The organism is Streptomyces antimicrobicus, assembly GCF_020532625.1.
In the GTDB taxonomy this organism is placed as follows: domain Bacteria; phylum Actinomycetota; class Actinomycetes; order Streptomycetales; family Streptomycetaceae; genus Streptomyces; species Streptomyces antimicrobicus.
Genome location: NZ_JAJAUY010000005.1, coordinates 1 through 101244 on the forward strand (window position 1 = coordinate 1; position 101244 = coordinate 101244).

Annotated in this window: 79 protein-coding genes and 3 pseudogenes; 38 read left to right on the top strand and 44 right to left on the bottom strand. The window is 71.9% G+C overall.

The features are described 5' to 3' along the window. Window positions 1-96: 96 nt before the first annotated feature. Window positions 97-696 (bottom strand): hypothetical protein, encoded by a 600-nt coding sequence (locus tag LG632_RS02225; protein WP_226724602.1) that lies wholly within the window; start codon window positions 694-696, stop codon window positions 97-99. A 363-nt stretch (window positions 697-1059) separates the two neighbouring features. Here LG632_RS02225 and LG632_RS02230 point away from each other — a divergent pair, with 363 nt between their 5' ends. The 6 genes from LG632_RS02230 (at window position 1060) to LG632_RS02255 (ending at window position 13422) form a co-directional block, all read left to right on the top strand. Next, window positions 1060-2625, top strand: coding sequence for a sigma-70 family RNA polymerase sigma factor (locus LG632_RS02230; protein WP_226724603.1), 1566 nt, complete (start codon window positions 1060-1062; stop codon window positions 2623-2625). Between the two features lie 309 nt (window positions 2626-2934). Beyond that, window positions 2935-5349 (top strand): non-reducing end alpha-L-arabinofuranosidase family hydrolase, encoded by a 2415-nt coding sequence (locus tag LG632_RS02235; protein ID WP_226724604.1) that lies wholly within the window; start codon window positions 2935-2937, stop codon window positions 5347-5349. Between the two features lie 37 nt (window positions 5350-5386). After that, window positions 5387-8014 (top strand): RICIN domain-containing protein, encoded by a 2628-nt coding sequence (locus tag LG632_RS02240; protein WP_226724605.1) that lies wholly within the window; start codon window positions 5387-5389, stop codon window positions 8012-8014. A gap of 186 nt (window positions 8015-8200) precedes the next feature. Continuing rightward, window positions 8201-9022 (top strand): ABC transporter ATP-binding protein, encoded by an 822-nt coding sequence (locus tag LG632_RS02245; protein WP_226724606.1) that lies wholly within the window; start codon window positions 8201-8203, stop codon window positions 9020-9022. Further along, window positions 9022-11484, top strand: coding sequence for an ABC transporter permease (locus tag LG632_RS02250; protein ID WP_226724607.1), 2463 nt, complete (start codon window positions 9022-9024; stop codon window positions 11482-11484). Before LG632_RS02245 ends, LG632_RS02250 begins: the two co-directional genes overlap by 1 nt. Window positions 11485-12171: 687 nt before the next feature. Next, complete coding sequence (locus LG632_RS02255; protein ID WP_226724608.1) at window positions 12172-13422, top strand: outer membrane protein assembly factor BamB family protein; 1251 nt, start codon at window positions 12172-12174, stop codon at window positions 13420-13422. A gap of 136 nt (window positions 13423-13558) precedes the next feature. Here the strand turns inward: LG632_RS02255 and LG632_RS02260 are convergent, their stop codons facing one another. The 4 genes from LG632_RS02260 to LG632_RS02275 all read right to left on the bottom strand — a co-directional run bounded on the left by LG632_RS02260 (window position 13559) and on the right by LG632_RS02275 (window position 16152). After that, a complete protein-coding gene (locus LG632_RS02260) occupies window positions 13559-13810 on the bottom strand; it encodes a hypothetical protein (protein WP_226724609.1) in 252 nt (83 codons plus the stop codon). Between the two features lie 373 nt (window positions 13811-14183). Then, window positions 14184-14876 (bottom strand): DUF3618 domain-containing protein, encoded by a 693-nt coding sequence (locus LG632_RS02265; RefSeq protein WP_226724610.1) that lies wholly within the window; start codon window positions 14874-14876, stop codon window positions 14184-14186. After that, window positions 14852-15322, bottom strand: a complete 471-nt coding sequence (locus LG632_RS02270) for a phage holin family protein (protein WP_226724611.1) — start codon at window positions 15320-15322, stop codon at window positions 14852-14854. The genes LG632_RS02265 and LG632_RS02270 overlap by 25 nt, the downstream gene beginning before the upstream one ends. Before the next feature lie 2 nt (window positions 15323-15324). Then, the gene (locus LG632_RS02275) at window positions 15325-16152 is read right to left on the bottom strand and encodes a hypothetical protein (protein ID WP_226724612.1); all 828 of its coding nucleotides are present in this window, start codon (window positions 16150-16152) and stop codon (window positions 15325-15327) included. Between the two features lie 228 nt (window positions 16153-16380). Between LG632_RS02275 and LG632_RS02280 the strand changes: the two genes are divergently transcribed. Continuing rightward, on the top strand, window positions 16381-17565 hold the full coding sequence (locus LG632_RS02280; RefSeq protein ID WP_226724613.1) for an alcohol dehydrogenase catalytic domain-containing protein: 1185 nt from the start codon (window positions 16381-16383) through the stop codon (window positions 17563-17565). A gap of 16 nt (window positions 17566-17581) precedes the next feature. Here LG632_RS02280 and LG632_RS02285 read toward each other — a convergent pair whose 3' ends face one another. Both LG632_RS02285 and LG632_RS02290 read right to left on the bottom strand, forming a co-directional pair. Further along, window positions 17582-18703 carry a sensor histidine kinase gene (locus LG632_RS02285; RefSeq protein ID WP_226724614.1) on the bottom strand — a complete coding sequence of 374 codons (1122 nt, stop codon included), beginning with the start codon at window positions 18701-18703 and terminating at the stop codon, window positions 17582-17584. Continuing rightward, window positions 18700-19326 carry a response regulator gene (locus LG632_RS02290; RefSeq protein ID WP_264201313.1) on the bottom strand — a complete coding sequence of 209 codons (627 nt, stop codon included), beginning with the start codon at window positions 19324-19326 and terminating at the stop codon, window positions 18700-18702. The genes LG632_RS02285 and LG632_RS02290 overlap by 4 nt, the downstream gene beginning before the upstream one ends. A 358-nt stretch (window positions 19327-19684) precedes the next feature. On the opposite strand from LG632_RS02290, the gene LG632_RS02295 reads away from it, so the two are divergent. Continuing rightward, window positions 19685-20938: a DUF418 domain-containing protein gene (locus LG632_RS02295; protein WP_226724615.1), complete on the top strand. Its 1254-nt coding sequence runs from the start codon at window positions 19685-19687 to the stop codon at window positions 20936-20938. A 274-nt stretch (window positions 20939-21212) separates the two neighbouring features. Here the strand turns inward: LG632_RS02295 and LG632_RS02300 are convergent, their stop codons facing one another. Beyond that, the gene (locus tag LG632_RS02300; RefSeq protein WP_226724616.1) at window positions 21213-22514 is read right to left on the bottom strand and encodes a cation:proton antiporter; all 1302 of its coding nucleotides are present in this window, start codon (window positions 22512-22514) and stop codon (window positions 21213-21215) included. A 246-nt stretch (window positions 22515-22760) separates the two neighbouring features. After that, window positions 22761-24563: an ABC transporter ATP-binding protein gene (locus LG632_RS02305; RefSeq protein ID WP_226724617.1), complete on the bottom strand. Its 1803-nt coding sequence runs from the start codon at window positions 24561-24563 to the stop codon at window positions 22761-22763. A 466-nt stretch (window positions 24564-25029) separates the two neighbouring features. Between LG632_RS02305 and LG632_RS02310 the strand changes: the two genes are divergently transcribed. Further along, window positions 25030-25836, top strand: a complete 807-nt coding sequence (locus LG632_RS02310; RefSeq protein WP_226724618.1) for a class I SAM-dependent methyltransferase — start codon at window positions 25030-25032, stop codon at window positions 25834-25836. 70 nt (window positions 25837-25906) lie between these two features. Here the strand turns inward: LG632_RS02310 and LG632_RS02315 are convergent, their stop codons facing one another. Further along, window positions 25907-27049 (bottom strand): ROK family transcriptional regulator, encoded by a 1143-nt coding sequence (locus tag LG632_RS02315; protein WP_226724619.1) that lies wholly within the window; start codon window positions 27047-27049, stop codon window positions 25907-25909. Between the two features lie 121 nt (window positions 27050-27170). Next, window positions 27171-27926 carry a class I SAM-dependent DNA methyltransferase gene (locus LG632_RS02320; protein ID WP_226724620.1) on the bottom strand — a complete coding sequence of 252 codons (756 nt, stop codon included), beginning with the start codon at window positions 27924-27926 and terminating at the stop codon, window positions 27171-27173. A gap of 249 nt (window positions 27927-28175) precedes the next feature. Here LG632_RS02320 and LG632_RS02325 point away from each other — a divergent pair, with 249 nt between their 5' ends. After that, complete coding sequence (locus tag LG632_RS02325; protein ID WP_226724621.1) at window positions 28176-29240, top strand: GNAT family N-acetyltransferase; 1065 nt, start codon at window positions 28176-28178, stop codon at window positions 29238-29240. Between the two features lie 181 nt (window positions 29241-29421). On the opposite strand, the gene LG632_RS02330 is transcribed toward LG632_RS02325, so the two are convergent. The 5 genes from LG632_RS02330 to LG632_RS02350 all read right to left on the bottom strand — a co-directional run bounded on the left by LG632_RS02330 (window position 29422) and on the right by LG632_RS02350 (window position 36918). Next, window positions 29422-30177 carry a phytanoyl-CoA dioxygenase family protein gene (locus LG632_RS02330; RefSeq protein ID WP_226724622.1) on the bottom strand — a complete coding sequence of 252 codons (756 nt, stop codon included), beginning with the start codon at window positions 30175-30177 and terminating at the stop codon, window positions 29422-29424. A gap of 34 nt (window positions 30178-30211) precedes the next feature. Beyond that, window positions 30212-31108 (bottom strand): aminoglycoside phosphotransferase family protein, encoded by an 897-nt coding sequence (locus tag LG632_RS02335; RefSeq protein ID WP_226724623.1) that lies wholly within the window; start codon window positions 31106-31108, stop codon window positions 30212-30214. A gap of 80 nt (window positions 31109-31188) precedes the next feature. After that, window positions 31189-32442, bottom strand: coding sequence for a 6-phospho-beta-glucosidase (locus LG632_RS02340; RefSeq protein ID WP_226724624.1), 1254 nt, complete (start codon window positions 32440-32442; stop codon window positions 31189-31191). Between the two features lie 126 nt (window positions 32443-32568). Beyond that, window positions 32569-33753, bottom strand: coding sequence for a cytochrome P450 (locus LG632_RS02345; RefSeq protein WP_226724625.1), 1185 nt, complete (start codon window positions 33751-33753; stop codon window positions 32569-32571). Between the two features lie 6 nt (window positions 33754-33759). Continuing rightward, entirely contained in the window at window positions 33760-36918 is a 3159-nt protein-coding gene (locus LG632_RS02350) for a non-ribosomal peptide synthetase (protein WP_308107802.1), read from the bottom strand. Window positions 36919-37017: 99 nt separating this feature from the next. On the opposite strand from LG632_RS02350, the gene LG632_RS02355 reads away from it, so the two are divergent. The 4 genes from LG632_RS02355 (at window position 37018) to LG632_RS02370 (ending at window position 43079) form a co-directional block, all read left to right on the top strand. Further along, window positions 37018-39951: a type I polyketide synthase gene (locus LG632_RS02355; RefSeq protein ID WP_226724708.1), complete on the top strand. Its 2934-nt coding sequence runs from the start codon at window positions 37018-37020 to the stop codon at window positions 39949-39951. Window positions 39952-40152: 201 nt separating this feature from the next. Beyond that, entirely contained in the window at window positions 40153-41439 is a 1287-nt protein-coding gene (locus tag LG632_RS02360; RefSeq protein ID WP_226724626.1) for an MFS transporter, read from the top strand. A 12-nt stretch (window positions 41440-41451) separates the two neighbouring features. After that, the gene (locus LG632_RS02365) at window positions 41452-42114 is read left to right on the top strand and encodes an HAD family hydrolase (protein WP_226724627.1); all 663 of its coding nucleotides are present in this window, start codon (window positions 41452-41454) and stop codon (window positions 42112-42114) included. Between the two features lie 92 nt (window positions 42115-42206). Next, window positions 42207-43079, top strand: a complete 873-nt coding sequence (locus LG632_RS02370; protein WP_226724628.1) for a TauD/TfdA dioxygenase family protein — start codon at window positions 42207-42209, stop codon at window positions 43077-43079. Between the two features lie 13 nt (window positions 43080-43092). On the opposite strand, the gene LG632_RS02375 is transcribed toward LG632_RS02370, so the two are convergent. After that, window positions 43093-43845, bottom strand: a complete 753-nt coding sequence (locus LG632_RS02375; RefSeq protein ID WP_226724629.1) for a PIG-L deacetylase family protein — start codon at window positions 43843-43845, stop codon at window positions 43093-43095. A 102-nt stretch (window positions 43846-43947) separates the two neighbouring features. Between LG632_RS02375 and LG632_RS02380 the strand changes: the two genes are divergently transcribed. Further along, window positions 43948-45078 (top strand): glycosyltransferase family 2 protein, encoded by a 1131-nt coding sequence (locus LG632_RS02380; RefSeq protein ID WP_226724630.1) that lies wholly within the window; start codon window positions 43948-43950, stop codon window positions 45076-45078. A gap of 28 nt (window positions 45079-45106) precedes the next feature. Here the strand turns inward: LG632_RS02380 and LG632_RS02385 are convergent, their stop codons facing one another. Continuing rightward, on the bottom strand, window positions 45107-46192 hold the full coding sequence (locus LG632_RS02385) for an N-acetylglucosamine kinase (protein ID WP_374203380.1): 1086 nt from the start codon (window positions 46190-46192) through the stop codon (window positions 45107-45109). Between the two features lie 87 nt (window positions 46193-46279). On the opposite strand from LG632_RS02385, the pseudogene LG632_RS30780 reads away from it, so the two are divergent. Together LG632_RS30780 and LG632_RS30785 are read left to right on the top strand one after the other, a co-directional pair. Then, window positions 46280-46948: pseudogene (locus LG632_RS30780) on the top strand (GTP-binding protein); the annotation flags it as partial. Window positions 46949-47674: 726 nt separating this feature from the next. Further along, entirely contained in the window at window positions 47675-48334 is a 660-nt protein-coding gene (locus LG632_RS30785; protein WP_445271381.1) for a hypothetical protein, read from the top strand. 69 nt (window positions 48335-48403) lie between these two features. On the opposite strand, the gene LG632_RS02395 is transcribed toward LG632_RS30785, so the two are convergent. From LG632_RS02395 to LG632_RS02430, 8 genes are read right to left on the bottom strand one after another with little or no spacing between them, the layout of a single operon-like run. Continuing rightward, complete coding sequence (locus LG632_RS02395) at window positions 48404-49723, bottom strand: condensation domain-containing protein (protein WP_226724632.1); 1320 nt, start codon at window positions 49721-49723, stop codon at window positions 48404-48406. A 17-nt stretch (window positions 49724-49740) separates the two neighbouring features. Then, complete coding sequence (locus LG632_RS02400; protein WP_226724633.1) at window positions 49741-50517, bottom strand: LamG-like jellyroll fold domain-containing protein; 777 nt, start codon at window positions 50515-50517, stop codon at window positions 49741-49743. A gap of 38 nt (window positions 50518-50555) precedes the next feature. Further along, window positions 50556-51584, bottom strand: coding sequence for an alpha/beta hydrolase (locus tag LG632_RS02405; RefSeq protein ID WP_226724634.1), 1029 nt, complete (start codon window positions 51582-51584; stop codon window positions 50556-50558). Beyond that, window positions 51581-52570 carry a TauD/TfdA family dioxygenase gene (locus LG632_RS02410; RefSeq protein ID WP_226724635.1) on the bottom strand — a complete coding sequence of 330 codons (990 nt, stop codon included), beginning with the start codon at window positions 52568-52570 and terminating at the stop codon, window positions 51581-51583. The genes LG632_RS02405 and LG632_RS02410 overlap by 4 nt, the downstream gene beginning before the upstream one ends. 23 nt (window positions 52571-52593) lie before the next feature. Beyond that, entirely contained in the window at window positions 52594-53949 is a 1356-nt protein-coding gene (locus tag LG632_RS02415) for a thymidine phosphorylase (protein WP_226724636.1), read from the bottom strand. Continuing rightward, window positions 53946-55277, bottom strand: coding sequence for an aminotransferase family protein (locus LG632_RS02420; protein WP_226724637.1), 1332 nt, complete (start codon window positions 55275-55277; stop codon window positions 53946-53948). The genes LG632_RS02415 and LG632_RS02420 overlap by 4 nt, the downstream gene beginning before the upstream one ends. Beyond that, window positions 55274-56014 carry a thioesterase II family protein gene (locus LG632_RS02425; RefSeq protein WP_226724638.1) on the bottom strand — a complete coding sequence of 247 codons (741 nt, stop codon included), beginning with the start codon at window positions 56012-56014 and terminating at the stop codon, window positions 55274-55276. The genes LG632_RS02420 and LG632_RS02425 overlap by 4 nt, the downstream gene beginning before the upstream one ends. Continuing rightward, window positions 56011-57867, bottom strand: a complete 1857-nt coding sequence (locus tag LG632_RS02430) for a non-ribosomal peptide synthetase (protein ID WP_226724712.1) — start codon at window positions 57865-57867, stop codon at window positions 56011-56013. The genes LG632_RS02425 and LG632_RS02430 overlap by 4 nt, the downstream gene beginning before the upstream one ends. Window positions 57868-58315: 448 nt before the next feature. Between LG632_RS02430 and LG632_RS02435 the strand changes: the two genes are divergently transcribed. The 4 genes from LG632_RS02435 (at window position 58316) to LG632_RS02450 (ending at window position 63519) form a co-directional block, all read left to right on the top strand. After that, a complete protein-coding gene (locus LG632_RS02435) occupies window positions 58316-60283 on the top strand; it encodes a S9 family peptidase (protein ID WP_226724639.1) in 1968 nt (655 codons plus the stop codon). 110 nt (window positions 60284-60393) lie between these two features. Then, a complete protein-coding gene (locus tag LG632_RS02440) occupies window positions 60394-60687 on the top strand; it encodes a phosphopantetheine-binding protein (protein ID WP_226724640.1) in 294 nt (97 codons plus the stop codon). A gap of 4 nt (window positions 60688-60691) precedes the next feature. Beyond that, the gene (locus tag LG632_RS02445) at window positions 60692-62203 is read left to right on the top strand and encodes an amino acid adenylation domain-containing protein (protein ID WP_226724641.1); all 1512 of its coding nucleotides are present in this window, start codon (window positions 60692-60694) and stop codon (window positions 62201-62203) included. After that, the gene (locus LG632_RS02450) at window positions 62200-63519 is read left to right on the top strand and encodes a condensation domain-containing protein (protein ID WP_226724642.1); all 1320 of its coding nucleotides are present in this window, start codon (window positions 62200-62202) and stop codon (window positions 63517-63519) included. Before LG632_RS02445 ends, LG632_RS02450 begins: the two co-directional genes overlap by 4 nt. Here LG632_RS02450 and LG632_RS02455 read toward each other — a convergent pair. Genes LG632_RS02455 through LG632_RS02465 form a run of 3 tightly spaced genes read right to left on the bottom strand, consistent with a single transcriptional unit; the run spans window position 63506 to window position 65967 of the window. Further along, the gene (locus tag LG632_RS02455; protein WP_226724643.1) at window positions 63506-64720 is read right to left on the bottom strand and encodes an aminotransferase class I/II-fold pyridoxal phosphate-dependent enzyme; all 1215 of its coding nucleotides are present in this window, start codon (window positions 64718-64720) and stop codon (window positions 63506-63508) included. The two genes, LG632_RS02450 and LG632_RS02455, sit on opposite strands and share 14 nt — an antisense overlap. Window positions 64721-64749: 29 nt before the next feature. Beyond that, window positions 64750-65505 carry a thioesterase II family protein gene (locus LG632_RS02460; RefSeq protein ID WP_226724645.1) on the bottom strand — a complete coding sequence of 252 codons (756 nt, stop codon included), beginning with the start codon at window positions 65503-65505 and terminating at the stop codon, window positions 64750-64752. Window positions 65506-65514: 9 nt separating this feature from the next. Further along, window positions 65515-65967: a VOC family protein gene (locus LG632_RS02465; protein ID WP_226724647.1), complete on the bottom strand. Its 453-nt coding sequence runs from the start codon at window positions 65965-65967 to the stop codon at window positions 65515-65517. A 734-nt stretch (window positions 65968-66701) separates the two neighbouring features. Here LG632_RS02465 and LG632_RS02470 point away from each other — a divergent pair. Then, on the top strand, window positions 66702-67499 hold the full coding sequence (locus LG632_RS02470) for an inositol monophosphatase family protein (protein WP_226724649.1): 798 nt from the start codon (window positions 66702-66704) through the stop codon (window positions 67497-67499). A 3-nt stretch (window positions 67500-67502) separates the two neighbouring features. Next, a complete protein-coding gene (locus LG632_RS02475) occupies window positions 67503-68462 on the top strand; it encodes a Gfo/Idh/MocA family protein (protein WP_226724650.1) in 960 nt (319 codons plus the stop codon). Window positions 68463-68546: 84 nt separating this feature from the next. Here the strand turns inward: LG632_RS02475 and LG632_RS02480 are convergent, their stop codons facing one another. Further along, window positions 68547-69014 (bottom strand): hypothetical protein, encoded by a 468-nt coding sequence (locus LG632_RS02480; RefSeq protein WP_226724652.1) that lies wholly within the window; start codon window positions 69012-69014, stop codon window positions 68547-68549. Window positions 69015-69036: 22 nt separating this feature from the next. Between LG632_RS02480 and LG632_RS02485 the strand changes: the two are divergent. Next, window positions 69037-69182: pseudogene (locus LG632_RS02485) on the top strand (IS5/IS1182 family transposase); the annotation flags it as partial. Window positions 69183-69408: 226 nt separating this feature from the next. Continuing rightward, window positions 69409-70551: a serine/arginine repetitive matrix protein 1 gene (locus LG632_RS02490; protein ID WP_226724654.1), complete on the top strand. Its 1143-nt coding sequence runs from the start codon at window positions 69409-69411 to the stop codon at window positions 70549-70551. 91 nt (window positions 70552-70642) lie between these two features. On the opposite strand, the gene LG632_RS02495 is transcribed toward LG632_RS02490, so the two are convergent. The 4 genes from LG632_RS02495 to LG632_RS02510 form a co-directional block, all read right to left on the bottom strand. After that, window positions 70643-71896 carry a PP2C family protein-serine/threonine phosphatase gene (locus LG632_RS02495; RefSeq protein WP_374203382.1) on the bottom strand — a complete coding sequence of 418 codons (1254 nt, stop codon included), beginning with the start codon at window positions 71894-71896 and terminating at the stop codon, window positions 70643-70645. Window positions 71897-72174: 278 nt separating this feature from the next. Continuing rightward, a complete protein-coding gene (gene pflA / locus LG632_RS02500; RefSeq protein ID WP_226724658.1) occupies window positions 72175-72903 on the bottom strand; it encodes a pyruvate formate-lyase-activating protein in 729 nt (242 codons plus the stop codon). After that, the gene (pflB, locus tag LG632_RS02505) at window positions 72900-75167 is read right to left on the bottom strand and encodes a formate C-acetyltransferase (protein WP_226724661.1); all 2268 of its coding nucleotides are present in this window, start codon (window positions 75165-75167) and stop codon (window positions 72900-72902) included. Before pflB ends, pflA begins: the two co-directional genes overlap by 4 nt. A 329-nt stretch (window positions 75168-75496) precedes the next feature. Further along, window positions 75497-76366: a universal stress protein gene (locus tag LG632_RS02510; RefSeq protein ID WP_226724663.1), complete on the bottom strand. Its 870-nt coding sequence runs from the start codon at window positions 76364-76366 to the stop codon at window positions 75497-75499. A gap of 345 nt (window positions 76367-76711) precedes the next feature. Here LG632_RS02510 and LG632_RS02515 point away from each other — a divergent pair, with 345 nt between their 5' ends. Further along, a complete protein-coding gene (locus LG632_RS02515) occupies window positions 76712-77584 on the top strand; it encodes a universal stress protein (RefSeq protein WP_226724665.1) in 873 nt (290 codons plus the stop codon). Window positions 77585-77853: 269 nt separating this feature from the next. On the opposite strand, the gene LG632_RS02520 is transcribed toward LG632_RS02515, so the two are convergent. From LG632_RS02520 to LG632_RS02535, 4 genes and pseudogenes are all read right to left on the bottom strand, one after another. Next, window positions 77854-78579, bottom strand: a complete 726-nt coding sequence (locus LG632_RS02520; RefSeq protein ID WP_226724667.1) for a response regulator — start codon at window positions 78577-78579, stop codon at window positions 77854-77856. Window positions 78580-78898: 319 nt separating this feature from the next. Continuing rightward, window positions 78899-80620: a sensor histidine kinase gene (locus LG632_RS02525; RefSeq protein WP_445271380.1), complete on the bottom strand. Its 1722-nt coding sequence runs from the start codon at window positions 80618-80620 to the stop codon at window positions 78899-78901. 69 nt (window positions 80621-80689) lie between these two features. After that, complete coding sequence (gene adhE, locus LG632_RS02530) at window positions 80690-83344, bottom strand: bifunctional acetaldehyde-CoA/alcohol dehydrogenase (RefSeq protein WP_226724669.1); 2655 nt, start codon at window positions 83342-83344, stop codon at window positions 80690-80692. A gap of 291 nt (window positions 83345-83635) precedes the next feature. Then, window positions 83636-83907, bottom strand: a pseudogene (locus LG632_RS02535) (type I glyceraldehyde-3-phosphate dehydrogenase); the annotation flags it as partial. Window positions 83908-84166: 259 nt separating this feature from the next. On the opposite strand from LG632_RS02535, the gene LG632_RS02540 reads away from it, so the two are divergent. The 3 genes from LG632_RS02540 (at window position 84167) to LG632_RS02550 (ending at window position 86922) form a co-directional block, all read left to right on the top strand. After that, entirely contained in the window at window positions 84167-84883 is a 717-nt protein-coding gene (locus LG632_RS02540; RefSeq protein WP_226724670.1) for a CBS domain-containing protein, read from the top strand. A gap of 168 nt (window positions 84884-85051) precedes the next feature. After that, the gene (locus tag LG632_RS02545) at window positions 85052-85843 is read left to right on the top strand and encodes a sigma 54 modulation/S30EA ribosomal C-terminal domain-containing protein (protein WP_226724672.1); all 792 of its coding nucleotides are present in this window, start codon (window positions 85052-85054) and stop codon (window positions 85841-85843) included. 152 nt (window positions 85844-85995) lie between these two features. After that, window positions 85996-86922 carry a universal stress protein gene (locus tag LG632_RS02550; protein WP_226724674.1) on the top strand — a complete coding sequence of 309 codons (927 nt, stop codon included), beginning with the start codon at window positions 85996-85998 and terminating at the stop codon, window positions 86920-86922. A 471-nt stretch (window positions 86923-87393) separates the two neighbouring features. Here the strand turns inward: LG632_RS02550 and LG632_RS02555 are convergent, their stop codons facing one another. From LG632_RS02555 to LG632_RS02570, 4 genes are all read right to left on the bottom strand, one after another. Beyond that, a complete protein-coding gene (locus LG632_RS02555) occupies window positions 87394-88917 on the bottom strand; it encodes a YfcC family protein (protein WP_226724677.1) in 1524 nt (507 codons plus the stop codon). Beyond that, window positions 88914-89867, bottom strand: coding sequence for a carbamate kinase (locus LG632_RS02560; protein ID WP_226724678.1), 954 nt, complete (start codon window positions 89865-89867; stop codon window positions 88914-88916). The genes LG632_RS02555 and LG632_RS02560 overlap by 4 nt, the downstream gene beginning before the upstream one ends. Before the next feature lie 32 nt (window positions 89868-89899). After that, complete coding sequence (argF, locus tag LG632_RS02565) at window positions 89900-90901, bottom strand: ornithine carbamoyltransferase (protein ID WP_226724681.1); 1002 nt, start codon at window positions 90899-90901, stop codon at window positions 89900-89902. A gap of 68 nt (window positions 90902-90969) precedes the next feature. Continuing rightward, the gene (locus LG632_RS02570) at window positions 90970-92193 is read right to left on the bottom strand and encodes an arginine deiminase (RefSeq protein ID WP_226724683.1); all 1224 of its coding nucleotides are present in this window, start codon (window positions 92191-92193) and stop codon (window positions 90970-90972) included. 318 nt (window positions 92194-92511) lie between these two features. Here LG632_RS02570 and rpmF point away from each other — a divergent pair, with 318 nt between their 5' ends. Together rpmF and LG632_RS02580 are read left to right on the top strand one after the other, a co-directional pair. After that, on the top strand, window positions 92512-92682 hold the full coding sequence (gene rpmF / locus LG632_RS02575) for a 50S ribosomal protein L32 (RefSeq protein ID WP_226724685.1): 171 nt from the start codon (window positions 92512-92514) through the stop codon (window positions 92680-92682). Between the two features lie 4 nt (window positions 92683-92686). Next, a complete protein-coding gene (locus LG632_RS02580) occupies window positions 92687-93859 on the top strand; it encodes a GTP-binding protein (protein ID WP_226724687.1) in 1173 nt (390 codons plus the stop codon). 170 nt (window positions 93860-94029) lie between these two features. On the opposite strand, the gene LG632_RS02585 is transcribed toward LG632_RS02580, so the two are convergent. Next, window positions 94030-94995 (bottom strand): pirin family protein, encoded by a 966-nt coding sequence (locus LG632_RS02585; RefSeq protein ID WP_226724689.1) that lies wholly within the window; start codon window positions 94993-94995, stop codon window positions 94030-94032. A gap of 73 nt (window positions 94996-95068) precedes the next feature. Between LG632_RS02585 and LG632_RS02590 the strand changes: the two genes are divergently transcribed. The 6 genes from LG632_RS02590 to LG632_RS02615 all read left to right on the top strand — a co-directional run bounded on the left by LG632_RS02590 (window position 95069) and on the right by LG632_RS02615 (window position 99446). After that, on the top strand, window positions 95069-95422 hold the full coding sequence (locus LG632_RS02590; RefSeq protein ID WP_226724691.1) for a tetratricopeptide repeat protein: 354 nt from the start codon (window positions 95069-95071) through the stop codon (window positions 95420-95422). An 84-nt stretch (window positions 95423-95506) separates the two neighbouring features. Then, window positions 95507-96763, top strand: coding sequence for a methyltransferase (locus LG632_RS02595; protein WP_226724716.1), 1257 nt, complete (start codon window positions 95507-95509; stop codon window positions 96761-96763). Between the two features lie 10 nt (window positions 96764-96773). Beyond that, window positions 96774-97604 carry a MerR family transcriptional regulator gene (locus LG632_RS02600; protein ID WP_308107813.1) on the top strand — a complete coding sequence of 277 codons (831 nt, stop codon included), beginning with the start codon at window positions 96774-96776 and terminating at the stop codon, window positions 97602-97604. Window positions 97605-97795: 191 nt separating this feature from the next. Beyond that, window positions 97796-98377, top strand: coding sequence for a DUF6230 family protein (locus tag LG632_RS02605; protein WP_226724693.1), 582 nt, complete (start codon window positions 97796-97798; stop codon window positions 98375-98377). Continuing rightward, window positions 98368-98796 (top strand): DUF6114 domain-containing protein, encoded by a 429-nt coding sequence (locus tag LG632_RS02610; RefSeq protein ID WP_226724695.1) that lies wholly within the window; start codon window positions 98368-98370, stop codon window positions 98794-98796. Before LG632_RS02605 ends, LG632_RS02610 begins: the two co-directional genes overlap by 10 nt. Further along, a complete protein-coding gene (locus LG632_RS02615) occupies window positions 98793-99446 on the top strand; it encodes a hypothetical protein (RefSeq protein ID WP_226724697.1) in 654 nt (217 codons plus the stop codon). Before LG632_RS02610 ends, LG632_RS02615 begins: the two co-directional genes overlap by 4 nt. On the opposite strand, the gene LG632_RS02620 is transcribed toward LG632_RS02615, so the two are convergent. Further along, window positions 99436-100236: a metallophosphoesterase gene (locus LG632_RS02620; RefSeq protein ID WP_226724700.1), complete on the bottom strand. Its 801-nt coding sequence runs from the start codon at window positions 100234-100236 to the stop codon at window positions 99436-99438. The two genes, LG632_RS02615 and LG632_RS02620, sit on opposite strands and share 11 nt — an antisense overlap. A gap of 171 nt (window positions 100237-100407) precedes the next feature. On the opposite strand from LG632_RS02620, the gene LG632_RS02625 reads away from it, so the two are divergent. After that, window positions 100408-101244, top strand: an 837-nt coding sequence (locus LG632_RS02625) for a serine/threonine-protein kinase (RefSeq protein WP_226724702.1), incomplete at its 3' end; no start/stop codon positions are given.

The window sequence follows — 101244 nt, forward strand, 5'->3', positions numbered from 1 at the left end:
GCGGGGCGGGGGGGGGGGGGGGCGGGGCCGCGGGCCCCCGCCCCCCCCGGGGGGGAGGCCCGAAGGCCTCCACCCGTAGGACCGGTCGCGCGGGGGTCAGAAGATGCTGCCGCCTCCGGCCCCACCGGCGCCGCCCTGGCCGCCGAAGATGCCGCCGAAGCCGCCCTTGCCGCCCTTGCCGCCGTCGCCGCCCTCGAAGACGCCGAAGCCGCCGCCGCCGCCCTTGCCGCCGTTGCCGCCCTTGATCCAGCCGTCGCCGCCGCCACCGCCGCCGCCGCCGTTCCCACCGAAGAGGCCGCTGCCGCCCTTGCCGCCGTCGCCGCCGTTGCCGCCGACCTTGCCGTCGCCGCCGCCACCGCCGCCACCGCCGCCGCCACCGGAGAGGATGCCGTCGCCGCCGTTGCCGCCCTTGCCGCCGTCGCCGCCGGTGCCCAGGACGCTGCCGCCACCGGAGCCGCCGGAGCCACCGCCGCCGCCGACCAGGCCGCCGCCGCCGTCACCGCCGTCGCCGCCCTTGCCGCCTCCCTCGGGGAAGGCGAAGGCGACCGCCTGGGAGGGCATCGGGGCCGCCGAGGCGGCAGCGGCCGGGAGCAGGACCCCTCCGGTCACCACAGCAGCCGAAGCAACCAGCGACGCGATACGAAAGCTCCGGCGCTTGGGGCGGGTGACTTCGTTGGTGTGAATCTTGCGGATCATGACTTTCTCCTGCCATTGCAAAGGGATATAGGGGGTGTCCCGGAATTCCGGGTTGCGGTGGACTCCGGAGGGAGTGGAATTCCTCTTGCGAGGTCTTCCTGGCCCTTCCGCGTCGCCTCGTTTCCTTTCCGGTGAGGCCCGCACCACAAGTAAGCCCCGGCCGCCGCACCCGGGTCATGTTGCGGAAAGTCGGGACTTGACACCCCCCACGCAACCGCCTAAAAGGCCCCCGCCCCTACCTCGGCGGGAAGGACCATCCCTCTCGTCCGCACCAGGAGGGGCATGATCCACGGCCCACGCGCGGGCTTTGGTCGCACACGCGTGCGGACGCTAGGGTCTGACGCCGTGACGAGGAGGGTGGGAATGGGGCTCACGGACGCGGACCACGCGGAGCTGGTCGTCGCGGCGCAGGCCGGGGACGACCGGGCGCGCCAAGAGCTGATCGCCGCCTACCTGCCGTTGATCTACAACGTCGTCCGGCGAGCTGTGGGCAGACATGCCGACGCCGACGACGTCGTCCAGGAGACGCTGTTGCGCGTGGTGCGCGATCTGCCTGCCCTGCGCGCTCCCGACAGCTTCCGCTCCTGGCTGGTGTCGATCACGCTCCGCCAGATACAGACCCATTGGCAGCGGCAGCGCGTCGCCGCCGGCCGGACCGCGGTCATCGACGAGGCACTCCACATGCCGGACGCCGGCCCCGAACCCGAGGACGCGACGATCCTGCGCCTGCACGTGTCGGACGAGCGCCGCCAGATCGCCGAAGCCGGCCGGTGGCTCGACCCGGACCACCGGGTGCTCCTCTCACTGTGGTGGCAGGAGCGCGCCGGACTGCTGAGCCGTGAGGACATCGCCGCGGCGACGGGCCTCACCGCCGCCCACGCAGGCGTGCGCCTGCAGCGCATGCGCGAGCAGCTGGAACTGAGCCGGACCATCGTCGCCGCGCTGGCGGCCCACCCGCGATGCCCGCAGCTGGCGCAGACCGTCGCCGGATGGGACGGTCTGCACACATCCGTGTGGCGGAAGCGGATCGCGCGGCACACCCGCGACTGCCCGGTCTGCACGGCGACGACGGCGAACCGGGTCCCCGCTGAGCTGCTGCTCCTCAGCCTCGTGCCCCTGGCCGTCCCCGCCGGACTCATCGCCGCTCTGACCGCCAAGGGCCTGCTGTCGGGTTCGGCCGCAAGCGCCGCCGGGGCGGCCATGCTCCCCGTGGCCTCGGGCACGGCGGCGAAGGGAGGCGGTCTGCACGGCGCGGTGACCGGCAAACTCCAGGCGGTGACCGCTCATCCGCTGGCGGGCCTCGCAGTCGGCGCGGTCCTCGTCACGGGGGCCGCCACCTACGCGGCCTGGCCGGAACCGGCGCCCCGGGTGCCCGAGGTCACCGCCGCTCCCGCGGTCGGTCCCACCGCCGGCCGTTCCGCACCGGTCCCGTCGGACACGCCCACGTCGGCCGGGCCGCCCTCGGCGAGTCCGTCCGCCGTCGCGGGAGGCTCTGTTCCGCTGGGCGAGCAGTCGCTGGAGTCCGTGGACCAGCCCGACCTCTACCTGACGTATTCCGGTGACTTCGCGACGCTGGGCCGGATCTCCGCGTCCAGCAGCACGCAGGCACGGCAGCGCGTCACGTTCACGGTGGTCCAGGGGCTGGCCGACACACGGTGCGTCACCTTCCGTGCGGCCGACGGCCGTTACCTGCGGCACCACTACCTGCGGCTGCGGCTGAGCACCGACGACGGCAGCGAACTGTTCCGGAAGGACGCCACCTTCTGCCCGCGCCCCGGGGCGGTCGCCGGGTCGGTGACCCTGTCCTCCCACAACTACCCCGGCTCGGTCGTCCGCCACCGCGACGGCGGTATCTGGCTCGACGGCTCCGACGGTACCCAGGCCTTCGCCGGCCAGGCCTCCTTCGTCGTCCGCAAGGCCCGGTCCTGAGCACAACTCGCTGAGCACTGCTCGCTGAGCACTGCTCGCCGAGCGTCGCGGCCGGGGCCGCGCGCTGACGGCTGCCCGCGCACCGGTACGGGCCTCCCCTTCCCATGGGCGACCGGACGACGGGGCCCGGCGTAACACTTTTCGCCTGCGAGATGCATCACGGGACGATCTCCGGGGCGGCGCGACCTTTTCCGTTACGCGGCCCCGCGCTCGGGAGCCTCCACTTCGTGGGGTTCTTCCCGCCGCTCACCGTGCGAGCCGGCGCGGCAGGCCCCACGCCCACAGGCACCCCCCTAAAGAAAGCGCCCCATGACGCGAGATACCCGTGAAAGCCGCGCGCCACGTACGCAGAAGGGCCTGCACCGGCGCGGTCGGCGTCGCCGGACACTGACGATCGGACTGTCGGCCACGGCACTGGTGGCCGGTGTCCTGACGCTCCTGCCCAGCTCCGCCGGAGCCGCGACCCCGTTGGGCACGCAGGCGGCGCCCTCGGGCAGGTACTTCGGCACCGCTGTGGCCGCCGGCAGGCTCGGCGATGCGAGCTACACCGCCGTCCTGGACCGTGAGTTCACCATGGTCACTCCGGAGAACGAGATGAAGTGGGACACCGTCGAACCGTCCCGCGGCACCTTCACCTTCGGCCCGGCCGATCGGGTCGTCGACCGTGCCGCGGCGCACGGTCAGCGCCTGCGCGGCCACACCGCCGTCTGGCACTCGCAGCTCCCGTCCTGGGTGAGCTCCATCGGCGACGCGAACACGCTGCGCGGCGTGATGAACCACCACATCACCACGTTGATGACCCGCTACAAGGGCAGGATCCACTCCTGGGACGTGGTCAACGAGGCGTTCGCCGACGGCTCCACCCAGCACCGCAGCTCGGTGTTCCAGAACGTGTTGGGCAACGGCTTCATCGAGGAAGCGTTCCGCACCGCCCGGGCGGCCGACCCCTCCGCCAAGCTCTGCTACAACGACTACAACATCGAGAACTGGTCGGACGCCAAGACCCAGGGCGTCTACAGCATGGTCAAGGACTTCACCTCCCGCGGCGTGCCGATCGACTGCGTCGGGTTCCAGAGCCACTTCGGCACCGGTGGCCCCCCGGCGAACTTCCGGACCACCCTGGCCAACTTCGCCGCCCTGGGCGTCGACGTCCAGATCACCGAGCTGGACATCGCCCAGGCGTCGCCGGCCCACTACGCCGACACGGTGAAGGCCTGCCTGTCCGTCGCCCGGTGCACCGGCATCACCGTCTGGGGCATCCGCGACAGCGACTCGTGGCGCAAGGGTGAGAAGCCCCTGCTGTTCGACAGCGGCGGCAACCCCAAGGCCGCCTACACCGCCGTCGCCAACGCCTTCAAGGCAGCCCCCGGTACCACCAACGGGACCGGCACCGGCACGATCAAGGGCGTCGCCTCCGGCCGCTGCATCGACATCAAGGGCTCCACGACGGCCAACGGGACCCAGGCGCAGCTGTGGGACTGCCACGGACGGCCCAACCAGCGCTGGACCCACACCCCCGGCAAGCAGCTGACGGTCTACGGCAACAAGTGCTTGGCCGCCAAGGGCAAGGGCACCGGCAACGGCACCGCGGTGGTCATCGAGGACTGCGACAACAGCGCCGACCAGCAGTGGAACCTCAACGCCGACGGCACGATCTCCGGGGTCCGGTCCGGGCTGTGCCTCGACGCCGTCGGTGCGGGCACCGCCAACCGCACCGGGATCCAGCTGCACTCCTGCTGGTCCGGCGGCAACCAGAAGTGGACCGGCCCGTCCGGGACGCCGGCCCCGCCGACCCCCGCGCCGACGGGCACGTGCGCCCTGCCGTCGACGTACCGGTGGACGTCGACGGGTGCGCTGGCGCAGCCGGCGAACGGGTGGGCCTCGCTGAAGGACTTCACCCACGTGATGTACAACGGCAAGCACCTGGTCTACGGGTCGACCTTCTCGGGATCCTCGTACGGCTCGATGATGTCCGGTCCGTTCACCAACTGGTCGGACATGGCGTCGGCCCGCCAGACCGGGATGAGGCAGGCCGCGGTGGCTCCGACGCTGTTCTACTTCGCGCCCAAGAAGATCTGGGTGCTGGCGTACCAGTGGGGGGCGTGGCCCTTCGTCTACCGCACGTCGAGCGACCCGGCCAACCCCGACGGCTGGTCCGCGCCGCAGCCGCTGTTCACCGGGAGCATCCCCCGCACCGAATCCTCCACCGGCCCGATCGACCAGACCCTGATCGCCGACGACCAGAACATGTACCTGTTCTTCGCGGGAGACAACGGCAAGATCTACCGGGCGAGCATGCCGATCGGAAACTTCCCGGGCAACTTCGGCTCCTCGTACACGACGGTCATGAGCGACACACCCGAGAACCTGTTCGAGGCGCCGCAGGTCTACAAGGTCCAGGGCCAGAACCAGTACCTCATGATCGTCGAGGCAAGGGGCGCGCACCAGGCCCGCTACTTCCGCTCGTTCACCGCCTCCAGCCTGAACGGTCCGTGGAGCCCGCAGGCCGCCTCCGAGAGCAACCCCTTCGCGGGCAAGGCGAACAGCGGCGCCACCTGGACCCACGACATCAGCCACGGTGACCTGGTCCGCGACAACCCCGACCAGACCATGACCGTCGACCCCTGCAACCTGCGGTTCCTCCACCAGGGCAAGGCGCCCGCAGCAGGCGGCCCCTACGACCGGCTGCCGTACCGGCCCGGTCTGCTCACCCTGCAGCGCTGACCTGCCCGATCCACGGAAAGACGCAAGGAGAACACCCATGAAGAACCCCCCGAACGGCGGGCGCCGCGGACGCCACCGCCGTCGCTGGACCGGGACCGGACTGCTGCTCGGTGTGCCCGCCGTCCTCGTGCCGTACCTCCTCTACGTGCAGGACGACTCGCAGGCCGCGACGGTCGACGGCAACGCCTACTACCGGCTGGTCTCCGTACGCAGCGGCAAGGCGCTGGACGTCAACGCCTTCTCCACCGCCGACGGCACCCGCATCCAGCAGTGGACCGACCAGGACACTGCCAACCAGCAGTGGAAACTGCGCCCCACCGGAGACGGCTACTACGAGCTGGTGAACCGCAACAGCGGCAAAGTGCTGGGCATAGCCGGCGACTCGACCGCCCAGGCGGCCGCCGCCGAGCAGCAGACCGACAGTCCTTCGACCTCCCAGGAATGGCGGATGGACGAGGTGAGCGGTTCCGACGCCGTCGTCCTCACCTCCCGCAGGAGCGGCCAGGTCCTGGACGTCTCCGGTGGCTCCACGGCCGACGGCGCGGCGGTCGTCCAGTACCGCGGCCACGGCGGCACCAACCAGCAGTGGAAGCTGGTCCGGACGACCGCACCCGAGGCGGCCGGCTCCGGACCGTACACGTGGCGAAACGCCCAGGTGGTGGGCGGCGGCTACGTCACCGGACTGGTCTTCAACCCCCGGGAGGAGGGCCTGCTGTACGCGCGCACCGACATGGGCGGCGCCTACCGCTGGGACACCGGGGCCGAGCAGTGGATCCCGCTGACCGACTGGCTCGGCGAGAAGGACTGGAACCTGCTGGGCATCGACGCGCTGGCCACCGATCCGGTCGACCCCGACCGGCTCTACCTCGCCACCGGCACCTACACCAACAACTGGGCGGGCAACGGCGCCGTCCTCCGCTCCCAGGACCGCGGCCGCACCTTCCAGCGCACCGACCTGCCCTTCAAACTGGGCGGCAACGAGGACGGCCGCGGTGCGGGCGAACGGCTGGCGGTCGACCCCGCGGCCAACGGCACCCTGCTGCTGGGCACGCGCAAGAACGGCCTGTGGCGCAGTACGGACCACGGCGCGACATGGAGTCAGGTCTCCTCGTTCCCCGTCAAGGACGGGGCGGGCAGCGGTGCGGGCATCTCCTTCGTGACGTACGGCCCGGCCGGCAGCAGGACGGTCTACGTGGGTGTCGCCGACAGGTCCACCTCCCTCTACCGCTCCACCGACGGCGGCAGCACCTGGCAGGCCGTCCCCGGGCAGCCCACCGGACAGATGCCCCAGCACGGCGTGCTCTCCGGCGACGGCTCGCTGTACCTGACGTACACCGACGCGCTCGGCCCCAACGGCGTGACGGGGGGCTCGGTGTGGAAGCACACGCCGGCCGGCGGAGCGTGGAGGAACATCTCCCCGTCCCAGGGCACCTACGGGTTCTCCGGTCTGGCCGTCGACCCGCGCAAGCCCTCCACGGTGATGGTCACCACCCTCGGCCGGTGGTGGCCGGAGGACGAGATCTACCGGACCACCGACGGCGGCACGACATGGAAGGCCCTGGCCGCCACGTCGGTGCGCGACGCCTCCGCCGCTCCGTACATGGGCACCGGCACCGGGCACTGGATGACCGCCCTGGCCATCGATCCCTTCGACTCCGGGCACGTGCTGTACGGCACCGGCAGCGGCATACTGCGCAGCAAGGACGCCAACGCCTCCGACAGCGGCGGCACCAGCCACTGGAGCGTGGGCGCCCGCGGGCTGGAGGAGACCTCGCTGCTGGACGCGATCGCCCCGCCGGGCGGCGCCCACGTGATCACGGCCATGGGCGACCTGGGCGGATTCCGCCACGACTCGCTGACCGAGGTGCCCGCCGGGCGGCTGAAGAACCCGATGATGACCAACAGCACATCCATCGACTTCGCCCAGTCCAACCCCTCGATGATGGTCCGCGTCGGCCGGGGCGGCGCGCAGGACGGCGCCTACTCCACCGACGGCGGCCGCAGTTGGAACGGCTTCGCGTCCGAACCCGTGGCCGGCGCCGACAGCGGCCGGGTGGCGCTCTCGGCCGACGGCTCGGCCGTCGTGTGGACCCAGGCGGGCCAGGCTCCGTACCGCTCGACCGACAAGGGAGCGACCTGGTCGAAAGTCAAGGGCCTGGGCACCGACGCCGTCGTCGTCGCCGACCGCTCCTCGGCCGGGACGTTCTACTCCCTGGCCGGCGGCACGCTCTACGCCAGCACCGACGGCGGGGCGACCTTCACCGCCCGGGCCTCGGGCCTGCCCGCCGACGGCCGGCTCAAGGCCGTCCCCGCAGTCGCGGGCGACCTGTGGATCGCCGGCGGCGGCCAGGGGCTCCTGCACTCCACCGACGGCGGCCGCACCTTCACCCGGCTCGCCGCGGTGAAGTCCGCCTCCGCCGTCGGCTTCGGCAAGGCCGCACCGGGCTCCAACTACCAGGCCCTGTACCTGATCGGCACCGTCAAGGACGTCACGGGCGTCTTCCGCTCCACCGACCAGGGCGCCGGCTGGCTCCGCGTCAACGACGACGCCCACCAGTGGGGCAGCATCGGCGGCACCGGCGTCATCACCGGCGACCCCGACGTCTTCGGCCGCGTGTACGTCGGCACCAACGGACGCGGCCTCCAGTACGGCGACCCGTCCTGACCCCTGCGCCCGTCCGGGGCCGCGGGCCCGGCGGCCCGCAGCCCCGCCACCGCCAGGTGGGGTTTCCCCCACCCCGGAAGCGCGGGACCGCGTCATGGTCCCGCCCCGGGGGCGGTCCGTAGCGTCGGAGGCGTCGATCAAGGACGACACCCACCCACCGACGTGGACAGCGGAAAGGCGGCACACATGGGGCTCCGACGGAGCGGGCGCGGACAGGACGGCACCACGCCGCGCGGGACGGCGTACGGGGCCGCGGCCGCGGCGGGCGCCGTCGAGCTGCGGGGAGTGCACAGGCGGTACGGCCGCGGGTCGGCCGCCGTGCACGCCCTGCGGGGCGTCGACCTGACCCTGCCGCACGGCAGTTTCACCGCCGTGATGGGCCCCTCCGGCTCCGGCAAGTCCACCTTCCTGCAGTGCGCCGCCGGGCTGGACCGGCCCGACTCCGGGTCCGTCCGCCTCGGCGGCACCGAGATCACCGGGATGAACGAGAACCAGCTCACCGTGCTGCGGCGCAGCCGTCTGGGCTTCGTCTTCCAGGCCTTCAACCTGCTGCCCTCGCTCACCGTCGAGCAGAACGTCCTGCTGCCGATGCGCCTGGCCGGCGACCGCCAGGACCGCGCACGGGCCGGCGAACTGCTCGCCCGGGTCGGGCTGCAGGGCAAGGGCGGACGCCGCCCCGCCGAACTCTCCGGCGGCCAGCAGCAGCGCGTCGCCATCGCCCGCGCCCTGGTCACCCGCCCCGACGTGGTCTTCGCCGACGAGCCGACCGGAGCCCTCGACACCACCACCGCCGGGGAGGTGCTGGACCTCCTGCGGGACGCCGTCGACACGCTCGGCGCCACCGTCGTCATGGTCACCCACGACCCGGTCGCCGCCGCCCACGCCGACCAGGTGCTCTTCCTCGCCGACGGCCTCGTCGCCGACCGCCTCCCGCGCAGCTCCGCAGCCGCCGTCGCCGCCCGCATGGCGGGGCTGACCGCGCGCCCGCACCCCGCCGAGGCCGCCTGATGCACGCCCCCAACGGCCTCGCCCGCGCCGCCGTCCGCTTCCGCCCCGCCGCCTTCGGCGGCACCTTCGTCGCCCTCCTGCTGACCGTGGCCGTCGTCAGCGCCTGCGGCATCCTGCTCCAGACGGGGCTGCGGGCCGGTCCCGCCCCCCAGCGGTACGCGGCCGCACCCGTGGTCGTCGCCGCCGACCAGCACGTCACCCAACGCGTGGGACGCGGCGACGGCGCCTACGACCTCACGGCCGCGGTCCCCGACCGCGCCCGGATCCCCGCCGCGCTCGCCGCCACGCTGACCCGGCGGCTGGCCCCCCTCGCGCAGGCCGTACCCGACGTCACCTTCCCCGTCCGCACCCCCGCCGGGCCCGCGACCGCCTCCGGCTGGTCCGCCACCGCCCTGGTCCCCGCGCCGTTGACCACCGGTCGCGCCCCGCAGCGCGGCGAGGTGGTCCTCGGCCCGGCCACCGCGGGCGCGGCCACCGCGGCCGTGGGGGAACGGGTCCGGCTCGACACCCCCGCCGGCGTCCGGGAGTTGACGGTCGCCGGCCACACCGCCGCGGCCGGGGTCTGGCTCGCCGACGCCGACGCCGGCGCCCTCTCCGGGCACCCCGACGCCCTCGACGCCCTCGCCCTGCTGCCCTCGCCCGGGACCGACACCGCCGCGCTCGCCGCGGCGGCTCGTACCGCCGTCGCCGACGCGGGCGGCCACGCCCGGGTCCTCACCGGCGACGCGCGCGCCCTGGACCCGCGCCTCGACGCCGCCAAGCAGCTCCTGACGGCCCTCGGCGGCTCCTTCGGCGGGATCGCCGCCATGGTCGCCGTCTTCACCGCCGCCGCGACCGTCGCACTCGCCGTCGGCCAGCGGTCCCGCGAGTTCGCCCTGCTGCGGGCCGTCGGCGCCACGCCGCGGCAGATCCGGCGCACCGTCGCCACCGAGGCCCTGATCGTCGCACCGCCCGCCGGAGTCGTCGGCTGCCTGCCCGGCACCGCCCTCGCCGCCTGGTGGTTCGACCGGCTGAAGGACAAGGGCGCGATCCCGGCCGGCGTCGAGCTCTCCCTCGGCTGGATCCCCTACGCCTGCGCCCTCGGCCTCGGGCTCGTCACCGCGCTCCTCGCGGGCCTGGCCGCCGCCCGCCGCCCGGCACGGATCCGGCCCGGCCAGGCCCTCGCCGCGGCCGCCGTGGAACGGCTGCGCCCCGGCTGGATCCGCACGCCCCTCGGGTTCGCCGCCCTCGCCGGCGGAGCCTCCTTCGCGGGGCTGGCCGCCTCCGGCGGGGGCGAGGACGCCGCGAACGCCGCACTCGGCGTCGTCATGCTCTTCATGCTGGCCGTCGCGCTGCTCGGGCCGCTGATCGCCCGCGCGTGCACGGCCCTGCTCGGCCTGCCCCTGCGCGGCGCCGCGGCGCCCGGCGCGCTCGCCGCCGCCAACTCCCGTGCCAACGCCCGCCGTCTCGCCTCCGCCCTCACCCCGATCGTGCTCGCGACCGCCTTCTCCTCCACCCTGCTCTTCCTGCACACCAGCGAGGACCGCGCCACCGCCCGGCAGCAGGCCGCGGGCCTGACCGCCGACCACGTCGTCGTCGGCGCCGGCGGGAGCCCGCTGCCCACCGACGCCGCCGCCCGGGCGGCGGCCGTCCCCGGTGTGACCGCCGCCGTCGCCGTCACCCGTACCTCGGTCCTGGTCGCCCACGGCGCGGGCGAGGGCCGCACCCTGCGCAGCGCGTCCGCGCAGGCCGTGAGCGGCGACCCGAGCCGCGTCCAGGACCTCGGTGTGCGCCAGGGGGGCCTGGACCGGCTCGGTCCCGGTACCGTCGCCGTCGACCGGCTCCTGGCCGAGACCGCCGGCCTGGCGCCCGGCGACCGCCTGGAGCTGTGGCTGCCCGACGGCACCCCCGTCCGCCCCGAGGTCGTCGCCGTCTACACCCGCGGCCTCGGTTTCGGTGAGATCACCCTTCCCGCCCGGGACCTCGCCGGACACACCACCTCCGGCGCCCCGACCGAACTCCTCGTCCAGGGGGCCTCCCCCGCCCCCGCCGGCATCGGCACCGTCACCGACGCGGCCGGCCTGAACGCCGCCCGCGCCGTCGACCGGGAGGTCAACGCCTGGGCGAACACCACCATGGCCGCGGTCCTCGGCGGCTTCGCGGCCGTCGCCGCCGCCAACACCCTCGTCATGACGGTCGCCGACCGCCGCCAGGAACTGCGCATGCTCCGCCTGATCGGCACGACCCGCCGCCAGGTCCTGCGGATGGTGCGCTGGGAGGCGCTGCTCATCGCGTGCTCCGGCCTCGCCCTGGGCGCGGCGATCGCCCTGGCCACCCTGCTCCCGATGACCCGGGCCCTGACCGGGGAGGCCCCGCACCTGCCTCCGCTGCTGTGCGGCTCCCTCGTGGCCGGGGTCCTCGCCCTGGCCCTGACCGCCACGTCCCTCCCGGCGCGCCGGGCCCTGCGACCGGCCGGAAGCTGATCCCCCGGGGGGGGTGGCCGGAGCGCCCAGGGCTCCGGCCCGCCCCGGCGGGCGCCCAACGGCCCGGTGCCGCGCCGGGGAACCGGCCTCGTAGCATGGCGGGTACCGCTGTGGCCCACGTGACCAAAGGTGCCCCAGCGGCTTTTCGACCAGCAGACACGGGGGACATGGATGGTTCAGGACAACCGGCCTGAGAGCAGCGGTGCCGACGCCCGGGCGGGCGACCGCAGCGGCGCGGCAGGAGGCGGGGCCACGCCCGCCGCCGACGGCGACGGGCGACCGCCCGGCCCGCCGGTACCACCGCAGCCGACCCTGCCACCGCAGCCGCACCAGCCGTCGGCGGCGCAACCCCAGGCCCACCCGGTGCCGCAGCCGCCGCAGCAGCCGTCGCCCGCGACCGGGCAACCGGCCTTCCCCGGACCGGCGTTCGGCGCGCCCGCCGCCGGAGCGCCGGGGCATGCCCCGCACCCCGGCCACGGCGCCCCCGCCTACCCGACCCCTTCCGCCCACCCGGGCTACGGCGCCCCGGCCGGGCCGTACGCCGGCGGCGGGGCCTTCCCCGCACCGCCCGGCCCGCCGGGCCCGCACGCCTACGCCGGACCCGCAGGACCCGCGGCATGGGGGCACCCCGCCCCCGCGGCGGCCCGGCCGTCCGCAGGGATGTCGGGCGGAAGGATCGCCGCGATTGTGATCGGGTCGGTGCTCGCCCTGGCGCTCGTGGCCGGCGGCATCGTCTTCGCCCTCACCGCCGGCTCCAGCGGCTCCGGGTCGAGCGGCAGCGGCTCCGACAAGCCGTCGGACGCCCTCGGCGTCGCCTGGCAGAGCGCCGAACTCCCGCGCTCCACCGCCTCCTTCGGTTCGAGCGTCCAGTGGCCCGCCCGCTGGACCCGCGGCTCCGTCCTCGCGTACGGCGACGAACACGGCGTCCGCGGTTACGACCTCGCGACCGGCACCCAGAAGTGGCGGGTCGAGCCGCCCAAGGGAGCCGGCGAGCCCTGTGCCATGTCGCCCCGGGTCAGCCTCAAGGGCGTCGGCGCCGTCCTCTTCGACGCGGGCGGCGACGACTGCTCCTACCTCGCCGCGGTCGACATCGACACCGGTTCCGTCCTGTGGGCCAAGAAGGTCGCCACCCAGTACGGCGCCAACGCCCCGCAGGTCCACGTCGGGACCAAGAGCATCACGGTCGGCCTCAACACCACCGAGTCGGTGCAGACGTTCGACGTCCAGAGCGGCGCCGCGGCCGACCCGCTGGCCGGTGCGCCCGTCAACTGCCGCTATTCGTACGTCTTCAGCGCCGAGCACATCGTGGCCAAGCCGCAGTGCCGCAACGAACTGGTCGTCCTCGACACCCAGTACGGCGGATCCCCCCGCACGGTTTCCGACCAGGGCGGAGAGCCGATCGCGATCCTCAACGACCACCCGCTCACCGTCGCCGTCCGGACCGGCGAGGGCGATTCCGGCCCGCCCCGCGTGCTCAACTTCGACAAGGAGGGGCGGAACGCCACGTCCGTGAACCTGACCGGCAAGGCGGCCGAGCTCGTCTTCAAGGACAAGGAGGACGCCTTCACCGAGAAGGGCCTGTTCTTCGGCAAGGTGCGCGACGGCTCCACCGTCGTGGCCGACCTCACGTCCGGCAAGGTGGTGTGGGAAGGCAGGGCGGGCAGCGCCTCCTTCATCGGCTACGAGCCGCTCGGCAACCGCGTGGTGATCGCGGAGTCCGACCCGCAGAAGGCGTACTGGACCCGCGTCGGCGCCCTCGACCCCGCGACCGGCAAGCTCGCGTACGCGGGCACGATGGTGATGCCCGACGGCGGCTACCTCCACCGTTCGGGCACCCTCTACGCGTACGACAGCGGCAAGGTCGTGTCCGTCGGCGAGCGGGCCTCGGACGGCAAGCGCCTGATGGTCACCTTCACGGCTCCTCTGCCCCGGTCGTGACCGGCGAGCGGCGCCCGGCCCGCCCTGCCCCGTCCTGGTGGCGGGGCGGGCCGGGCGCTGCTCGGACCCGTGGAGCGCCGCGCGGGCGCCACCGTGCCGGGGAGCCGTGCCGCGGGGGCCTTCGGGCCCCGCGAGCTCACGCCCCGAGAGCGACGACGACGGACCGGAGCCGTGCGGCCAGCGCGTCGAGGTCGTGCTCGGACGGTGCCCCGGACGGCAGCGTGCCGGCGAGGTCCCGGCCGGAGGCGATCTCGATCGCCCCGGCGTAGCCCGGCGACGTCAGCAGGGCCGTCGCGACGACCTCGGTGCGCCCTTCCAGCACGACCAGGGAGCGGTCCTCGCCCGCCGGCTCCAGCAGCGCACGCACCTGGTCCCGGGTGACGTCCACGACCGCCTCCTCACCGAGGGCCCGACTCCGGCCCGCTGCGCCGACGCGTTCGACCGCTGCCTGCGGCGGCGTCCCCGGCGCCTTCGCGTGCCCCCTCCTGCGTCCCGGCCTCGACTCCCTCCAGCGCTTCGCCCTTCCCCGTACCCCCGTCGTGGTATCCCTCCCGCGCGGAGGCCGTGCCGGGAACGACACGCTCTCGCGCCTGGCTCTCGGAACCCGAGTGGGATCCGGGCTCCTCCTCGTCGCGCGCCCGCGCGAACCTGTCCTTGTCCTTGTGCCTCGGCGCGCTCATCGCGTCTCCTTCCCGGCACCGCTCACGCGGCTGCCCTCGCATGCCCGCCCCCGTGGCGTGCGGGCGGGACCCTGACGGAGATCACTCCGGGCGACCGCCGGTGTCGCGTACCTCCTGGGCGGCGTCCCGGCCGACCTGCCGCAGTCCTTCGGCGGTCTCCCGTCCGGCGGCCTGAGCGTCCTCCTTGGTGGTGGCCATGGCCTCCTGCGCGCTCGACCTGACCGACTCGACCGCTTCGGAAGCGGGGCCGCGCAGTTCCTCCTTCACCTCCTGGGCCGCTTCCACCGCCGTCTGCTTGAGCGGTTCGAGGAGTTCGTCCGCGTGCTGCCGCACCTGCTGCCCGGCGCGTTCCTCCATCTCGGTGGTCGGCAGCAGGGCGGCGGCGAGCATGCCGGCGCCGAACGCCATGATCCCGGCGGCGAGCGGGCTGCCCTGGGTCTGGCGGGTGACCTGCGCGGGCGCCTGCTGAAGGGTCTGGCTGACGGTGTCCACGGCTTCCTTGGCGGTGCCGGTGACGCTCTCCGCCGCCCGTCCGGCCGTGTCGGCGACGCTTTCGGCCGCCCGTCCGGCGGTGTCGGCGACGCCGTGCGCGCTCTCCTGTGCGGTGCCCATCACACGCTCCTTCACCCCTGTCAGTCCGTGCCGCACCGAGGCGGCCTTGCGTCGCGCCACCTTGCGTGGCGTCAGCCTCTCGGCCAGCAGGTCGACGTTGCGCGCGAGGTGTGCGCGCCGGTACTCCACGTCGCTCCTCAGCGCATCGGGTTCCGTGCCCATCGGGCGTCCTCCTTCAATGTCTCCACGGTCTGCTCGGGCTTGAGGTTGACGGTGCGCAGCCGCTTGCGCCCGGTGGCGTACAGGACCGCGCCGACCACCGCCCAGACCGCGGTGACGATCAGCGCCGCCCAGGCCACGTCCATCACGTGGGCGAGGGCGAAGACGACGGTCAGGCTGCCCAGGAGCAGGGCCAGGTGCCCGGCGTACCCGGCGCCGCCGAGCATGCCGACGGCCTTGCCGGCCTTGGAGGCCTCCTGCTTGATCTCCGCCTTCGCGAGTTCGATCTCGTCCCGGACCAGCTGGGACAGGTCCGAGCCGATGTCGCCGATCAGGTCGCCGATCGACGGTTCGCGGGCGTCGCCCTGCGCGGGCCGGGCCGTCGGGGGCGTCGGCGGCACCCCGTGCGCGGTCGGCGCGGCGGGCCGCTGCTGCGAGGAGATGGCCACGATCAGCTCCCTTCCCGCATCGGCGAGCCACCGGAGCCGGGGCGGGAGGGGTCTCCCGTCGCGGGCGGATAGGCCGGGGGCGCGGGTGTGACCGGTGGGGTGTGCGCCACGTGCGGGGGCTGTGACTGCCCGTACGTGTCGAGGGGGTCCGCCCGGCCCGTCTCCGCCAGGCGGTCACGGCCGGTCAGCGCGCCGTCCCCGGCCGACGAGGCCGACGACGCCGGCGACTGCGGGCCGGCCCCCGTCCCGGACGTACCGGCCCCGGGGGAGCCCGGCGACGAGGCCGCGCCGACCCCCTTGCCGACCCGGCCGACGGCGAACCCGGCCAGCGCGGCACCGGCGAGGAACACTCCCGGGCGGCGCCGGGCGAACTCCTGCAGGTCGCTGACCAGGCCGTCCGGGCCCCGCTGCTCAAGGCGCTCGGCCATCTGGTGCCCGCGGTCGGACACCTGGCGGACGAGGCCCGCGGCGGTCGAGTCGGGCCGGCCGTTCTCGCTCATGTCGCGGAGCTCGTCGGCCAGTTTGCGTACGTTGTCGGCCAGGCGCCGGGTCTGCGCGCCCGCCTGGTCCTGGACCTGGTCGCGCAGCTCGCCGACGAGGTCCTTGGCCTGCGCCGCCGCCTCCCCGCCGACGTTCGCGACCTGTTCCCTGGCGGTCTGCGCCACGTCGGTGGCCTTCTCCCCGACCAGGGCGGTCCCTTCGCCGGCCTTGTCCTGGGCGGTCCGTGCCATCTGCTGGGCCGTGTCCGACATGCCGCCCGACGCCGCCGGTCCGGCCGACGTGCCCTGCGGCCGGGCCTCGCGGCCCTGGAAGTCCTGGATCTCACTCAAGGCTCCTCCTGGTGGATGCGAAGCGATCAGTTGGCTTCTCGTACGGCGCGTACCCGGCCCGCCGTCCCGCATCCACCGCCGGGAGGAGTTTCCACGGCGCCGGGGAACATGACGCCGGCATCCCGGCCCGCGGTGCCCGGCACGCATCGTCCGGGCCGCGGAGGGCACACGCACAGCGAGCGGCCGTGGTCGCCCGCGTCCGCCCCCATCACCGGACGAGGAGGCGCCATGAGGGCACTGACCTGGCAAGCAAAGCGCGACGTGCGTGTCGAAACCGTCCCCGACCCGCAACTGACCAGGCCCGACGACGTGATCGTGAAGGTGACGACCACCGGGCTGTGCGGCTCCGACCTCCACCTGTACGAGGTCCTCGCACCCTTCCTCGACGCCGGCGACATCCTCGGCCACGAGCCGATGGGCGTCGTCGAGGAGGCCGGCCCCGAGGTCACCGCCGTGGCCCCCGGCGACCGGGTCGTCGTCCCCTTCAACGTCTCCTGCGGCACCTGCTTCATGTGCAGGCGGGGCCTGCACTCGCAGTGCGAGACCACCCAGGTCCGCGAGCACGGGACCGGAGCCTCCCTCTTCGGCTACACGAAGCTCTACGGCCAGGTGCCCGGCGGACAGGCCGAGTACCTGCGCGTCCCCTTCGGCAACACCCTTCCCGTTCCGGTGCCGGACGGCCCGCCGGACGAACGCTTCGTGTACCTCTCGGACGTCCTGCCCACCGCCTGGCAGGCAGTGCGGTACGCCGGGGTGGAGCCGGGCTCCAGCGTGGCCGTCATCGGGCTGGGACCCATCGGCGACATGAGCACCCGTATCGCCGCCCACCTCGGTGCCTCCCTGGTCATCGGCATCGACCTGGTGCCCGAACGGCTCGAACGGGCCCGCAGCCGCGGCACGGCGGTCCTCGACGCGGAGGAACTCGGAGACGACCTGGTGCGGGCCGTCCGCGACCTCACCGACGGACGCGGACCGGACGCCGTCATCGACGCGGTCGGCATGGAAGCCCACGGCAGCCCGGTCGCCGCGACCGCCCAGCGGGCGACGGGCCTGCTGCCCGACCGCCTCGCCGCGGCGATGCTGAAGCGCGCCGGGGTCGACCGCCTGTCGGCCCTCCACACCGCCGTCGAGCTCGTCCGCCGGGGCGGAACGGTCTCCGTCTCGGGCGTCTACGGGGGCGCCGCCGACCCGATGCCGCTCCTCACCATGTTCGACAAGCAGATCCAACTGCGCATGGGGCAGGCGAACGTACGGCGCTGGGTGGGCGACATCATGCCGCTCCTCACCGACGGCGACCCCCTCGGCGTCGAGGGCTTCGCCACCCACCGCGTCCCGCTGGAGGAGGCACCGGCCGCCTACGAGATGTTCCAGAAGAAGCGCGACGGCGCCGTCAAGGTCCTCTTCACCCCCTGACCCCCTCGCGTCGACGTCAGGCGGGCCGGGTGGGGGCCCGTAGTTCGACCGTGTAGCCGCCCTGGGGGGTGGGTCCGGCGGTGAGCGTGCCCTGCAGCAGTTCGGCGCGTTCCTTCAGGCCGATGAGTCCGTGGCGGGCGCTGGGCAGGGCGACGGTCGTGCGGGTGGGGGCCGTGTTGGTGACGGTGACGCCGAAGTCGTGCGCGTCGTGCCACAGGTGGACGTCGGCGCGGGCTCCCGGGGCGTGCTTGCGCACGTTGGTGAGGGCTTCTTGCACCGTGCGGTAGACGGTCCGCTGGGCGGTGGTGCTGATGCCGGGAGGGAGCTCTCCGGTCAGGGTGGTCTCGATGCCGCTGGTGGCGATGAGCTGCTGGAGGTCGGCGAGGGTGGGTTGGGGGGTGAGTTCGGTCGCCTTGCCGCCGGAGGCGCGCAGCAGGGTGACCATGTGGCGGAGTTCGTCGAGGGTGTTCGCGCTGAGGGTGCGGATGGTGCGGGCGGCCTCGCGGGCGTCGGGGTCCTTGGCGGCGACCTGCAGGGCTCCGGCCTGGACGGCGATGAGGCTGACCTGGTGGGAGACGACGTCGTGCATCTCGCGGGCCAGCTGGGCGCGTTCACGGGCGAGGACGGTCTGGGCGTACAGGACGCGTTCGTGTTCCCGGGCCTCCTCGACCTCGACGAGCTGGCGGGCCACGTCGCGTCTGGCCTGCACGAGTTGGCCGAACAGGACGGGGGCGACGGCTGTGGCCAGCGTGTAGACGAACTGGACGAGCGTCCAGGTCCGGTCGCCGGTCAGCGTGTCGGACAGGGGCCAGGCGAGGGTCTCCGCGGCCGCGTTCAGCAGGGCGCAGCCGGCCAGCAGGGGGCGGTTGCGGGTGGACGCGGCCAGTGTGTACAAGGCGGCGATCGGAGCGACCGCCACGTCCATGAACAGGGTCATGGGCAGGGTCAGCAGGAAGACGGCCAGTGGGAAGCGCCTGCGCAGGGACAGTCCGGCCGAGCCCACGGCGGCGCAGGTCCACATCAGCGGGGTCGCGTCGCCGAAGAGGTTGATCCATGCGTCGAGCGCGGCCAGTGCGACGAGGCCCGCGTCGACGGCCCAGGGCGGCAGGCGCCGCCACCGTGTCCGGCCCGTGCTCATCGTCCGTCGTTCCAGGTCGTGCCGTCGCCGCTGCGGGTGAGCAGTCCGGCGCGCTCGGCGAGGAGCGCGGCCTGGACGCGGCTGGCGACCCGCAGTTTGGTCAGGATCGAGCTGACGTGGTCCTTGACGGTGCCCTGGCTCAGATGGATGCGGGTACCGATGTCGGCGTTGGAGAGCCCTTCGGCGATCAGGACGAGGACGTCGCGTTCCCGGTCGCTGAGGAGGCCGACGCGTGCGACGTCCGCGTCCCGGGGTGCTCCCGCTCCCGGGTGGCCGCGCAGCAGCGCGCGTGAGGCCTTCGGGGACATCACCACCCCGCCCGCGGCCAGGGTGCGCACCAGCTGGGCGAGCTGTTCGGGCTCGGTGTCCTTGAGCAGGAAGCCGGCGGCTCCCGAGCGCAGCGCGGTGAGGATGTACTCGTCGGTGTCGAAGGTGGTGAGCATGGCCACCGCCGGCGGCTCGGGCAGTGTCCGGATCTCCCTCAGGACGGTCAGGCCGTCCACGTCCGGCATGCGGATGTCGAGGAGCACGACGTCCGGCAGCTCGCGCCGGATCACGTCGGCTGCCTGCGCCCCCTCGGCGGTCGCCACGACCTCGATGCCCTCGGACGCGTTCAGGATCATCTGGAAGCCGGACCGCACCAGGGCCTCGTCGTCCACCACCACTACCCGGATCACCGGCGTTCCGCCTCACACTCTCGTCGGTTCTGTCCCGCTTCTCGGCGACCCGTGGACCCGGGCGCTCCGCGCGCTCGTACGGGGGCTCGCCTGACGTCGACCGTACGCCCGGCAGGGTATGTGGTGGCCTGGTCACCCCTGCACTCCGGACACCTGGCGGGGCAGCTCCAGCCGTTCGGGGGGTGCGCTCCGGGATCGTCCGTCCCGGCCCGCCGGTCGGCGGGGTCGTCCCGGCCGGTCAGCGGGGGTGTCACCGAAGCCTGCCGGATGGTCCGCCTCCCTGCGGCACCCAGAGATTCTTCGTATGACACAGACACAGCCGTCGCAGGAGACACCGACTCCGCAGGACGACTCGCCTCCACGGCACGCGGACTCGCCCGGGTCCGCCGGGAAGGCCCCGGGCGGCCCGTCGTTCGGACGCCTGGTGGGGGTGGATCTGGCCCGTGCGCTGGCGGTGTTCGGCATGTACGTCGTCCACATCGGTCCGGCCCTGTCGGAGACGTCCGGTGTCGGCACCTGGGTCCGCTACCTGGCCGACGGTCACTCGTCGGTCCTGTTCGCCACCCTCGCCGGGTTCTCGTTGATGCTGATCGCCGGCCGCCGGGAGCCGAAGACCGGCCTGGCGGGCCGGCAGGCGAAGGCCCGGATCGCGATCCGCGCCGTGGTCCTGCTGGCCCTGGGGACGGTGCTGGCGATGGAGTACGGGGGCGTGATCATCCTCGGCTTCTACGGCGTCTACTTCCTCCTCGCCCTGCCCCTGCTGCGGCTGTCCGCCAGGACACTGGCGGTCGTCGCCGCAGGGCTCGCGCTCGTCACGCCGCAGTTGGCGTACGTCCTGAACTCGCTGCTCGGCGAGTCCGTCCAGCAGAGCATCAACGCCTACGACCCGCTCAAGAAGCTCAGCGAGGTGGGTGTGCTCGACCTGCTGCTCACGGGCTTCTACCCGGCGATCACGTGGATGTCGTTCGTGGTCGCCGGCATGGCGCTGGCCCGCCTCGACCTGTCGGCCGTCTCCGTCCAGCGGCGCCTGGCCGCGCTCGGTGCCGCCCTCACCGTCGGCGCGTACGGGCTGTCCCTGCTGCTGGCGGGCAAGGATGCGCTGCGGAGCATGGCGGAGGACGGGAAGTCCTCCGCCGGGTACGAGGAGGCGTCCTCCTTCGGCAGCGGGTCCTTCCCGACTCCGCGGTCGGCCTCGGAGCTGCTGTCCGCCGGGCCGCACAGCGGCACCACGTTCGACATCATCGGCAGTGTGGGCGTCGCCGTCCTCGTGGTCGTGGGCGCGACGGTCCTGATGGACCGCCTGCCGCGCCTTGGCCGCCTGGCGAAGCCGGTCGTCGCCGTGGGCACCATGTCCCTGACGGCCTACGTCGGCCACTTCCTCGTGCAGTCCGCGGTGGGCGTACCGGCCGGCGAAAGCAGCCAGGTGTCCTGGCTGCCCGTGCTCGCGCTCATCCTCGGAGCGATCGTGTTCGCCGCCGTCTGGTCCCGCTTCTTCCGCCGCGGCCCGCTGGAGGCGTTGCTCAACGCCGCCACCAGGCCGGCGAAGTACATCCGCTGATGCCGGGCCGGGGCGGGCGGCCTTGGTGACCCGCCCCGGCTCCAAGGACCCCCGCGGGACGCCACCCACTGCGCTGACGCAAGCGCCACCGGTTTCGGCGCGCGGCGCACGGGTCCCTCAGGCGGCGGTCTCGCGCCCGGTCAGTTCTCGGCGCATAACCAGGAGTTGGAGCGCCGCGTGTGGGGAGCTCGGCCCCGGGCGCGAGCTCGGGGTACGTCATGGTGCCCTCCCGGGTCGTGAACGTGGGTCGTGGGGCGGTCCGGCGGTCGGCCGGTCACGCCCGTTCCGGACCGGCATCGGCCCGTGCGTGCGCTGTGGTGGGCGGTGGGCCCGCGCAGTCAGTGGCGGGGGACGAAGAGCGAGGTGCCAGCAGCCGGGCCATGGCCATGGAACCGCCGCCGTGGAGCAGGACGCTGCCGAGCACGGCGAGCGTCATGGCATCCAGGGCGGTGTCGGCGTAGGAACCGAGGGGCAGAGCGTTGAACGCGAGCAGGCCGAACACGATCGAGGTGGTGCCCCGCGGTCCGAGCACGCCGACCATGAGCCGTTCGCGCCAGCTGAACCGGGAGCCGAGGAATGCCAGGGCGATCGGCAGGATCCGCAGGACGGTGAGCGCGGCCGCGGACAGCAGGAGAACGGGCCGGTCGATGCCCTCACCCAGTGCGAGCACCACCGCGTTGCCGAAGAAGAACCACATGACCATGGTCATCATCGAGTTGGTGTCCTCGATGAGCTGGAAGTCCGAGGCGGCGGGAGCCTGAGCGCCGTGCCGACGGACCGGTGCCTGCCGTACGTACCGGAAGGCGATCCCGCAGACGAACGCGGCCACGAAACCGTTCCCGTCCACGGCCACGGTCGCGGTGTAGGTGAGGAGCGGTGCGATCAGGACCAGGGTCCGCCTCGACCGGTCGGTGGTCCAGTGGGCACGGTCGGCCAGGTTCATCAGCCACGCGATCAACGCGCCCAGCAGGGCGCCGACGACGAGCGCTTTCACCGCGAACGGCACCACTGTGGCCAACGCCTCCATGGGCGTACGCGCCTGGGACTTCGACCCGGCGAGGATCACCGCGAAGAGGAAGAGGGGCGAGACGATCCCGTCGTTGTAGCCGCTCTCCACGTTGAGCACGCTGCGCACCTTCTCCGGGATGCGCCGATCGCGTACGAGGACTTCAGCGGGGGCGAAGTCGGTCGGCACGATGATGCACGCGATCAACAGCAGCACCGCCAGCGGCAGCCCCGGCAGCAGCCAGGCCCCCGACACGACCGTCAGGACCAGGCTCAGCGGCAGTGCCACGAGCAGTGCCCGGGCGGCCGAGCCGGGATCACGGCCGAACAGCCGCCCGCCCGGCAGCTCCGTGGCATCGACGAACAGCAGGACGGCGAGGATCACCTCCACCACACGCAGAGCGATCTCCGAGTTGAGCGCGGCAGCGATCTGGCTGTGCGTGAACACGCCCGTGACGACACCCGCGAACACCAGGACCAGGGGCGCCCGCACGTGCCAGCCCTCCAGCCGCCCGGCGACGAGCGACCACCCGGCCACCACCGCAGTGATCACGATCAGCACAAACGTCATCTGGAAACCCGCTTCAGGAACCTCAGAACTGGGAACGGCCGAACCCCTTTCCACCTGAGGCCGGTGGAAAGGGGCGGGGGTGCGCGATCACCGGGAACGTCGCTCGCGGCTACGCCGGCGCTGCCCTCAGCCTCATGCGTCGCGTGGTGCACCGGTATCCGGCGGATGTCCGGCGCCACCCCGTCACCCGGCCGGGCTGCCCCCGCCGGACGGCGGGGGCGGCCAGTGGGGCTCACCCGGCGGAGCTCACCCGGCGGGGCGCCCCGCCGGAAGCAGGAGCTGGGTCGCGGCGAGCTGTGCGTACAGCTCGTCCCGCTCGACCAGCTGCTCGTGGGTGCCGATCGCGCGGACCCTGCCGGCGTCCATGACGACGATGCGGTCCGCGTCCGTGACCGTGGACAGGCGGTGCGCCACCACCAGGACGGTGGTCTCCCGTGCCGCCTCGGCGAGGGCGTCCCTCAGTGCCAGCTCGTTGACGGCGTCGAGCTGCGAGGTCGCCTCGTCCAGGAGCAGCAGCCGAGGTGTGCGCAGCAGGGCGCGGGCGATCGCGACGCGCTGGCGTTCGCCGCCGGACAGCTTCGAGCCGCGGTGTCCGACCAGGGTGTCCAGGCCGTGCGGGAGACGCTCGACGAGGGTGTCGAGGCGGGTCCGGGCGAGGACGGCGCGGATGTCGTCGTCCGTCGCGCCGGGCGCGGTGAGGACCAGGTTCTCCCGCAGCGTGCCGGCCAGGACCGGAGCGTCCTGTTCGACGTAGCCGATGACGGACCGCAGCTCGGACAGCGGCCACTGCCGTATGTCCCGTCCGTCGAGCAGGATGCGCCCGCCGGTCGTCTCGTAGAACCGCTCGATGAGCGAGAAGACCGTCGACTTGCCCGCACCCGAGGGCCCGACGAAGGCCGTCGTCCCGGCACCCGGTACGTCGAAGTCGACCTGCTGGTGGATGTACGGCAGCCCGGGCGCGTAGCGGAACGACACGTCCTCGAAGCGGACCTGGGCCGGGCCCCGCACGGCTCCCGCAGTCCGGGGCCGCACCGGCTGCCGCGTGGCCGGCGGCTCCGCCGCCAGGCGGTCCACCTCCTCGATCCGGGAGACGGCCGCCGCGCCCTCCTGGTATGCGGTGGCGGCGTCGACCAGCTTGTACACCGGCTCCATCAGGTAGAAGAGGTACAGCAGGAAGGCGATGAGCGTGGAGACGGGGATGTCCCCGGACGCCACCCGTGCCCCGCCGGCCGCGAGCACCGCGAGGAACGCCAGCTGGACGGCGAGGTTGTCCGCCGTTCCCAGCAGGGCCTCCCACTTCGCGCCGCGCACGCCGTGGTGCCACGCCCGCTCGGCCGACGCCGTGACGCGGGCGGTCTCCCGTTCCTCCGCGCCGGCCGCCTTCACCGTGCGGAACGCGCCGAAGACACGCTCCAGGCCGGTGGACATCTCCCCGACAGCCTCCTGCGCGCGCTCGGCGGCCTGTCCGATCTTCGGCATGGCCAGGGCGGCACCCGCGGCGACGACCGCGACCACGAGGAGTGCGACGCCGAGCAGGACGACGTCCAGGAAGGCCATCACCACGACCGCCGCGATCAGCGTCAGCGTCCCGGTCGCGGCGTTGACCACCGCGCGGGTGCTGACGGCCCGCAGCAGCGTGGTGTCGGAGGTCACCCGTGACATCAGATCACCCGGCTGCATCCGGTCCACCGCCGCGAGCCGCAGCCTCAGCAGCCGGCCGACGAGGCTGCGGCGAGCGGCCAGGACCACCGACTCCGCCGTCCGCTCCAGCACGTAGGCGCCGAACGCCTCTGCCACCGTGCTCAGCAGCACCAGCACGGTCAGGGCAAGCAGGACGGTGGCGATCGTGCCGCCGGACGAGAGCCGGTCGACCAGCGCCTTCGTGGCCAGGGGCTGGAGCAGCCCGCCAGCGGCCCCCGCCAGCGCCGACAGCAGACCGAGGACGACGGCCCCCCGGTGCGGGCGGACGTACCCGTACAGCGCCTTGAGCGTGTCACGCACGCGCAGCGACTCGGCACCCGTCGTCTCCGGGGCGGATGCGGTGTTCACAAGATCCCTTTCCTCCGTGGTCGGCCGCGCGCGCGTCTCGGCGGCGGCGGGCACCGGCCCGCACGGGCCGTGGCGCTCGGCTCACCGGGCCCGCTCGACGGCCGTCGAGGCGACGGTGCGCATCCCGGCATCGCGGCATCGCGGCATCGCGGCATCGCGGCATCCCAACGTCCCGGCATCCCGACATCCCGGCATCGCGGCATCCCGACATCCCGGAGGAGCGGAGGAGCGTGCTCCGGGGCGCCCGCTGTGTCATGCCACCAGCGTGGGGAGCCAGGCCGTCCGTCGACCATCCGGCGATCGTCGGGTGCACCCCCGCCGAGTGGCTGGAACCCCTGCCCGCACTGTGCCCGCCGGCCTGAGAGGTCCGCCGTAGTGGAGCGCGGCCCGGTCCGGCCCGCACGCGGGCACCTGCGGAGCACGGCGGCGCGGCGGGGAAGAGGGTCCCTGACGCGACGCTACCGTGATGAGGGTGGCAGGAATCAGTGCTGACCGACGGTGGTCCGAGTCCATGCCGGCGGCCTACGAGCAGTACCTCGTGCCGGTGGTCTTCCGGCCCTTCGCCGAGGACCTGGCTGCCAGGGCGGCGGCGCTGCGCCCTCGGCGCATCCTCGAACTGGCCGCGGGGACGGGAGTCTTGACGTCTGCCCTGCTCACGGCGGCGCCGTCGGCCACGGTGACGGCCACCGACCTGAACGAGGCCATGGTCGCCTTCGGATCGGCCCGGTCCCCGGGCGCGCTCTGGCGGCAGGCCGACGCGCAGCGGCTGCCGTTCCCGGACGACGGCTTCGACCTGGTGGTCTGCCAGTTCGGCGTGATGTTCTTTCCCGACCGCGTCGGGGCCTTCACGGAGGTCCGCCGGGTGCTCGCTCCGGGCGGCCGGTTCCTGTTCAACACCTGGGGCCCGCTGGCGGCGCACGCCTTCGAAGTCGCGCTGCAGGCCGGGCTGGAGCGGGCCTTTCCGGTCGACCCGCCGCAGTTCTTCCGGATGGTTCCGCACGGCTACGCCGACCCCGCTGTCGTGGCCGCTGATCTGGCGGCCGCCGGGTTCACCGTGGAGGACGAGCAGGAGCTGACGCTCCAGGGCCGTGCCGCGTCGACCGCCGACCTTGCCGTCGGGTACCTCACCGGAACACCGGTGCGCGCGGCCGTCGAGGAGCGCGGCGACGGACCGGCCGTCCGCGCCGCCGTCACCGAGGAGATGCAGGCCCGGCTGGGCCCGGGGCCGGTCACCGCTCCGATGACGGCGTACGTCTTCCGCGCCGCGGCCTGAATCGCAGCCCGCGCCCTGGGGCAGGGGCGGCGCCGGCCCGGGGAGGGGCGTGGTGGTCCTCGGAGGTCCCTCACCTCCCGCCGAGCAGCGCCTCCCGGGCCGCGTCGCGGGCGGACAGGCGGGCGCCCTCCAGGACCGCGTCGCCGCCGAGGGTGGTGGCCCTGACCTCCGTGGGAACCGGGGTGAGGGCCGACAGGCGGGTGGCGACGCGGGCGGCCAGGGCGGGGCCGCCCGCGAGGCCGAGTTCGCCGCCCAGGACCACACAGCCCGGGTCGAGCACCGCCGCCACGGCTGCCGCGCCCAGGGTGAGCCGTTCGGCCAAGGCCTCCAGGAAGGCTTCGCCGGCAGCGCCGGCCACCGCCTCCTCCACCGGCCCCGCGAACCCGTGCTCCGCCGCCAGTGACGCCACCGCCTCGCGCCCGGCGAGGGCGTGGAAGCCGCCGCCGCAGTCGGTGGCGGAGGGCAGACCGGCGGTGCCGGGTACGGGCAGGAAGCCGATCTCGCCCGCGCCACCGGACGCGCCCCGGCGCAGTCGGCCGTCCAGGACCACGGTGGCGCTGACGCCCGCACCCAGCCAGAGCAGCACGAAGGAGTCGAGGTCGCGGGCGACGCCGCAGCGCTGCTCGGCGACGGCGGCGAGGTTGGTCTCGTTCTCGACCAGGATCCGGGCGGGCAACTCCCGCTGGAGCGCGGCCACCAGTTCCCGGTGCCAGGCCGGCAGGCCGCTGGTGTCGCGCAGTTCGCCGGTCGCCGGGGACACCAGGCCGGGCGCGCCGACCGCCACGGTGTGCAGCTCGGCCGCACCCACCTCGCGGGCCGCCCGGCGCAGTTCGACCACGGCCGCCTCGGGCGCGTCCACCGGAAGCGGGGTCCGGGTGAGGGGCTGGCCGACCAGGTCGGTGACGACCGCGGTCGCGCTGTCGGTGCGTACGTCGAGGGCGGCGAGGAAGGCGCGGCGGGCGACGATGCCGTACAGGCGGGCGTTGGGTCCGCGCCGCTGTACGCCGGTCTCGCCCACCACCTTGATCATCCCGGCCGCCGCGAGCCGGTCGACCAGGTCCGCGACCGACGGACGCGAGAGGCCGGTGAGCGCCTTGAGCTGGGCGGCTGTCAGCGGGCCCTGGTCCTGCAGGAGCCGCAGCGCCAGCCGGTCGTTGATCGCCCGGGCGGTGCTCGGCGAGGCCGGGGAAAAGGCGGGAACCGTTGGGGTCACGGGGTCATCCTAGGCGGCCGGACGGACGGACGATCGAACATCCTCTGCCTATCAGGAAAGCTGCCCGGGTCGCCCCGGGAGAAGGGGCGCTCGACGAGCACCCGGCCCCTTCTCCCGGGGGTCAGCTGATCGGCTTCTCCCAGACGGAGACGTGCTGGGCGCTGTCCTCGGTGAAGGGCAGGCGCGTCCAGCCGTCCCAGCGGTCGCGCAGCCGCAGGCCGGCGAGCTGGGCCATCAGGTCCAGCTCCGAGGGCCAGACGTAGCGGAAGGGGATCGTCCTGGCTTCGCCGTGGCCGTCTTCCGCGATCTCGATGTAGTGGCAGGTCGCGTCCTGGGTGACGGTGTCGTAGACGGTGTAGGCCCACTCGCGCGGACCGGTGCGGAACGGGACGATGTTCTGCCCGGCCGGGATCTTGCGGAGCTCCGGGACCAGCACCTCGACGACGAAACAGCCCCCGGGCGCCAGGTGCTCGGCGGCGTTGCGGAAGCAGGCGACCTGGGCCTCCTGGCTCGCCAGGTTCATGATGGTGTTGAAGACGAGGTAGACCAGGGAGAAGGGCCCCTCGGCCGTCGTGTCCACCCTGGTCGCGGCGAAATCGCCGATCGACACGCCGATCTGCTCACCGCCCGGCTTGGCGCGCATGCGGTCCACCATCGCCCGGGACATGTCGATGCCGTGAACCGGGACGCCCCGCCGGGCCAGCGGCAGCGCGATGCGCCCCGTCCCGATCCCCAGCTCCAGGGCCCTGCCGTCCCCCGCGAGTTCCGCGAGGAGATCCGCGGTCTGCTCGATGACCTCCTTCTGGAACTGGGGTCCCTGGGCATCGTCGTACCGCTCTGCCACCCGCTTCGAGAAGTGGCCGTCCGCATCGGTCATCAGGCGACCGTATCGCCTCCGCGGCGGAGGAACCAGACCCTCATGGCTGCCCGTTCGGTTGGTGTCGAGGGCGTTGGCCAGGGCCAGGGCGATGGCTGGTTTTCGACGATTGGCCGAACTCGGATGGGGATTGTCTCCGCATTCGAGAACCTTCCCCTTGATTGCTGACACCTCCTGTGTCAGCACCTAACATCCTTCACACCCCTGGCAGTTGGGGAGTATCAGCCGTCATCCGAGCAAGGGAGAGGCGTGACCGACCACAGCGACCCCCTCACCGTCGAGACCCGCGAGACCTTCCCCGCGGAGCTGCTCGACGTCACCTGTCGCCCCCGTTCCGTCAGCCTCTCGCCGCGCCGCCTCGCCTCCATGGACGGGGACGGCCGGTGGCGGACCCGCTGGGCCGTGGCCCTGACCGGCGGGCGGGTCATCGGCGCCCTCGGTGCCCACCGTCCGTCCTCCGCCCGCTTCTCCGGAGGGTTCTACGACCTGAACGAACTCGGCGAGCAGCTGGAGCGGCCCGTCCCGGAGGACTCGCGGCGCTGGGCCGTCGTCGGCGGCTGCCGCGACCTGGCCGCCGGTGCGGTGACCGACGCCCGCCTGGACGACAAGGAGACCGCGCGCGTGCAGGCGGCCCTCGCCGCCCAGGTCTTCGGCGAGGCCGACGAGGCGGGGGACCTGCCGGTCGCCCTGCACGTCCGCCGCGAGGAGGCCGAGGCGTTCGCCGCCGGTATCGGGCCGCGCGCCCTCGTCCGTACCCTCGGCGAGACCGCCGACCTGTACCTCACCGGCGACGACCCGGAGCAGCACATCGCCGCGCTGAGCCCCTCGCAGCGGGAGCGCTGCCGCAAGGACCGGCGCCGCTTCGAGGCCCTCGGCTACCCGGCGGCCCGGGTGCCTGCCGCCTCCGTGCTGGAAGAGGCCGCCCCGCTGGTCTTCGCCGTCAAGGCGAAGTACGGCGTCGTCGACCACCCCCGCCTCAGCCTCTTCCGGCTCCGGGAATGGGTCCGCGCCTTCGGCGAGGGCGCCTGCCACGCCAGTGTCGTCCGCGACGACACGGGCCGCCTCGTCGCGGTCTCCTTCTTCGCCGTCCAGGGCGAGGTCCTGGGGGGGTACGAGATCGGGCTCGCCGACGACGTGCCCGGCCGCGAGTTCGCCTACCTCCAGGCGATGATCCACGGCCCCGTCCGGTACGCCTTCGAGCTCGGCTGCCGCAGCATCGACCTCGGGCTCGCCTCCGCCACGGTCAAGCGGCGGCGAGGCGCGGTCATCAGCGAGACCTGCCTCGTGACGATCGCGGAGGCGGCCGGCCGGTAGACGCATGTGCGCGGACGCGGGCGCGGGCGCGGGCGCGACCTCGACTTTCGTCGTCGGACCGCGTGACCGAGGAGGGACGCGAAGGGCGTACGGAGGATGTCTCGTCACACTGTCCGGGATCGCCGAAGGCGCGGGCGGCCGGTGTGTCCCGGCTGCGCCGCGCCTTCCCTCTCCGCGTGGTTCAGACCCGGGCTACGAGGCCCTCCACGTCGAGCGCCGCCTCCCTCAGGCCCAGCAGGTCGAACGCCTGCTCCGACAGGTCCGCGACGATGGCCGGCGGCAGCGCCGTCCAGTCGTAGTGCGTCGGGATCGCGGGGTGCGTGTAGGCCGCGTGGATGCTCCGGCGGTCGGCGCCGCTGGCGTTCGGGCGACCGCTGTGGATGAGGTGCGAGTTGTGCATGATGACGGCACCGCGAGGCGCCTCGACTATGACCTCGTCCGGGTGGGCGTCCATCGGGTCGCCCATCCGGGCCAGTGCGGCGGTGTCGTCCAGGTGGGAACCCGGGATGACGCGCGTCGCGCCGTTCTCGGCGGTGAATTCGTCGAGGCACCAGATTGCGTTGCACTTGTCGAAGGGCCGCCCGCGACGGCGGTCCAGGACGTGCAGCGGCTGGCCCGCCGCACCCGCGGCGGGCGAGCGGCCGTTGATCAGGTTCAGCAGGAGCCGCGGTCCGACCATCTGGCTCGCGGCGTCGAGGAGCAGCGGGTGCAGGAGGCCGTCCTGCACCTTGGCCGAGTAGTACAGGGCGTTGTCGACGAAACGGACGCCCTCCTCGGAATCGCTGATCTCGTGGAGGCGGAACTTCTCCCACGCCGTGTCCATCTCGTCGCCCAGCTCGTCGCACTCCTGCGGAGTGAACACGTCGAGGAGGACCACATATCCCTCGGTGTCCAGCTGCTCACATTCCCCGGGCGTCAGGGCAGTACGGTTCAACACGTTCTTCCTCCCTCGCGATGACTGTGCTCGAAACTCAGACCTGGGTGTGGGAGACGATGCGTGCGAGGGTGGTACGACCCATGTTGTACATCGCCGGGTTGGTGTCGATGTAGTACCAGATCGCGCCCATGCACTGCTCGAACGCCCACGCCTTGCTGCGCTCCCATTCGAGGTCGTCACAGCCCAGCTCCTCGCGGAACACCGCGCGAGACGGGTCGTCGAGCAGGTGCCACGCGGCGATGACGTCGAGGGCGGGGTCGGCCGGGGCGAAGTCGCCGCTGTCGAGGACGCCGGCCAGCCGGCCGCCCTCGACCAGGACGTTGTTCGGGGTCAGGTCGCCGTGGGTCATCACGTCGCCCGGCTTGTCGGGGAGCGCGCGGAAGTGGCTCCAGAGCCGGCGGAGCAGGGGCACGTCGAGCAGGCCCTCGCTCTTCTCGAAGCAGAGCTCGACCCATTCGTCGTGGTCGGGCAGGTGGCCGCCCCGCTTGTCGCCCTGGAAGGTGCGGCCCTCGGTGTCGGCGGTCCGCAGCGCCTTGATCAGACCCGCGAGGTCGCGGGCGAAGTCCGGGGATCCGCCGAAGCCCGCGGTGGCGACTTCGCCGGGGACCCAGGTCTGGACCGACCACGGCAGGGGGTAGCCGCTGCCCGGCTCGCCGAGGGCGACCGGGCGCGGAGCCGCGACCGGACAGTGCTCGGCGAACCGCTGCGAGGCCCGGGCCTCGCGCTGGAGGGTCTCCCGGCAGTCCTCGGGGTCCACCGCCTGGAGCGGGAAGCGGGCCGCCAGCTCGTCGCCGATGCGGAAGATTCCGTTCACCGTGCCGCTCGACGTCAGGCGCCGGACCTCCAGCGCCTTCCATTGGGGGAACTGGGTGGCGATGAGCTCACGGACGGCCTCGTCCTCGATGATGATCTCGTCGTCGTGCATGGTCATGCTTCGTGTGTCCGATCCTTGGTCAGTGGTACCGGCCCGCGTGTGGCCCTTGCGTCCGCTGTCGATGAGGGGGGCGGGCTTCAGCGAGCCCATGCCAGGTGTTCGGCATTGGCCGCGATGAGCTTGTCCGTGAGCTCTTCCGCCGCCTGGTGCTGGCCGATCAGCGGGTGGGCGAGGAGTGCGGCGTAGACGCGCTCGCGGCCGCCGCGTATCGCCGCGTCCAGGGCGAGTTCCTCGTACGCGCCGACCGAGGCGATCAGGCCGGACATGCTCGGCTCGACCGGGGCGACCGGCCGGGGGCGGGCGCCGTTCGTGTCCACGTCGCAGGTCACCTCGATGACGGCGTCGTCGGAGAGGAACGGCAGGGTGCCGTTGTTGCGTACGTTGACGGCGTGCGGGCCCGCCGCGCTCGGGTTCAGCAGCGAGGACAGCAGCCCGACCGCCGCCTCCGAGTAGTAGGCGCCGCCCCGCTCCTCCAGAAGCTTGGGCTTCTTGCTGAGCGTCGGGTCGGCGTACATCCGGAGCAGTTCCGACTCGATCGCGGCGACCTGCTCGCCCCGGGTGGGGCGGCCGGTGTCCTCGCGGACGACCTCGTCGTGGCAGTAGAAGTAGCGCAGGTAGTACGAGGGCAGGGACCGGGTGGAGAGCAGTGTCCGGGGCGGCAGTCCGACCTCGGCGGCCAGCTCCTCGGGCCGGGTCCGCAGGAGCTCGGGCAGGCGGTCGACCCCGTCGACGTACACGGCCCGCTCCCACGTCAGGTGGTTGAGCCCGACGTGTCCGAGCAGGACCGACGACGGCTCGACGTCGAGCATCCCGGCGATCCAGCGCTCCAACCCGATCGCCACGTTGCACAGGCCCACCGCGCGGTGGCCGGCGTCCAGCAGGGCGCGGGTGACGATGCCGACGGGGTTGGTGAAGTCGACGATCCAGGCGCCGGGCGCGGCGAGGCGCGCCGCGCGCTCGGCGATGTCCAGGACGACGGGGACCGTGCGCATGGCCTTGGCGAGACCGCCGAAGCCGGTGGTCTCCTGACCGACGCAGCCGCAGCTCATCGGGAGGGTCTCGTCGCTGATCCGGGCCTGCTGTCCGCCGACGCGGAGCTGGAGGATGACCACGGCGGCGTCGCTGAGGCCGGCGTCGAGGTCGCTGGTCCAGGTGACGCGGCCCGAGGCTCCGTAGTCACCGAAGATCCTGCTGGAGAGCCCGCCGATCACTTCGAGGCGATCGGCGACCGGGTCGACCAGGCACAGATCCGCCTGCGGGAAAAGGCGGGCGAATCCGTCGACGAGTTCCGGTGTGTACGTGGAACCGCCGCCCACCACTGCGATCTTCATTGCCGACTCCTGCAATCGTCACCTCGCGGATCGTCGCCTCGTGGCACGAAACCGATTCAAACAAAATCAAGAAACGTCTTTGCCTGTCAAGGCAATTGGACGCCACCTGACCGCAATGCGGAATATTCACTTCAACTTCAGCCGCATAGGAAGCCGGGCCGGCCCGTTGACGGCTATCGACGCCAGTGGAGTGACGGGTCCGGTCTGCTCGAAAGAGGCCACGGATGTCACCAACTCGTCGAGGAAAATTCGGCTTTGGTGACGCGCCATCGTCTGGCCGATGCAGACGTGCGGGCCGAATCCGAGAGCGAGATGACGGTTGGGTCTACGGCGCAGGTCGAACTCCTCCGGCCGGTCGAACTCCTTCTCGTCGCGATTCGCGGAACGCACCCAGAGAACGACCCTTTCGCCCTTCCGGATCCGCTGGCCGTCCCTTTCCATGTCGCTCGTGGCCGTTCTCATGCTGTGCGTCGCGCTGCTGCCCCAGCGGAGGATCTCCTCCACGGCGCCCGCCTGGATCTCGGGGTGTTCGCGGAGGTCGTGCCACTGCTCGGGGTGGTCGAGGAGCGCCGCCATTCCCGCGGCGATGGACAGGCCCGCGTTCTCCGAGGCGCCGAGGAGGTTCTCGCAGTTGAGGAGGACTTCCGTCTCGGTGAGGAGCTCCTCGTCGACCTCGCCGTCCAGGAGCAGGCTGATCGCGTCGTCGGCCGGCTCCTCGTCCCGCTGCTCCATCAGGTCGATGACGTACCTGGTCAGCGGCACGTGGCTGGTCATCGGCTTGGCCGCGGCGAAGGCCTCCTCGATCCACCGCACGACCGTGTCGAGGTCCGCGTCCGGCACGCCGAGCAGGCGGGCGATCAGCAGGCTCGACAGCCGTCCGGCGACGTCGTGGGCGAAGTCGAACTCCCCGCTGTCCGCCGCTCGCGCCAGCACCTCGCGCACGTCCTGGCGCAGGCGGTCCGCAAGAGCGCGGGCGCTGCGCTCGTTGAAGTGCGGGGCCAGCATGGACCGCAGGCCGTTGTGGCGTGGCGGGTCGGTCAGCGCGAGGGTCAGTCCGGTGCCGGGGTCCTCGCCGTTCGCCGACGGGCGAAGCAGGACGCCCCCTTGGGAGCTGAAGCTCTCGGGGTCGGCGTAGACGGAGCGGACGTCGTCATAGCGCGTCACGGACCAGAAGGCCGGGTACCCGTCGGGTTCGTGACGGACCCACGGGTGGGAGGCCCGCATCTCCCGCCAGATCCCGTCCGCGCGTCCGTCGGCGTGGGCCCGGGGGTCGAGCAGCGCGTCGGCCGCCTCGTACGAAGCATGCGTCACGGCGTCTCAGCCTTCCGTCTTGCGAATGTGGTCGAGGAAGCCGCTCAGCAGGGCGCGGGCGACCGGGGCCGGCACCGCCGTGACATGGTAGGTGACTTCGACGAGCAGGCCTCCGTCCTCGGTCGGCCAGATCTCGCAGTGCAGTTCCATGGGCACGTCGAGGTACGGCAGGCGCAGGCGGGAGACCGTGAGTCCGTTGAGCCGCAGGTCGGCCGCCCGGTTGTCCTGGAGTGCGAACATCATCTGGAAGATCGGTGTACGCCCCCGGGAGACCGGTCCGACGAGTTCGGCCAGCCGGTCCGAGGGCGCTTCCTGGCAGGCGAGCGCGGACTCGATCCGCCGTGCGGTGAAGTCGACGGCCTCGGCGAACGAGACGTCGTGTCCGTCGCAGAGGGAGGGGCCGTTCAACCGGATGGGAACGACCGTGAGTTGGCAGCCCAGGGCCCGTTCGTCGGCCACCGAGGCGCGGTCCGCGACGGGGACGCCGACCGCGGTGTCGGTGACCGTGAGGGTCTCGGCGAGCGTCCATCCCCATGCCGTCAGGAGCACGGTGAAGGGCGTGGTGGCCCGCTCGCGGGCCACCCGGGACACGGTGGCGTACTCCTCGGGAGTCAGCCGTTCGCTGATGGCCTCGATGCCGGACCCGGTGGTGGCGGGCGGGACTTCGGACCAGGTGATCTCGGGGACGCCGCGCAGGGTGTCGGCCTGTGCCCGCAGTTGCCTCTCGACGTCGGTCCGGTCCGCCTTCGTGCGGCGCAGCTGGGCGAGCTGGGTGAGTCCGGGCGGCGGCGGGGCTTCCACCTCGCCGTTGTAGGCCCGGCTGAGGTCGTCCGCGAGGACGGCTTCGGACCAGCCGTCGAAGGCCACGTGGTGGAAGCTGCAGCCGAAGACGCTGACGTCGCCGGAGAGTACCGGCACGATGGCGGTGCGCCAGACGACGCCTTCCTCGGGGTCGAAGGGCAGGGCGAGTTCCTCCGTGAGGGCCTCGACGGCGGCTTCGAAGGAGTTCGCGGGGCGCAGGACGTGCAGGGGCGGCGCGTCGATGTCGGTGTCCGCCATGTGCGGTCGCGGTTCGAGCGTGTACTCGGCCCGCAGCGGCTCGTGGCGTTCGTGTACGGCGACGACCGCGCGGTCCAGGGCTTCGAGGTCGACCTGCCCGGTGAGGGTCCAGGCGACGAGGCAGTGGTTGGTGAGTCCGTCGGGCTGGACGACGTCGCGCAGGAGGAAGGCGCTCTGCACCTGGCTCAGTTCGAGGTCGGTGACCGGCTGCGGTTCGTGCTTCTCCTCGTCCCGCGCGGCTTCCCGCGCCTCGCGGAGCCAGGCCGTGAGGCCGGACACGCTCGGGTCGCGGTAGAACTGGGAGAGCGGGATCATCCGGCCGGTGCGCTGTCCCAGCCTGGCGCAGAGCCGGCCGGCGTCGAGCGAGGATCCGCCCAGGCCGAAGAAGGACAGGTCGTCGGGGACGTCGGTGCGGCCCAGCACCTGGGTGAACGCTTCGGCGACGACGTCCCTGAGCGCGTCGCCCGACGGCTCCACCGCCGTCGCGACGGTGTCCGCCGGCTCCGGCGTACCGGTGGGGTCCGGCTCGGGCTCGTCCGCGAGCCATTCGAGCAGGCGCGCCTCACTGACCTTGCCCCGATCGTTGAGGGGGAGCTCGTCGATCACCAGCAGGCGGGAGGGGCACTGGTACGAGGGCAGCTGCTCCTCGATCAGGCCGAGCAGCCCGGTGAGGCGGTCGCCTCTTTCCCGGGGCACGCAGAAGGCCACGAGTTCGTACGCGTCGTCGAGCGCCGTCCGGCGTGCCACGACGCGGCAGTCGACGACGGCGGGCGACATGTTGAGGACGGCCTGTTCGACATCGGCCGGCTCGACCCGGTTGCCGCGCACCTTCACCTGCCGGTCGGCGCGCCCCCGGAACTCCAGGAGTCCGTCCGGCGAGCGCCAGACACCGAGGTCGCCCGTGCGGTAGACGCGGGTGGGCCGGCCGTCGAGGACGTACGTGGCGAAGCGTTCCGCCGTGAGTTCCGGGTCGCCGAGATAGCCGATGGCCAGTCCGTCACCCGTGATGCAGATTTCGCCCTCTTCGTCGTCCCCGCATTCCCGGTCGCCGTCGAGTACGTAGATGCGTGTCGCGGGTACGCACAGGCCGAGGGGAATCCCTCCGGGGCGGAGATGGTCCATGGGCATGACCCGGTGGGCGCTCGCAAAAATGGTGCTCTCCACCGGTCCATACCCATTGGTGAGCTCAATTGCCGGATGCGCTTCGAGGAACCTGCGTACGTGGTCGACGGAGAGCCGCTCGCCGCCGACCATCACCTGCGACAGTCCGGCGAGGGCACTGAGGTCCTCGTCGACGATCATATTGAAAACACTACTGGTCAGCCAGACCGTGTTCACCCCGTCTTCGGAGATGACCCGGCGCAGCAAGTCGGGGGTGAGGAACGGCTCTTCGATGATGACGCTGGTTCCGCCCCGCAGAAGGCTGCCCCAGAGTTCCAGGGCGAAGGCGTCCCAGGGCGTCGCCGCCGCCAGGGTCATGACCGTCCGGTGGTCGAAGCGCGCGAACGTGTCGTCGACGAACAGCCGGGAAATGGCGCGGTGCGGGACGACAACACCCTTCGCCCGTCCGGTCGTTCCGGACGTGAAGAAGACACAGGACGCCTCGTCGGAGCCTACCGCGACCGGACGGAAGTCGGTGGACCTGCTTGTTCCACCGGGCGATTGACGACCGAGGTCCGTCAAGTCCTCCTCCGGTGGCGTCCACACGGGCAGCCCCAGGCCGTTCGCGGGATCGTCGTCGACGACCACCGTCGCTTCGAGGTCGCGGATGACCGAAAGAAGACGGGGCTGCGGCCATTGGGGGTCCAACAAGGCAAATGCCGCACCGGACTTGAGGACCGCCAGCAGAGCCGTCACGAGTCTCACGCTGCGCGGCAACAACACCGGAACGAGCGCTCCGGGTCCGATGCCGCGCGAAGCGAGTTCCGCTGCCCACCGAGTCGATGCCTCATCAAGCGCGGCATAAGTCACGTCGCGGCCATGTGCACGCAATGCGACACAGTGCGGCGATCTCGTCGCCACCCGCGCCACCATCTCGTGAAGTCCGCCACCCATGGCCAACTCTGCCGTATCGGTCGAGACTTGCGCCCCGTCATCCGGCGTCATTGATACGCCCCCCGCGGTATAGCAATGTCGGATTTGGTAGTAACTGCCTCTTAAATCAAGGCTGTTGATAGACCGATTTAAGTTACAGTAACACTCATGATGCGCGATACCTCCCTCGATGTTGCTGTGGTCGGCATGGCCGCTCGCTTGCCCGGCCCGAGCGACTTCCGGCAGTGGTGGGACGGGATTGTCAAGGGCCAGACGTTCCTGGCCTCGATACCCCGTGACGATCTACTGCGGCGCGGCGTTCCGGCTCACCACGTGGACGACCCCGATTACGTCCCGGTTCACGGCGTACTGGAGGGAGTGGACAGGTTCGACAACGACTTCTTCCGCATAAGCCCGCGCGAGGCGGAGCGGATGGATCCGCAGCACCGACTCGCGCTCGAAGTGGCGTGGCAGGCCCTGGAGGACGCCGGTGTGCGGCCGAACGGCGGCGCACTCCGGACAGGAGTGTTCGCCTCCAGCACCGGAAGCACGTACCTGCGGTGGATCCTAGCCCGACAGCAGCCCGATCCGGGTGCCATGGACGATCTGATCCACGGCACCGAACCGGACTTCCTCGCCAGCCGAATCTCCTACAAACTCGGTCTCACCGGACCGGCCATGGCCGTCCAGACGGCCTGTTCCTCGTCGCTCGTCGCGGTCCACCTCGCCGTCCAGTCGCTGATCAACGGCGACTGCGAGCAGGCCGTCGTGGTCGCCACGGGCATGAACTACCCGCAGGCCGGTTACATCCACCTGCCCGGCGGCGTCCAGTCCAGAACCGGCCGCTTGCGGCCGTTCGACAGCGAGGCCGACGGCGTCGTCGGCGGCTCCGGAGCCGCCTGTGTCGTCCTGCGCCTGCTCAGCGACGTCACCGAGGACGAGGTCGAGCCGCACGGTGTGATCCTCGGCACGGCGATCAACAACGACGGCTCTGGCAAGGCCGGTTACTACGCGCCCTCGCTCGAAGGCCAGGAGCGCGCGATCCGCGAGGCGATCCACACCGCGGACATCGACGCCTCCACCCTCGGCTACCTGCAGATGCACGGCACCGGCACCTCGGTCGGCGACCCCCTGGAGTGGAGCGCGGCCAGCTCGGCGCTGACGGCGGAAGGTGCCGTTCCCGGGCAGATCGCGGTCGGCGCGGTCAAGGCGAACATCGGGCACCTGGACGCATGCGCCGGTCTGGCCTCCCTGGTCACCACCCTGACAGTGCTCAAGACCGGTACGGTGCCTCCCATCGCCGGTTTCCGCGAGCTCAACCCCCTCATCGCCGACCCGACGTCGCCGCTCTTCGTCCCGGGCGAGGCGACGCCCTGGACCGCTGCGGAACCCCGCCGGGCCGGGATCAGCGCGTTCGGCATCGGCGGCACCAACGCGCACGTCATCGTGGAGGCCGCGCGCCGGTCGCCCGAGACCGCCGAGGCACCCCGGTCCGACGGCGCGGACGGTCCCCTCGTCCTGCCCGTGTCCGCCGCGAGTGCCGCCGCCCTGACCCGTTCCACCGAGGCACTCGCCGACTGGCTCGACGCCGAGAAGCCCGCGCTCGCCGAGGTGGCGCGGACCCTGGTGACGGGCCGCGCCGAGCTGAACCACCGGCGGGCCGTCGTCGCGTCCACCGTCCAGGAGGCCGCGAGCCTGCTGCGCCGACGGCCGGACCAGGCCCCGCAGCCGACGACGACCCCGCCGCTGATCTTCGCCTTCCCCGGCCAGGGGGCGCAGCACCCCGGCATGGCGAAGGCCTACCAGCAGGTGCTTCCCGGGTTCTCCGCCGCGCTCGACCGGGTGCTCCAGGCCCTGCCCGCCCCCCTGCGCGACCGCGTGGGCCGGGCCCTCGACGACAGCGAGTTCCCGGCGGACCAGCTCGACCGGACCGACCTCGCCCAGCCCGCCATCTTCTGCCTGCAGGTCGCGGCCGTGTCCGCGCTGCGCGAGCTCGGCGTGAAGCCGTCCGCCGTCCTCGGGCACAGCCTCGGCGAACTGGCCGCAGCCACGGCGGCCGGGGTGCTCGACGTCGGCGCGGCCGTCGCCTTCGTGGTCGAGCGCGGCAAGGCGATGCAGGCCTGCCCGCCGGGCAGGATGCTGGCGCTCGCCTGCTGCGAGAGCCAGGCTCGGGAGCTCATCGCGGGCACGGGGCTGGAGATCGCGGCCGTGAACGGCCCCGAGGCGTGTGTCGTCGCAGGAACGGAGGAGGAGATCCGGCTGCTCTCCGAGCGCGTCGACGCCGGGACGCTCCAGCGCGTCCTGCGGACGACCCGGGGCTTCCACAGCCGCCTCGTCGACCCGGCGCGGGAGGCGCTGCGGGACGCCGTGTCCGGGCTCAGGACCCTGCCCGCGACATGTGTCTTCGCCTCCGGGCTCCGCGCGGGCGTGTCCGAGGTCGGCGAGGTCCCGGACCCGGTCACGTGGGTCGACGCGGCCCGGTCCGAGGTGCGCTTCGGGGACGCCCTCGCTGCACTGGCGGTACGTTTCCCGGGTGCGGTCGCCGTCGAGATCGGCCCCGGGCGGCCGCTGGCCTCCCTCCTGGAGGCGGCGGACCTGCGGACGGCCGTGCTCGGCTCGCCCGAGCCGGAGACGTCCGAGCTCGCCCTGCGGACCGGGCTCGCGGACCTGTGGGCCGGCGGATACCCCGTCGCGCTCGCCGACCTCACTCCCCCGGCCCGCGCCGTCCACCTGCCCGCCTATCCGTTCGCCGGGCCCCGGCACGTGCCGCAGGTGGCCGCCGACGCCCCCGTCACCACGACGGCGGGTGCCTCCCCGGGCACCCCCGCGACCGGTGCGGCCGAGGCCGGGCAGCCGGCCGAGCCGGTGATGACGGATCCCGCCACCCTCGTCCGGACCAGTTGGCGTGAACTCTTCGGTCACGAGAACCTGACCGACTCGACCGACTTCTTCGACGCCGGAGGCGATTCCCTCCTGATCACCCGGTTGGTCAGAAAGCTCAACCAGGCCCTCGGCATCCGGATCCCCGTCCGTGATCTGCTGCGCGCGCGGACGCTCGGCGGACACGTCACCGTCGTCGCCGAAGCGCTGCAGAAGCAGAACTGATGCGCTAACCTCCCTACATTTCCGAGGAGTTCCGAACCGCCGTGGCCCGCGCCCCATCGCGCGGGCCACGGCGGCCCCGGGCATGCGCGCGCACTTTCATGAAAACGCGTCAAACGGTCTTCTTCGTTCCGCTTCAACTGGCCTTTCGCCAGGTCGAATTGAACCGTTACAGTTCGCTCACCCCTATGGTTGAATGCCCCCATGACCGATCAAGATCAAACTGAGCCACGAGTCCAGTTCGGTCGGGGAGAGCTTCTCCGTCAGCCGCAGTTCCGGATCCTGTTGCTCGCCCGAAGCATCTCGTTCTTCGGTGATTCACTCGCCCCGATCGCCATACCCTTCGCGGTGCTCGCCGCCGGAGGCAACGCGGTCGACGTCGGCATCGTCCTCGGCGCGGGCACCGTGACCAACCTGATCCTCCTCCTGACGGCCGGAGTCATCGCCGACCGCATGCCCCGGCGTCTCCTGCTCATCCTGAGCGACGCGCTCCAGGGCGTCGTCATGGCGGCGATGTGCGTCGTCCTGCTGACGGACAACTACTCGCTCTGGCTGCTGGTCGTCCTGCAAGTGCTCTTCGGCGCCGGAATGGCGCTCAACATGCCCGCGTTCACGGGTATCCTGCCGCAGGTCGTCGACCCGTCCCACGTCCAGGCGGCGAACGGACTGCTGTCCGTCACCCAGTCCGCGGCCCAGATCGGCGGCCCGGCCTTCGCCGGCATCCTCGTGGCCGCCGGGAGCCCCGGCATCGCGCTCGGGGTCGACGCCGCCACCTTCTTCGTCTCGGCGCTCCTGCTGCTCGGACTGCGCGTCTCCACCGAACGCGCGGCCGAGCCGATGCGCTTCCTGCGCGACCTGAAGGAGGGCTGGCAGGAGATGACCCGCCGCCGCTGGTACTGGGTCAGCCTGCTGGCCCACTCCGGCTGCAACTTCTCGATCGGTGTCTTCTCGGTCCTCGGCCCCGTCATCGTCAGCGGGAACGGCGGCGCGACGGGCTGGGGCCTGATCAGCACCGGGGGCGCGATCGGCAGCCTCATCGGCGGCGTGGTCGTCATGCGGCTGTGGCTGCGCCGCCCGATCGTCTACGGCAACCTGGCCGTGGTCCTCTACGCGCCGAGCCTGCTGCTGCTCGTCCAGCCCTCGCCGGTCTGGGCCATCATGATCGGCGCCGGAGTCGCGGCCTTCGCCATCTCGATCCTCAACGGCGCCTGGAACTCCGCGGTCCAACAGCTGATCCCGGAGGCGATCCTCTCCCGGCTCTCCTCCTACGACTGGCTCATCTCCTTCGCGACCCTCCCCCTCGGCTACACGCTCGCCGGTCCCCTGTCGGAGGCGTTCGGCCAGTCCAACGTCCTGGTCGGAAGTGCGCTCCTGCTGGCCCTGCCCTGCGCGCTCACCGTCCTCGACCCGACCATCCGCGGGGTCCGCGCCGACCGCAACGGGCAGATCATCAAGGGCGAGCCCGTCGCCGAGCCCGTCAAGGCAGTTTGAGGAAGGCCGCTCATGACACCCTTCGCGGTATTCGATCTCGACGACACACTGGTGGACTACGCGGGCTCCATCGACGCCGCCTTCGTCGCCCTCGCCGAGGAGCGCGGACTCGGGCCGGAGGGACTGGAGTTCCTTCGTGCCGAGCAGGAGAAGCCCGGCACCCCGGAGGAGTCCTGGAAGGCCATAGCCGACCGCTTCGGCTTCCCGGAGTCGCCCGAGGAGCTCACCCGCGCCTTCGCCGACCGCCTGCCGGCGCTCTGCCGCCCGTTCGAGGGGGCCGTCGAGGGCCTGCGCGCGCTGCGCGCGGCGGGCTGGCGCACCGCGCTGCTGACGAACGGCTCGGAGCCGGCGCAGCGCATCAAGATGAGCACCGGCTTCGAGGGCCTCTTCGACGCGCACTGCTTCACCGACGAGGAGACCGCCCGCAAGCCCGACCCCAGCGTGTTCCGCCTCGTCGCCGAGCGCGCCGGGGCCGAGCTGGAGGGGGCGTGGATGGTCGGCGACTCGCTGAGCGCCGACATCGCCGGAGGTACCGCCGTCGGCATGCGCACCCTGTGGGTCTCGGGGGGCCGCGCCCCGCGCCCCGGAGGTCCGACGCCGGACATCACCGTGCCGGTGATCGCGGAGGCCTTTCCCCTTCTCCTGCGCCTCGACGCGCATTCCCTGAGCAACTGACCTCTCAACCGACCGACGACCGATGGAGTTCGACAGCCGTGTCATTGCTGGACAGTGAGTTCACCGAAGCGGAAACCCGTGTAGGGCCGATCGTGGTCCGACGACTGGCCGGATTCATCGGTGCCGAGCTGGAGGGCGTGGACGCCTCCGCGCCGCTTTCCGAAGAGACCGTGGCGACCGTGCGCTCGGCACTGCTCGCCCACAAGGTGATCTTCATGCGGGGCCAGAGCCTCGATTACGAGAGCCTCAGCGCCTTCGCCGGTCGATTCGGCCCGCTCACCCCCGGCCACCCCATTTACCAGGCGCCTGCCGACCAGCCGCACGTGCGCGTGATGGACTCCCGGGGTGACGGCACCCGGGCCAACTACTGGCACACCGACCTCACCTTCATCGAGGCGCCGCCGGCGTTCGCGTTCCTGCACAACCTCGTCTGCCCGCCCGTCGGCGGCGACACGATCTGGGCCAACACGGCCGCCGCCTACGCGGCGCTGCCGCCGGAGCTCAAGGCGCTGGCGAACGACATGCGCGTGGTGCACTCCAACAACTCGGACTACACCGAGGCCACGTACGCGCACAACCCGAGGGCCCGCGCCGAGTACATCAGCCACATCATCGAGGCGAACCACCCGGCCGTGCGGGTCCACCCCGAGACGGGCGAGCCGAGCCTGCTGCTCGGCGGTTTCGCGCGGTCCGTCGCCGGTCACCGCCCGCGTGCGGGCCGCGACGTCATCGGCGTCCTGGAGGACTACGCCACCCAGCCGGAGTTCACCGTCCGCTGGAAGTGGCAGGCCGGCGACGTGGCCATCTGGGACAACCAGGCGACCATGCACTACGCCGTCCTGGACTACGGCACGCAGCACCGCAGCGGCATCCGGGTGACGGTGCAGGGCGAGGCTCCCCTCGGGCTCGACGGCCGGAAGGGGTTCGCGCTCTCCTCGCCCCTCGACCCGGACGCCGCTGCCTGATGCCGCCTGGAGGTCAGCCCGCCGAGGGACGCCAGACGACCTCCAGGGCGAGGAGGCCGTCGACCCCGAGCAGGGGCCGCGGAACGGCCACCTCGTCCATGCACGCCACCAGCGACAGCTGCGAGGCGTGACACAGCACGGCACGACGCTTGGCCTCCCACAGCTTCCCGGTGACCGGAACGCCGCGCGGGAGGTCGAGCCCGTGCCCGTACCGCTGCCCGAGCTCCGTCACCTCGGACGGCCACGCCTGCGGCGAGGTGAGGTACGCGCCTGCCTCGTCGGCGTAACCGGGCAGGGCAGCGGTGTACGGCAGGTCGGCGTAGAAGTACGGGCGGATGCCGCCGTCCGTCCCGAGCGCGGCTATCGCCTGGTCACGGACGCGGGCGTGGTCCGGCTGGTTGATCCCCGCGGGCAGGTAGAGGTCGGCCGTCGCGGCGACCTGGCGGACCAGCTCGTCCAGGCCGACGAGCGGCTCGGTCTTCTCCCTGTAGGGGCCGTCCGGGTTCGCCAGGAGGATCTGGTCGGCGCCGAGCGCCTCACAGGCGAGGGCGTCCTCCTGCACCCGTGTGTCGTAGGCGTCCTCGGCCGTCGGGAATCCGCAGTCGTAGTCCCACTCCGACACCTCCACCCCGGCCGGCGGCCGACCACCGTGCACCGTCACGACGGCGACCGGTCCGGGGGCGGCCTGAAGAACACCGCCCAGCGACAGGGCGGCATCGTCGAAATGCGGCGACACCACGACCGTTCGATAGCGGCTGAGATCCATGCTCGGGGCACTCATCATTTACTCCGGATTCGGTCATCGGCTTCGGACAGCTGATTCTGCTCACCGCTTCACACACAACAGCGCCTAGGCGAGAGAGAATTGATGAAACTCAGCGTATGCATACCCTATAAGGCCCGACTGGACAATCTCCGAATCGCGCTCGAGGCTCTGGCACACCAGACGATGGACTCCTCCGAGTTCGAGGTCGTCATCGGTGCAATGGAATACACCACCGATCTGACGGAACTGTGCGCCGAGTTCGACGGCCGTCTGGACATCGTCACGGTGAACTCGTCGCGGGAGTTCCATATTCCGCTTGCGCGCAACCTCGCCATGCGCAGCGCGACCGGAGAGGTCGTCGTCCAGATGGACGCCGACACCCTGCTCCCGCCGCCGGCGCTGCGCGAGCTGTACGACCGGCACTTCGCCTTCGGGCAGCAGATCTGCGTGATCGGGCAGGTCGTCGGCTACGCGAACAACGAGGACGGCCAGGTCGAGACCGTCGAACTGCGGTCGTACGGCGACCATCTCGCCGCCCTCGAAGAGCTCGCCTCGGCGCCCGGCTGGCCGGCCGACCCGCGCTTCCAGGTCCCCCACAACATCCCGTGGGCCTTCGCCTGGACCGGTCTCATCGCCGTCCCGAGGGCGGCCGTCGTCGCCCGGGACCTGTACTTCGACGAGACCTTCCGCGGCTGGGGCGTGGACGACCTGGAGTGGGGCTTCCGGGTCTGCGCCAGCGGTCTGCCCATCACCCTGTCCCCCCAGGTGTACGCGCTCCACCTGCCGCACACCCGGGACGCACTGGCCAACCAGCGGACGGAGGAGCGGAACTACGAACGCTTCCTCGCCAAGTGGCCCCGCCGCGACGTGGAGTTGTGCCGGTTCATCGGGGACACGCGCGCCAACTCGGCGTGGCCGCAGTACCTGGAAGCGCTGGCCGCCGCCGGTGGCGCCGCGACGCTCGGCGTGGCCGTGGGCACGGTCAAGGGCGAGCGGTCGGCCCGCTTCGGCGTCCCGCTCGACCGGGCCGGCAAGCCGCTGGACGACGGGTACACCACGGGCTTCGACGCCCCCGAGAACGTCACCGTCCTCCCCCTGACCGGCCTTTCGACGCCCTTCCGCACGGAGGAATTCGCGACCGTGTGGCTGGAGGAGTCCCTCCAGCGGCTGCCGGAGCCGTACCGGTCGGGTGTGGTCACGGAGGTGAAGCGGGTGACGCGCTCGGGGGCGTGAGGGCCAGGTCAGCGGCGTGCTGGCCCGATCAGCGGCGTGGCACCGCTCCCCGGGCGACGGCCCGCCGTACCGCCTGCTCCGGCTCGGGACCGGCACCCAGCCGGTCGAGTCCGAGCAGGACGGCGCCCGCCAGGGGGGCGGTGTCGGTCACGAGGACCGTCGAGGAGGGCGAGAACGCCGCGACGCCCTCCTCGATCGCCGACAGCAGGACGGGGTTGCGCGCGGCCAGCACGCTCCCGCCGAGGACCACCGTCGTCCCCCGCTCCGTGACGCCGAGTCGCTCCATGGCCACCCGGGTCATGGAGCAGATCTCCTCGGCCTGCCTGCGCACGATTTCCGTCGCCACCGGATCGCCCTTCGCGGCGACGTCGAGCAGCACGGGCGTGCAGTGGCGCACATCCAGGGAGGTGAGCCGGTCGTCGCGCAGCCGGAGGGCCACCTCCCGCATCGAGCCGAGGCCGAGATGGTCGAGCAGGGCCCGGACCAGCTCCGTCGGCTCGCCCCTTCCGTCCTCGGCGCGCATCGCGTGCCACAGGGCGGCCATGCCCAGGTCGTTGCCGCCGCCCCAGTCACCGGACCGGTCCCCGAACGCGAGGAACCGGGCCTGCCGTCCGTCCGCCCCGACACCGGCGCAGTTGATGCCGGTGCCGCAGACCACCGCGACCCCCTCGCCCGGCACGCCGGCTCGCAGCACCGCCAGGGTGTCGTTCCGCACCAGCACGTCGCCCGCCCAGGGCCTCGTCCGCAACAGGGCGGCGAACTCGTCCTCCTCCTCGGGGAGATCAAGATGCGCCATGCAGGCACTGACGACGGTACGCTCGTCGGTGCCGCCGACCCGGGCGACGAGGTCCTCCAGGCGATCGAGCCACACGGACCTCGGCTCGTCCTCCCGCATGCCGGCGCCACGGGCGGTCGCCAGAACGGTCCCCCGCGCGTCGACGAGAGCCACGTCCGTCTTCGTTCCCCCCGCGTCTATGCCGATTACCTTGCTGAATTCGGCGGGGTGCTGCAGCGGTTGGGGCACGGAACCGTCCTCGTGGGAGTCGCGGGAGATCGATGGCGGTTCCGGCGGACACGGGAAGAGGAAGAAGAGAGAATCCGGAACCACCCACACACTACTGAAGCCGGAAGCCCTTCGGCGAACAACTACCCTTGTGCTGAACACATGTGACTGCCAGTTCGCACCCATCGATGGAGCTTTATGCCCCCGATCAATCTTGGAATCCTGGCGCACGTCGACGCCGGGAAGACAAGTCTCACCGAACGTCTCCTGTTCGAGGCGGGAGTGGTCGACCACATCGGCAGCGTGGACGACGGCACCACCCGTACCGACTCCATGGATCTGGAACGCCGCCGGGGCATCACCATCCGGGCCGCGGTGACCTCGCTCCAGATCGGCGACGTGCCCGTCAACATCCTGGACACCCCGGGGCACCCGGACTTCATCGCCGAGGTGGAGCGGTCCCTGCACGTGCTGGACGCGGCGGTGCTCGTGCTGTCCTCCGTCGAGGGCGTGCAGCCGCAGACCGTCATCCTCTGGCGCGCGCTGCGCCGCATGAACGTGCCCACCGTGCTGTTCATCAACAAGATCGATCGTGGTGGCGCCGACGTGGACCGGGTCGTCGAGCAGATCCGCCGCCGCCTCTCCCCTGCCGCCCTGCCGCTGAGCCGGGCGATCGGCCAGGGCCGTGCGGACGCACGCGCCGAGGCGCTGCCCCTCGACGACGCGTCCTTGGTGGAGACGGTCGCCGACGTGGACGACACGGTGATGGAGGCGTGGCTGGAGGGCGAGGAGATCGCACCGGAGCAGATCCGCGCGGCGATGCGGCGCGCGGTCCCGGCCGGGGCCCTGTTCCCGGTGCTCTGCGGCTCGGCTTTCACCGGCGCAGGGATCGAGGACCTCCAGGATGCGATCACCTCGCTCCTGAAGCCCTCGGAGGAGCACGTGAGCGGGCTCGCGGAGGGGGCCGTGGCGGGGACGGCGGAAGGGGCCGAGGCGGATCCCGAGGAGGGGTACGCCGACGGGTCCACGGGCAGGCCCGGCACCGCCCGGTCGGCCACCGTCTTCTCCGTCGACCACGACGCGCGCGGCAGGCGGGTCTGGATGCGCCTGTGGGGCGGCGAACTCGCGATCCGCGACACGATCCCGGTGTCGGCGACCAAGGCCGAGCGCGTCACCGAGCTCTGCATCCCCGGGCCGGGCGGACTCGCCGTCGCCCGGCGGGCGTTCAGCGGCGACATCGTCGCGGTACGCGGCCTGTCGACCGCCCGCATCGGACACGTCATCGGCACCCCACCGCCGAGGCTCCCCCCGAAGTTCCCCCCGGCGACGATGGTCGCGGCGCTGGAGCCCGTGGACCCCACCCAGCGCGGCGCGCTGTTCACCGCCCTCAGCGTCCTGGGAGACGAGGACCCGCTCATCGAGCCGAGGCTCGACGAGCTCGACGGCAGCGCGCGCATCCGCATCCACGGGGAGGTGCAGAAGGAGGTCGTCGTCACCGTCCTGGAGGAGCGCTTCGGCGTCCGCACGGTCTTCCGCGACACCTCGGTGATCTGCATCGAGCGCGTCCTCGGCTCGGCGACCGCCCTCGAGGAGATGGACAAGGACGGCAACCCCTACCTCGCCACGCTCGGCCTGCGGCTGGAGGCCGGCGAGACCGGTAGCGGGATCACCTTCCACCCGGGCATCGAGCGGGGAAACCTGCCCGCGGCCTTCATCAGCGCCTGCGAGGAGGGCGTGCGGTGGGCCCTGGAACAGGGCCTGCACGGCTGGCCCGTCACGGACTGCAAGGTGACCATGACGGCCTCCGGCTACTGCCCGCGCCAGAGCCACGCGCACCAGAGCTTCAACAAGGCGATGTCCACGGTCGGCGCCGACTTCCGCAACCTGGCGCCCGTCGTCCTCATGGCCTGCCTGGAGAAGGCCAGGACGCAGGTCTGCCAGCCGATCGAGCGGTTCGAGCTGGAGACGCCCGAGCCGACGCTGCGGATGCTCATGAAGACGCTCGGGCGGCTCGGCGCGACCACGGAGTCCGTCACGGAGTCCCTCGGCTACACCCGCCTGGTCGGCTTCATCCCTTCGGCACGCATCGCGGAACTCGCCGCCGCCCTGCCCAACATCACCGGAGGCGAGGGCGTGCTGACCAGCCGCCCGGACCACTACTCCGCGTTCCAGGGGGACGAGGTGCCGACGCGGCAGCGCGCCGGGACCGACCCCCGCGAGCGAGCACTGTGGTTCCAGGCGATGCCGCGCTGATCCGGAGAAGGGAAGGAGAGGGGGCTCCCCGCCATGACGGCGGGGAGCCCCCTCGCGTCGCCCGGCCGCTCAGCCGGTCAGCTGCTCGCAGAGGTCCGCGAGCGTCGCGCACAGCCGGGTCAGGAACTCCTCGCTCGCGGCCACGTCGAACCGCGTGGGATCGAACTCGCACTCCAGACGGCACGTGTCGTCGTCGTACATCATGGCGACGACCTGGAACGTCCCCATGAACGACTCGTACTCGCCGGAGGTCTCCACGGGCGGCAGCCCGTGGGACGGCTGCTCCCACGGCATGTAGTTCACCAGCCACTGCGCCGGACGCCGGGTGAGCGTGTCGTCGCCCGGCCCGCCGAAGGCCTGAAGGAGGTAGTCCCACGGGGTCGTCTGGTGGGGCACCAGACTCATCCAGGTCTCCCGCGCGTGCCGCACGGCGGTCAGCGGTGCACTGAGGTCCGGCCCGCTCAGCCGCACCGGCATGTTGTCGGAGAAGCAGCCCAGCGTGTCCAGGTGCGCCATCGGGCGCCCGGTCATGTTGACCCGGAAGGTGACGTCCGGCTCGGCGCCCATCGCGACGGCCGTGGAGGCCACCGCGCCGAGGACGAGCACGAAGGGCGTCGTACGGAGCTTGGCTGCCGCCCGCTTCAGCCGGGACGCCGGGACCGGCGCCGGCCGCCGCAGGCTCCACACCCTGCCGCTCGGCTCCCCTTCCGGGGCGATGCAGAAGGGCACCTTGAGGGCCTGGTCGGGCGTGGTGTCCTTCAGCCGGGCGGCCCAGAACTCGTGGGACGGCCCGATCCCCTCGGCGGGGTCCGGGAAGGTCTCGCGCTGCCAGCGCACCCAGTCGTGGTGCGAGCCGGACGGCACCTCGGCGCCGGGCATCGGCGCGAGCAGGAGATCGGTGACCGCCTGCTGGCTCAGGCCGTCGGTGATCAGGTGGTCCATGCCGACCACCAGATACCTGGCCGGGCCGTCCGAGCCGTCCGGGAGGGTGACCAGCGTGGCGTTCCACAGCGGTGCGCCGGAGCCGTCGAAGGGCGTGCGCTCGTTCTGGCGGACGAAGGCGTTCAGCTCGTCGGGCGAGGCCAGGTCGGCCGACGCCAGCGGCAGTTCGATCTCGTCCGCGTAGAAGAGCCGTCCCTCGTCGAGCGACAGCTCGACGATCCGCATGGCGTCCTGCCGTGCCGTGATCAGCTCAAGGCGGCGGCGGATCTCCTCGTCGGTCAGGTCCTCGCCCAGCGGCAGGGCCGTGACGAGGTTCAGCGGCCGTTCGCCGCCGCGCAGGACGGCCCGGCGCAGCCGGCCCTCCTGCTGCCAGGACAGCGGCCCCTCACGGCCGGAGGCCGTCGCCCCGCGCGAAAGCGCCGGGCGACGGCCTGCGTCGTTGCTCACTTCGTTCGTCTCCGCGCCTACTCGCCCGCGAGCCGACCGCGCTCGTACAGGCTGGTCGCGTCGGCCTCGGTCAGGACGCCGGAGTAGATGCGGACCGGGCCGACCGAGCCGGGCCACTGGTCGACGTACTCGTCACGGAACCAGGCGTGTCCGAGCTGGACGCTCAGGTCGCCGTTCCACTTCGGCCAGCCCTCCGGGAGCTTCTCCTCGCCGCGGTCGGCATGGGTCGGCACGTAGATGCGCGCGGCGCCGGCCTCGAGGTCGTACACGCCGACGACGAAGACCCACTGGTCGACCTCTGCGGACGCGAGCTCCTTGGAGGAGTGCGCGTGGATCCAGTCGACGGGGCCGTCGTCCGAGCCGTCGATCGGGGAGACGGTGAAGTTCCAGTGCATGTGGAAGTCGCCGGTGCCCTCACCGCCGTACTCGATGTTCCGCACGCCGAGGTAGAAGGGGCTGTGGTACGAGCCGTTCTGCGCGACGGCGGTCCAGGCGTACCAGTCCTTCGGGAAGGCCGGCTCGGCGCCGGTGAGGGCGCTGTCCAGGCGGAGCCAGGCGGCCACGCTGAAGCTCTGGTCGGTGGCCACGGCGCCGCTCTCGCTGGCGAAGCTCAGCGAGTCGCTGAAGGAGAGGGCACCGGCGGTGCCCTCCGGGCCGCTCACCCAGTTCGCCTCGCCGGCCGTCGTGAGGGTCAGGCCGTTGCCGGAGGAGTCGGTGACGCTGCTGCCCGACCCGTCGGTCATCTCCCAGAAGCCCTTGAGGACGGGGCGGTTGTTGTTCTCGGCGTCAGTCATCGCACTCACATTTCTGTCGTTCAACTCGTTCAACTCGTTCAACTCGTCACGTGATTCGTGTCGTTCATGTGGTCCGTACGGTCCGCGGCCGCGAACAGCCGCCGCAGCCAGTCGGCCCGTGCACGCCGGGCCGTGTGGGAGACCGTCGCGTCGGGCACCCACTCGTCGAAGCTGTGGAACGCCCCTCCCCAGACGTGCAGTTCGGCGTCGACGCCCTCGGCGCTGAGGCGTGCGGCGTACGAGATGGTCTCGTCGCGCAGTGCCTCGAAGGCACCGACCTCCACGTACGCGGGCGGCAGCCCGGCCAGGGACGCGGCGCGGGCCGGGGCCGCGTAGGGCGAGACGTCGGGTCCGCCCCTGCGGTCGCCGAGGAGGGCGGTCCAGCCCGTGACGCTCGACGTCGAGTCCCAGATGCCGTGTCCGTCCATCTGGCGGGAGGAGCGGGAGTCGACGCGGTCGTCGGTCATGGGGCAGAGCAGGAGCTGTCCCATGACCGACACCTCACCGGTGTCCCGTGCCTTCAGCGCGACGCCGGCGGCCAGGGCGCCTCCGGCGCTGGCGCCGGTGACGAAGACGCGCTCCGGGTCGAGCCCGAACCGGTCCGCGTTCTCGATCGTCCAGACCAGACCCGCGTAGCAGTCGTCGACGGGGGTCGGGTCGGGGTGCTCGGGGGCGAGCCGGTAGTCGATGCTCACCACCGCGATGCCCAGTTCCTGAGCCTGGTCGAGATCGCGGCTGAGCTCGGCGCTCCGGTTGTGCCCGGCGAACATCCCGCCGCCGTGGATGGCGTACGCGACGGGCACCGGCCCGGTCGCGCCCGTCGGTCGCGCGATCAGCACCGAGACCGCCCCCGAGGGGTCGCGGTCGAGGAGCTTCTCCGTCGTGAGCGTGAAGGCGCCGTCCCGGGTGATCTCCGCGTCGGTCAGCCGCGCCTCGGCGACGCGCTTGCGGTCGGCCAGGATGCGGTCGGGCGTGATGGACGACGGGCGTCGGCTCAGGATGTCCCGCAACGGCCCGGCCAGTTCGTGGTCGACCGGCGGGACCCGGAGGGTCTCGGCGGCCGTCATGACGCCGACTCCGGCTGCGGATGGCGGACGTGCAGCGTGCGGAACAGGCAGCGGCGGTTGACGGAGGAGTCCTCGTAGGCCGTACGCCCGTGGGAGAGGCGGGTGTTGTCGAAGATGACGGCCTGGTTCTCCCGCAGCCTGACCGTGCGGTAGTACGGCGATCCCGGCCGGGCCGCCTCGGCGAGGGCCGCGAGGCCGCGCGCGAAGTCCTCGGGGGACACGTCGTCGACCGTCCGGAAGGAGTCGGTGTCGGTCAGGCAGTAGTGGCCGACGAGCCGGTCCTCGATCACCGCGTACACGGGGCCGGTCTTCGCCTCGTCGCTGCCGTTGATGTTGGCGCGTCGCACCAGCACCCGGGGGTGCGCCAGGGTGAGGGCCGCCGGGAGGTCGGTGCGCAGCAGCTCGGCGTAGGCGCCGACCGAGTCGAAGAAGGTGTTGACGCCGCCCTGCACCGCCGGCGTCTGGCAGGACATCAGCGTGGCCTTGATCAGGCCCATGGGCTGGAGCGTGCCGTCGACGTGCAGTTCCTGGCCGACGGAGCGGCCGAAGGACGGGTGGTTCGCCGCCTCGGTACCGGCGTTCACGCCGGCCGAGATGACGGAGACCGGCGGGGCGACGCGGTTGCCCAGGGTGTAGAGCTTCGGGACGAAGGGCTCGCCGAGGCCGAGCGCCTTGCAGGCCAGCAGGTGGGTCTCCTCGGTGACCCGCTCGTCGGTGAATTCGACGATCGCGAAGCCGTGGGCGTCGTACCGGCGGGCCAGTTCCTTGCCCGCGGCGCCGGAGAGTTCCGAGGCGCCCCGGGCGGTCAGCGGCCGGTCCGGGAGGTCGGCGAAGGCCGGGGTGACATGCGCGGCGGCACGCGTCAGCTCGGCGGTGAACGCCTCGGTGCCGTACGCGGCCCCGGAACCGTACGAGATCTCGGTGCCGTGTGGGGTGTCGGTGTCGTGCGTGGTCTGGGTGTCGTGCGTGGTCTCGGTGTCGTGCATGGTCAAGGCATCCCTCGGCTCGTTCACGGAGCGTCCGCCACGTCGTTCGACCGGATGCGGTCCCGCACCGCGAGGGGTGGTGTGCATTGCTGATCACGGATCACGAAGGCCTGGGTGACCTCATCGACGGCCGGGCGCACGTCGCCGCCGTTGTGGTGGATCTCCGCCAGGACGGTGCCTGCCGTCACGTGGTCGCCGATGCGGTGGTTCACGAGGATGCCCGCCCCGTGGTCGAGGGGGGCGTCGGCGGAGATCCGGCCCGCGCCGACGCGCAGCCCGGCCCCGCCGATGCGGCGCGCGGAGACCTCGTGGATCCAGCCGTCGCGGTCGGCACGGACCTCCGTGACGTCACGCGCGGCCGGGAGGAGTCCCGGGTCTTCCAGGCAGGCCCGGTCCGCGCCCTGGAGCTCCGCCCAGCGCAGGAACTGTTCGAGCGCGGCACCGGAGGAGATCGCCTCGGCGACCCGCTCGTCGGCGGCCTCGTCCGACAGCTCCGGAAGGGCGCTCTGGAGCATGACCCGGGAGAGCAGGGCGCAGGTCTCGGAGACTCCCCTGACGTGCTCGCCGCCGAGGACCGCGAGGGCTTCCTTGATCTCCAGGGCGTTGCCGACCGCCCGGCCCATGGGCTGGGTCATGTCGGTCAGCATGGCTTCGCACCGCAGGCCGAGGCGTCCGCCGAGACCGACCATGGTCCGGGCGAGTTCGGCCGCCGCGTCGTAGTCGGCGATGAGGGCGCCGTCGCCGTACTTCACGTCGAGGACGACGCGGTCGGCGCCGACCGCCAGCTTCTTGCTGATGATGCTGGCGGCGATCAGGGGGATGCTCTCCACCGTCGCGGTCACGTCGCGCAGGGAGTACGTGACGGCGTCGCCCGGGGCCAGGTCGTCGCTCTGTCCGGCGATCACCATGCCGGCCTGGGCGGCGACGCTTCGGAGCTCGTCGGCGTCCAGCGCGAGCCGGAGGCCGGGCACGGACTCCAGCTTGTCGACGGTCCCGCCGGCGTATCCGAGGCCGCGTCCGCTGAGCTTGACCACGGGCACGCCGCAGGCGGCGACGACGGGGACGACGATCAGGGTGGCCTTGTCGCCCACTCCGCCCGTGCTGTGCTTGTCGACCACCGGGCGGGCCGGGTTTCCGAGCTGGAGCCGCTTGCCGGTGTCGACGTACGCGAGGGCGAGGGCGGCCGTCTCGCTGAGGTCCATGCCCGTGCAGGCGACGGTCGCCAGCCAGGCCGACATCTGGTGGTCGGCGATCCGGCCGTCGACGAAGTCGTGCACCAGGCGCCGTACCGATTCCTCGGTCAGCGTCCGCCCCTCGCGCTTGGCGCTGATCGCCGCCTGGACGTGGAGCGAGGCTTCGGGATCGATGCCCGCGCTCATATGGACTGCTCCGTGGACTGCTCCGACGCGAGGGCGCGGGTCGCGGTGGTGATCCGCTCGGCGATCTCCTCGACCTCGGCACTCGTGAGGGTCAGCGGCGGGCAGACGAGGACGGAGGCGGCCTGCTGCCGCACCATGAGCCCGTGCTCCTGGCAGCTGACGACGAGGGCGGCCGCGGTGGCCATGTCGGCCGTCTCGACGACGCCGACGAGGCCGAGGCCGCGGGTGTCCACGACGCCGGGGAGGGTACGGAGCGGCTCGATCAGCTTGAGGAGTTCGCGGCCCCGCTCCTCGGCGTTCTCCACGAGGCGCTCGCGCTCCATGACGCCGAGGGTGGCGATCGCGACCGCGCAGGCGGTGGCGTGGCCGGCGGTGGTGTGGCCGTACCGCAGGCCGCCGATGATCTCGTCGTCGGCGAAGGCCGCGTAGATGTCCTGGCGTGCCGTCACCGCGGAGATGGGGGCGTAGCCGCCGCCCAGGCCCTTGCTCGACACGAGGATGTCCGGTGCGGCGCCCTCGTGCTGGAAGGCGAACATCTTCCCCGTGCGGCCGTAGCCGGTGAAGATCTCGTCGAAGATCAGCAGGGCGCCGGCGTCGTCGCACAGCGCGCGGAGCTCGGTGAGGAATCCCGGCGGCAGCACGATGCCTCCGCCGACGTTCAGGAACGGCTCGACGACCACCGCGAGGGGGGCGTCGCCGTCGGCGAGGGCCTCGGCGAAGGCGGCCGCGAGCACCTTGGCGGCCTCGGGGGTGCGCAGTTCCGCCGCGGGCAGCGGCAGCGTGACCCGGGTGACCTCGATCGGCTGCTGAAACGGGTGGCCGGTCGGCACGAGTCCGCTGAGCGTCCGGGTGAGGACCGTGGAGCCGTGGTAGCCCTGCGCGAAGGTGATGACGCGGTTGCGGGGGTCGCCGGTGATCCGCCGGTAGCAGGAGGCGATCATCAGGGCGGCCTCGATGCCCTCCGAGCCGCTGTTGAGCAGCAGGGTGCGCGAGAGGCTCTCGGGCAGGTACCCGGCGAGGACCTCGGCGAGACGGCCGGCGACCGGGTGGTTGGTCGCGGACATGTCGACGCCGTGGAGGGTGCGGAGCTGCTCGGTGGCGGCGGCGATGACGTCCTCGTTGCCGTAGCCCACCGTGGAGTTCAGGGAGGAGGCGTCGATGTACTCGCGTCCCGCGGCGTCCCAGACGCGCGAGCCCTCGCCCCGGACGATCATCAGCCGGTCGCGCTCGACCTCGTTGCGCGACCACGGGTGCCACACGTACTTCGAGTCGCGGACGCGCGCCGCGTCGTTCTCGGTGGCGTCGGTGTGTCCGATGGTCTGGCTCATGCGTCCTGTCCTTCGCCGTGACCGCCCAAGGTGGCCGCGATGATCTCGTGGGGGGGTGACTCGGAGAGGTAGAAGTGGTCGCCCGCGACGATGTGCTCGACGAAGCCCTCGGGGGCGATCTTCGCCCATGGACGGATGTCGGCGTCGTCGTCGGCATCGCCGACGACGCAGGTCACGGGGCAGCGCAGCAGTGGTTCTTCGCTCATGCGGTACGCGTGGAACAGCTTGCCGTCGCCCAGGGTGTAGGGAAGGACGAGGTCCTGGAAGTCGGGGTCCTTCGCGAGCTCAGGGTCGGTGCCGCCGAGTCGGACGAGCTGCTCGACCAGTTCCGCCGGGTCCTCCGACGGCGGCGGCAGCGGGCCGGGCAGCGGGCCGTTGCGCGAACCGGAGGCGAACAGGTGCGCCACGCGGATGCCGACCGCTTCCAGGGCCCGGGCCGTCTCGAGTGCGACGGCGGCGCCCATGCTGTGGCCGAAGAGGGCCAGCGGCTTGTCGGCCAGCGGGGCGATCGCGTCGGCGATCTCGCGGGCCATCTCGACCAGGTCCTCGGCGAGCGGGTCGTCGAAGCGGTGCGCCCTGCCGGGGTAGGCGACGGCGTGCACCTCGGCCTGCGGGAGCAGCGCGCCCCAGCCGGCGTAGAAGGACGCCGATCCGCCGGCGTGCGGCAGACAGATCAGTCGGACGGCGGCCTCCGGCCGGGGCGTCACGCACCGGAGCCAGTCCTGCGTGACGGTCATATGCGGTCTCCCTCCGACCGTACCCGGCGCCGCGCCTGCCGCCGGACGCGGTCACCACGGTCAGTCATTGCGGTGTCGCCCCCCTCCAGGAGGACCTTTGCCTGCGCGGTGGCCGTCGTGTGCCGGAAAAGGGACACGACGGTTGCGTGTCGTCCCGTATGGCGTTCGAGCGCGCCCTGCAACTTCATGAGGGTCAGCGAACTGCCGCCGAGATCGAAGAAATTGACGTCCGGAGGAACGGTCTCGACGCCGAGGACCTCCCGCCAGGCCGCGATGACCCGCTCGGTCAGGTCCTCGCAATTCTGCCGTTCCTCATTGGCCTTCTCGTTCTCCTTCGCCCCGGTTTCCCGGACGCTCCGTTCCAGGAGCGCCAGGTCGACCTTTCCGTTGGTCGTGACGGGGAAGTCCGCGTGAAGGTGAATGCGGTCGGGCCGGTACTCGGCGGGCGAGACCTCCGCGGCGGCCTTGCGCACGGCCGCCTCGTCGGCGCCCTCCTCCAGCCGCAGATGTGCGACGAGCGTGACGCGTTCGGCGTCGGTGAGGACCGCGGCGTCCGCGACGCCGTCGACGGCGCGCAGAACCAGTTCCACGGCTTCGAGCTGCAAACGCTGGCCGCGCAGTTTCACCTGGCGGTCGACGCGGCCGAGGAACTCCAGTTCGCCGCTCTCGTTCCGGCGCACCAGGTCGCCTGTGCGGTAAAGGCGTTCATTCGGTCCGCCCCACGGGTCCGCGAGGAAGGCGGCTTCGGTGGCGGCCGGGCGGTTGAGGTATCCGCGCGCCACTCCGGGACCGGCGACGCACAACTCTCCGGGCTCGCCTTCGGCAACCGGCTTCTGCTGCTTGTCGAGCACGTACAACCGGGTACCGGGGACGGCCTGTCCGATCGTCGAAGGGGCGGGCTCCGTGTACCGGCGGAAGGAGGCCCAGACCGTGGCCTCGCTCGGTCCGTATTCGTTCACCAACTCCGCGCCGGGAACGGCCTCGAAGTGCCGCTGAATCAGCGAATCGTCCAACGCTTCGCCGGCCACGGTGACCGACCGCAGGGATGCAAGATTCCCCTGCCCGGAGGCCGCGGAGTCGATGACCATGCGGTACATCGCGGGAATCATCAGCGTATGCGTGACATCGAATCGGCCGATGAGGGCAGCCAGTTCGGCCGGGTCGCGACGCTGCTGATCGGATGCGACGACCAGGCATCCACCGGAGGTCAGGGTGCCCCAGATGCCCGCCACCGACGAATCGAAGGCGAGGGGCGACACCAGAAGGAAACGGTCGATGCCCGGATACACCGATCGGCGGGCCGCCGTGGAGTAGGCGAGCTGGCCGTGGCCGACCAGGACGCCCTTGGGCTCACCGGTACTGCCGGAGGTATAGACGACGTATGCCGCACCCTCGGGATCGGGACTCTTCCATTCCGGCTGTCGCCGGTTCGCCACCGCCATGGATTCCGATACGACCGGCACCCCGGCATTCGCCGAATACGGCAGCGCCTCCCCCATATCGGACAAGACGGCCACGGCCCCGGAATCCTCGACGATCGCGCGGATGCGCGCCTCGGGCTGCGAGGCGTCGACCGGAACGTATGCCGCACCGGCGGCCATGACGGCGACCACCGACACAATCATCGACAGCGTCGGCGGTTGCACCACGACGACACGGTCGCCGGGTCCCACTCCTATGGCGGTCAGTTCTGCTGCGAGCGTTCCGGAGCGCTCAAGCAGCTCCTCATAAGTAAGTTGCCCCGATTCACCCACGACGGCGGAAGAAGCCGGATTCCGTACGGCTACCGCCCTCAAGGTGTCGAGAACCGAGTCTGCGCTGGCGCAGCCCTCGGGAAGCCTGCTGTCGGCCATGGTGGTCACACCCCCGTTACGATCCACACTGCCAATCCAGATCGTAGCGCGCAAGATCCAGAGGGCATAGCTACGATCTGCTCGATCTGAAACTGGTTGAACACACAGTTCTTGACGACGCGTCAGCAATCAGAAGAAGGATGCACGGCCGCCCGTGAGGGCACGAACGAACGCGCCTCAGCGTACTGTTCGAGGTCAAGGACTACCCTGAAGCCGCAGGTTCCGCCACCAGCGGCAGTCTCAACACCACGTGCTCATGCGATACTTCAAAGCCTCACGCAGGTCGGCTACCTTCTCACCGAGCGAACGCAGCGCGGTTTCCCGCCCAGTTGAGCGGACCGGAACCGTTGGCGGAATCGACCGGTCCAAGTCGGCGCCCAAGTTGCAGGTTTGACATGACTCCTGCCAAGGATCTGCCGTTCACCTACGTCCAACAACTATGTCTCAAATGCTACTTGGGGGAAGCATGGAGATCGGCAAGGTGCTGCCCTACGGATCGTGGCCGTCACCGGTCACCCCGAGGGGCGTCGCGGCCGCCTCGGCCTCGCTCGGCGACGGCGCCCAGTACGTCCTGGGCCGGCCGTGGTGGGCCGAGAGCCGCCCCGACGAGGGCGGCCGGGTGACGGTCTGCCGCCAGTCGCCCGACGGCAGCACCCAGGAACTGCTCGCCGCGCCGTGGGACGCCCGTTCCCGTGTCCACGAATACGGCGGCGGCGCGTGGACGGCGGTCGGCGAGACGCTGGTCTTCGTCCAGTACGACGACCAGCGGCTCTACCGCCTCACTCCGGGCGGATCGCCGGAACCGATCACGGCGGCCGTCGACCCGGCTCTCTCGGTGCGTTTCGGCGACCTGTCCGCGAGCCATGACGGATCTCACGTCATCTGCGTGCGGGAGACGCTCACGGCGCAGGACGTGGTCCGCGACATCGTGTCCGTACCGGTCGACGGCGACGTCGGTGACTCCCGAAAGGTCGAGCGCCTGGCCGGCGGCTCCCGGTTCGTCGCCTTCCCGCGTCAGTCGCCCGACGGCTCCCGGCTCGCGTGGATCTCCTGGGAACATCCGCAGATGCCCTGGGACGGGACGGAGTTGCGGATATCCGAGCGGGACGAGCACGGCGGGTACGGCGCTGCGCGCGTCGTCCTCGGCTCGACGACGGAGTCGGTTCTCCAGCCGGAATGGCTGGACGACGGATCGCTCGTCGTGATCAGCGACCGGTCCGGTTGGTGGAACCTCTACCGGCTCACCCTCGGATCCGACGGCCCCGAAGCCCTGCACCCCGGCGAGCACGAGGTCGGCGGCCCCCTCTGGAAGCTCCGCCCCCGCTGGTACGGCGTGCTTCCCGGCAACCGCCTCCTCGCCGTCCGCACCCGGGGCGTCGACACCCTCTGCCTCGTCGACCTCGCCACAGGCGCCGTCCGCGACCTCGACCTGCCCGGTCTGGAGACCGTGGCCCTGGTCGACGTCGAGGCCGAAGGCAGGCGCGCCCTGATCGTCGGCGGCGGCGCCCGCGAGCCCCGGGGACTGCGCCAGGTGGACCTGGAGACCGGCGCGGTCACCCCGGTGCGGCTGCTCACCGAGGGCTTCCCGTCCGCCGCGTACCTCTCCCCCGCCCGGCCGAGGACCTTCGTCGACGAGCAGGGCCGCGAGGTCCACGCCATCGTCTACGCGCCTCACCACCCGACGGTCCAGGGCCCGGCCGACGAGCAGCCCCCGTACGTCGTGATGGCGCACGGCGGTCCGACGGCCCGGTCCACGGTCCTGGGCACCGCGAGCATCGCGTTCTGGACCAGCCGGGGCGTCGGCGTGCTCGACGTGAACTACGGCGGCTCCACCGGATACGGCCGTGAGTACCGCGAGAGACTGCGGGACATGTGGGGTGTCGTCGACGTGGCCGACACCGCGCTCGCGGCCCGCCGTCTGGCCGAAGCCGGAGAGGCGGACGGAAGGCGCCTGGCTGTGCAGGGCCACAGCGCGGGCGGCTGGACCGTCCTCGCCTCCCTCGCCACGACCGACGTCTTCGCGGCGGGGATCTCCTCCTGCGGAGTCACCGACGCCCGGCTGATGGCCGAGCACACGCACGACTTCGAATCGCGCTACCTCGACGGCCTCATCGGCCCCCTCCCGGAGACCGACAAGCTGTACGAGGAGCGCTCGCCGCTCGCCCACGTGGCCGGCGTGACCGCGCCCGTCCTCCTGCTCCAGGGGCTCGACGACCCGATCGTGCCCACCCCGCTCGCCGAGGCCTTCCGGGCCGAGCTCGAACGCCACGGCGTGCCCCACCAGTACGTCGCGTTCGCGGGCGAGGGCCACGGGTTCCGCCGCGCCGACACGGTGGCCCGATGCCTCGAACTGTCGCTGGACTTCCTGGGGGACGCGCTCGGTTTCGTCCCCGCGCCCGCCGGAGGCCCCGCCTGATCACCGTACCGCCCGGGGCGAGCCACGAGCGCTCCGCTCCGGGACCGGACGGTAGTACGCCCGCCGCCCGGCCTTCCGCCGCGGCGGCACGACGAGAAGAGGAAAAGACCATGCCCGACCTCCGCGAAGAACTGACCGACGCCCCCTACACGCCCCCCACCGACCCGCTGGAGAAGCAGGTCGCGGAGATCATCGCCTCGGTGCTCGGCATCGACAAGGTGGGGCGCGAGGACAGCTTCTACGACCTCGGCGGCGGATCGATGCAGGCGATCCGGATCTGCGCGCGTACGGAGCAGGAGACCGGCCTGACCGTCGACCCCCTCACGCTCCTCGAGAACGACCGGCTGGTCGATTTCGTCGCGGAGCTGCGCGGCGCCAACTCTGCGGCCGCTACGGAGAGCTGACGCGATGTCGACGCGACTCCCCCTTCATCTGGCCGTCCGACGTATCGCCTCGGCGAACCCCGACGCCATCGCACTGGTCCACGACACCGAGCGCGTCTCGTACCGCACGCTCGCCGAGGCGGGCGACAACTACGCCCGTCTGCTGTCCTCTTGGGGCGTCCAGCAGGGTGACATCGTCGCGTTGATGCTCCCCCGGTCGGCCCAGCTGGTGGCCGTGCAGCTCGGCGTGCTCGCGTGCGGGGCCGCGTACACCGGAATCGATCCCCGGTGGCCGGTCTCGCGAGTCTCCTCGATCCTCGACCAGCTCGACGCCCCGGTCGTGGTGGGCCGCACGCCCGGCGACATCGAGGGCCGCCCCGTCCGGGTCATCGCCCCGGAGTCCGTCGTGTCCGCCGCCGCGGACCCGGCCCCGTACAACTCGCCCGAGGTGTCGCTCGACGACGCCGCGACGGTCTTCTTCACCTCCGGCACCACCGGCGTCTCGAAGGGCGTCGTCACGACGCACCGGGCGGTCACCCGGATGTTCGGGACGGCCGGCCTCGACGGCTTCGGGCCCGGTCACGTGACCCCGCAGGCGGCGCCGCTGCCGTGGGACATGTACGCCTTCGAGCTCTGGGGCCAGCTCTCCACCGGCGGCACCAGTGTGATCGTCGGCGAGGACCACCTCATGCCCCGCCGCCTGCGGGCGCTGATCGCGGACGAGGGGGTCGACACGCTGTGGCTGACGACCTCCCTGTTCAACCTCTTCGTCGACGAGGACGTCGAGTGCTTCGCGGGCCTGAAGCAGCTCTACGTCGGCGGGGAGAAGCAGTCGCCCGCGCACGTGGGCCGCTACCTCGAGCGCTTCGCCGACGTCCCGATCTGGAACGGGTACGGGCCGGCGGAGAACTGCATGCTGACGACGCTGCACCGGATGGGCCCGGCCGACCTGTCGGTGCCGGGCGGCATCCCGCTCGGGCGGATCGTGCCCGGCACGGACGTCGTCGTGGTCCGGGACGACGGCAGCCCCGCGCCCGCCAAGGAGACCGGCGAGATCCTCGTCACCGGTGACGGGCTGGCGCTCGGGTACGTCAACGACCCCGTCCTGACCGGGACGAAGTTCATCGAGATCGAGGTCGACGGCGGGACCCGGCGCGCGTACCGCACCGGCGACATGGGCCTGTTCGACTCGGAGGGAGTGCTGCACTACCGCGACCGCATCGACCGCCAGATCAAGCTGAACGGCAACCGGCTCGAACTCGGCGACATCGAGAGCGCAGCCCGGCGCGTCGAGGCCGTCCGCAATTGCGCGGCGGTGGCGGTCAGGGACGACAACGGCCAGGTCCAGCACATCGCGCTGTACTACAGCACCGACGCGGACCACGCCGGCCTCACCCCGCGCGAGCTGCGGAAGCAGCTGGCGACGATGCTGCCCGCGTACGCGATCCCGACCGCGATGGAGCGCCTCGACGCCCTGCCGATCAGCGCGAACGGCAAGGTCGACCTGCGGGCCCTGGGCGAGCGGGGCCGCCGGTGACCGACGAGGCCTATCCGCTGACGTTCGAGGAAGAGTCGATCTGGATCTCGGAGCAGCTCTTCCGGCAGCGCTCGCCGTATCTGGAGACCTGGGCCCAGCGGATCGAAGGACCGCTGGACCCGGAGGCGCTGCGGCGGGCTTGGGAAGCCTTCGTCCTGCGGCACGCGGCCCTGCGCACCCGCTTCCTCCTGGAGGACGGCGGCACGGTCCAGCGCTTCGCGCCGGAGCCGCCGAGCGAGATGGAACGGGAGCAGTGGCCGGGCGGTGAGCTCGAAGCGGTGCTGCGGGAGGCCGGGCGCCGTCCGCTGGACCTCACCCGCTCGCCGTACCGGGCCACGCTCTACGAGCGCTCCCCGCTGGACCACGTCCTGCTGGTCCAGGTGCACCACATCATCGTCGACGACGTGTCGCTGTCGGTCCTGAACGAGGAGCTCGGCGCGCTCTACACCGCACAGGTCACCGGAGAGGCGCCCGCGCTTCCTCCGCTCGCCATGGAGCCCGGCGCCTACGCGGTCGCCCAGCGAGCCGCCGGTGTCTCCCCGGCGGCATTGGACTTCTGGGCGGACTACCTCGCGGACGTGACGCCGCTGCCGCAGCTCCCGCCGTACCCCCGTCCGCTGCCGCCCCGGCGGGGACCCGGCACCGACATGGTGAGCGTGGTGCTGCCCGCGGAGACGCGCAAGGCGGTACGGGACACGGCCAGGGCGCTGCGGACGACGCCGCACGTGGTGTTCGCCGCGGCGATGGCCATGACGTTCTCGGCGACGGTGGAGGTCGAGGACGTCGTCCTCGGCACGCCGACCTCGCGCCGAGGCGCGGCCGAGCTCGACCGGATGTTCGGCTGTCTGACGGACCTCATGCCGCTCCGCGTGCACGTGCCTCGGACGATGTCCTTCGCCGAGGCCTGCGCCACGACGAAGAAGAACGTCCTCACCACGCTCCGGCACCGCCAGACGCCGTACGCGGCGATCAGCAGCAACCTCCGGTCCGCGCAGAGCCTGCGCTCCAGCGACAACCTCGCCCGGGTCGTCCTCGTCATCGACGACGACCCGGGCGAGCTCGTCCTCCCCGGGCTGCGGTGCGAGCGCGTGTACGTCGGTGCCGCCTGGCCCAAGTTCGACTGGTGCCAGTACGTCGTCGAGTCCGGCGACCAGTACCTCGTGCGGGCCGACTACGCGACCGGCTGCTTCACGCCGGAGGAGGCCGAGCGGATGATGGCCCAGTGGGCGACCGTGGTGGCGGCGGTGACCGCCGACACCACGGTGACTCCGGGACGGCTCGCAGAGCTCCTCGGCTCTCCCGCTACGACGCCATGACCCTCAGGGCATCGCCCAGCCGGGCGATGCCCTGACGCAGGTCCGCCTCCCGGGCGCTGAGGCTGATCCGCACGCACCGGCGGCCGTGCTCGACGGCCTCCGGCGACGTGGTCCCCGCGAAGAAGTACGAGCCGGGGACCACGAAGGTGTGCCGGTCCTTCATGAGGTCGTAGAGCCGCAGGTCGTCGAACCACGGCTCGTCGATGTGCAGCCACGAGAACATGCCGCGCGTGCCCTCGTGCAGGTACCAGCGCAGGTCCGCGGGAAGGTTCTCGCGGAACAGCTCGGAGGCGAGCTCCCAGCGCGCGGTGTAGAAGGGCTGGATGGTCCCGGAGACGATCTCTCCCAGCTCGTCGCCGCTCTTCAGGGCCTGCGCCACCGCGTACTGGGCGAGCCGGGGGGCGTGGAGGGCCGTGTTCCCGAGGAACGCGACCATGTCCTTGACGACCTCGGCCGGTCCGATCGCGATCCCGAGGCGCTCGCCGGGCAGCCCCGCCTTGGAGAAGCTGAAGCAGTTGAGCACGCCGTTGGCCGGGGGCGGCGTGTGGGTGACCGCGATGCCGGGGAACGGCTCTCCGTAGGCGTTGTCCACGATGGTCAGCGCGTCCTGCGCACCGGCGACCTTGACGATCGCGTCGAGTTCCGCCTGGGTCAGCGAACGGCCCGTGGGGTTGCTGGGGTTCGACGCGAGGAAGACGCCGGCACCCTGCGTCTGCTGCACCGCCGCCGTGTCCAGCACGTAGCGGAAGCGGTGGTCGCCGGAGTGGACGACCTCGCTGGGTATGCCCACCAGGCTGTTGTGCAGGCTCGACGCCTCGTAGCCGGTGTAGTCGGGCAGCGCGGGCAGGACCAGGGACCGTTCACCTGCCGTGGACCGGCCGGTGTAGAGCGCTCCGGCGATGAAGCAGAGCATCTGGCTGCCGGGGCCGACCATGACGTTGGAGGCGTCGATGTCCCAGCCGAGGCGCTGGTTGAAGTACTCCACGACCGCGTCGAGGAGCACCGGAAGCCCCCGGGACGGCCCGTAGCTGCAGCTGAGCCCCTCGAAGTCGTCGTCCAGCGCCTGCCGCACGTGCCGCTGCCAGAAGGCGGTCAGCTCGGGGAGGGGCGCGGGGTTGCCGATGCCGAGGTTCAGCCAGTGGTGGGGCGAACGGCTCGTCACCGCCGCGATGTCGTCCATGATGACGCGCAGCCCCGACATGGAACACATCTTGTCCCCGATGTACGACCTCATCGCACGACCTGCTCTCGGCTCGGTTCGGCTTGCTGCATCATGTGGGCCTGGACCCGAGCGGCCTGATCGAACACGGCGAAGTGCCCTCCGTCCAGCTCCAGTTGATAGAAGTCGGACGTGGTGTGCAGATTCCACGGCCCCATCTCGGCGACCCCCGCCCCGCTGTCATGGAGGGCCGGGAAGGCGGTGATGGGCACGTCCAGCGGCTCGTCGCCGGGGAACTCGTACGACTCGTTCAGATGGAAGTCCGCCGCCAGCAGCGGCTGCAGGTGCCGTAGCAGCCCGTCCTGCTCCAGCACCGCCTGCGGGGTTCCCCCCAGTTTCCGGAGGGTCTCGCGCAGGGTGTCGACCGACGCGTTCCCGAGATTCGTCCGGGGCATGGGGAGGTGCGGCGCGCGACGGCCCGCGACGAAGAGGTGCCGGGGCATCGGCGCGCCGAGACGGCGCAGTTCGCGCGCCAGCTCGTACGCGGTCAGGGCACCGGTGCTGTGCCCGAACAGCGCGAAGGGACGGGGTACGGTGTCGAGCAGGACGGGCGCGAGGTCACGGACGAAGGCGGCCACGTCGTCGTACGCGACTTCCGCACCGCGCCCCTCCCGACCGGGCGGCTGGACCGGGCAGACCGACAGCCCCTCGGGGGCCGTCGAAGCCCAGGACCGGTAGGAGGAGGCGCCGGCTCCCGCGTGCGGAAGGCAGACGAGGTGCAGCGCGCCCTCGCGTACGGGATAGGGGAACCAGGGATTTCTCGCCATGGGCCCCCCTCACGCACCGTCGTCGAAGTAGCCGCAGCGGGGAAGGGCAGGGGTGGGGCCCTGCGGCACGGCAGGATCGTCGGTGTAGATCTCCAGCCGGATGCCGTCGGGATCGGCAAAGAACAACTGCCCCGCAGAGGCGGCATCTTCACTGCTGCCGTCATCGTCCCGAAGAGGCACACCGGCCGCCCGAAGACGCTTCTCCGCCGCCCGCAGGTCGTCGAGGGTGGCCGCCTCGAAGGAGAGGTGATGCAGACCGGGCCGGTTCACCGGGAACGCGCCGGAGGACTGCTCCCACAGAGTCAGCAGGACGACACCGTCGGATCCCATGAGCGCATAGCGATTCACCGGTCCGGTCGATTGCCGAATGACGTCGAACCCCAGGGACCGCCGATAGAAGTCGACGGAACGTTCGAGGTTCGTCACGTTGAGTCCCGCACTGCCAGTACTGAGCGCCGTCATGTCCACCTTTCATGCGCTGTGAGGACCACCGGCGCGTACGGAACGCCCTGCGCGCGTCGTGAACGGACGGAGCGGGACTGCCGCGACCGGGGGCGATGCGCCACGGATCCGGACAGGAACGTCACTGCGCCCGTGTCCGAACAGGGGTGTGCTTTCGGACCGCCCCCCTGCGCATACGTTCGCGATCATATGACATGCGAGGTTGCCGCGTCGGGTCGTCGAACCACTGATTTTCCACAACGTCCGCTCTGTGACTGACGGTTCGACCAGCGACAACAGCAACCGACCTCACCTACACGTCACTTACAAGACCACACACACCGCCACTCCGCCATACCCCCCAAAACCCATGTCTCGAACTGTCCGAAACCCTGGACCTGGAGCCTTGGTGACGGTTCGTCGATTCCTCTGAGCGGGCCGCTTCGGCTGTGCCGTCCGGGGCCGCGTTCCGGCCACCGCCCTCGATCCGGACACGCGGGTATGACCCGATGCGCTCCTTCCCCTGGGAAGCGCCTGCGGCGATGGCAGGAACAAGGACCTCGACCATCTTCGTTCTTGCTGGTCAGAGGCACTTCGCGGGTACCGGACCACCCGTTCCGGACAGCCCGCTTCATCAAAGCGCGAGGCGAGGGGGCTCAACTGACGTGCTTGTGCCGTTCTGTTCCTCCGCCTAGTCTGCGCGGGCGAGTTGATCTAGTACGCCAGTCGCCACCGGACGGCCGATAGGAGATTCGATGAGCATGCCGGGAGCCTCTGCGAGCAACTGGGATCCCTGGCTGCAACGCGCGTTGAAAGCGGCGAGAGCCGGGACGGACGCTCTCCGGTCGGCCCGCGCGGAAGCCAGGATCGTCGAGACGAAGTCCGCACCGGGAGACTTCGTCACCACGGCCGATGTCGCCTCCAACGAGGCGATCCTCGAAGTCGTCGACGCCTCCGACACGCAGGTCGGCCTGGTCTGCGAGGACCACCCGGACCGCCCGAGCGACACCGGGCTGCGATGGGTCGTCGACGCCGTCGACGGGACCGGCAACCTCGCCCTGGGCATCCCGCACTTCGCCGTCAGCATCGCCCTCGAAGAGCGCGTCGAGGACGGCTGGGAACCGCGCGTCGGCGTCGTGCACGACCCGAACCGCGACGAGGTGTTCTGGGCCGTGGACGGCGGCGGGGCCTGGCTGGGGGACACACGGCTGTCGATACGCCCCCCGTGCCCCGTGGACGATGCCGTCGTGGCCACGGAGTACGCGTACACCGCCGAGGGCCGAACCCGTCAGGCGCGCAACCTCACGGCACTGCTGCCGGCCGTGCGCAGCGTGCGGTCGACAGGAAGCTCGGCCCTCGACCTGGCGTGGGTGGCCGCGGGCCGCCTCGACGCTTTCCTGGAGGACGAGCTGGAGCGCTGGGACTGGGCCGCCGGAGCGCTGATCTCCCGTGAGGCGGGGGCGGAATGCACCCCCTGGGGCACCGGAGTCCTCTGTGCCGGACCGGCCTTGGCCGCCGAACTGCGGGCGCTGATCACCACCGAGGAGTTCTGAGAGATGTCCGACGCACTGCGGATCGCCGTCGTGGGGTACGGCCAGGTGGCCCGTCTCCACGCCGAAATCACTTTGGCGGAAGGCCAGATACTCCACCGCGTAGTGGGCCGCGACCCCGACCGGAGCGCCGCCTTCGCCAAGGAATTCGACATCGCCCACCACGGGACCTCGCTCGACGAGGCGCTGGCGGACGACGCGGTCGACGCGGTGATCCTCGGATCGCCGAACGACGTGCACGCCGACCAGGCCCGCCGCTGCATCCTGGCCGGGAAGCCGGTGCTCGTCGAGATCCCGCTCGCCATGTCGGCCGCGGAGGCACACGAGTTGGCGGACCTGGCCCGGGCCCGCGGCGTCACCGTCATGGTCGCGCACACGCACCGCTACCTCACGGGCCTGCGCGGCCTCCTCGGCGACGTGGCGGCGGGCACCCGGCGCTTCGACAGCGTGCTCGCCCGCTATCTGATCCTGCGCCGGGACCGCGTCGGGTCGAGCGGCTACGTCCGCTCGTGGACGGACGACCTGCTGTGGCACCACATGAACCACTCGACGGACATGACCTTGGGACTGCTCGGCATCACGGACGCGTCCACCGTCCACGTCCAGGTGGCGCACACGCGCCCCGACCCGACATCGGGCAAACCCCTGGACATCACGCTGACGATGACGACGGAGGACGGCCGGGTGGGCACGGTCGTCGGCTCGTACACCAACGAGACCGCGCAGGTCTGCGACTACTACTTGGCGGGGGCGGGCCGGACCGTCTTCGTGGAGATGAACGTCGTCCGGGACCGCGACGGCGTCGCCTACGACCCGGCCGAGCACCCCGAGGACGAGGAGGACCGCGTGCTGCAGAACCGCGAGTTCTTCGCGGCGACGAGGGCCGACCGCCCGGCGGCGATCAGCCCCGACACCATCCTCCCCGCCATGGACGTCCTCCAGCGCGCCCAGGACCTGATCGGGTGACCTCGCCGAAGCGGGTGCGGGTCATTTCGTCAGGAGTTCTACGGGCTGTCCTGAAAAGATCTTCGGCGGGTCCGGCAGCTGGGGCTATCCCATGACCGATCGGGCCGCGTCGAGGAACGCCAGCCGGTTGTCCTCCAGGTAGTCCCGCACGCTCTCGCCGTCGGGCAAGCCTTCCCACACCGTCCGGTTGAGGTCGAGGAAGTACGCACGTGCCGCGTCATGTACGGGCAGGGGGAACTGGACGCGGATGAGCCGCTCTGCGACCCACAGCCTGTTCATGACGCCCTGGGTCGTGAGGTACCAGGGGTGGGTATCGTCCCATTCGGAAGGCCGGCTGAACGCGGAGCGTTCGGCCTCGGCCGCCACCTCGATGAACCGCTCCAGCAGCGCCAGCCGTTCCGCGCGCCGAGCCTCCGACAATGCGCTCAGCTGCCGTTGCTGCTCGGCACGTTCCGCTGACGACTGAGTCCTGTGCTGCACGAGGTAGGACAGCATGCCGCCGAGTACCACGCCGCCGAGGGATATGAGGGACACCCAGACCTGACCTGACATGGTCGCTATGGTCCCATGCAGTGTGGCTGGTGTGATCACGGCGTCGGAGCCGTCCTGGACAGCCCCGTCCACCGGGCTGCCCCCCGAGCCTTCGGGAAGCTGTGACGGTGCTGCGGCGCGAGGGCGCACGCGATCCGCAAGGGCCGACCGTGGAGTCTTCCGCTGGAACGGAACCACACAAGAATACGCCCCGATCGACATCGCAAGAAGGGAGAACAGACCTACCGACACCTCATGCCTGGCACCCTGGGCCATGCCGCAAAGCTCCTGGACCGCGGCCTGGCAGCCTGATTGACCCCTGCCATGCTTCGGTGGCAAGACGGGCGCGAGCGCACTCGTACAAGTTCCCGTGCGAGGGTGGTTGGCCAGAAGTGGTCCTGAGCGGGAGAGGCGCATGAGCGAGTCGGAGGCCTTGAGCATGGAGATGCTCCAGGAGGAGCCTGAGCAGTATGTGGAGCAGGTGACCGGACCGTCCTCTCGCCGGATCCGGCGCGCAGAGCTGGCCGTTGACCCGCACTTCCCACCCGTGGCCAACGGCCTCGACTACCTCGTCAGTGTCGTGGAGAACCTGGAGGTGGGGGCCGACCGGGTCACCGCGCGGAACCTCAAGTACGCCGTGCTCCACCTCGCGGCGGGAGCGGAGGTGCTGCTCAAAGCCCGTCTGCAGATGGAACACTGGAGCCTGGTGTTCGCCCAGCCCGGGCATGCGACCCTGCAGGCGCTGGAGGACGGGTCCCTGAGCAGTTGCAGTCCGGAGGAGACCCGCCAGCGGCTGACCAACATCGTCGGCATCACCTTCAAGAAGCGTGAGAAGGACGCCCTCCTCGCCCTGGCCCAGAGCCGCAACGCACTCCAGCATTACGGCCTGATGGGGGAGCGCGCGAACGCCAAGACCGTGGAAAGCACCACCGCGCAGGTGCTGAACTTCCTCATCCGGTTCATCGACGAGCACCTGCTCCCGCTCATCAATGACGAGGAAGAGCGCCGCAACGCCCTGACCGACCTGGAGCGCATCCGTGACGGCCTCCACCTGATCCAGGGCTACGTGGACGAGCGTATGCGCGATCTTCGGCCCGCGCTCGGCCCGGTGCGTGCCTGCACCGTCCAGTGCCCGGAGTGCCGGCAGTGGGCCTTCGTGGCGGGAGACGACTGGGTGAAGGCCCGAGCCGGCGACCCGCCCGCCCGTATCGACGACGTGTACTCGGTCTGCTGCCGGTTCTGTGAGGCCACCATGAATCCGGAAGAGGCGGCCCACATGTACAGCTGGGCCGTTCTCGGACGGGAGTGGACGGCCGACGACGACAGCGGAGTGCCGAGTCGCTGCCCCGTGTGCAGGGAAGACGTGCTCGTCCTCGGAGCGTGCACAGCTGCCGATCAGGCCGCCTCCGTCGACTTCTGCTTCGGATGCGCCAGCGTCCGTACGGATCTGCAGCAGTGTCAGCGGTGCGGCGCCGTGCAGCCGGCCGAGGAGGAGCACCGGTGTCCCTTCGGCCGGCGCAGTGCTGCCGCCGTTGCTGCAAGAGGACGAACGTGGTGAAGGCCATGGCGGCGGGCGAAGCGGAGGAGGGCCTGTGTGTGGGTCTTGCCGTGGGCCCGGCAGCGGTCGTAGGAGCCGCGGGGGCGAAGGGTCATCCTCCGCTGGGGGTTCGGACGGCCAGGATGGCCATGTCGTCGTGGCCGTCGCTGGGGTGGTGGTCGACGAGGGCCTGTACCAGGGCGTCCAGTGGTTGGGTGGCGTGGGCGGCGGCGAGGTCCGCCAGGGCGTTCAGGCGGTCGTCGATGGGATGGTCGGGGTGTTCGACGAGGCCGTCGGAGAACAGCAGCACGATGGTGCCCGGCGACAGCTCGTGGGTGTGGTCGGGGCGGTGGATGTGGGCGTCGACGCCCAGGGGGACGCCGGGCTCCGCATGCAGGTACTGGGCGGACCCGTCGGGGGTGAGGATCAGCGGTGGGAGGTGGCCGGCGGTGCTCCAGTGAAGCGTCCAGCCGTCAGCGGTGGGCTCGATCCTGGCCAGGCATGCGGTGGTGACCGGTAGGTCGGTGATGGCGTGGACGGTGTGGTCGAGCTGGGTCAGCACCGAGCTGGGCGGGGTCTGGCGGTCGTAGAGCAGGGCGCGGAGCATGTTGCGGGCCTGGGCCATGGCGGCGGCCGCGTGCAGGTCGTGGCCGACGACGTCGCCGATGACGGCCGCGCAGGCCCGGTCGGGCAGGACGACGGCGTCGTACCAGTCGCCGCCGACGCCGGCCGGCTCGGCCGCGGTGCGGTAGACCGCGGCGCCGGAGAACGGCGTCAGGTCGGGCAAGGTCGGCAGCAGCAACCGCTGGAACTGTTCGGCGCTGTCGCGCATGTAACCGAACAGGCGGGCGTTCTCGATGGCGATCCCGGCGGCTCCCGCCAGAGCGCGTACGACGGCCTCGTCGTCCTCGTCGAACGGCCGGCCGTCCCTGCGTTCGGAAAGGTAGAGGTCTCCGTAGATCTCGCCGCGGACGGTGATCGCCACGCCCAGCAGCGTGCGCATGGGCGGGTGGCCGGGCGGGAATCCGACCGAGGCCGGGTGTGAGGGGATGTCCTCCACGCGCAGTGGCTCGGGATGGTGGATCAGGTGGCCGAGGACGCCGCGGCCGTGCGGGAAGTCGATTCCCGCGAGCGCGGCGCGTTCGACGTCGGTGAGGCCGGCGGTGATGAACTGCTCCAGGTGGTCGCCGGAAGGGGCGAGGACGCCGAGCGCACCGTAACGCGCCCCGGCGAGGTCCATGGCGGTGGTGACGATCCGGTGCAGCACCGTCGGCAGGTCCAGATCGCCGCCGATGGCCAGCACCGCCGACAGCAGTCCCTGCAACCGGTCCTTCGCCCTGGCCAGTGCGCGCAGCTGCTGCGCGATGCCCTCCAACTGCTCGTCCAGCTTCAGCCCAAGGCCGGGCAGGTTTTTGCCCGGTGTGCTGCTCGGCTTCTCCTCGGGGGTCACGGCACCCTCTCGTTCTCGTCCGTCGCCGCCCACGCTACGCACGACGTCGTCACCTCGCCGGGAGCACACACCGCACAGGCCGGCCGCCGCCTGCTGCCCAGCGCTCTGTCTCTCCCCCCAGTGGAGGTGCGAGGAAGCCGGGTCCTAGCCGCGGGGTGGAGGTCGCCGTGGACCACGGTGTTCGGCATTCGGTGTCACAGCGCTCGGAGTCCGCGGGCTCGGAACTGGTCGCGCACGCGCTCGACGAGAGCGACGTCGGGAAGGGGACTGTCCTGGAGGGGGAAGGGGATGCCGAGCGCGTCGTATTTGGCGGCACCGAGCTTGTGGAAGGGGAGGACGTCGACGCGGTCGACGTTGTCCAGGTCCGCGAGGAAGCGGGCGAGGCCGTCGACGGCCGCCGCGTCGTCGGTCCAGCCGGGGACGAGGACGTAGCGGATCCAGACCGGGACGCCGAGACGCTGCAGCCGGGTGGCGAAGCTGAGGGTGGGCGCGAGGGGGCCGCCGGTCAGGCGCCGGTACACGTCGGCGTCGAAGGACTTGATGTCGAGCAGGACGAGGTCGGTATCGGCCAGCAGGGCGTCGTCGGCCCGAGCGCCCAGGGCACCGGAGGTGTCCAGGGCCGTGTGAAGGCCGCGCTCCTTGCACGCCCGCAGGACTTCGGCCGTGAAGGCCGGCTGGAGCAGGGGCTCGCCTCCGGTGAGGGTCACTCCCCCACCCGCCAGGTCGGTGAAGCCGCGGTACCGCTCGATGCGGGACACCACGTCGTCCGCGGTGACCCGCTCCCCGTCGCGCAGGTGCCAGGTGTCGGGGTTGGCGCAGTACAGGCAGCGCAGCGGGCAGCCGCTGAGGAAGAGGACGAAACGGGTCCCGGGCCCGTCCACGCCGGTGGACAGGTCCCAGGAGTGGACGCGACCGGTGGTCATCGCGCACCGTGGAACGTGCGGCTGATGACGTCGAGTTGCTGTTCGCGGGTGAGCCGGACGAAGTTGACGGCGTAGCCGGAGACACGGATGGTCAGCTCCGGGTGGTTCTCGGGGTGTTCCATGGCGTCCTCCAGGGTGGCGCGGTCGAGGACGTTGACGTTCATGTGGAAGCCGCCTTCGGCGGTGTAGGCGTCGAGGATCCCGACGAGGTGTCCCGCCCGTTCGGCCGGATCGTGCCCCAGGCCCTCCGGGGTGATGGTGGACGTCAGGGAGATGCCGTCGCGGGCCTGGTCGTACGGGATCTTCGCGACCGACAGCGCCGACACCGCCATGCCGCGGTGGTCACGGCCGTTCATCGGGTTCGCGCCCGGTGCGAACGGTGCTCCTGCGCGCCGGCCGTCCGGCGTGTTGCCCGTGTGCTTGCCGTACACGACGTTGGAGGTGATGGTGAGAACCGACTGCGTGTGTTCGGCACCCCGGTAGGTGGGATGGCGCCGTACCTTGGCCATGAAGGAGCGGACCAGGTCGACGGCGATCCCGTCCGCCCGGTCGTCGTCGTTTCCGTAGGACGGGTAGTCCCCCTCGACCTCATAGTCGACGGCGAGCCCGGTGGGGTCCCGGAGGACCTTCACGCGAGCGTGCTTGATGGCCGAGAGGCTGTCGGCGGCCACGGAGAGACCGGCGATGCCGCACGCCATCGTGCGGTGGACCGGGTGGTCGTGCAGGGCCATCTCGATGCGCTCGTAGGCGTACTTGTCGTGCATGTAGTGGATCACGTTGAGCGCGTCGACGTAGGTCGCGGCGAGCCAGTCCAGCATGCGGTCGTACGCGTCGGCCACCTCGGCGTGGTCGAGGTACTCGCCGGTCAGCGGGGCCGTCCTCGGGGCGACCTGCTCGCCGGTCATCTCGTCGCGACCGCCGTTGACGGCGTACAGGAGGGCCTTGGCGAGGTTGACGCGGGCACCGAAGAACTGCATCTGCTTGCCCACCGCCATCGCGGAGACGCAGCAGGCGATCGCCGAGTCGTCACCCGTGCGGGGGCGGAGCAGGTCGTCGGACTCGTACTGGATCGAGCTGGTGTCGATGGAGACCTGGGCGCAGAACCGCTTGAACCCTTCGGGCAGCCGGCGGGACCAGAGCACGGTCAGGTTGGGCTCCGGAGCGGGTCCGAGGTTGTAGAGGGTCTGGAGGAAGCGGAAGGACGTGCGCGTGACCAGGGGGCGCCCGTCCTCTCCGATGCCGCCGATGGACTCGGTGACCCAGGTGGGGTCGCCGGAGAACAGTGCGTCGTACTCCGGCGTGCGCAGGAACCGCACGATCCGCAGTTTGATCACGAAGTCGTCGACGAGTTCCTGGGCGCGGCTCTCGTCGATGCGCCCCTCGTCGAGGTCGCGCTGGAGGTAGACGTCCAGGAACGTGGAGGTGCGGCCCAGGGACATCGCCGCACCGTTCTGCTCCTTCACCGCGGCCAGGAAGCCCAGGTACAGCCACTGGACGGCCTCCTGTGCGGTGGCCGCGGGTCGGGAGACGTCAAAGCCGTAGGACGCGGCCATGTGCTCCAGCTCGCCCAGAGCCCTGATCTGCTCCGCCAGTTCTTCGCGGTCGCGGATGACGTCGGCCGCGGACGGGATGTGGTCGAGGCGTGACCGCTCGGCGCGCTTGGCCTCGATCAGCCGGCTGGTCCCGTACAGCGCGACGCGGCGGTAGTCGCCGATGATCCGGCCGCGTCCGTAGGCGTCGGGCAGGCCCGTGATGATGCCCGCCTTGCGGGCGCGCAGCATCTCGGGGGTGTAGGCGTCGAAGACACCGTCGTTGTGGGTCTTGCGGTACGTGCCGAAGACCGTGGTGACGAACGGGTCCGGCGCGAAACCGTACGCGCGCAGCCCGTTCTCGACCATGCGCAGTCCGCCGTTGGGCATGATGGCCCGCTTCAGCGGGGCGTCGGTCTGCAACCCGACGATCAGCTCCCGGTCGCGGTCGATGTAGCCGGGCGCGTGGGACGTGATGGTGGAGGGTGTCGCCGTGTCGACGTCGAGGACGCCCTTGCGGCGCTCCTCGGGAAAGAGGGCGGCGACGGCTTCCCACACGGCGAGCGTCCGGTCCGTGGGACCGGCCAGGAACGCGGAACCGCCGTCGTAGGGGGTGTAGTTGTCCTGGATGAAGGAACGGACGTCGATCTCCCGCTGCCACTCCTCACCGGTGAAGCCGCGCCACGGCGTGTCGGCGGGGCCGGTGTCGGCAGGGGGCTGGACGGTTGCGGTCATGTCGTCATCTCCGAGGGACGGCGGCCTTCGAGGCGGGCGAGGTGGCTCGGCCTCACCATCGATGTTCCTCGGCCGCCTGCCACCGGCCGAGGGCCGCAAAGGTCGTGCGAAGCCGCTGACCGGCCTTGTCGTTCCGGGTGGACAGGGCCGGTGGTCCCGTGGGCACACGGGACCTTCGGCCCTCCCTCACGGCGCGTGCCGAGTCGTCGTCGAGAGGGGGAGAGGCAGCCGTTCGGACGGCGCGGCTGCCCGAACCGTCCGGTCGCCGGCGTCGGGGCCGAGACCGGGACGGGCGGTGCCGGTGCGCGCCGTTCCGCGGTCGGGCCCGTTCAGTCGTGGGGTACGACCGCGACCGGCGCCAGGCAGTGGTGAAGGACCGCGTGGGTGACGGCCCCGACATGAGTGCCGATCCGTGCCCGGCGGACCTTGCGGCCGACGACGACGAGTCGGGCGTCGTGCGACAGCTCCATCAGGTCCTGCGCCGGCCGGCCCTGGCGGCAGTCGCGCACCACCGCCACGTCCGGGAACTTCTCGGTCCAGGGGGCCAGGGCCTCGTCGAGCGCCCGTCGCGTGTCTGCGGCTGCCTCCGTCATGAGCAGCGGGAGTGCGCCGCCCATGTCGGGGCCGTAGAGCGCCGGAACGGCCCACCGGTGCACCACGCGCAGTCCGCAGCCGTACCGGTCCGCGGCGGCGAAGCCGAAGTCGAGCAGCTCGTCGCCGGCGGCGGACACGTCCAGACCGATGACCACCTCCCCCGTACGTTCCTCCTGGGGCTCCAGGAGGTCGTGCGGGCGGACGAGAACGACCGGGCGCCGCGTGCGGGCGAGCACCGCCAGGGACACCGACCCCGCGAGGAATCCGGCCAGGCCGCCGAGACCGCGGGAGCCGAGCACCAGCAGTTCCGCTTCCTCGGCGGCACCGCACAGCTCCTCCACCGGGTCGCCGGCCACCCACGCCGTGTCGACGTCCAGACCCGGGTGGCGGCGGCGTAGCCGCCTTTCGGCGATGGCGAGCGTGCGCTCGCCCCATTCCCGTGCCGTCGCCCGGTCGACCACACGGGTACGGGGATCCTCGTCGATGCTCCCGACACGGAGCAGTCGCAGCGGCACGGCACGTCGCAATGCCTCCTGGGCGGCCCACTGGGTGGCGGCGAGGCTTTCGGGGGATCCGTCGAGGCCGGCGGTGACGGTAGGGGACATGGGGACTCCGTGGGTCTGGCGGCCGGGCGGGCCGGAGGCGGCGTACGCGGGCTGTCCTCAGGGGCCCCGGGATCGCCGTCCGGCACTCCGGGGCGCTGCTGGGCGGGCCTGTCCCTCCACAGTGATGCGGCCGGGACGATGCGCGCAGGGGGCCGGAGGTCCCCTGCTGCGGGCCGGCAGTCCCCGCGACCGCACCTCACCGGTCGGAGGGCCGCGACGCCGTGGCCGAACGGCCGGAAGACAGGGCCGATGGGCCCTCGGCGGACCACCACTTCCTCAAGGAGGCTGAGGACAGGAAGCACGGCCGAAGCGGCCATGCCCTTCGAACCGTATGGAGGCACCCTCATGACCAGCGCCATCACCGTAGGGGTGGACGGCTCCGCGGAGAGCCTCGCAGCGGCGGACTGGGCGGCACGTGAAGCCGAGCTGCGCGGGATGCCGCTGCGTATCGTGCACGCCTGGCTCTGGCAGCCCCTGGACGCCCCCGTCGTCCAGGACAGGGAGACGCAGGCCGAGTCCGCCCGCGCCGTGCTCCGCGAGGCCGAGACGCGCGTCGCCGGCCGTTACCCGGCCCTGACGTTCACCGCCGAAGTGGTCCAGGACACCGCGGTCGCCGCTCTGCTGAAGGAAGCCGAAGCAGCCGAGATGCTGGTGCTGGGTTCGCGGGGGCACGGGGCGTTCGTCGGCTTCCTCCTCGGCTCCTACGGTCAGCAGGTGATCGCCTCCGCGGAACGGCCCGTGGTGTCCGTGCGCGCCCGCGACGGGCAGACGCCCCGGGCGGAGGGCGGCGAGATCGTCGTGGGCCAGCAGGGCACGCCGGAGGACAGCGCCGCGGTACTCGGCTTCGCCTTCGGGGAGGCGGCAGCACGCGGCGCGGCCCTGCGTGCGGTACGGGCCTGGAGCCTGCCGCCGATCTACGCCTACAGCCCCAGCTCGATGCTCCTCGCGGACGAGGCCGGAGGGCTGGAGCCGTACGAGAAGAAGGCCCTGGCGGAGGCGCTCGCCCCGTGGCGGACACGGTTCCCCGGCGTCCCGGTGACCGAGCACGTCGAGATCGGCAGCGCGGGACAGGTACTGCTGTCCACCACCTCGGACGCGCAGTTGCTCGTGGTCGGCCGGCGGACGCGCCGCGCGCCCGTCGGTACCCGCATCGGGTCGGTCGCCCACGCCGCCCTGCACCACGCCCCCTGCCCCGTCGCCGTCGTGCCGCACGACTGACGCCGTCCTCGTTGCGGGCACGGGTCACACGGCCGGTCCCACCACGGGAACGGCACCGCCCGGCCGCCGAAGCAGCGACCGCACGATGAGGAACACGGCAGCGCGGCCGCACCCAGAACCGCACCGCGCGGTCGGTCAGGGGCGATCGAAGGATCGGCCCCTTCGCGTTCTTCGTGCACCGGGAAATGCCGACCGCGGCCCCTGCTCAGCTCTGGCGGGGCACCAGGCAGGGGCTGCTTCACCGGTCCGCATCCGCTGGGGAGCCGGCGTCAGCCGCGCGGGCGGCCTCCCCGCCCGGCTGTACCGACCTGGTCCTCCCGGGCAGCCAGTGCCTGGGTGGCGATGACGGCGGCCTGCACCCGGCGTTCGACACCCAACTTGGCGAGCAACCGGGAAATGTTGTTCTTGACCGTCTTCTCCGCCAGATACAGCCGCTGGCCGATCTCCCTGTTGGTCAGTCCCTCCCCCACCAGAGCGAGGATCTCCCGCTCCCGCTCGGTCAGTCCCGGCAGCCCCTGCCGCTGCTCCTCCTGGGGGGACCCGCCACGAAGCCGGGCCATGACCCGGGCCGTGGCGCCGGGGTCCAGCATGGACCGGCCGGAGGCGACCGTCCGCACGGCGGTGACCAGATCGGTGCCCGTGATCTGCTTGAGGACGTAGCCGGACGCACCGGCCATGATCGCGTCGAGCAGCGCCTCCTCGTCGTCGAACGACGTCAGCATCAGGCAGGCCAGGTCGGGCATGCGCGAGCGAAGCTCCCGGCACACGCTCACCCCGTCCCCGTCCGACAGGCGCACGTCGAGAACGGCGACGTGCGGTCGCAGGGCGGGCACCCGCACCAGCGCCTGCTCCGCCGTGCCCGCCTCACCGACCACCGTCAGATCGGGCTCGGCGTCCAGGAGGTCGTGCACACCGCGACGCACCACCTCGTGGTCGTCGAGGAGGAAGACCCTGACCGGCTCCTTCTCGGTGAGGCTGCCGCTGCTGTCCGTCATCACACACTCCGTGTTCGCCGAGTTCTCCGCCCTTGAGGGCTCCGCACGCATCGTGCCGTGCGAGCGGGACCGTCGCCCAGGGCCGGATGGCCCTCATGCCCGGCCGGACCTGGTGACGGGCATGCACCTGACCGTGCAGGGGCCTGCCGGTGGCGCGGACGGCCGAGCGCGACGGCGGCACACGCGCCCCACCACCGGGACTGCGTGCACCCACTGCAGGGCACCCCCCTCGGAACGGCGGGAGGCCGGCAGACGGGCCACCTGCCCCGGTCCCACCCGGGAGGATCGGATGCGCTCCGGCTGGGGAGCCGGCGGTCACTCAGCGGGGGCCGGAGACGAGAGGCGCGCGCCACACCAGCCGGCTGCCGCCCTCCTCAGGGCAGACGATCTCCAGGGCGCCGCCCACGCTGCGGGCCCGCTCCTCCAGGTTGCTCAGGCCGCTGCGCCTGCCGTCGGCGGGGATGCCCCGGCCGTTGTCCGTGACGGTGAGGACCACTTCTTCGGAGGTGGCCTGGAGGGTGACGTCGACCCGGGTGGCGTGGGCGTGGCGGGCGGCGTTGCTGAGCATTTCGGTCAGGGCTGCCGTGACATGACCGGCCACCTGCGGCGGTACGTCCGTGTCGAGCAGTCCCTCCATGCTCAGACGGGGCGGGAATCCGAGCGTGGTCGCCGTCTCGCCCACGGTGCGGGCGACCCGTGCGCGCAGGCTCGGCCCGGTGTCCTCCTCGCGGGCGCGCAGGCCGAAGATCGTCGAGCGAATGATCTTGATGGTTTCGTCGAGGTCCGCGACGGCCCGCGAGACCCGTTCGGCGGCGCCCTCGTGCTGCACGAGCCGCGCAGCGCTCTGCAGGGTCATGCCGGTCGCGAACAGCCGCTGGATGGCCAGGTCGTGGAGGTCACGGGCGATGCGGTCGCGGTCCTCCAGAAGGGCGAGCTGCTCGGCGTCGCTGCGGCGCTCGGCCAGCTCCAGGGCGAGCGCGGCCTGTCCGGCGAAGGCCAGCAGCGGCTCAAGCTCTGCTTCGGTGAAAACCGGGTCCCCTTGGTGCCGGGCCAGCAGCAGGACACCGCGGGTGTCCTCGGCGGCTGTGCCCAGGGGCACAGCGACCGCGGGGCCCAGCCCGTCGAAGCGGCGGGGGCCTGCGGTGTAGCGGTCGTCCTGCGCGAGGCCGACGGTGGTCACGGACGCGCCGGCCTTGTGCGCGGCGCCGGAAAGGGTGCCCTCGATCGGGACCACCAGCCCGTTGCGGGTGGTGTCGTCCGCTCCGACGGCCAGTTCCACGACGAGGTCGTCCGTCCCGGCGACGGGCACGGAGACGTCGGCGAGCCCGGCCCCGGTGATCTCCTGGGCGCGGCGGGCGATGAGCTCCAGCACCGCCAGCCGCGGACTGCCGGAGAGGAGGCTGTTGGTGATCTCCGCGCTTGCCCGGAGCCAGCGCTGCTGCCGCTGCGACGCCTCGTACAGGCGCGCGTTGTCGATGGCGACACCGGCGGCGACGGACAGCGTGGAGATGACCGACTCGTCCTCGGCGTCGAAGTCCTGACCGCCGTGCTTGTCGGTCAGGTAGAGGTTGCCGAAGACCTCGTCGCGCACCCGGATGGGCACACCCAGGAAGGTCCGCATGGGCGGGTGGTGGGCGGGGAATCCGTAAGACGCCTCGTGGGCGCCGAGGTCCGTCAGGCGCAGCTGCTCGGGTTTGCGGATGAGCTCGCCCAGGATGCCGTGTCCGGCCGGCAGGGGGCCGATCTTCGCGATCTCTTCCTCGGTCAGGCCGACGGTGAGGAACTGGGACAGGGACCGGCCGTCGGGCCCGATCACCCCGAGCGCCCCGTACTGGGCGTCGACGAGCAGCGCGGCGGCTTCCACGATGCGCCGCAGCACCTGGGAGAGGTCCAGTTCGCGGCCGACCGAGACGACGGCCTCCAGCAGGCTGTGTACCCGGTCCCGGGTGCCGCGTGCGGCGTTGATGCGCGCCTGCAGTTCCTCCAGCAGCTCGTCGAGCCGCATCTGGGGCATCCGCGACAGCGGCTCCTCCACGCCCACGGGGGCCTCCTCCGTCGATCACCCGCCCGTACCGAGACAGCCTAACGGCCGAGCGGGTGGCCCGGAGTGTCAGATCAAGGGCAGTGGCCGGGGGCCGGCGTAGTAGGCGGCTCGCATGATCTCCTCCATGTCGTCCAGCATCGGCATGCGCGGGTTGGCGGGCGCGCACTGGTCCTCGTAGGCGTTCAGCGCCTGCTCGGGAAGAGCCGTGACGAAGGCCGTCTCGTCGATGCCCAGGGCTCGGAAGGACGGTTCGATTCCGACGGCGTCACGCAGGCGTTCCACGGCGGCGGCGTACGAGGCGACGCCTTCGGCGGCGGTGGAGGCCGGCAGCCCCAGTGCACGGGCGATGTCCTGGAAGCGCTCGGGCGCCCGGTAGCTCTCGTACTTGGGCCAGCCCGTCGGTTTGGCGGGAACCGTGCCGTTGTAGCGGATCACGTGGGGCAGGAGGATCGCGTTGGTCCGCCCGTGGGCGACGTGGAAGGTGGCGCCCAGGGTATGGGACATGGCGTGGACGACGCCGAGGAAGGCGTTGCCGAAGGCCATGCCGGCGATGGTGCCCGCGTTGTGCATCTTCTCCCGGGCCCGGGACCGCCGTGCGTCCTGGCCGGTGACGGCGGCTTCGAGGTTCTCGAAGACCAGCTTGACGGCGTGCAGCGCCAGGCCGTCGGTGAAGTCGTTGGCGTAGACCGACACGTACGCCTCGGTGGCGTGCGTGAGGGCGTCGAAGCCGCTGTCGGCAGCGAGCGTCGCCGGCAGGTCGGCAGTGAGGACCGGGTCGACGATCGCGACGCTGGGGGTGAGGGCGTAGTCGGCCAGCGGGTACTTCTTGCCGGTCGCCGGGTCGGAGATCACCGCGAAGGGGGTGACCTCGGCGCCGGTGCCCGACGTGGTGGGGACGCAGACCAGCCGCGCCCGCTCGCCGAGCACCGGGAAGCGGAAGGCGCGCTTGCGGATGTCGGAGAACTTCTGGCGCATGTCGGCGAAGTCGATGTCCGGCTGTTCGTACAGCAGCCACATCACCTTCGCCGCGTCCATGGGTGACCCGCCGCCGAGGGCGATGATGGTGTCCGGACGGAACTCGCGCATGAGGGCAGCGCCGCGCTGCACGGAATCGATGCTCGGCTCCGGTTCGACGTCGTCGATGACCTGGATGGTTACGGGCAGCTCCCGCTGCTGCAGGACGCGACGGACGCGGTCGACGTGCCCGAGCCGGGTCATGGTGGCGACGGTGACGCGGTGGACCTCCGGCATCGCGGCCAGGTAGCGGACGGCCTGCGGCTCGAAGTAGATCTTCGGCGGCACCTTGAACCACTGGAGGTTGTTCTGCCGTGTGGTGAGCCGCTTGATGTTGAGCAACTGGGCGGCGGAGACGTTGTCGGAGACCGATGTGCTGCCCCACGAGCCGCAGCCGAGGGTCAGCGAGGGCAGGAGACGGTTGTAGATGCCGCCGATCGCGCCCTGGGACGACGGCGAGTTGACGATGATCCGCACGGTCTTCATGCGGTGCCCGAAGCTTTCGGCCAGGGCCGGGTCGCCGGTGTGGATCACGGCGCTGTGTCCCTGCCCGTGGAAGGCGACCATGTCGGCCGCGAGGTCGAAGCCCTCCTCGGTCGAGCCGGCCCGCAGCACGGTGAGGACCGGGCAGAGCTTCTCCCGCGTCAGCGGCTCGTCGGGCCCGACGCGGTTCGCCTCGACCAGGATGAGCGACGTCTCCGCGGGGATCGCGAACCCGGCCTGCTCGGCGATCCAGGCGGGGCTCTGGCCCACAGCCGCCGGATTGACATGACCCTGCCTGCCGGCCGGGTCCGGGGGGAAGAGGTAGGTCTCCAGCTTCCCCTTCTCCTCGGCCGTCGCGAGGTGGGCGTGCAGGCGCCGGAACTCGGTCAGCGCCTCGTCGTAGATGTCGGTGTCGAGGATGACCGCCTGTTCGGAGGCGCAGATCATGCCGTTGTCGAAGGACTTGGACAGGACGAGGTCGTTGACCGCCCTGCGCAGCTCGGCGCTGCGGTGCACATAGGCCGGTACGTTGCCGGCACCGACGCCCACGGCGGGCTTGCCCGCCGAGTAGGCGGCCTTGACCATGCTGTTCCCGCCGGTCGCGAGGATCAGGGCCACCCCCGGATGGCGCATGAGAAGTCCGGTGGCCTCGATCGAGGGCTCCTCGATCCACTGCACGCAGTGCTCAGGCGCCCCCGCGGCGACGGCGGCGTCCCGCACGATGCGAGCGGCCTCGGCGCTGCACGCCTGCGCGGAGGGGTGGAAGGCGAACACGACCGGGTTGCGCGTCTTCAGGGCCAGCAGCGCCTTGAAGACGGTCGTGGACGTCGGATTGGTGACCGGGGTGACCGCGCACAGCACGCCGACCGGTTCGGCGATCTCGATGATGCCCTCGATGTCGTCACGGCCGATGACGCCGACCGTCCTGGTCCGGGACATGCTGTGGGTGACGTGCTCACAGGCGAACATGTTCTTCGCCGCCTTGTCCTCGAAGACGCCCCGGCCGGTCTCCTCCACCGCCAGCCGCGCCAGGACGGTGTGCTGGTCCAGGGCGGCCACCGACGCCTTGGCGACGATGTGGTCGACCTGCTCCTGGGTAAGGGACTCGAAGTCGGCGAGCGCCTTGGAGGCGTGGTCCACCAGCCGGTTCACGGCGATCCCGGCATCGGACGGAACCCCGCCGCCGCAAGCGGTGTCCTGCCGGTCACTGGTCACCTGAGTCATGGAGAGCTCCTTGTGTGCGGGGGCCGTTCGTCGCTTCGGTCACAGCCTTGTGCGGGAGGCGCCCTGGGCGAAGGTCCCGAAGGTCCCGAAGGTCCCGGAGAGGGGCCCGAGGGTCTTCGGGGCCTCCTGGTCAGGCGTTCCTTCGGTCCCACTCGGGGGCGACCCTGGTCCGTTCCCGGCCCCACCGGGCAGCGCGGCGCCGTTCGCGGTGCCGTCGCACGAGCTGGTGCGCGGCGAGCACCAGTGCCACCGCGCCGCCCGGAGGCGCACCGATGACGGCCTGGGTCAGGGGGCGTCCACGACGCAGGAGGCGGGGCCGCCGACGATGTCGCGCGAGACGATCGGGGCGGGCTCACGCGCAGGATCCCCTCCAGTGGTCCTTCCGCGGCTTCGAGGAAGGCGTGGCTGACGTCCTCCGCGGCCGCCGGCTGCTCCGGGACGAGGGTGAGGTCCGTCAGCGAACCGTCCTCGACCGGCACGCGCACGGCGCCGCCGTCCGGTGTGCCGGCGAGCTGGCGATTCGTGGTCGTGCTCGACGGGGCGGCCGAGCGGTGGGCCGAACGGCCCGCGATACAGGTCCTGACCGGTTCTGTCCGCTCCCGGCGCCTCGCACCACTCTGGAAGCGGCGACGAACAAGAGGAGCGGGCGGTGAAGGCAGCAGTCTCGACGGCCGGGTCGGGGCACGCATCGTCTTCGACATGTGAAGTTCCCGGCCTCCCGCGAAGTGGACGCCCTCGCATCCGCGCCCCGAGACCCGTCTCCCCGCTGCTGGGGGCGAAGACCGCGGCGCCGTGGGCAGCGGGCAAGAGCTGATCAGGCGAATGGAGATGAGAACCGTGGTGAAGCACCGGACGGTGGGCGAAGTGATGACCGGCGAAGTGGTCCGGGCACGCCCCGACACCCCCTTCAAGGAGCTGGCCCGCCTGCTTGCTTCCCACCGCATCAGCGGTCTGCCGGTGGTGGACGACGACGACAAGGTCATGGGCGTGGTCTCGCGGACCGACCTCACCCGGCGACAGGCGGGGCACGGCCGAACCGGGTCGGGCCGGGACCGCGTGCTGCGGGCCCTGAGGCGGATCGCGCACGCGCGACCCACCGCAGGACCGGCTCTGACGGCCGGCGGGCTGATGACCAGTCCCGCGGTCACCGTGCATCCCGAACAGCGCGTGGTCGACGCGGCCCGCATCATGGAACGCCGCCACATCGACCGGCTGCCCGTGGTGGACGAGGAGGACCGTCTCATCGGCATCACCACACGCCGCGACCTCCTGCGTGTCTTCCTGCGCACCGACGAGGAGATCCGCGAAGCCGTGGCCGGCGTCGTGCACCCCCGCGGTCCCGCGCACGGCGCCAGCAGGCTTCGCATCGGTGTGCGGGACGGGATCGTCACCCTCGCGGGCGTCGCCGGACCGGAGATCGACACCACGGCTCTGGTCCGGGCCGCCTGGCGGGTCGACGGCGTCGTCGGCGTGGTCAACCGGCTGACGGCCGACAGGCGAGACGACTCGCACGTACCTCACGTGCCCCCGCCTCCTTGAGGATGTCCGGGAGCCGGGCGGAAAGCCCCGAACGGCCCTTCGCGGAGGCCCGTACGTCCCGGATGGACGGGCGGTGAAGGGACCGGTCGCCCCCCGGCGACGGCCCCGTCGGCTCTGCCGGAAACAGTCGGCGCCGGACAGGCTGAGAGCGACCGAGGAGGAGTTCCCATGAGCGGTCTCAAGACCAGCCCGGCAGTCGACGTCCAGGTCCGCAGTCGAGGACAGGTGCCCCGAGGCGCGGCCGCCTACGCACGGGGGAAGGTGCTCGCCACCCTCGACCACGTGAGCGAGCCGGTGCTGGCCGCCCAGGTGAAGCTCACCCAGGCGGTCCATCGCTCGGCGGCCCGCCCCGCCACGGCCCAGGCCGTGGTCGATGTGAGCGGTCGGCCGGTACGTGCCCACGTGGCCGCGAGCACCATGTTCGAAGCGGTCGACCTTCTGCAGGAGCGTCTGACCGTGCGGCTGGCCCGGGCACGGCGGTACGGGCCGCGCGGGTCTTCCGGCACCGTCCAGGAGGCGTGGCGGGACGGCGCGAGCCACGAGCACCGCCCGCACCGTCAGCACCTGCCGGCCGAGGAGCGCCGCATCGAGCGGTGCAAGTCGTTCAGCCAGACCCGGCAGACGCCCGAGGACGCCGTGATCGACCTGGAGGCCATGGACTACGACTTCTGGGTCTTCACGGACCTGATCTCGGGGTACGACAGCGTGGTCTACCGCGACGTCCGCACCGGCCGCCACCGCCTGGCATCGCTGGGGCCCGTGGGCCAGGAGCGCGAGGCCGAGGGGCTGCTGAGCGTGAGCACGGTCCCCGTGCCCGTGAGCACGGTGCCCGAGGCCGTTCAGCGGCTGAACCTCACCGGACTGCCGTTCGTCTTCTTCGCCGACACGGCCACCGGTCGGGGCAGGGTGCTCTACCACCGCTACGACGGCCATTACGGGCTGATCACCCCGGCCCGGTAAGGAGCGGCCGGCCTGTTCGCCGCAGACGAGTGCCGCGCCCAGGCGGAGGGGCCCGGCCTTCCCCTGGTCCCGGCCACTTCCCGTGGTCCCGGCCACTTCCCCTGGTCCCGGCCACTTCCCCGACGGAAACGTCCCCTTGCACGGAGGATTCCATGTCACGAGGTACCGTCATCGCCGCTGTGGACGGCTCGGTCGAGTCGCAGGCTGCCGCGCGGTGGGCTGCCCGAGAGGCGCTACTGCGGGATCTGCCCCTGCACATCGTCCATGCCTGGCAGGACTGGTCGCCGGCGTTCGCCCACGCCCCGTTCACGGGTGCGGACACCGCCCCCGGCGAAAAGACCATCACCCCGCACGGGGCCGAGCGCATCCCGCGTGAGACGGCCGAGCGGGTGCGAGAGGATCATCCCGGTCTGCACGTCAGCGTCGAGCAGGTCTTCGGCCGTCCCGTCGAGGTGCTGCTCGCCGCGGCGAACAAGGCGGAGGTCCTGGTTCTGGGTTCGCGAGGGCTGGGCGCCCTGGGTGGCCTGCTGGCCGGATCGGTGTCCTTGCCCGTCGTCGCGCATGCCGAGTGCCCGGTCGTCGTCGTGCGGGCCGGCGACCGGGCCGAGGAGGAGAAGCAGCCTGTGGACGGCCCGATCGACCGGGCGCGGTACCTCGATGTGGTGCTGGGGCTCGACCTCACCCGGCCGTGCGACGAGCTGATCGAATTCGCCTTCTCCTCCGCCGTCGCACGCGGGGCCGCCCTGAGGGTCGTCCACGGGTGGGACGTACCGATCGTCTTCGGACACGACCCCGAAGCCGTCGATCCCGGACACGGCGTCGCGATGGGACTGCGTGAAGCAAGCGTGCTCACCGACGTGCTGCGGCCGTGGCGGGGCAAGTTCCCGGAGGTCGACGTCAAGGAGCAGTGTGTGGTGGGCGGGGCGGCCGACCACCTCGTGGACGCCTCGAAGGACGCCTCACTGCTGGTCGTGGGACGGCGTGTACGCCGCGCGGCGATCGGCCCGCGCATCGGCCCGATCACGCACGCGGTGCTGCACCGTGCTGCGGCGCCTGTGGCGGTGGTGCGGCACCTGTGACCGTCGCTCGTGGTCGGCACGACCTCGCTGGAGCCTGCCGGGGCCCGGTGCGGCCGCTTCCCTTCCGGGGGAAGCGGCCGCACCGGGCCCCGGTCGTTGCGAGGGTGCGGTAGCGCGGCGGCTGAGGCCGAAGCGCTGGGGTCGAGCCTTCGGCCCGGGCCATCCGCAACGCGCTCCGCCCGCATCGCAGGAACGGCAGCGCCGGCCCCGCCGGGCCGAACCGCGGCCGACCAGAACGGCATCACGACGACGACAGCCCCGACGCCGGTCGCGGCGCCGAGACTGTCACCGCACCGGTCCCGCCGGAGGAGGACGTCGGAGCGGCGAACACGAGTACGGCGCCGATCCCGATCGATGTGACGGCTCCGACGGCCGTCCGGCACAGCCACCAGGCCCGTACCGCGGCAGGCACGGTGGTGGGCCGGCGGGCCGAGTGCATCGGTCCGCCGGCCGGGGACATCAGAACCGCACTCAACTCACGGCCGCGTCGAACGCCAGGAAGCCGGCGACCGCCACCAGCAGCATGCCCATGAGGGGTGCCATGAAGCGCAGGTACTGGTCGTAGCGGACCTTGGCCAGGGCGAGGCCGCCCATGACGACCGCGGAGGTGGGGGTGATGAGGTTCACCCATCCCGAGGCGGACTGGTAGGCGGTGACCACCAGGGCCCGGCTGACTCCCGCGAAGTCGGCCAGTGGCGCCAGGATGGGCATGGCGAGGGCCGCGTGGCCGGAGGAGGAGGGGACGAAGAACGCCAGGGGGAGGTTCACCCCGAACATCAGGACGGCGAACGCGCTGGAGGACGTGCCGGACACCGCCTCGTGCAGGGCGTCGAGGATGGTGTCGGTGACGCGGGCGTTGTTCATGATGACGGTGACGCCCCTGGCCAGCATGACGATCATCGCCGCGCCGATGAAGTCTCCTGCTCCGGCGGTGACGGCTTCCACGGTGCCCTTTTCACGTAGTCCTCCGAGCAGCCCGACAAGGATGGCCGCGACGATGAACAGGGCGGCGAGTTCGGGGAAGTACCAGCCGAGTGTGGGCAGGAAGGTGATGTGGAGATCGGCCCAGGGGACCACGGCGAAGATCATGAAGAGGAAGGTGGCCGCGAAGAGGCCGAGGACGATGCGCTGACGACTGGTCAGGTCCGCCTGTCCGCCGCTCTCGGCCTGGAGACGGTGGTCGTCCTCGGTGAGCGGTGTCAGGGAGCGGGTGGGGTCGGCTGTGATGCGGCGGGCGTAGCGCAGCACGTACGCGGCTGCCAGGGCCGTCAGGCAGGCCCACATCGTCAGACGGAGCAGGATGCCGTCTCCGGTGCCGATGCCGGCGCTGTCGGAGGCCACTCCGGTGGCGAAGGGGTTCACGGTGGAGGCGAGGGTGCCGACTCCGGCGCCGACCATGACGACGGTCGCGGCGACCATGCGGTCGTAGCCGAGGCCGAGCATCAGGGGGATCATGAGGCCGTAGAAGCCGAGCGTTTCCTCCGCCATGCCGTAGGTGGTGCCGCCGAGGGAGAACACCGCCATGAGGACGACGAGCAGTACGGCCCGGTGGTGCCGGAGGCGTTGGGCGAGGCGGGCCACTCCGGCGGTGAGGGCGCCGGTGCGCATGGTGACGGTGATGAATGCGCCCACGGCCAGGATGAAGAGGAACACTCCGGCGGCGCCCGCGAAGGTGCCGGTGGCCCCGGGTGCGGTGAGACCGCTCTGGGTGTCGGTGACGCCGTACAGGCCGTTGACCGGTGAGAGGAACAGGTCCCCCAGCCGCTCCCGGAAGCCGGTGGTCACCTCCACCGGCCGGTAGGTGCCGGGGACGGGGCTGCCGTCCTTGGTGTCGTAGCGGCCGGCGGGGACCACGAAGGTCAGGGCCCAGACCGCGACGGTGACCGCTATGAGGACGGTGAACGCGGAGGGGAAGGTGAAACGCCGTTTCGCGGGCGCGGTGCCGGCATTGTCGGCGGCGGGCTCGGGGGCGACGGGGGGTGTGTCGAGGCTCATGTCAGGTCCTCATGCGCGTCGGGGCGGCGGTGGAGGTCGCGGCCGGTGGGTGTGACGACGGTGCCGGCGGTCCCGTGGAGGATGGCGCGGGCGTCTCGGAGGGCGCCGATGGCGGCGGTGCCGCCGGTGAGTTCCACGAACCGGCACACGGCGTCGACCTTGGGGCCCATCGATCCCGCCGGGAAGCTCAGGGCTCGGAGCGCTGCCGGGGTGGTCCGTCCGATGGGTTCTGCGTCGGGGGTGCCGTAGTGGAGCGAGACGTGCGGGACGTCGGTGAGCAGCAGCAGGGCGTCGGCGTCCAGCGCCTCGGCCAGCAAGGCCGCGGTGAGGTCCTTGTCCACCACCGCTTCGACGCCGGTCAGCTGACCCTGCTCGTCACGGATGACCGGTACACCGCCGCCCCCCGCGCACACGGCCACCGCTCCCGATGCGAGCAGCAGCCGGATCAGCCGGGTCTCCACGACCCTCTGGGGGCGGGGCGAGGGCACGACGCGCCGCCAGTGCATGCCGTCCTGTTTGACCGTCCAGCCCCGCTTCGCGGCCAGGCGTTCGGCTTCCTCCTGGTCGTAGACGGGGCCGACGAATTTGGCCGGGTCGGTGAAGGCGGGGTCGGCGGCGGAGACCAGGGTCTGGTTGAGCAGGGCGCACACCTGGCGGCCTGGCAGGGCGTTCTGCAGGCACTGCAGGAGCCAGTAGCCGATCATGCCCTGGGTCTCCGCGCCCAGGACGTCGAAGGGGTAGGGGTCGCTCAGGGACGGGTCGGCGGCGCTTTCCAGGGCGAGGACGCCGACCTGGGGGCCGTTGCCGTGGGTGATGACCAGCTCGTGCTCGTGGGCGAGCGGGGCGAGGGCCGCCACGGCGGCGCGGACGTTGGCGAGTTGCACGGCGGCGTCCGGCCGCTCCTCGCGGCGGAGCAGGGCGTTGCCACCCAGGGCGACGACGACACGCATGAGTGTTCTCCAGGGGCGGGGGCGGGCGGGGTTCAGTCGGCGAGGGTGGCGACCAGGACCGCCTTGATGGTGTGGAGCCGGTTCTCGGCCTGGTCGAACACGATGGAGTGGAAGGACTCGAAGACCTCGTCGGTGACTTCCAGCGCGGTCATGCCGGTGCGGGCGGCGATCTTCGCGCCGACGGTGGTGTCACTGTTGTGGAAGGCGGGAAGGCAGTGCATGAACTTCACCCGCGGGTTCCCGGTCGCCCGAAGGACGGCGGAGGTCACCTGGTAGGGCTTGAGCAGAGCAATGCGCTCGTCCCACAGCTCGGGCGGCTCCCCCATCGACAGCCAGACGTCGGTGTAGACGAAGTCCACCCCTGCCACGCCCTCGGCCACGTCCTCGGTGAGCGTGATCCGCGCACCGGTGCCGGCCGCCACCTTGCGTGCCTCCTCGACCACGTCGGGGGCGTTGTGCAGGGCGCTGGGGCCGATCATGCGTACGTCCATGCCGAGCATCGCCGCGGTGATCAGCAGCGAGTTGCCGACGTTGTTCCGGGCGTCCCCCAGGTAGGCGAAGGACACCTGGTGCAGCGGCTTGTCGGTGTGCTCCCCCATGGTGAGCACGTCGGCGAGGGACTGGGTGGGGTGCCACTGGTCGGTCAGCCCGTTCCACACCGGAACGCCGGCGTACTGGGCCAGTTCCTCCACCAGCCGCTGGTCGCTGCCCCGGTACTCGATGCCGTCGTAATAGCGGCCGAGCACCCGGGCGGTGTCCTTGACCGATTCCTTGTGACCGAGCTGCGAGCCGACGGGATCGAGGTAGGTCACGTGGGCGCCCTGCTGATGGGCGGCCACTTCGAACGCGCAGCGGGTTCGGGTCGAGGTCTTCTCGAAGATGACGGCGATGTTCTTGCCGCGCAACCGCTGCTCCTCGCATCCGCTGCGGCGGGCGGCCTTGATCTGTGCGGACAGTTCCAGCAGGTGGCGGAACTCCTCCGGGGTGAAGTCGAGTTCCTTGAGGAAGGTGCGGTGGCTCAGGTCGACGGACATGCTCTGGCTCCTTGGGGCATGCGGGGCGGTGCGGAAGAGGCGGGGTGACCGACCGGAGGCGGGGCGCGTCAGGCGGCTTCTCGCTCGATGGGGCAGCTCATGCATCGCGGGCCGCCACGGCCCCGGCCGAGCTCACTGCCCCGCACGGTGATGACCTCGATGCCGTTCTTGCGCAGGTAGGTGTTGGTGGTGACGTTGCGCTCGTAGGCGACAACCACTCCTGGCTCCACGGCCAGCACGTTGCAGCCGTCGTCCCACTGCTCCCGCTCGGCGGACCGCACGTCCTGGCTCGGTGTGAGCACGTTGACGGAGGGCAGCCCGAGGGCGTCCGCGATGGCCTGGTCCATGTGCTCGGGCGCGTGGTCCGTGATCTTCAGACCCTGCCCGCCCGTCCCGGGTTCGATCGTCGAGGTCGGCAGCATGCCCAGGCCGGCGTAACGGGTGAAGGTGTCACCGCTGACCATCGTCATCACGGTGTCCAGGTGCATGAAACTGCGGCGCTTGGGCATGTTGATCGCCACCACCCGCCGGGCGGAGCCCGCGGTGAACATCCGCAGCGCCAGGTTCTCCACGGCCTGCGGGGTGGTGCGCTCACTCATGCCAACGAGTACGGCACCGTTGCCGATGACGAGGACGTCACCGCCCTCGATGGTGGCCGGGTACGCTCCTTCCCCGTCGGTCCACCGGTGGAACTCGCCCTTGTCGAAGAGCGGGTGGTGGCGGTAGACGGCCTCGAAGTGGACCGTCTCCCGGCGGCGGGCCCGCTTGCTCATCGGGTTGACGCTCACCCCGTCGTACGCCCAGCACGATGTGTCGCGCGTGAACAGGTGGTTGGGCAACGGCGCGAGCAGGAAGTCGTCCGGCGCCATGGCATGGAGGCGGACACTCGGTATGGTCCCGAGGTGCTGCTGCAGCTCGCCCTTGGTGACCCCGCCGATGAGGCACGCGGTAAGTGCTGTCGGCTCCAAGGAGTCGAAATGCGCACGGAACCGGTCGCCGGCCAGGGCCCCGAACTCCCGCTCGTCGAAAACCCTGTCCATGATCAGCTGCCGAGCGGCAGGCAGTGCCAGCGTCTCGGTCAACAGGTCCGCGAAGAGGTGGACACGCACTCCACGGTCGCGCAGCGTGTCGGCGAAGGCGTCGTGCTCCTCACGGGCACGCTTGACCCAGAGCACGTCGTCGAAGAGGAGCGCGTCCTTGTTCGTGGGAGTGAGTCGCTTCAGTTCCAGGTCCGGCCGGTGCAGGATGACCTGCTTCAGGCGGCCGGTCTCGGAATCGACGTGAAAAGACATGGGACCCCCGTGAGGTCGGTTTCGAAGTGCCGCGCACGCACGGCACCTGACGCGCTCCCCGGCCTCTGCACGAGGTCCGGGGAGCACTTGAACCCTGTCACCGGCGCCCGTCGGAACCGGGCGGCAACAGTCCTCGGCGGCAGGTCGTGCGGTACCCGGCGGCGGGGGCCCATTCGGACGGGACGCAGGGCCTTTCGGCTCTGGGCGCTGCCCGGCGTCGGCTGCGGCAGACCGGTCAGGCACCCGCTACAAATTGATAATGGCATCCATTTTCATGTAGCCTCTCCATGTCAGCCACCCCACCCGAGGAGTCCCACGATGGCCGTCCCCAAGCGGAAGATGTCCCGCAGCAACACCCGCCACCGCCGCGCCCAGTGGAAGGCGACCACACCCCAGCTGGTGCCGATCACCGTCGACGGCTCCGTCTACCAGGTCCCCCAGCGCCTGGTGAAGGCGTACGAGCGCGGTCTCGTCCGCCCCGAGGGCTGAGCTCGTGACCTCGCACGACCGCCTGCCGGTGACGGTGCTGTCCGGATTCCTCGGCGCGGGAAAGACCACTGTGCTCAACCACGTGCTCGGCAACCGCGAGGGCCTGCGGGTCGCGGTGATCGTCAACGACATGAGCGAGGTCAACATCGACGCCGCGCTGGTACGCGGTGGTCAGGCGGCGCTCTCACGCACCGACGAGCGGCTGGTCGAGATGACCAACGGGTGCATCTGCTGCACCCTGCGCGACGACCTGCTGGAGGAGGTCGACCGGCTCGCCCGCGAAGGCCGCTTCGACTACCTGCTCATCGAGTCCAGTGGCATCTCCGAGCCCATGCCGGTCGCCGCCACCTTCTCCTTCCCCCGGGACGACGGCGCCACCCTCGGCGACCTCGCCCGCCTCGACACCATGGTCACCGTCGTCGACGCCGCGAACTTCCTGCGCGAGCTCGAAGGCGGAGACGAACTTGCCGCACGTGGACTGGCCGCCTACGAGGACGACGAGCGCACCATCAGCGACCTGCTCATCGACCAGGTCGAGTTCGCCGACGTCATCGTCCTCAACAAGCTGGACCTGGTGAAGCCTGACCCGGCCCGGCGCCTACGGGCTGCGCTGACCCGGCTGAACCCCGCCGCCCGCATCGTGCCCGCCGTGCACGGGCAGACAGCCCTCGACCACATCCTGGGCACCGGCCTGTTCGACGTGGAGAAGGCACAGCAGGCGCCCGGCTGGGTCCAGGAGCTCAACGGTGACCACATCCCGGAGACCGAGGAGTACGGCATCTCCTCGGTCGTCTTCCGTGCCGACAGGGCCTTCCATCCGGGCAGGCTGTGGACGTTCGTGACCAAGGGTCTCGACAGCGGCACCTTCGGGCGGATCCTGCGCTCCAAGGGCTTCTTCCGGCTCGCCAGTCGCCCCCGCGTGACCGGCCTGTGGTCCCAGGCCGGCGCCGTCGCGCGCTTCGAACCCTCCGGCACCCGCGGCCCCGACACCACCCAGGGCCAGGAGCTGGTCTTCATCGGCACCGGCCTGCGCGGCGAAGCCCTCCTGGCGGCACTGGAAGCCTGCCTGCTCGCCCCGGGCGAAAGCGCACCCGAGGAGGACGAGTTCCCCGCCTGGGAGACGTACGGAACCGACGACGCCTGCGACATCCACGAACACGCTGCAGAGGCAGCCTGAGACTCCGGGCTGGGCGGTGGTCGCAGCCACGGCACCGCCCGGCCCGGTCGTGCAAGGAGGTCACCGTCTCCCCAGCGGCTCTCGGCCCCTTCGCCGAGCCGGTCCTCGCGCGCGTGCCGGAACCGCCGCTCCATGCCGCGGGTCCCTGATCGGCGAACTCCTTCCGCAGTTCAGCGGACCCTGCCTCGCGGCTTCAGGTGCGTCGGGGGCAGGGCCGGGGCCGGGATCGGAGGGCCGGCGTAGCCCTTGACCTCGCCGAAGCGGGTGCCGTTCGTCCAGTCCTCGCGGGCCTGGGCGATCTCCTCGTGGGAGCGGCCGATCCAGTTCCAGAACATGACGATCTCCTCCTCGAACGGTTCGCCGCCCAGCAGCATCAAGGAGGCGTCCGACGAGGCGCGCAAGGGGAGGGACGTGCGGCCGCAGCCCAGGTAGAGCATCGAGCCGGGCAGGAGCGGGACCTCGTCCACGTGGGCCTCGCCGGACATCGACAGGACCGCGTACTCGAAGTCCGGGTCGAGGGGGAGGCGGGCCTCGGCCCCGGCGGCGAGGGTGAGGTCGGCGCCGACGATCGGGGTGTACGTCGTGCCCGGGGAGGTGGCTCCGTCGAGCGAGCCGAGGATCAAGGTCGCGTCGAGGCCGGGCGCGGTGACGTGCGGGAGCTCGGCGTGGTGCTGGAAGTGCGGGTCGACGTGGCGGTGGGCGTCGGGGAGGGCGACCCACAGCTGGGCCCCGTGCAGGAAGCGGGCGTGGTCGCGGGGGCTCTCCTCGGAGTGGCTGATGCCCCGGCCGGAGGTCATCAGGCCCAGCTCGCGCGGGCGCACCACCTGAAGGCTGCCGACGCTGTCGCGGTGGAGCACCTCGCCCTCGTGCAGCCAGCTGACGGTCTGCAGGCCCTGGTGGGGGTGGGGGGCCACCTGCATGCCGGGCTCGTCGGCGATGTCGTCGGGACCGTAGTGGTCGACGAAGCACCAGGCGCCGACCATCCGCCGGCCCAGGTTCGGCAGCAGCCGGCGGACCTCGGTGCTCTCGCCGAGCTTGACCTGGCGGGGGCTGAGGAGTTCGCGGACCGGTTCGGCGACGACGAAACCGCGTCCGCCGCAGGTGGAGAGCGCGGGCTGGCGATCGAGATTGCTCATGGTCACAACCTAGCCGGGTCGTGCGGTCCCGTTCGACGGAATGTCGAGGCCCGTGCGGAGTGTTGCAGGGACCATGAACACCCCGAGCGCCTACTACGAGCACGGTACGGCCGCCGAGCGCTGGGCGCGCGCCCAGCTCTTCTTCGACGCGAAGGAGTACGCCCCGGCCGCCCTGGTCCTCACCTCCCTCGCCGCCGAGGTGCCCGAGCAGCTGGCACCCCGGCTGCTGCTGGCCCGCGCCTTCTACCACTCCGCCCAGCTGACGCGGGCCGAGCGCGAACTGCGCGCGATCCTGGAACGCTGGCCGGTGGAGGACTACGCGCAGCTGCTGCTCGGTCGCACCCTGGAGCGGCAGGGCCGGGCCGCCGAGGCGGCGCCGTACCTGCGGATCGCCGCGGCGATGGCCGGGGAGTTCCCCGAGGGCTGATCCCCCGCCCCCGCCTCCCTCGGCCTCCGGTCGGCGGCCGGGGGCCGGCCGCCGACCGGATAGCCTGGGGGCACGATGAACCGTCTGACCACGCCTTTCGGCTCCTACGAGCTCACCCGCTTCCCCGAGGACCCCCGCGACCGGCTGCGCGCCTGGGACGCCGCCGACGAGTACCTGCTGCGGCACCTGGACGCCGGCACCGGTGAGCGGGGGCCCGTGGAGCTGGCCGGGCGGCGGATCACGGTGCTCGGCGACCGCTGGGGGGCGCTGGTCACGGCGCTGGCGGGCCACCGGCCAACGCAGATCACCGACTCCTTCCTCGCCCACGAGGCCACCCGCGCGAACCTGGCCCGGGCCGGGGTCCCCGAGGGTCGCGTACGGCTGCTCACCACGCAGGACGCTCCGCCGGAGCGGATCGACGTCCTGCTGGTCCGGGTGCCCAAGAGCCTGGCGCTGCTGGAGGACCAGCTGCACCGGCTGGCGCCGCACGTCCACGCGGGCACGGTGGTCGTGGGCACCGGCATGGTCAAGGAGATCCACACCTCCACGCTGGCGCTGTTCGAGCGGATCCTCGGACCGACCCGGACCTCCCTCGCCGAGCGCAAGGCGCGGTTGATCTTCTGCACCCCGCGCGTCCCGGCGCCCGCTGCCGGGACCGACGCCGCCGCTGCCGGTACGGATGCCCGCGCCGGTGCCCGTACCGACGCCGGCGCGGGCGCAGGCGCCTCGAACCCGTGGCCGCTGACGTACACGCTCGGCGCGGACGCCGGCGCCGGGCCGGCCGAGGGGCTGACCGTGGTCAACCACGCCGGGGTCTTCTGTGCCGACCGGCTCGACATCGGCACCCGGTTCCTGCTCGGCCACCTGCCGAGCGGCACGGGTGCGCGCCGGATCGTGGACCTGGGCTGCGGCAACGGCGTCCTGGGTACGGCCGCGGCGCGGGTGAACCCGGGGGCGCAGGTCGTCTTCGCCGACGAGTCGTACCAGGCGGTGGCCTCGGCGCGGGCGACGTACGCGGCGAACGGCGGCGACGGCGGGGCCGAGTTCCTCGTCGGTGACGGGCTGGCCGGGCTGCCCGCCGGGTCGGTGGACCTGGTGCTCAACAACCCGCCGTTCCACTCCCACCAGGCGACGACCGACGCGACGGCGCTGCGCATGTTCGCGCAGGCGCGCCGGGCGTTGCGGCCGGGCGGTGAGCTGTGGGTGGTCGGCAACCGTCACCTCGGCTACCACGTGCGGCTGCGCCGCCTCTTCGGCAACTGCGAACTGGTCGCGGGCGACCCGAAGTTCGTGATCCTGCGGGCCGTCAAGGGCAGGCGGGAGCCGCGCCGCACCGCCTAGACTCCGCCGTGTGAGCAGCAGCACGGCCGAGGAAGGCGGACCCGCGGGCAGCGCCGGCGGCACCGGCACGGGGCGCTACCGCCGGGAGGAGGTGGCCCGGGCGGCCGGGGTGAAGGTGCGCAACCTGCGCTACTACCAGCAGCGGGGGCTGCTGCCGCCGCCGCGCCGCGAGGGCCGGATCGCCTGGTACTCCGACGACCACCTCGCCCGGCTGCGCCTGATCGACGACCTGCTGGGCCGGGGCTACACCGTCAACGGCATCGCCGAACTGCTCCAGGCCTGGACCGACGGCGGCGGCCTGGCCCAACTGCTGGGCCTGGAAAGGGAGATGACCCGCGACTGGGTGCCCCAGGAGGAACCGGTCACGATGTCCCTGGCCGAGCTGCGCGCACTGTTCGGCCCTGCCGGATCGGCCGAGGACACCCGGCGGGCGGCCGAGCTGGGCTACGTGCACGTCGACGGGGACAAGGTGACGCACCGCAGCCGCCGGCTGCTGGCGGCGACGGTGACGCTCGTGCGGCAGGGGGTGCCGCTGGCCGAGGTGCTGGAGACGGGCGCGTTCGTGCAGGAGCAGGCGGCACAGATCGCGGACCGGTTCGTCGGACTGTTCCGGCGGCATGTGATCGGCCCCGACGGGGTGGAGCGGCTTTCGGCCACGCGGTTGCGGGAGATCGCCGACGCGGTGGCGGCGCTGCGCCCGGTGGCCGGCGAGGTGGTGAACGCCGAGTTCGCCCGCGCGATGGCGCGCCGGGTGGACGCCGAGGCGGCCGCCCTGCTGCCTCCCGAACGGCACTCCGGACGGCGCCCCGGACGGGTGTCCTCCGACCGTACGCAGCAGTAGGAGTCGGCCGAAAAGCGGCGCTCGCGCAACCTTGCCAACCACCATTGGCACTCTTACATTCAACTCGTCGGTAACAACGGTGCACAACCGATGTATTGGGGCATCCCATGGAAGAATCCCAGTTCCGGCAAGACGATGACAGAGCCGACTTATCCGGCGCTTCCCACCCTGTCGACGGCTCCGCGGGCCGCGTGCGCTGGCGCCGGTTCGCCGTCCTGACCGTTCCGGCCGTCGCGGTCACCGCCGGGCTCGGCATCGCGCTCGCCCAGGGCGCGCTCGCCGCCTCCTTCGCCGTCTCGGGCCAGCAGTTCAAGGTGTCCGCCAAGAGCCTGACGGGCGAGGGTTTCGCCCAGTACGGCAGCGTGGACGTCAACGCCCGGGAAGAGCTGATCCCGGTGGCGGTCACCGCCATCCGCGAGGCCAAGCTGCACAGCCTCTGCCAGTCCGTCGTCACCTCGCTCCCGGTGATCGGCGACATCTCGCTCAACCTGACCGCCGGCCAGAAGAACCCGGTCGAGGCCAGCAACCTGTTCGTGGACGCCACCCAGCTCGGCGGCAACGCGGAGTTCAAGAACATCGAGATCGGACGCGACGCCTCCACGCTCGACAAGGGTCCCGCCGACGCGCAGGGCATGCAGGACCTGTTCGGGCAGCAGGCCGACTCCGTCACCATCAGCGACCTCCAGCAGACCGCGTGGGCGACGAACGCCGGCACCTTCAAGCTCTCCGGCCTCAACATGAACATCAGCAAGGGCAAGAAGGAATGCTTCTAGGCCCAGGGTTCCGCCGCTGGCGACGCAGCAGGCCGTTCTGGGGAGGGCTCCTCACCGTCCTCGCCGGGGCCGAGATCTGCGTCCTGCCGCTGGCTCCGCTGAAGATCATGCTCCAGCAGGGCGTGGCCGGCATCCCGTCCGTCCTGATGGGCGTGGTGATGATCGTGCTGGGGCTCTCCGCCTGGTTCGCTCCCCACCACCGCGCCCTCGCCGGAGTGCTCACCACTGTGATCGCCACCGCCGCGCTGGTCCTGTCCAACCTCGGCGGGTTCCTCGTCGGCACCCTGCTCGGCATCGTCGGCGGCGGCCTGATGTTCGCCTGGCAGCCCGGTACCGCCCGGGCCGGTCGCCGCTCCCCCGGCGGCGCCCTCTCCCCCACCCCCCAGCAGCACCCCGATCCCCAAGGAGCTCAGCCATGAGCCGTACGCGCACCACCCTGGCCCTCGGGCTCGCCGCAGCCGGCGCCCTGACCCTCGGCTCGGCCGCCGGGACCACCGCGGCCCCCTTACCCGCGGCCGGCTCGACGACCGTCACGCCGGCCGGCCACACGTTCCAGGCGACCCTGAGCGGGAAGGCCACCCTCAAGGCCGGTTCGGTCACCGTGACCTGCTCGGTCTCCGTGGCCACCGGCTCCGTCCCCGCCGCCCCGGGCAACCAGAACGCGGCCGGCCCGGTCTCCTCCCCGATCTCCCCGCCGACCTACAGCTCCTGCACCGCCAGCCTGCCGGGCGTCACCCCGACGGTCACCACCAGCGGCGCCTGGTCGGTGTCGATGCAGCACGGGCAGCCCACCACCGCGACCCTGACCGTCCCGGCCGGCGGGCTGGTGCTCAAGACGACCGGCCTCGCGACCTGCACGGTCACCGCCGCCCCGACCGGCGCGGCCGGGGTGCCGGGCACGTGGGCCAACGGCGCCCCGTCCAGCCTGACGTTCTCCGGCGCGTCGGTGCCGGTGAAGGTCACCGGCGGCTTCGGCTGCCCGACGAGCGCGACGACCTCCACCTTCAACGCCGTCTACTTGGTGACCGACACCACCGACCCGGCGCAGCAGATCACCGTCACGCCCTGACGCCGGCCCCCGGCCCCGCCGGCCGGCCCGCGCTCCGGTCCACGACCACCCGGTAATGGGTCGTCAGCCGCCCGTCGGCGCCGAGGACATGGAAGGCGACGGCGGGCGGCTCGTCCAGGTGCACGTAGGGGCCGGAACCGTCCGGCCGCTCCCACGGCAGCACCGTCGTCGAGACCACGCCCGGCGCGACCAGCAGCGGCCGTCCCGCGAAGGTGGTCGCGGCCGCGGTGTGGGCGTGCCCGCACAGGAAGGCCGTCAGATGCGGGTAGCGGCCGGCGAGTTCGGCCAGCCGCTCCTCGCCGAACTGCCGGATGCCGTCCACGTACGGGATGTGCAGCTCCACCGGCGGGTGGTGGAAGGCGACCAGCACAGGGGTGTCGGAGGGGGTCTCGTGCAGGACGCCCTCCAGCCAGCCGAGCGTCTCCTCCTCCAGCCGGCCCTCGTCCTTGCCGGGTACGGACGAGTCGCAGACCGCGAGGACGAAACCGGCCCCGCGCAGCACCTGGTTGACCGGCCCGGGCTCGGCCCGCCGGCCGAGGAGCCCCTCCCGGAAGGCGCCGCGTTCGTCGTGGTTGCCGGGACAGACCACCAGCGGGTGCCGGGAGGTGAGCAGCGCCCGGGCCTCGGCGTACTCCTCGGCCAGGCCGCGGTCGGCTATGTCACCGCTGACCAGCACCGCGTCGAGGTCGTACGGCAGCTCGTCGAGGTAGGCCATGACGGCCCGGGTCCGGTCGGCGGCGCGCCGGCCGGTGTCGAAGTGGACGTCGCTGAGATGGGCGATCACGATCACGTGGGGGTTCCTTCCGTGGTTCTCGCTCGGGGCGTGCGGCGGTTGCACCGTCCCGTTCTACGGGCCGCACCGCCCTGACCGGAAGAGCCACCCCGCACCCGGTGGCACGATCGGAGCCCCGCCCGGACCGGGTTGGGCGCGAGGGGGTGGCGACTCATACGATGACGCGCCATGGACACGAGTGAGGGCGGCAGACAGCCGGTCGACGGCCGCTTCGAATTGATCTCCCCGTTGGGCAGCGGGGGCATGGGCACGGTGTGGCGGGCCCGTGACATCGCCCTGCACCGCGAGGTGGCGCTCAAGGAGGTCCGCCCGCCGGACCCGGCGCTCGCCGCCGCCCACCCCGGTCTGGCCGTGCAACTGCGCGAGCGGGCCGTGCGCGAGGCCCGGGCGCTGGCCCGGCTGGCGCATCCGCACGTGGTGACGATCCACCACATCGTGGAGCCGGCGGCCGGCAGCGACGGGCACCCGTGGATCGTGATGGAACTGGTCAAGGGCGGCTCCCTGCACGACCGGCTGGCCCAGGGCCCGATGCCCGTGGCCGACGTGCTGCGGCTCGGCCTCGAAGTGCTCTCCGCGCTGCGGGCGGCGCACGCCGAGGGTGTCCTGCACCGCGACGTGAAGCCCGCCAACGTCCTGCTGCGCCCCGACGGCAGCGCCGTCCTGACCGACTTCGGGATCGCCGCCCTGCACGGTTCGGCCGATCTCACCGCCACCGGCGACCTCATCGGCTCGCCCGAGTACATCGCGCCCGAGCGGGTCCGCGGCCAGGAGGGCAACCCGTCCTCCGACCTGTGGTCGCTCGGCATGCTGCTGTACGTGGCCGCGGAGGGCGTGCACCCGCTGCGCCGGGCGACCGGGCTGGCGACGGTGGTCGCGGTCCTGGACGAGCCGATCCCGGCGCCGACGCGGTCGGGTCCGCTGGGTCCCGTCCTGGAGCGGCTGCTCGTGCGGGACCCCCTGGCGCGCCCGGACGCCGCCCTGCTGGAGCAGCTGCTGCGCGGGGCG

Coding starts and splice junctions, on each gene's coding strand:
- LG632_RS02225 (WP_226724602.1), bottom strand. CDS start 696: ATGATCCGCAAGATTCACACCAACGAAGTCACCCGCCCCAAGCGCCGG.
- LG632_RS02230 (WP_226724603.1), top strand. CDS start 1,060: ATGGGGCTCACGGACGCGGACCACGCGGAGCTGGTCGTCGCGGCGCAG.
- LG632_RS02235 (WP_226724604.1), top strand. CDS start 2,935: ATGACGCGAGATACCCGTGAAAGCCGCGCGCCACGTACGCAGAAGGGC.
- LG632_RS02240 (WP_226724605.1), top strand. CDS start 5,387: ATGAAGAACCCCCCGAACGGCGGGCGCCGCGGACGCCACCGCCGTCGC.
- LG632_RS02245 (WP_226724606.1), top strand. CDS start 8,201: ATGGGGCTCCGACGGAGCGGGCGCGGACAGGACGGCACCACGCCGCGC.
- LG632_RS02250 (WP_226724607.1), top strand. CDS start 9,022: ATGCACGCCCCCAACGGCCTCGCCCGCGCCGCCGTCCGCTTCCGCCCC.
- LG632_RS02265 (WP_226724610.1), bottom strand. CDS start 14,876: ATGGGCACGGAACCCGATGCGCTGAGGAGCGACGTGGAGTACCGGCGC.
- LG632_RS02280 (WP_226724613.1), top strand. CDS start 16,381: ATGAGGGCACTGACCTGGCAAGCAAAGCGCGACGTGCGTGTCGAAACC.
- LG632_RS02285 (WP_226724614.1), bottom strand. CDS start 18,703: ATGAGCACGGGCCGGACACGGTGGCGGCGCCTGCCGCCCTGGGCCGTC.
- LG632_RS02290 (WP_264201313.1), bottom strand. CDS start 19,326: ATGATCCTGAACGCGTCCGAGGGCATCGAGGTCGTGGCGACCGCCGAG.
- LG632_RS02295 (WP_226724615.1), top strand. CDS start 19,685: ATGACACAGACACAGCCGTCGCAGGAGACACCGACTCCGCAGGACGAC.
- LG632_RS02300 (WP_226724616.1), bottom strand. CDS start 22,514: ATGACGTTTGTGCTGATCGTGATCACTGCGGTGGTGGCCGGGTGGTCG.
- LG632_RS02310 (WP_226724618.1), top strand. CDS start 25,030: ATGAGGGTGGCAGGAATCAGTGCTGACCGACGGTGGTCCGAGTCCATG.
- LG632_RS02320 (WP_226724620.1), bottom strand. CDS start 27,926: ATGACCGATGCGGACGGCCACTTCTCGAAGCGGGTGGCAGAGCGGTAC.
- LG632_RS02335 (WP_226724623.1), bottom strand. CDS start 31,108: ATGACCATGCACGACGACGAGATCATCATCGAGGACGAGGCCGTCCGT.
- LG632_RS02340 (WP_226724624.1), bottom strand. CDS start 32,442: ATGAAGATCGCAGTGGTGGGCGGCGGTTCCACGTACACACCGGAACTC.
- LG632_RS02350 (WP_308107802.1), bottom strand. CDS start 36,918: ATGACGCCGGATGACGGGGCGCAAGTCTCGACCGATACGGCAGAGTTG.
- LG632_RS02355 (WP_226724708.1), top strand. CDS start 37,018: ATGCGCGATACCTCCCTCGATGTTGCTGTGGTCGGCATGGCCGCTCGC.
- LG632_RS02360 (WP_226724626.1), top strand. CDS start 40,153: ATGACCGATCAAGATCAAACTGAGCCACGAGTCCAGTTCGGTCGGGGA.
- LG632_RS02365 (WP_226724627.1), top strand. CDS start 41,452: ATGACACCCTTCGCGGTATTCGATCTCGACGACACACTGGTGGACTAC.
- LG632_RS02375 (WP_226724629.1), bottom strand. CDS start 43,845: ATGGATCTCAGCCGCTATCGAACGGTCGTGGTGTCGCCGCATTTCGAC.
- LG632_RS02380 (WP_226724630.1), top strand. CDS start 43,948: ATGAAACTCAGCGTATGCATACCCTATAAGGCCCGACTGGACAATCTC.
- LG632_RS30785 (WP_445271381.1), top strand. CDS start 47,675: ATGGACAAGGACGGCAACCCCTACCTCGCCACGCTCGGCCTGCGGCTG.
- LG632_RS02400 (WP_226724633.1), bottom strand. CDS start 50,517: ATGACTGACGCCGAGAACAACAACCGCCCCGTCCTCAAGGGCTTCTGG.
- LG632_RS02405 (WP_226724634.1), bottom strand. CDS start 51,584: ATGACGGCCGCCGAGACCCTCCGGGTCCCGCCGGTCGACCACGAACTG.
- LG632_RS02410 (WP_226724635.1), bottom strand. CDS start 52,570: ATGCACGACACCGAGACCACGCACGACACCCAGACCACGCACGACACC.
- LG632_RS02415 (WP_226724636.1), bottom strand. CDS start 53,949: ATGAGCGCGGGCATCGATCCCGAAGCCTCGCTCCACGTCCAGGCGGCG.
- LG632_RS02420 (WP_226724637.1), bottom strand. CDS start 55,277: ATGAGCCAGACCATCGGACACACCGACGCCACCGAGAACGACGCGGCG.
- LG632_RS02425 (WP_226724638.1), bottom strand. CDS start 56,014: ATGACCGTCACGCAGGACTGGCTCCGGTGCGTGACGCCCCGGCCGGAG.
- LG632_RS02430 (WP_226724712.1), bottom strand. CDS start 57,867: ATGGCCGACAGCAGGCTTCCCGAGGGCTGCGCCAGCGCAGACTCGGTT.
- LG632_RS02435 (WP_226724639.1), top strand. CDS start 58,316: ATGCTACTTGGGGGAAGCATGGAGATCGGCAAGGTGCTGCCCTACGGA.
- LG632_RS02440 (WP_226724640.1), top strand. CDS start 60,394: ATGCCCGACCTCCGCGAAGAACTGACCGACGCCCCCTACACGCCCCCC.
- LG632_RS02445 (WP_226724641.1), top strand. CDS start 60,692: ATGTCGACGCGACTCCCCCTTCATCTGGCCGTCCGACGTATCGCCTCG.
- LG632_RS02455 (WP_226724643.1), bottom strand. CDS start 64,720: ATGTCGGGGCTGCGCGTCATCATGGACGACATCGCGGCGGTGACGAGC.
- LG632_RS02460 (WP_226724645.1), bottom strand. CDS start 65,505: ATGGCGAGAAATCCCTGGTTCCCCTATCCCGTACGCGAGGGCGCGCTG.
- LG632_RS02465 (WP_226724647.1), bottom strand. CDS start 65,967: ATGACGGCGCTCAGTACTGGCAGTGCGGGACTCAACGTGACGAACCTC.
- LG632_RS02470 (WP_226724649.1), top strand. CDS start 66,702: ATGAGCATGCCGGGAGCCTCTGCGAGCAACTGGGATCCCTGGCTGCAA.
- LG632_RS02475 (WP_226724650.1), top strand. CDS start 67,503: ATGTCCGACGCACTGCGGATCGCCGTCGTGGGGTACGGCCAGGTGGCC.
- LG632_RS02480 (WP_226724652.1), bottom strand. CDS start 69,014: ATGTCAGGTCAGGTCTGGGTGTCCCTCATATCCCTCGGCGGCGTGGTA.
- LG632_RS02490 (WP_226724654.1), top strand. CDS start 69,409: ATGAGCGAGTCGGAGGCCTTGAGCATGGAGATGCTCCAGGAGGAGCCT.
- pflA (WP_226724658.1), bottom strand. CDS start 72,903: ATGACCACCGGTCGCGTCCACTCCTGGGACCTGTCCACCGGCGTGGAC.
- pflB (WP_226724661.1), bottom strand. CDS start 75,167: ATGACCGCAACCGTCCAGCCCCCTGCCGACACCGGCCCCGCCGACACG.
- LG632_RS02510 (WP_226724663.1), bottom strand. CDS start 76,366: ATGTCCCCTACCGTCACCGCCGGCCTCGACGGATCCCCCGAAAGCCTC.
- LG632_RS02515 (WP_226724665.1), top strand. CDS start 76,712: ATGACCAGCGCCATCACCGTAGGGGTGGACGGCTCCGCGGAGAGCCTC.
- LG632_RS02520 (WP_226724667.1), bottom strand. CDS start 78,579: ATGACGGACAGCAGCGGCAGCCTCACCGAGAAGGAGCCGGTCAGGGTC.
- adhE (WP_226724669.1), bottom strand. CDS start 83,344: ATGACTCAGGTGACCAGTGACCGGCAGGACACCGCTTGCGGCGGCGGG.
- LG632_RS02540 (WP_226724670.1), top strand. CDS start 84,167: ATGGAGATGAGAACCGTGGTGAAGCACCGGACGGTGGGCGAAGTGATG.
- LG632_RS02545 (WP_226724672.1), top strand. CDS start 85,052: ATGAGCGGTCTCAAGACCAGCCCGGCAGTCGACGTCCAGGTCCGCAGT.
- LG632_RS02550 (WP_226724674.1), top strand. CDS start 85,996: ATGTCACGAGGTACCGTCATCGCCGCTGTGGACGGCTCGGTCGAGTCG.
- LG632_RS02555 (WP_226724677.1), bottom strand. CDS start 88,917: ATGAGCCTCGACACACCCCCCGTCGCCCCCGAGCCCGCCGCCGACAAT.
- LG632_RS02560 (WP_226724678.1), bottom strand. CDS start 89,867: ATGCGTGTCGTCGTCGCCCTGGGTGGCAACGCCCTGCTCCGCCGCGAG.
- argF (WP_226724681.1), bottom strand. CDS start 90,901: ATGTCCGTCGACCTGAGCCACCGCACCTTCCTCAAGGAACTCGACTTC.
- LG632_RS02570 (WP_226724683.1), bottom strand. CDS start 92,193: ATGTCTTTTCACGTCGATTCCGAGACCGGCCGCCTGAAGCAGGTCATC.
- rpmF (WP_226724685.1), top strand. CDS start 92,512: ATGGCCGTCCCCAAGCGGAAGATGTCCCGCAGCAACACCCGCCACCGC.
- LG632_RS02585 (WP_226724689.1), bottom strand. CDS start 94,995: ATGAGCAATCTCGATCGCCAGCCCGCGCTCTCCACCTGCGGCGGACGC.
- LG632_RS02590 (WP_226724691.1), top strand. CDS start 95,069: ATGAACACCCCGAGCGCCTACTACGAGCACGGTACGGCCGCCGAGCGC.
- LG632_RS02610 (WP_226724695.1), top strand. CDS start 98,368: ATGCTTCTAGGCCCAGGGTTCCGCCGCTGGCGACGCAGCAGGCCGTTC.
- LG632_RS02615 (WP_226724697.1), top strand. CDS start 98,793: ATGAGCCGTACGCGCACCACCCTGGCCCTCGGGCTCGCCGCAGCCGGC.